At 71.9% G+C, this 101,846-nt stretch carries 106 protein-coding genes, 1 tRNA gene and 3 pseudogenes; 50 read left to right on the forward strand and 60 right to left on the reverse strand.

Annotated elements, in window-relative coordinates:
- Positions 1–45: 45 nt before the first annotated feature.
- The 5 genes from QK442_RS27700 to QK442_RS27720 all read right to left on the reverse strand — a co-directional run bounded on the left by QK442_RS27700 (position 46) and on the right by QK442_RS27720 (position 4,399).
- A complete protein-coding gene (locus QK442_RS27700) occupies positions 46–642 on the reverse strand; it encodes a Uma2 family endonuclease (protein WP_282696808.1) in 597 nt (198 codons plus the stop codon).
- 111 nt (positions 643–753) lie between these two features.
- Positions 754–1,419, reverse strand: coding sequence for a response regulator transcription factor (locus QK442_RS27705; RefSeq protein ID WP_282696809.1), 666 nt, complete (start codon positions 1,417–1,419; stop codon positions 754–756).
- Positions 1,416–2,645, reverse strand: a complete 1,230-nt coding sequence (locus QK442_RS27710; RefSeq protein ID WP_282696902.1) for a histidine kinase — start codon at positions 2,643–2,645, stop codon at positions 1,416–1,418. Before QK442_RS27710 ends, QK442_RS27705 begins: the two co-directional genes overlap by 4 nt.
- A 39-nt stretch (positions 2,646–2,684) precedes the next feature.
- Complete coding sequence (locus tag QK442_RS27715; RefSeq protein WP_282696810.1) at positions 2,685–3,497, reverse strand: ABC transporter permease; 813 nt, start codon at positions 3,495–3,497, stop codon at positions 2,685–2,687.
- Complete coding sequence (locus QK442_RS27720; protein ID WP_282696811.1) at positions 3,494–4,399, reverse strand: ATP-binding cassette domain-containing protein; 906 nt, start codon at positions 4,397–4,399, stop codon at positions 3,494–3,496. The genes QK442_RS27715 and QK442_RS27720 overlap by 4 nt, the downstream gene beginning before the upstream one ends.
- Before the next feature lie 147 nt (positions 4,400–4,546).
- Between QK442_RS27720 and QK442_RS27725 the strand changes: the two are divergent.
- The 6 genes and pseudogenes from QK442_RS27725 to QK442_RS27750 all read left to right on the forward strand — a co-directional run.
- Positions 4,547–5,086, forward strand: a pseudogene (locus QK442_RS27725) (GNAT family N-acetyltransferase); the annotation flags it as partial.
- 120 nt (positions 5,087–5,206) lie between these two features.
- The gene (locus QK442_RS27730; RefSeq protein WP_349239686.1) at positions 5,207–5,581 is read left to right on the forward strand and encodes a GNAT family N-acetyltransferase; all 375 of its coding nucleotides are present in this window, start codon (positions 5,207–5,209) and stop codon (positions 5,579–5,581) included.
- 111 nt (positions 5,582–5,692) lie between these two features.
- On the forward strand, positions 5,693–8,728 hold the full coding sequence (locus tag QK442_RS27735; RefSeq protein WP_282696812.1) for a Tn3 family transposase: 3,036 nt from the start codon (positions 5,693–5,695) through the stop codon (positions 8,726–8,728).
- 80 nt (positions 8,729–8,808) lie between these two features.
- Positions 8,809–9,159, forward strand: coding sequence for an RNA-binding protein (locus tag QK442_RS27740; protein ID WP_282696813.1), 351 nt, complete (start codon positions 8,809–8,811; stop codon positions 9,157–9,159).
- Between the two features lie 324 nt (positions 9,160–9,483).
- Positions 9,484–10,491 (forward strand): recombinase family protein, encoded by a 1,008-nt coding sequence (locus QK442_RS27745; protein WP_282696814.1) that lies wholly within the window; start codon positions 9,484–9,486, stop codon positions 10,489–10,491.
- Between the two features lie 15 nt (positions 10,492–10,506).
- Positions 10,507–10,662 carry a hypothetical protein gene (locus QK442_RS27750; RefSeq protein ID WP_282696815.1) on the forward strand — a complete coding sequence of 52 codons (156 nt, stop codon included), beginning with the start codon at positions 10,507–10,509 and terminating at the stop codon, positions 10,660–10,662.
- On the opposite strand, the gene QK442_RS27755 is transcribed toward QK442_RS27750, so the two are convergent.
- From QK442_RS27755 to QK442_RS27785, 7 genes are all read right to left on the reverse strand, one after another.
- Entirely contained in the window at positions 10,659–12,170 is a 1,512-nt protein-coding gene (locus tag QK442_RS27755) for a type VI secretion protein (protein WP_282696816.1), read from the reverse strand. The two genes, QK442_RS27750 and QK442_RS27755, sit on opposite strands and share 4 nt — an antisense overlap.
- A 1-nt stretch (position 12,171) precedes the next feature.
- Positions 12,172–13,569: an ATP-binding protein gene (locus tag QK442_RS27760; protein ID WP_282696817.1), complete on the reverse strand. Its 1,398-nt coding sequence runs from the start codon at positions 13,567–13,569 to the stop codon at positions 12,172–12,174.
- Between the two features lie 20 nt (positions 13,570–13,589).
- On the reverse strand, positions 13,590–15,143 hold the full coding sequence (locus QK442_RS27765; RefSeq protein ID WP_282696818.1) for an SCO6880 family protein: 1,554 nt from the start codon (positions 15,141–15,143) through the stop codon (positions 13,590–13,592).
- Positions 15,140–16,507: a hypothetical protein gene (locus QK442_RS27770; protein ID WP_282696819.1), complete on the reverse strand. Its 1,368-nt coding sequence runs from the start codon at positions 16,505–16,507 to the stop codon at positions 15,140–15,142. Before QK442_RS27770 ends, QK442_RS27765 begins: the two co-directional genes overlap by 4 nt.
- Positions 16,497–17,315: a hypothetical protein gene (locus tag QK442_RS27775; RefSeq protein ID WP_282696820.1), complete on the reverse strand. Its 819-nt coding sequence runs from the start codon at positions 17,313–17,315 to the stop codon at positions 16,497–16,499. Before QK442_RS27775 ends, QK442_RS27770 begins: the two co-directional genes overlap by 11 nt.
- A gap of 93 nt (positions 17,316–17,408) precedes the next feature.
- The gene (locus QK442_RS27780) at positions 17,409–17,717 is read right to left on the reverse strand and encodes a hypothetical protein (protein WP_030495498.1); all 309 of its coding nucleotides are present in this window, start codon (positions 17,715–17,717) and stop codon (positions 17,409–17,411) included.
- A 342-nt stretch (positions 17,718–18,059) separates the two neighbouring features.
- Positions 18,060–18,590: a hypothetical protein gene (locus QK442_RS27785; RefSeq protein ID WP_282696821.1), complete on the reverse strand. Its 531-nt coding sequence runs from the start codon at positions 18,588–18,590 to the stop codon at positions 18,060–18,062.
- Positions 18,591–19,027: 437 nt separating this feature from the next.
- Here QK442_RS27785 and QK442_RS27790 point away from each other — a divergent pair, with 437 nt between their 5' ends.
- Entirely contained in the window at positions 19,028–20,062 is a 1,035-nt protein-coding gene (locus QK442_RS27790) for a bifunctional lytic transglycosylase/C40 family peptidase (RefSeq protein WP_282696903.1), read from the forward strand.
- Positions 20,063–20,317: 255 nt separating this feature from the next.
- On the forward strand, positions 20,318–21,049 hold the full coding sequence (locus QK442_RS27795; protein WP_282696822.1) for a phosphatase PAP2 family protein: 732 nt from the start codon (positions 20,318–20,320) through the stop codon (positions 21,047–21,049).
- A gap of 10 nt (positions 21,050–21,059) precedes the next feature.
- Here the strand turns inward: QK442_RS27795 and QK442_RS27800 are convergent, their stop codons facing one another.
- Positions 21,060–21,236, reverse strand: coding sequence for a hypothetical protein (locus tag QK442_RS27800; RefSeq protein WP_282696823.1), 177 nt, complete (start codon positions 21,234–21,236; stop codon positions 21,060–21,062).
- Positions 21,237–21,319: 83 nt separating this feature from the next.
- Between QK442_RS27800 and QK442_RS27805 the strand changes: the two genes are divergently transcribed.
- Positions 21,320–22,147 (forward strand): hypothetical protein, encoded by an 828-nt coding sequence (locus QK442_RS27805; protein ID WP_282696824.1) that lies wholly within the window; start codon positions 21,320–21,322, stop codon positions 22,145–22,147.
- 129 nt (positions 22,148–22,276) lie between these two features.
- Entirely contained in the window at positions 22,277–22,444 is a 168-nt protein-coding gene (locus QK442_RS27810; RefSeq protein WP_282696908.1) for a hypothetical protein, read from the forward strand.
- A gap of 9 nt (positions 22,445–22,453) precedes the next feature.
- Here the strand turns inward: QK442_RS27810 and QK442_RS27815 are convergent, their stop codons facing one another.
- Positions 22,454–22,807, reverse strand: coding sequence for a metal-sensitive transcriptional regulator (locus QK442_RS27815; RefSeq protein WP_282696825.1), 354 nt, complete (start codon positions 22,805–22,807; stop codon positions 22,454–22,456).
- Between the two features lie 196 nt (positions 22,808–23,003).
- Between QK442_RS27815 and QK442_RS27820 the strand changes: the two genes are divergently transcribed.
- Together QK442_RS27820 and QK442_RS27825 are read left to right on the forward strand one after the other, a co-directional pair.
- The gene (locus QK442_RS27820) at positions 23,004–23,624 is read left to right on the forward strand and encodes a DUF47 family protein (RefSeq protein WP_282696826.1); all 621 of its coding nucleotides are present in this window, start codon (positions 23,004–23,006) and stop codon (positions 23,622–23,624) included.
- A 6-nt stretch (positions 23,625–23,630) separates the two neighbouring features.
- The gene (locus QK442_RS27825; protein WP_282696827.1) at positions 23,631–24,629 is read left to right on the forward strand and encodes an inorganic phosphate transporter; all 999 of its coding nucleotides are present in this window, start codon (positions 23,631–23,633) and stop codon (positions 24,627–24,629) included.
- Between the two features lie 194 nt (positions 24,630–24,823).
- Here QK442_RS27825 and pstB read toward each other — a convergent pair whose 3' ends face one another.
- From pstB to QK442_RS27865, 8 genes are all read right to left on the reverse strand, one after another.
- Positions 24,824–25,600, reverse strand: coding sequence for a phosphate ABC transporter ATP-binding protein PstB (gene pstB, locus QK442_RS27830; RefSeq protein WP_282696828.1), 777 nt, complete (start codon positions 25,598–25,600; stop codon positions 24,824–24,826).
- A 22-nt stretch (positions 25,601–25,622) separates the two neighbouring features.
- Entirely contained in the window at positions 25,623–26,696 is a 1,074-nt protein-coding gene (gene pstA / locus QK442_RS27835; protein ID WP_282696829.1) for a phosphate ABC transporter permease PstA, read from the reverse strand.
- Entirely contained in the window at positions 26,693–27,676 is a 984-nt protein-coding gene (pstC, locus tag QK442_RS27840) for a phosphate ABC transporter permease subunit PstC (protein ID WP_282696830.1), read from the reverse strand. The genes pstA and pstC overlap by 4 nt, the downstream gene beginning before the upstream one ends.
- A gap of 109 nt (positions 27,677–27,785) precedes the next feature.
- Positions 27,786–28,928: a phosphate ABC transporter substrate-binding protein PstS gene (gene pstS, locus QK442_RS27845; RefSeq protein WP_282696831.1), complete on the reverse strand. Its 1,143-nt coding sequence runs from the start codon at positions 28,926–28,928 to the stop codon at positions 27,786–27,788.
- 324 nt (positions 28,929–29,252) lie between these two features.
- Entirely contained in the window at positions 29,253–30,494 is a 1,242-nt protein-coding gene (locus QK442_RS27850) for an ABC transporter permease (protein ID WP_282696832.1), read from the reverse strand.
- Positions 30,491–31,234 (reverse strand): ABC transporter ATP-binding protein, encoded by a 744-nt coding sequence (locus tag QK442_RS27855; protein ID WP_282696833.1) that lies wholly within the window; start codon positions 31,232–31,234, stop codon positions 30,491–30,493. The genes QK442_RS27850 and QK442_RS27855 overlap by 4 nt, the downstream gene beginning before the upstream one ends.
- Positions 31,231–32,715 carry a peptidoglycan-binding protein gene (locus QK442_RS27860; protein ID WP_282696834.1) on the reverse strand — a complete coding sequence of 495 codons (1,485 nt, stop codon included), beginning with the start codon at positions 32,713–32,715 and terminating at the stop codon, positions 31,231–31,233. The genes QK442_RS27855 and QK442_RS27860 overlap by 4 nt, the downstream gene beginning before the upstream one ends.
- A 4-nt stretch (positions 32,716–32,719) precedes the next feature.
- A complete protein-coding gene (locus tag QK442_RS27865; protein WP_282696835.1) occupies positions 32,720–33,223 on the reverse strand; it encodes a hypothetical protein in 504 nt (167 codons plus the stop codon).
- A gap of 234 nt (positions 33,224–33,457) precedes the next feature.
- Here QK442_RS27865 and QK442_RS27870 point away from each other — a divergent pair, with 234 nt between their 5' ends.
- Both QK442_RS27870 and QK442_RS27875 read left to right on the forward strand, forming a co-directional pair.
- On the forward strand, positions 33,458–33,886 hold the full coding sequence (locus QK442_RS27870) for a hypothetical protein (RefSeq protein ID WP_282696836.1): 429 nt from the start codon (positions 33,458–33,460) through the stop codon (positions 33,884–33,886).
- Positions 33,887–33,933: 47 nt separating this feature from the next.
- Positions 33,934–34,899, forward strand: coding sequence for a hypothetical protein (locus QK442_RS27875; protein ID WP_282696837.1), 966 nt, complete (start codon positions 33,934–33,936; stop codon positions 34,897–34,899).
- 32 nt (positions 34,900–34,931) lie between these two features.
- Here the strand turns inward: QK442_RS27875 and QK442_RS27880 are convergent, their stop codons facing one another.
- The 7 genes from QK442_RS27880 to mshD all read right to left on the reverse strand — a co-directional run bounded on the left by QK442_RS27880 (position 34,932) and on the right by mshD (position 42,122).
- Positions 34,932–35,357, reverse strand: a complete 426-nt coding sequence (locus QK442_RS27880; RefSeq protein WP_282696838.1) for an NUDIX hydrolase — start codon at positions 35,355–35,357, stop codon at positions 34,932–34,934.
- Positions 35,354–36,346, reverse strand: a complete 993-nt coding sequence (locus QK442_RS27885; RefSeq protein WP_282696839.1) for a CHAD domain-containing protein — start codon at positions 36,344–36,346, stop codon at positions 35,354–35,356. The genes QK442_RS27880 and QK442_RS27885 overlap by 4 nt, the downstream gene beginning before the upstream one ends.
- Positions 36,333–38,609, reverse strand: a complete 2,277-nt coding sequence (locus QK442_RS27890) for an RNA degradosome polyphosphate kinase (RefSeq protein WP_282696840.1) — start codon at positions 38,607–38,609, stop codon at positions 36,333–36,335. The genes QK442_RS27885 and QK442_RS27890 overlap by 14 nt, the downstream gene beginning before the upstream one ends.
- 263 nt (positions 38,610–38,872) lie before the next feature.
- Complete coding sequence (locus QK442_RS27895; protein ID WP_282696841.1) at positions 38,873–39,856, reverse strand: ABC transporter permease; 984 nt, start codon at positions 39,854–39,856, stop codon at positions 38,873–38,875.
- Positions 39,853–40,716, reverse strand: a complete 864-nt coding sequence (locus QK442_RS27900) for an ABC transporter ATP-binding protein (RefSeq protein ID WP_282696842.1) — start codon at positions 40,714–40,716, stop codon at positions 39,853–39,855. Before QK442_RS27900 ends, QK442_RS27895 begins: the two co-directional genes overlap by 4 nt.
- Positions 40,713–41,105, reverse strand: a complete 393-nt coding sequence (locus QK442_RS27905) for a GntR family transcriptional regulator (RefSeq protein WP_282696904.1) — start codon at positions 41,103–41,105, stop codon at positions 40,713–40,715. Before QK442_RS27905 ends, QK442_RS27900 begins: the two co-directional genes overlap by 4 nt.
- Before the next feature lie 90 nt (positions 41,106–41,195).
- A complete protein-coding gene (mshD, locus tag QK442_RS27910) occupies positions 41,196–42,122 on the reverse strand; it encodes a mycothiol synthase (RefSeq protein ID WP_282696843.1) in 927 nt (308 codons plus the stop codon).
- Positions 42,123–42,282: 160 nt separating this feature from the next.
- Between mshD and QK442_RS27915 the strand changes: the two genes are divergently transcribed.
- Entirely contained in the window at positions 42,283–44,109 is a 1,827-nt protein-coding gene (locus tag QK442_RS27915; protein WP_282696844.1) for a bifunctional metallophosphatase/5'-nucleotidase, read from the forward strand.
- Positions 44,110–44,190: 81 nt separating this feature from the next.
- Here QK442_RS27915 and cyaB read toward each other — a convergent pair whose 3' ends face one another.
- Genes cyaB through QK442_RS27930 form a run of 3 tightly spaced genes read right to left on the reverse strand, consistent with a single transcriptional unit; the run spans position 44,191 to position 46,357 of the window.
- Positions 44,191–44,754, reverse strand: coding sequence for a class IV adenylate cyclase (cyaB, locus tag QK442_RS27920; RefSeq protein ID WP_282696845.1), 564 nt, complete (start codon positions 44,752–44,754; stop codon positions 44,191–44,193).
- Positions 44,751–46,127, reverse strand: a complete 1,377-nt coding sequence (locus QK442_RS27925; RefSeq protein ID WP_282696846.1) for a hypothetical protein — start codon at positions 46,125–46,127, stop codon at positions 44,751–44,753. Before QK442_RS27925 ends, cyaB begins: the two co-directional genes overlap by 4 nt.
- A 23-nt stretch (positions 46,128–46,150) precedes the next feature.
- Positions 46,151–46,357, reverse strand: coding sequence for a hypothetical protein (locus tag QK442_RS27930; protein WP_282696847.1), 207 nt, complete (start codon positions 46,355–46,357; stop codon positions 46,151–46,153).
- Between the two features lie 792 nt (positions 46,358–47,149).
- On the opposite strand from QK442_RS27930, the gene QK442_RS36420 reads away from it, so the two are divergent.
- The 4 genes from QK442_RS36420 to QK442_RS27950 all read left to right on the forward strand — a co-directional run bounded on the left by QK442_RS36420 (position 47,150) and on the right by QK442_RS27950 (position 50,064).
- On the forward strand, positions 47,150–48,019 hold the full coding sequence (locus QK442_RS36420) for a hypothetical protein (protein WP_349239685.1): 870 nt from the start codon (positions 47,150–47,152) through the stop codon (positions 48,017–48,019).
- A 25-nt stretch (positions 48,020–48,044) separates the two neighbouring features.
- Entirely contained in the window at positions 48,045–48,500 is a 456-nt protein-coding gene (locus tag QK442_RS27940; protein WP_282696849.1) for a PIN domain-containing protein, read from the forward strand.
- Between the two features lie 77 nt (positions 48,501–48,577).
- On the forward strand, positions 48,578–49,438 hold the full coding sequence (locus tag QK442_RS27945; protein WP_282696850.1) for a phosphatidylinositol-specific phospholipase C: 861 nt from the start codon (positions 48,578–48,580) through the stop codon (positions 49,436–49,438).
- A 53-nt stretch (positions 49,439–49,491) separates the two neighbouring features.
- Positions 49,492–50,064: a DinB family protein gene (locus QK442_RS27950; protein WP_282696851.1), complete on the forward strand. Its 573-nt coding sequence runs from the start codon at positions 49,492–49,494 to the stop codon at positions 50,062–50,064.
- A 10-nt stretch (positions 50,065–50,074) separates the two neighbouring features.
- Here the strand turns inward: QK442_RS27950 and QK442_RS27955 are convergent, their stop codons facing one another.
- From QK442_RS27955 to QK442_RS27980, 6 genes are all read right to left on the reverse strand, one after another.
- The gene (locus QK442_RS27955; protein WP_282696852.1) at positions 50,075–50,854 is read right to left on the reverse strand and encodes a nucleotidyltransferase domain-containing protein; all 780 of its coding nucleotides are present in this window, start codon (positions 50,852–50,854) and stop codon (positions 50,075–50,077) included.
- The gene (locus tag QK442_RS27960; RefSeq protein ID WP_282696853.1) at positions 50,851–52,305 is read right to left on the reverse strand and encodes a HAMP domain-containing sensor histidine kinase; all 1,455 of its coding nucleotides are present in this window, start codon (positions 52,303–52,305) and stop codon (positions 50,851–50,853) included. The genes QK442_RS27955 and QK442_RS27960 overlap by 4 nt, the downstream gene beginning before the upstream one ends.
- Positions 52,302–53,036, reverse strand: a complete 735-nt coding sequence (locus tag QK442_RS27965; RefSeq protein ID WP_282696854.1) for a response regulator transcription factor — start codon at positions 53,034–53,036, stop codon at positions 52,302–52,304. The genes QK442_RS27960 and QK442_RS27965 overlap by 4 nt, the downstream gene beginning before the upstream one ends.
- Positions 53,037–53,056: 20 nt before the next feature.
- The gene (locus QK442_RS27970; protein WP_282696855.1) at positions 53,057–54,145 is read right to left on the reverse strand and encodes a trypsin-like peptidase domain-containing protein; all 1,089 of its coding nucleotides are present in this window, start codon (positions 54,143–54,145) and stop codon (positions 53,057–53,059) included.
- 97 nt (positions 54,146–54,242) lie between these two features.
- A complete protein-coding gene (locus QK442_RS27975; protein WP_282696856.1) occupies positions 54,243–55,268 on the reverse strand; it encodes a LacI family DNA-binding transcriptional regulator in 1,026 nt (341 codons plus the stop codon).
- A gap of 72 nt (positions 55,269–55,340) precedes the next feature.
- Complete coding sequence (locus QK442_RS27980; RefSeq protein WP_282696857.1) at positions 55,341–56,180, reverse strand: response regulator transcription factor; 840 nt, start codon at positions 56,178–56,180, stop codon at positions 55,341–55,343.
- 282 nt (positions 56,181–56,462) lie between these two features.
- Here QK442_RS27980 and QK442_RS27985 point away from each other — a divergent pair, with 282 nt between their 5' ends.
- From QK442_RS27985 to QK442_RS28015, 7 genes are all read left to right on the forward strand, one after another.
- The gene (locus QK442_RS27985; protein WP_282696858.1) at positions 56,463–57,305 is read left to right on the forward strand and encodes an alpha/beta fold hydrolase; all 843 of its coding nucleotides are present in this window, start codon (positions 56,463–56,465) and stop codon (positions 57,303–57,305) included.
- Positions 57,306–57,350: 45 nt separating this feature from the next.
- Positions 57,351–57,605, forward strand: coding sequence for a MoaD/ThiS family protein (locus QK442_RS27990; protein ID WP_282696859.1), 255 nt, complete (start codon positions 57,351–57,353; stop codon positions 57,603–57,605).
- A 10-nt stretch (positions 57,606–57,615) separates the two neighbouring features.
- A complete protein-coding gene (locus QK442_RS27995; RefSeq protein ID WP_282696860.1) occupies positions 57,616–58,722 on the forward strand; it encodes a hypothetical protein in 1,107 nt (368 codons plus the stop codon).
- A gap of 128 nt (positions 58,723–58,850) precedes the next feature.
- On the forward strand, positions 58,851–59,537 hold the full coding sequence (locus tag QK442_RS28000) for a DUF2993 domain-containing protein (protein WP_282696861.1): 687 nt from the start codon (positions 58,851–58,853) through the stop codon (positions 59,535–59,537).
- Positions 59,538–59,964: 427 nt separating this feature from the next.
- Positions 59,965–60,810 (forward strand): sulfurtransferase, encoded by an 846-nt coding sequence (locus tag QK442_RS28005; RefSeq protein ID WP_282696862.1) that lies wholly within the window; start codon positions 59,965–59,967, stop codon positions 60,808–60,810.
- A gap of 47 nt (positions 60,811–60,857) precedes the next feature.
- Positions 60,858–61,148 carry a DUF1416 domain-containing protein gene (locus QK442_RS28010; RefSeq protein ID WP_030495528.1) on the forward strand — a complete coding sequence of 97 codons (291 nt, stop codon included), beginning with the start codon at positions 60,858–60,860 and terminating at the stop codon, positions 61,146–61,148.
- A gap of 85 nt (positions 61,149–61,233) precedes the next feature.
- Positions 61,234–61,533, forward strand: a complete 300-nt coding sequence (locus tag QK442_RS28015) for a DUF3099 domain-containing protein (RefSeq protein WP_282696905.1) — start codon at positions 61,234–61,236, stop codon at positions 61,531–61,533.
- 23 nt (positions 61,534–61,556) lie between these two features.
- Here QK442_RS28015 and QK442_RS28020 read toward each other — a convergent pair whose 3' ends face one another.
- A complete protein-coding gene (locus QK442_RS28020; protein ID WP_282696863.1) occupies positions 61,557–61,919 on the reverse strand; it encodes a DsrE family protein in 363 nt (120 codons plus the stop codon).
- A gap of 106 nt (positions 61,920–62,025) precedes the next feature.
- Between QK442_RS28020 and QK442_RS28025 the strand changes: the two genes are divergently transcribed.
- Positions 62,026–62,268, forward strand: a complete 243-nt coding sequence (locus tag QK442_RS28025) for a hypothetical protein (protein ID WP_282696864.1) — start codon at positions 62,026–62,028, stop codon at positions 62,266–62,268.
- Positions 62,269–62,493: 225 nt separating this feature from the next.
- Here the strand turns inward: QK442_RS28025 and QK442_RS28030 are convergent, their stop codons facing one another.
- The gene (locus QK442_RS28030; protein WP_282696865.1) at positions 62,494–64,080 is read right to left on the reverse strand and encodes a hypothetical protein; all 1,587 of its coding nucleotides are present in this window, start codon (positions 64,078–64,080) and stop codon (positions 62,494–62,496) included.
- A gap of 663 nt (positions 64,081–64,743) precedes the next feature.
- Here QK442_RS28030 and QK442_RS28035 point away from each other — a divergent pair.
- The 3 genes from QK442_RS28035 to QK442_RS28045 are packed head-to-tail and all read left to right on the forward strand — an operon-like array spanning position 64,744 to position 66,780.
- On the forward strand, positions 64,744–65,316 hold the full coding sequence (locus QK442_RS28035) for an FABP family protein (RefSeq protein WP_282696866.1): 573 nt from the start codon (positions 64,744–64,746) through the stop codon (positions 65,314–65,316).
- 39 nt (positions 65,317–65,355) lie between these two features.
- Complete coding sequence (locus QK442_RS28040; protein ID WP_282696867.1) at positions 65,356–65,793, forward strand: transcriptional repressor; 438 nt, start codon at positions 65,356–65,358, stop codon at positions 65,791–65,793.
- A 21-nt stretch (positions 65,794–65,814) separates the two neighbouring features.
- Positions 65,815–66,780, forward strand: coding sequence for a glycine cleavage T C-terminal barrel domain-containing protein (locus QK442_RS28045; RefSeq protein WP_282696868.1), 966 nt, complete (start codon positions 65,815–65,817; stop codon positions 66,778–66,780).
- An 80-nt stretch (positions 66,781–66,860) separates the two neighbouring features.
- Here the strand turns inward: QK442_RS28045 and dtd are convergent, their stop codons facing one another.
- Positions 66,861–67,286, reverse strand: a complete 426-nt coding sequence (gene dtd / locus QK442_RS28050; RefSeq protein WP_282696869.1) for a D-aminoacyl-tRNA deacylase — start codon at positions 67,284–67,286, stop codon at positions 66,861–66,863.
- Between the two features lie 128 nt (positions 67,287–67,414).
- Here dtd and QK442_RS28055 point away from each other — a divergent pair, with 128 nt between their 5' ends.
- Entirely contained in the window at positions 67,415–68,017 is a 603-nt protein-coding gene (locus QK442_RS28055; protein WP_282696870.1) for an ABC transporter substrate-binding protein, read from the forward strand.
- 65 nt (positions 68,018–68,082) lie between these two features.
- Positions 68,083–69,327, forward strand: coding sequence for a GNAT family N-acetyltransferase (locus QK442_RS28060; RefSeq protein ID WP_282696871.1), 1,245 nt, complete (start codon positions 68,083–68,085; stop codon positions 69,325–69,327).
- A gap of 10 nt (positions 69,328–69,337) precedes the next feature.
- On the opposite strand, the gene QK442_RS28065 is transcribed toward QK442_RS28060, so the two are convergent.
- The 4 genes from QK442_RS28065 to QK442_RS28080 form a co-directional block, all read right to left on the reverse strand.
- Positions 69,338–70,777: a DHA2 family efflux MFS transporter permease subunit gene (locus QK442_RS28065; RefSeq protein WP_282696872.1), complete on the reverse strand. Its 1,440-nt coding sequence runs from the start codon at positions 70,775–70,777 to the stop codon at positions 69,338–69,340.
- Between the two features lie 101 nt (positions 70,778–70,878).
- Positions 70,879–71,364 (reverse strand): MarR family winged helix-turn-helix transcriptional regulator, encoded by a 486-nt coding sequence (locus tag QK442_RS28070; protein WP_282696873.1) that lies wholly within the window; start codon positions 71,362–71,364, stop codon positions 70,879–70,881.
- Between the two features lie 65 nt (positions 71,365–71,429).
- Entirely contained in the window at positions 71,430–71,837 is a 408-nt protein-coding gene (locus QK442_RS28075; RefSeq protein WP_282696874.1) for a VOC family protein, read from the reverse strand.
- A gap of 10 nt (positions 71,838–71,847) precedes the next feature.
- Positions 71,848–72,267, reverse strand: coding sequence for a helix-turn-helix transcriptional regulator (locus QK442_RS28080; RefSeq protein ID WP_282696906.1), 420 nt, complete (start codon positions 72,265–72,267; stop codon positions 71,848–71,850).
- A gap of 120 nt (positions 72,268–72,387) precedes the next feature.
- Between QK442_RS28080 and QK442_RS28085 the strand changes: the two genes are divergently transcribed.
- The 3 genes from QK442_RS28085 (at position 72,388) to QK442_RS28095 (ending at position 73,856) form a co-directional block, all read left to right on the forward strand.
- A complete protein-coding gene (locus tag QK442_RS28085) occupies positions 72,388–72,798 on the forward strand; it encodes a helix-turn-helix transcriptional regulator (RefSeq protein ID WP_282696875.1) in 411 nt (136 codons plus the stop codon).
- A gap of 26 nt (positions 72,799–72,824) precedes the next feature.
- The gene (locus tag QK442_RS28090) at positions 72,825–73,412 is read left to right on the forward strand and encodes a hypothetical protein (protein WP_282696876.1); all 588 of its coding nucleotides are present in this window, start codon (positions 72,825–72,827) and stop codon (positions 73,410–73,412) included.
- A gap of 96 nt (positions 73,413–73,508) precedes the next feature.
- Positions 73,509–73,856 carry a DUF2516 family protein gene (locus QK442_RS28095; protein ID WP_282696907.1) on the forward strand — a complete coding sequence of 116 codons (348 nt, stop codon included), beginning with the start codon at positions 73,509–73,511 and terminating at the stop codon, positions 73,854–73,856.
- Between the two features lie 60 nt (positions 73,857–73,916).
- Here the strand turns inward: QK442_RS28095 and QK442_RS28100 are convergent, their stop codons facing one another.
- The 3 genes from QK442_RS28100 to QK442_RS28110 form a co-directional block, all read right to left on the reverse strand.
- A complete protein-coding gene (locus QK442_RS28100; RefSeq protein ID WP_282696877.1) occupies positions 73,917–75,275 on the reverse strand; it encodes a response regulator in 1,359 nt (452 codons plus the stop codon).
- A 269-nt stretch (positions 75,276–75,544) separates the two neighbouring features.
- Positions 75,545–76,600, reverse strand: a complete 1,056-nt coding sequence (locus QK442_RS28105) for a C40 family peptidase (protein ID WP_282696878.1) — start codon at positions 76,598–76,600, stop codon at positions 75,545–75,547.
- 214 nt (positions 76,601–76,814) lie between these two features.
- The gene (locus tag QK442_RS28110; protein ID WP_282696879.1) at positions 76,815–77,690 is read right to left on the reverse strand and encodes a class I SAM-dependent methyltransferase; all 876 of its coding nucleotides are present in this window, start codon (positions 77,688–77,690) and stop codon (positions 76,815–76,817) included.
- Between the two features lie 254 nt (positions 77,691–77,944).
- Here QK442_RS28110 and mshA point away from each other — a divergent pair, with 254 nt between their 5' ends.
- Together mshA and QK442_RS28120 are read left to right on the forward strand one after the other, a co-directional pair.
- Complete coding sequence (gene mshA / locus QK442_RS28115) at positions 77,945–79,315, forward strand: D-inositol-3-phosphate glycosyltransferase (RefSeq protein ID WP_282696880.1); 1,371 nt, start codon at positions 77,945–77,947, stop codon at positions 79,313–79,315.
- Positions 79,308–79,835 (forward strand): YbjN domain-containing protein, encoded by a 528-nt coding sequence (locus QK442_RS28120; protein ID WP_282696881.1) that lies wholly within the window; start codon positions 79,308–79,310, stop codon positions 79,833–79,835. The genes mshA and QK442_RS28120 overlap by 8 nt, the downstream gene beginning before the upstream one ends.
- Here the strand turns inward: QK442_RS28120 and QK442_RS28125 are convergent.
- Positions 79,792–81,099: an MFS transporter gene (locus tag QK442_RS28125; protein ID WP_282696882.1), complete on the reverse strand. Its 1,308-nt coding sequence runs from the start codon at positions 81,097–81,099 to the stop codon at positions 79,792–79,794. The two genes, QK442_RS28120 and QK442_RS28125, sit on opposite strands and share 44 nt — an antisense overlap.
- Before the next feature lie 124 nt (positions 81,100–81,223).
- Between QK442_RS28125 and QK442_RS28130 the strand changes: the two genes are divergently transcribed.
- Positions 81,224–81,985 carry a phosphoglyceromutase gene (locus tag QK442_RS28130; RefSeq protein WP_282696883.1) on the forward strand — a complete coding sequence of 254 codons (762 nt, stop codon included), beginning with the start codon at positions 81,224–81,226 and terminating at the stop codon, positions 81,983–81,985.
- A 68-nt stretch (positions 81,986–82,053) separates the two neighbouring features.
- Here the strand turns inward: QK442_RS28130 and QK442_RS28135 are convergent, their stop codons facing one another.
- Both QK442_RS28135 and QK442_RS28140 read right to left on the reverse strand, forming a co-directional pair.
- Positions 82,054–82,314: a hypothetical protein gene (locus QK442_RS28135; RefSeq protein ID WP_282696884.1), complete on the reverse strand. Its 261-nt coding sequence runs from the start codon at positions 82,312–82,314 to the stop codon at positions 82,054–82,056.
- A gap of 92 nt (positions 82,315–82,406) precedes the next feature.
- A complete protein-coding gene (locus QK442_RS28140) occupies positions 82,407–82,940 on the reverse strand; it encodes a hypothetical protein (protein ID WP_282696885.1) in 534 nt (177 codons plus the stop codon).
- A gap of 148 nt (positions 82,941–83,088) precedes the next feature.
- On the opposite strand from QK442_RS28140, the gene QK442_RS28145 reads away from it, so the two are divergent.
- Entirely contained in the window at positions 83,089–83,562 is a 474-nt protein-coding gene (locus tag QK442_RS28145) for a GNAT family N-acetyltransferase (RefSeq protein WP_282696886.1), read from the forward strand.
- Between the two features lie 96 nt (positions 83,563–83,658).
- Here QK442_RS28145 and QK442_RS28150 read toward each other — a convergent pair whose 3' ends face one another.
- Together QK442_RS28150 and phoU are read right to left on the reverse strand one after the other, a co-directional pair.
- The gene (locus QK442_RS28150; RefSeq protein WP_282696887.1) at positions 83,659–83,811 is read right to left on the reverse strand and encodes a hypothetical protein; all 153 of its coding nucleotides are present in this window, start codon (positions 83,809–83,811) and stop codon (positions 83,659–83,661) included.
- A gap of 131 nt (positions 83,812–83,942) precedes the next feature.
- Entirely contained in the window at positions 83,943–84,623 is a 681-nt protein-coding gene (gene phoU, locus QK442_RS28155) for a phosphate signaling complex protein PhoU (RefSeq protein ID WP_282696888.1), read from the reverse strand.
- Positions 84,624–84,912: 289 nt separating this feature from the next.
- Between phoU and QK442_RS28160 the strand changes: the two genes are divergently transcribed.
- On the forward strand, positions 84,913–86,142 hold the full coding sequence (locus tag QK442_RS28160) for an ATP-binding protein (protein WP_282696889.1): 1,230 nt from the start codon (positions 84,913–84,915) through the stop codon (positions 86,140–86,142).
- Positions 86,139–86,819: a response regulator transcription factor gene (locus tag QK442_RS28165; protein ID WP_043226173.1), complete on the forward strand. Its 681-nt coding sequence runs from the start codon at positions 86,139–86,141 to the stop codon at positions 86,817–86,819. The genes QK442_RS28160 and QK442_RS28165 overlap by 4 nt, the downstream gene beginning before the upstream one ends.
- A 71-nt stretch (positions 86,820–86,890) precedes the next feature.
- Here QK442_RS28165 and QK442_RS28170 read toward each other — a convergent pair whose 3' ends face one another.
- Positions 86,891–87,529, reverse strand: coding sequence for a DUF461 domain-containing protein (locus QK442_RS28170; protein ID WP_282696890.1), 639 nt, complete (start codon positions 87,527–87,529; stop codon positions 86,891–86,893).
- Positions 87,530–88,188: 659 nt separating this feature from the next.
- On the opposite strand from QK442_RS28170, the gene QK442_RS28175 reads away from it, so the two are divergent.
- The 6 genes from QK442_RS28175 to QK442_RS28200 all read left to right on the forward strand — a co-directional run bounded on the left by QK442_RS28175 (position 88,189) and on the right by QK442_RS28200 (position 94,516).
- Complete coding sequence (locus tag QK442_RS28175; protein ID WP_003953493.1) at positions 88,189–88,671, forward strand: CarD family transcriptional regulator; 483 nt, start codon at positions 88,189–88,191, stop codon at positions 88,669–88,671.
- A 313-nt stretch (positions 88,672–88,984) separates the two neighbouring features.
- Positions 88,985–89,734 carry a 2-C-methyl-D-erythritol 4-phosphate cytidylyltransferase gene (gene ispD / locus QK442_RS28180; protein WP_282696891.1) on the forward strand — a complete coding sequence of 250 codons (750 nt, stop codon included), beginning with the start codon at positions 88,985–88,987 and terminating at the stop codon, positions 89,732–89,734.
- Positions 89,724–90,221, forward strand: coding sequence for a 2-C-methyl-D-erythritol 2,4-cyclodiphosphate synthase (gene ispF, locus QK442_RS28185; protein WP_282696892.1), 498 nt, complete (start codon positions 89,724–89,726; stop codon positions 90,219–90,221). The genes ispD and ispF overlap by 11 nt, the downstream gene beginning before the upstream one ends.
- A 139-nt stretch (positions 90,222–90,360) precedes the next feature.
- Positions 90,361–91,758 (forward strand): cysteine--tRNA ligase, encoded by a 1,398-nt coding sequence (gene cysS / locus QK442_RS28190; RefSeq protein WP_282696893.1) that lies wholly within the window; start codon positions 90,361–90,363, stop codon positions 91,756–91,758.
- Positions 91,759–91,856: 98 nt separating this feature from the next.
- Complete coding sequence (gene rlmB, locus QK442_RS28195) at positions 91,857–92,813, forward strand: 23S rRNA (guanosine(2251)-2'-O)-methyltransferase RlmB (protein WP_282696894.1); 957 nt, start codon at positions 91,857–91,859, stop codon at positions 92,811–92,813.
- A gap of 107 nt (positions 92,814–92,920) precedes the next feature.
- On the forward strand, positions 92,921–94,516 hold the full coding sequence (locus QK442_RS28200; RefSeq protein WP_282696895.1) for a DoxX family membrane protein: 1,596 nt from the start codon (positions 92,921–92,923) through the stop codon (positions 94,514–94,516).
- Between the two features lie 79 nt (positions 94,517–94,595).
- Here the strand turns inward: QK442_RS28200 and QK442_RS28205 are convergent, their stop codons facing one another.
- The 5 genes and pseudogenes from QK442_RS28205 to QK442_RS28225 all read right to left on the reverse strand — a co-directional run bounded on the left by QK442_RS28205 (position 94,596) and on the right by QK442_RS28225 (position 98,944).
- On the reverse strand, positions 94,596–95,312 hold the full coding sequence (locus tag QK442_RS28205) for a nucleotidyltransferase family protein (protein WP_282696896.1): 717 nt from the start codon (positions 95,310–95,312) through the stop codon (positions 94,596–94,598).
- A gap of 46 nt (positions 95,313–95,358) precedes the next feature.
- A complete protein-coding gene (locus tag QK442_RS28210) occupies positions 95,359–95,778 on the reverse strand; it encodes a hypothetical protein (protein WP_282696897.1) in 420 nt (139 codons plus the stop codon).
- Between the two features lie 217 nt (positions 95,779–95,995).
- Entirely contained in the window at positions 95,996–97,093 is a 1,098-nt protein-coding gene (gene ugpC / locus QK442_RS28215; RefSeq protein WP_282696898.1) for a sn-glycerol-3-phosphate ABC transporter ATP-binding protein UgpC, read from the reverse strand.
- A 473-nt stretch (positions 97,094–97,566) separates the two neighbouring features.
- Positions 97,567–98,037: pseudogene (locus QK442_RS28220) on the reverse strand (GNAT family N-acetyltransferase); the annotation flags it as partial.
- A 5-nt stretch (positions 98,038–98,042) separates the two neighbouring features.
- Positions 98,043–98,944, reverse strand: a pseudogene (locus QK442_RS28225) (aminoglycoside phosphotransferase family protein).
- Positions 98,945–99,028: 84 nt separating this feature from the next.
- On the opposite strand from QK442_RS28225, the gene QK442_RS28230 reads away from it, so the two are divergent.
- The gene (locus QK442_RS28230) at positions 99,029–100,438 is read left to right on the forward strand and encodes an FAD-binding oxidoreductase (protein ID WP_282696899.1); all 1,410 of its coding nucleotides are present in this window, start codon (positions 99,029–99,031) and stop codon (positions 100,436–100,438) included.
- 169 nt (positions 100,439–100,607) lie between these two features.
- Here QK442_RS28230 and QK442_RS28235 read toward each other — a convergent pair.
- Positions 100,608–100,683 (reverse strand) — tRNA-Thr (locus QK442_RS28235).
- 156 nt (positions 100,684–100,839) lie between these two features.
- Here QK442_RS28235 and QK442_RS28240 point away from each other — a divergent pair.
- Positions 100,840–101,031 (forward strand): hypothetical protein, encoded by a 192-nt coding sequence (locus tag QK442_RS28240; protein ID WP_282696900.1) that lies wholly within the window; start codon positions 100,840–100,842, stop codon positions 101,029–101,031.
- A partial coding sequence (locus QK442_RS28245; protein ID WP_282696901.1) for a transposase occupies positions 101,028–101,846 on the forward strand: 819 nt, incomplete at its 3' end. The genes QK442_RS28240 and QK442_RS28245, both read left to right, overlap by 4 nt.

The raw sequence follows: 101,846 nt of genomic DNA on the forward strand, positions 1-101,846 counted from the left end.
TTCGCGTTCTGGGCCGACGCCGAGGAGCCGCCCCGCCCCGAGGCATCACCAGTCGGCCGGGTAGCTCTTGAGACCGGTCGTGTCGAGAGTCCAGCGGCCGGCGGTGACGCTGTCCCCGAACGCGTAAGGGACTTCCTTGCGATAGCGGATACCGTCAGGGCCCTGCGACGGGTCGCTGTGCACCGTGACGGTCTTCTTGTCCTTGCGCGGGTCCACGACGACGTACAGGGGGACTCCCATCTTGGGGTAGTCGTAGAGCTTGTCACGGATGTCCGTGAGGGAGTCGGAGCGGGAGACGACCTCGACGACCATCAGGACATCGCGGGAGTTGATGCTCTTCGCTGTGTCGTCGGTGTCCTCCTCTGCGATGACCATGAGGTCGGGTACCTTGGTCAGGCCCGTCACGGGATCGCCCATGTTGGTGTCGTTGAGGGCGATGGCCTCGGGTGTCTGGGCCTCGATCTGGCGGCGCAGCCTCACCACGTTGAGCCCGTGCGGAGCCGTGGGACTCATCATGGTGAGGAAGATCTGACCGTCGGTGGTCTGCACCTTCCATTGGTCTTCCTGGTGTTCGGCCAGCTCCGAGAGCTGCTCCGCGAAATCGCGCAGTCGGTGCATCTGCTCGGGGGTGAGGTCGGCCATGGTGTCCTCCTGATAGGCGCCCGGACCAGCGTATCCATGGGTCCATGGGGCACTCGCAGGGATCGGGATTCGTCCTGTGCGCCATGACCTGCGTCGACCCGGTTTCCCGGTTCAGCCTTGCGCGGGCTTCACCAGATGGGTGTCGTAGGCCAGGATCACGGCCTGGACTCGGTCTCTTGCGCCTGTTTTCGCGAGGATGCGGCCCACGTGGGTCTTCACGGTGGACTCGGCGAGGTGGAGGCGTTCGGCGATCTCCGTGTTGGTCCAGCCCTGGGCTATGACGGTGAGGATCTCGCGTTCGCGGTCCGTCAGAGCGGTCAGGCGGGGGTCCTCGGGGGGCGGGGTCGTCGAGGGCAGGTGGTGGATGTAGGTGTCCAGGAGGCGGCGGGTGAGGCTGGGGGCGACCACCGCGTCGCCGGCCGCCACCGCGCGGATGCCTGCCAGGAGTTCCTCCGGCTGGGCGTCCTTCACGAGGAAGCCGCTCGCGCCGGCGCGGAGGCCCTCGTAGGCGTACTCGTCGAGGTCGAAGGTGGTGATGATGAGGACGCGGGTGCGGGCGCCCGCGGCGACGATGCGGCGGGTGGCCTCGATGCCGTCGAGGCCGGGCATGCGGATGTCCATCAGGACCACGTCCGGGTGGTGGGCGGCGACCTGACGGACGGCTTCGGTGCCGTTCGCGGCCTCGCCGACGACCGTCATGTCGTCCTGGCTCTCCAGGAGCATGCGGAAACCGAAGCGCTGCATCGGCTGGTCGTCGGCGATCAGGACGGTCGTCACGGGTGGGGTTCCTCCAGGGAGACGGGGATGCGGAGGTCCACCTGCCAGCCGGTGCCGCTCGGCAGGGGACCGCAGTCGAGTGTGCCGTCGTAGAGGGCCGCTCGCTCGCGCATTCCCGTCAGACCCTGGCCCTGGCCCAGGGGACCGGACCGGGTGCCCGTGTCGGTGACCGTCACCCGGAGGGTGTCCGGCGTCGTCGTGAGGCGGACGGTGGCCGTGGCGTGGGGGCCCGCGTGCTTGAGGGTGTTCGTCAGGGATTCCTGGACCACGCGGTAGACGGTCAACTGGGCGCCCGGCGGGAGGGGCGGGAGCGGTGCGGGCAGTTCCGAGGCGATCGGCAGGCCCGCCTTCCGTACGCCTTCCAGGAGGGGTTCCAGGTCCGCCAGGGTCGGCTGGGGCGCGCGGGCGGCCGGGGCCCCGTCCGTCTCGGCCTCCTCGCTCAGGACGCCCAGGAGGCGGCGGAGTTCGTCCAGGGCCTGGCGGCTCGTCGTACCGATGGCCTCCAGTGCCTGTGCCGCCCGCTCCGGGCTCTTCGCCGCCGCGTACCGGCCGCCGTCGGCGAGACCCGTGATGACCGACAGGTTGTGGCCGATGATGTCGTGCATCTCCCGGGCTATCCGGGTGCGTTCGGCCGCCGCCGCCAGGCGGACCTCCTGGTCCCGTTCGATCTCCAGGCGGCGGGCCCGGTCGACCAGGGCCGCCGTGTGGTCACGGCGGGAGCGGACCGTGATGCCGAGCAGGGCGACGAGGGCGTACGCCCACAGGGTGGGGACGACCCGCTGGTCCCAGGCGTCCTGCTGGAACCTGAGCACGCCCGCCGTCAGCGGGGGCAGGATCAGGGCCGACGCCCACAGGAGGTGGCGCGGCGGGCGGCTCAGCGCGATGTGGAAGAGCGGGATCATCTGGAGGTAGGCGGCCTGGAGGAAGGCGCCCGAGACGTCGCTGACGAGGGCCGCGCAGGCCGTCACGGCGAGGACCGTGGTCGGCCGGCGGCGGCGCCAGTACAGCGGGAGGGCCAGCGCCAGGCTGGTGGTGACGACCAGCCAGACGGGGACGGACGGGTCGTGGGCCACGTTCCGCCAGCCGCCCGCCGCGTCCGTCAGGGCGGCGACCGTCCAGGTCAGCGTCACCGCCGTGTCCCAGATCCACGGGCGGGCCGCGTCGGCCTTTCTGATGCGGGCCCCCAGGCGGTGGGCGTACCGGCTGGGGGCCGTCGTCTCCGTCATCGCCGTCGTCACCCGGCCATCATCCCTGGACGTCGTCCGTCATACATCCCTGCGGCGGAGCAGCAGCGCCGGGACCGTCAGGGCCGCGGCCGCCCACAGGACGAGGGCCACCAGGGCGGCGCCCGCCGAGGGGGCGCCGGGGAACGGGGTGGCGGTGCCGAGGACGCCCGCGGCCTGGGTGGGGAAGTACCGGAGCGCGGTCTCGACCGCCTCGTACGGCAGCATCCCGAGGACCTGGGGGAGGACGAGCACCCCGCCGATGAAGGCGCCGAGCGCGCCGGGGACCGAGCGGAGGGCGGCGCCCAGGCCCAGGGCGACGACGGCGAGCAGGGTGGTGCCGGCGGCGTTGCCCGCAACGGCGGCGAGGACGCCGTCGTCGGTGAGGGAGGCCGCCTGGTCGGTGTCGGAGAGGAAGAACTGGGCGGTGAGGAAGGTCAGCAGGTTCGTGGTGAGGCAGAGGGCGAGGACGGTGGCCGTGAAGACCGCGGCCTTCGCGCCGAGCACCGGCAGGCGGCGGGGGACGGCCGTGAAGGTGGCGCGGGCCAGGCCGGTGGAGTACTCGCCCGCGGTGACGAGGATGCCGAGGACGGCGAGGGAGATGCCGCCCAACTGGGAGCCGTAGAGGGTGAGGACGACGGTGTCGACGTCGGAGTCGCCGCCACCGGAGGTGTAGGTCGTGCCCATCAGGATGCCGACGCCGAGGACCAGGGCGACGGCCGTCAGGGCCGTGATCCAGGTGGAGCGGAGCGTCCACAGCTTGTGCCACTCGGAGCGGAGGATCCGGCGCGGGGTGATCCCGTACGTGGCGGTGGCGGTGGCGGTGGCGGTGGCGGTGGCGGTCGCGGTCGTCATGCGGCTGCTCCCTGGTACTCGACGGAGTCGTGGGTGAGGTCCATGAACGCCTGCTCCAGGGAGGCGGTCTCGGGGGTGAGCTGGTGGAGTTCGATGCCGTGGGCGGTGGCGGTCCGGCCGATCACGGGGGCGTCGAGGCCGGTGACCCGGAGGGTGTCGGGGCCTTCGGGGGTCGTGCGGGCCGGGGACGGGAGGAGGGCGCGGAGGCGGTCGGCGTCGGGGGTGACGACGAGGACGGACGCGGTGCCCGCGTCCCGTACGAGGTCGGCGACGGTGGTGTCGGCGAGGAGCCGGCCCTTGCCGATGACGACGAGGTGGTCGGCGGTCAGCGCCATCTCGCTCATCAGGTGGGAGGAGACGAGGACCGTACGGCCTTCGGCGGCGAGGGACTTGAGGAGGGTGCGGATCCAGCGGACGCCTTCGGGGTCGAGGCCGTTGACGGGTTCGTCGAGGACGACGGCGGCCGGGTCGCCGAGGAGGGCCGCGGCGATGCCGAGGCGCTGGCCCATGCCGAGGGAGAAGCCCTTCACGCGGCGGCCGGCGACGTCGGAGAGGCCGGTGAGGCCGAGGACGTGCTCCACGCGCGCGCGTGGGATGCCATGCGTGTGGGCGAGCCCCATGAGGTGGTGGAAGGCGGTGCGGCCCGGGTGGAAGGAGCGGGCGTCGAGGAGGGCGCCGACCTGGGTGAGGGGCGCCGGGTGGGCGGCGTACGAGCGTCCTGCGACGGTGGCGGTGCCGTGGGTGGGGGCGTCGAGGCCGAGGAGCATGCGGAGGGTGGTGGACTTGCCGGCGCCGTTGGGGCCGAGGAAGCCGGTGACGGTGCCGGGGCGGACGGTGAAGGAGAGGTCCCGGACGACGGTACGGTCGCCGTACCGCTTGGTGAGTCGGTCTGCTCGGATCATGGCTTCGACGCTACGGATCGGGGGCGGGGCGGGCGTCCGACCGTGGTCGGCAGCCGGGCGGGCGGTGTCGTACCGGGGTACTACGGAGCGGCGCTGAGCTGGGAATTCCCTTGTAGGTGGGGGTGCGGGGAGGCGAGGATGCCGGGCATGACCTTCGAGATCCGTACCGTCCGCGCCGACGAGTGGGAGAAGGCGCGCGAGCTGCGGCTCGCCGCGCTGCGGGACCCCGTCGCGCACCTCGCCTTCCTGGAGGCCCACGAGGACGCGGTCGCGCGTCCGGACGACTTCTGGCAGGGACGGACGGCCGCCGCCGCGGCCACCGGGGAGGGGCGCGTGCGGCAGTTCGTGGCCGAGGCGCCGGACGGGCGGTGGCTGGGCACCGTGACGGTGCTCGTCGAACGGCCTTCGGACGAGGTGCGGTTCGGGGAGCCGGCGAAGGTCGACCAGGCGCACCTGGTGGGCGTGTACGTACGGCCCGAGGCGCGCGGGAGCGGGCTCGTGGACGCGCTGTTCCGGGCGGCCGTGGAGTGGTCGTGGACCGTGGAGGGGGTCCGGCGGGTGCGGCTGTACGTGCACGAGGAGAACCCGCGGGCCGCCGCCTTCTACCGGCGGTTCGGCTTCGTGGCGTCGGGGGAGAGGGTGCCGGTGCCGGGGGGCACGGGCGCGTACGAGGTCGAGTACGAGCTGCTGCCCGGCCGGGCCCGGCACAGGGAGTACGTGATCCGGGCGATCCGCTCCGACGAGTGGGAACGGGTGCGGGAGCTGCGGCTTGCGGCCCTTCAGGATCCGGCGGCGGGGCTCGCGTTCGTGGAGTCGTACGAGGAGGGCGCGGCCCGGCCGGACTCCTTCTGGCGCGAGCGGGCGGAGGGCGGCTCCGAGGACCGGGGCACCTGGATCCGGCAGTTCGTCGCCGAGGCGCCGGACGGGCGCTGGGCGGGCACGGTGACGGTGCTCGTGGAGCGGCCGGAGGACGGGCGGACGCTCTTCGGCGACGAGGTGACGGAACCTCAGGGCGATGTCGTGGGCGTGTACGTGCGGCCCGAGGCGCGCGGGAGCGGGCTCGTGGACGCGCTGCTGCGGGCGGCCGTGGAGTGGGTGTGGGCGCTGGAGCCCCCGGTGGCGCGGGTGCGGCTCTTCGTCCACGGCCCTGTTCTCCCGAAGCTGCCACGAAGTGACAAGTAGCTCTCTGTAGCGGATCTGGGGTGCGCTTGTCAGCGTTTTGGATCTTCTGGGCTCATCGAACGCCGTGCTCGGCCAGGTTGGTCCGGTCATGACGACCGGAAGGAGCCCGGGGTGCGGCAGGAGTGGGAGCCGGAGGACCTGATCGAGGTCTGGACGCTACTGGAGGAGGACCAGGAGCGGCTGCGGAACAAGTCGGGGGCGAACCGGTTGGGGTTCGCGCTGTTGCTGAAGTTCTTCGAGGTGGAGGCCCGGTTCCCGGAGGACGCCGGAGAGATCCCGGTGCCGGCGGTGTCGTACGTCGCTCAGCAGGTGAGGGTGCCCGCGGAGGAGTGGGCCGCGTATGACTGGTCGGGGCGGGCGATCAAGCGGCACCGGATGGAGATCCGGGGCGCGTTCGGCTTCCGTGAGTGCACCAAGGAGGACCAGACCCAGCTCGCCGAGTGGCTGGCGGTCGAGCTGTGCGGGGTGGAGCTGAACCGGGACCGGCTGGCGGAGGCGGTGGTGGCCCGCTGCCGCAAGGACCGGCTGGAGCCGCCGACGCCGGGACGTATCGCCCGGCTGGTGGGCTCGGCGGTCAGCATCTTCGAGGAGCGGTTCTGCGCGGCCACGGTGGGCCGGCTGTCTGCGGCGACCCGGTCCCGGCTGGACGACCTGATCGCCGAGGACGCCGGCGCAGACGCGGACAGCGCGGGCGGTGGGGGCACGTTCTTCACCGAGCTGAAGGCGGACCCGGGCGCGCTGGGGCTGGACAGCCTGCTGGCGGAGGTGAACAAGCTCCAGCGGGTGCGGGCGCTGGAGCTGCCGCCGGAGCTGTTCGGGGACGTGTCGGGGAAGCTGGTGGCGGCCTGGCGGGCGCGGGCGGCGAAGGAGTATCCCTCGGACCTGCGGGCGGCGGCCGGGCCGGTGCGGTACACGCTGCTGTCGGCGCTGTGCCATGTGCGGGAGACGGAGATCACCGACTCGCTGGTGGAGCTGTTCATCCAGCTCGTGCAGAAGATCAACACGCGGGCGGAGAAGAAGGTCGAGGGCGAGTTCACCAAGGAGCTGAAGCGGGTCCGCGGCAAGGAGGGCATCCTGCTGCGGCTGGCGGAGGCTGCGGTGGCGGAGCCGGGCGGCACGGTCCGCAAGGTGATCTATCCGGTGGCCGGGGAGTCCACGCTGAAGGCGCTGGCGGCGGAGGCCGCGGCGAACGAGGCGCGTTACCGGGCCCGGGTGCGTACGGTGCTGCGCTCGTCGTACTCGGGCCACTGGCGGCGGATGCTCTCGCCGCTGCTGAACGCGCTGGAGCTGAAGTGCAACAACACCGCCTACCGGCCGGTGATGGACGCGATCGACCTGCTCAAGCGGTACCTGGACCAGCCCATCGCGAAGGAGGGGGCGTTCTTCGACGAGGCGGAGAAGATCCCGCTGGCCGGGGTGGTGCGCGAGGAGTGGCGCAAGGCGGTCGTGGACGAGCGCGGCCGGGTCGAGCGCATCCCGTACGAGCTGTGCGTGCTCGTGGCGCTGCGGGACGCGCTGCGGCGGCGGGAGATCTGGGTGCCGGGCGCGAACCGGTGGCAGAACCCGGAGGATGATCTGCCGCCGGACTTCGAGGACAACCGCGATGTGCACTACGACGCAATCCGCCAGCCGCAGGACCCGGAGAAGTTTATCGAGGCCCTGGAGAATCGGCTGCGCGAGGCCCTGACCCGTTTCGACACGGCGCTGGAGCTGGGCACCACGGGCGGGGTGGACATCGTCAAGAGGCACGGCGAGCCGTGGATCAAGGTCTTGCCGCTGGGCAAGCAGGAGGAGCCGGAGAACCTGGTCGCGCTGAAGGCGGAGATCGAGCGTCGCTGGGGCACGATCGACCTGATCGACATCCTCAAGGAGGCCGAGTTCGCCACCGGCTTCACGGGCGAGTTCACCTCGGTCGCCTCCAGGGAGGCGGTCCCGAAGGCGGTGCTGCGGCGCCGGCTGCTGCTGGTGCTGTTCGCGCTGGGGACGAACATGGGCATCAAGCGGGTCGCGGTCACCGGCAAGCACGGCGAGAGCGAGGCCGTCCTGCGCCGGGTGCGGCACCTGTTCGTCAACCGAACCAACCTGCGCGCGGCGCTGGTGCGGCTGGTCAACGCCACCTTCGCCGCCCGCGATGCGGCGTGGTGGGGCGAGGGCACCGCCTGCGCGAGCGACTCCAAGAAGTTCGGCTCCTGGTCCTCGAACTTCATGACCGAGTGGCACCAGCGGTACCGCGGGCCCGGCGTGATGATCTACTGGCACGTCGAGAAGAAGTCGCTGTGCGTCTACAGCCAGCTCAAGTCCTGCTCGGCCTCCGAGGTCGCCGCGATGATCGAGGGCGTACTGCGGCACTGCACGGACGTGGAGATCGACCGGCAGTACACCGACACGCACGGCGCCTCCATCGTCGGGTTCGCCTTCGCCCACATGCTCGGCTTCAACCTGCTCCCCCGGTTGAAGAACGTCGGCTCCGCGCGCCTGTACCGGCCGGCAGCCGGTCAGGACGAGAAGTGGCCGAACCTGGCGCCGGTGCTGTCGACCAAGACGATCGACTGGGACCTGATCCGCCAGCAGTACGACCAGATCGTGAAGTACACCACCGCCCTGCGCCTGGGCACCGCGGAGGCCGAACAGGTCCTGCGGCGCTTCACCCGCGGCGGGCCCAAACATCCCACCTACCGGGCGATCGAGGAGCTGGGCCGCGCAGTGCGTACGGCGTTCATCTGCGACTACCTCGCCGACGCCGAACTGCGGCGCGAGATCAACGACGGGCTCCAGGTCGTGGAGAACTGGAACTCCGCCAACCACGACCTGTTCTACGGCAAGGACGGCGACCTGACCGGCTCCGACAAGGAATCCCAGGAGGTCTCCATGCTCGCCCTGCACCTGCTCCAGTCCGCGCTGGTGCACGTCAACACCCTGCTGCTTCAGGACATCCTGAGCGAGGAGAAGTGGCAGAACAGGCTCACCGACGCCGACCGGCGGGCCCTGTCACCGCTGTTCTGGACCCACGTGAACCCCTACGGCCGGTTCGAGCTGGACATGAACTCCCACCTCGCCCTCGCCGCCGTGGCATCAATGGTGCCTGACCCCCGCGCCGCGCCGGAGACGCAGTCTCCCGAACCGGCGGTGGCCGGGTCGGCATCCTGAACCCGTATCCGTCCCCCGGTCCGCGGCCGGCCGGTCCCGTCGCTCAGGGGCAACACTTCCGAGTGGTAGGGCATGCCGGGTTGGCCGAGAACGTCTGGTTGTGCGTCTCACCGCGCTGTAATGGTCGCTACGGGACGGTCGAGCCGACCGCCCAGGAGAGCAAGGGACGGGCAGACATGGTGAAAAGGTTGTTCGTAGGTAACTTGAGCGACCACACGGGAGAGGAGGACCTGCGCAAACTCTTTGACCAGTTCGGCGAAGTCAGCAGTGTTTCCGTGCCCACCGACCGTACGGGCAGGGGCAAGCGGATCGGCGTCGTACAGATGGACGACGACGCCGACGCGGAGAAGGCAATTGAAGCCTTGAATGGGCGTGAATTCAACGGTCGTTCACTCAAGGTCGAGGACTTCACCGCCCGCCGTTCCCGCTGAGGGGTCGATTCCAGCCCCCGCACAGGCGGTCCAGGCCGTGGTGCGGGGGCCTTCGCTCCAGACGTCGCGGCCCACCCCAGATGGTGACGAAGTACAGGGCTGGGTCAGGACCCGGCACCCGAGGGCCATCCCACGGCGAGGCTCTGGCCCTCGGCCAGTACTGGTGCCAGCACACCGCTTCTCATAAACGGTCCTTTGCGCGAGCAAGATCAATCACGAGCCGCCGGACCCCCGCCGATCCCGGATTCGCTCTCAGAACCCGTTCTCACTCAAAAGCCGGACGGACCCCCTTCTGAGACTTGCATTGTGCGAAAATCTGGACTCATGACGGACCCTCAGCAACCCTCCCAGGCCGAACGGTCGGACGCCGACGACGTCGAACAGCACGCCTGTCCGAAGTGTGACGCGCAGCCCGGCTCGCCGTGCCGCTCGCGCGGCGGCGCGGTCGCCTCCGCCTACCACACCCGCCGCTTCACCATGGTCCCCCGACTGAAGAAGGCGCTGCGGGTACCGACCCCTGCCGACCGCGGACCGGGCCGGCCGTGGCGGCCCGGCACCCCGCCGCCGGCGCCGATCGACCTGGACCTGCCGAGCGCGGACATCCGCATCGGCTACGCCCGCTGCTCGACGCTCGGGCAGGAACTCGACTCCCAGCTCGACGCGCTCAGCAAGCACGGCATCCCGCGCGACAAGATTTTCAGCGAGAAGATCAGCACCCGCGTCCGCGTACGGCCCAAGTTCGAGGAGGCGCTGCGGACCGCGCGGGAGGTCAAGGCGCACGCCCCGCACTGCCGGGTCATCTTCACCGTGTACGAGATGAAGCGGCTCGGCCGCGACGCCGCCGAGCTCACCGCGCTCGCCGACCACCTCACCGCCCACGGCCTGGTCCTGGAGATGCTCGCCGGACCCCTGCCCGGCATCTACGACCCCACCGGCCCCGGCAAGCTGCTGTTCGCGTTCTTCGCCGCGATGGCGGAGACCGAGCGGGAGAACATCCGCGAGTCGACCCTGGAGGGGCTCGACACCGCGGCCCGCAAGGGCAAGCACGGCGGCCGGCCCGCGGTCATCACCGACGACATGCTCCACACCGTGCTCCGGCGCCGGGCGCTCGGCGAGTCCGTCGAGCAGATCCAGCCCGACCTGATCATCCCCACCGGCAAGCGCAAGGGACAGAACCCCTCGGTGGCCAGCATCTACCGGGCGCTCGCCGAACACGCCAAGCGCGAGGCATACCCCGAAGCCGTCGAGCAGGCCCACGCCGACTTCGCCGCCCTCACCGGTAGCGAAGTCCCTGAACCCCGCACAGAAGCCAAGGCCCTAACGACACACTGAGTTACTTGTCACTTCGTGGCACCTTCGGGAGAACAGGGCCTCCACGAGGAGAACGCGCGGGCCGCCGCCGTCTACCGGCGCCTCGGGTTCGTGCCGACCGGTGGGCGTGCGGACACGCTGGGGTCGGGGGCGCCGCGTGATCTGGAGTACGAGCTGCGGCGCGCGGTCTAACCCAGGGAGTGCTCGGGCCAGCGGGTGCGGGCCTGTTCGCGGGAGCGCATCAGGGCCAGGGTGGGCAGGCCGCGGGCCGGGCCTTCGGCGAGGAGGGCCGGCAGCGCGGGGAGCGGGGCGACGGCGGCGACGTCGTCGAGGACCACGGTGAGTGGTGGGTCGAGCCGACCGTCGGATGACCGTGCGGCCATGCGGCGGCCGTGCTCGACCACGTGCGACGCGAGCGCGGTGAGGAGGGGCATCGCGCCCGGGTGGGTCCGGGGGTCCTCGATGGGTTCACCCACCACGTAGAGGGTGCCCCCTTCGGCGAGGAAAGATGCCAGGGCCAGCGAATCCGTTCGATTCGGGGTGCAGGCCTCGCGGATGTGGACCGAGGAGAAGGCGGAGAAGGCGCGGGCCGTCAGTTCCTGGGCCAGGCGGCGGCTGTCGGGGTGGGCGGTGAGCGCCGCTTCGAGGAGTCCGGCGAGGCCGGAGGCGGCCTTGGGATGGCCGCGGAGGATCCGTACCGGCTCGTGGGCGTCGGTGCCCTGGGCCCAGCGGTGGACCTGGCGGAAGGGACGGCCGTCGACGGCGGCGGCGTGCAGCCAGCAGCGCAGGAGCGTTTCCGCGGTGGTGGCGGTGGCCGCGTCGAGCCGCGCGTGCGGGCGGACCGGTGCGAGCAGGGCGGCGGCGCGCGCCTGGGCGGTGTCCGGGTCGGCGCAGCCCTCGGCGGGGGACCAGTGGAGGCGGGCCGGGGTGTCGCAGCGGTGGCCGGGGTCGTAGACGAGGACCGGTCCGAGCTTGCCGCGGACGTCCTTGGTGTCGGCCCACACGGTGGGGTCGGAGGTGACGACGAGGACGGGGCCCTCGGCGTCGCGGACGGCCTGCACGGCGAGGGGGCGGCGGACCTCGGGCGGACCGTAGACGGTCCGGGCGGCCTCCGGCCGGAGCGCGGGCTCGGGCGCGGGCCCTGGTGGTGAGGTCTTCTGTATGGGTACGGGGACGGGCGCGGGCTTCTCCGGTACGGCTCCGGGCTCGGGCGTCTCCGGTACGGGGGCGGTGCCGGGGGTTTCCCGTACGGGAACGGGCTCGGGCTTCTCGTCGCGTACGGCTGCCGTGACCGGGGCCGGGTCGCGTACCGGGGCGGAAGTCGCCGCGTACTCGCCCGCCTTGCGGTTCGCGCGGACCGCGCGCCAGCGGGCGTAGGTGCCGAGGAGGAAGACCGCGAGGACGGCGAGGACCATCGCCTGGCCGATGACCAGGCCCCAGAAGAGGCCGTAGCCGGAGAGCCGGTCGGGCGGGGTGTCCGGCCAGGCGGCCGGGAGGTCGGTGGGGTCGGTCGCCAGGGAGCGGAGGGCCGGCGGGGTGTGGGTGAAGTCCACGCCGGCCGGCCAGGCGCCGTGCGCGAGGAGGCCGGCGAGGCCGGTCGCGGACCAGACGAGCAGGGCGGCGCCGAGGATCAGGGCGAAAAGCCCGACCAGGAGGCCGTCCGAGATGCCGCCGCCCTGCTTCTGCCGTGCCTCCGTCACGTCACGCCACCGTCGACCGCGGGTTGTCGTCCAGCCGGCGTTCCATCATCAGTGCGCGCTGTTCGGTCTCCCACTCCAGGTCCGGGTCGGCGGGTCCCGAGGACTCGGTCATGGCGCGGTCGGTGTAGACGAGCGGGCGTTCCTTCTCGGTGATGAGGTGTTTGACCACCTGCACGTTGCCGTTGACGTCCCAGACGGCGATGCCGGGGGTGAGGGTCGGGATGATCTCGACGGCCCAGCGGGGCAGGCCGAGGACGCGGCCGGTGTTGCGGGCCTCGTCGGCCTTCTGGGCGTAGATCGTGCGGGTGGAGGCCATCTTGAGGATCGCGGCGGCCTCCTTGGCGGCCGCTCCGTCGACGACGTCGGAGAGGTGGTGGACGACGGCGACGAAGGACAGGCCGAGGCGGCGGCCGAACTTGAGCAGGCGCTGGAACAGCTGTGCCACGAACGGGCTGTTGATGATGTGCCAGGCCTCCTCGACGAGGAAGATGCGCTTCTTCCGGTCGGGGCGGATCCAGGTGTGTTCCAGCCACACGCCGACGATCGCCATGAGGATGGGCATGGCGATGGAGTTGCGGTCGATGTGGGAGAGGTCGAAGACGATCAGCGGGGCGTCGAGGTCGATGCCGACCGTGGTCGGGCCGTCGAACATGCCGCGCAGGTCGCCGTCGACGAGCCGGTCGAGGACGAGGGCCACGTCGAGGCCCCAGGCCCGTACGTCGTCTATGTCGACGTTCATCGCCTCGGCGGACTCGGCCTCGGGGTGGCGGAGTCGCTCGACGATGTCGGTGAGGATCGGCTGGCGGTCGGTGATGTGCTCGTTGACGTGGGCGTGGGCGACCTTGAGGGCGAAGCCGGAGCGCTCGTCGAGGCCGTGGCCCATCGCCACCTCGATGATGGTGCGGAGGAGGGCGAGCTGGCCGGTGGTGGTGATGGACGGGTCGAGCGGGTTGAGGCGGATCCCGTCGTCGTTGGCGACCATCGGGTCCAGGCGGATGGGGGTTATCCCCAGCTCCTGGGCGATGAGGTTCCATTCGCCGACGCCGTCCTCGCCCTGGGCGTCGAGGACGACGACCTGCCGGTCGCGGAAGCGGAGCTGGCGGAGCACGTACGTCTTCTCGAGCGCCGACTTGCCGTTGCCGGACTCGCCGAGGACGAGCCAGTGGGGGGCGGGGAGCTGCTGCCCGTACAGCTGGAAGGGGTCGTAGACGTAGCCCTTGCCGCTGTAGACCTCGCGGCCGATGATCACGCCGGAGTCGCCGAGGCCGGGGGCGGCGGTCGGCAGGTAGACGGCCTGGGCCTGCCCGGTGGAGGTGCGGACGGGCAGGCGGGTGGTCTCCACCTTGCCGAAGAGGAACGAGGTGAAGGCTTCGGTGAGGACGGACAGCGGATCTCGCATGGGTCGGTGCCCCTTCGGCCTCAGCGGCGGATGCCGGTCGCGAACGGCAGGGTGTTCACAAAGGCCCGGTGGTGCTCGCGGTCGCACCACTCCAGCTTGAGGTACGACTTGCCGGCGGAGGCCCTGATCGTGCGCTTGTCCCGGGCCAGGGCCTCGGGCGAGCGCGCCGATACGGTGATGTACCCGACGAGGTTGACGCCTGCCGCGCCGCTGGCGAGATCTTCACCCCGCTGGTCGAGCCGGCCGTGGGCGGCGAGGTCGCGGGGGTCGACGGTGCGGTTCATCTTGGCCTGGCGGGAGGCCTCGGCCTCGTCGTTGGTCTTCTCGGTGAGCATGCGCTCGATGGCGACCTCGGTGGGTTCGAGGTCCATGGTGACGGCGACGGTGCGGATGACGTCGGGGGTGTGGACGAGGAGCGGGGCGAGGAAGTTGACGCCGACGGGGGTCATCGGCCACTCCTTGACCCAGGCGGTGGCGTGGCACCAGGGGGCGCGGGTGGAGGACTCGCGGGTCTTGGCCTGGAGGTAGGTGGGCTCCATGGCGTCGAGTTCGGCGGGCCAAGCGTTTCGTTTCGTCATGGCCTGGATGTGGTCGATCGGGTGGTCCGGGTCGTACATGGAGTGCACGAGGGAGGCGAGCCGGGACTGGCCGAGGGGCTGGCGGACGCGGATGTCGGCCTCGGTGAGGCGGGCGCAGATGTCGGTGAGCTCGCGGGCCATGACGACGGCGAGGCCGCCGTCGCGGTCGAGGCGGCGGGCGCCGGTGGCGTGCCGGGTGGCGTGGGCCATGGCGTTGGCCTCGGCGGCGAGGTCGCGGGTGTAGTGCATGCAGGCGACGAGGTAGGCGCGGTGCTGCTCGCTGGAGGTGGAGACCATGGACTGGAGCTGGTCGTAGGACTCGCGGAGCCAGTCGGGGGCGGTCGGGTCGCCGCGCTGGGCGACGTCCTTGGCGTGGGCGTCGGGGTCGGCGGGGAGGGTGCGGGCGAGCATCTGGAGGCGGGTGACGAAGCCGTCTCCGTTGGCGACGTGCTTGAGGAGGGTGCCGAAGCGGTCGACGAGGGCTTCCTGGTCCTCGGAGTCGCGCAGGCCGACGCCGGGGCCCTCGATCTCGATGGCGGCGGTGACGGTGCGGCGGTCGGCGTGCAGGAGGACGGCGATCTCGTCGGGGCCGAAGGGGGCGGAGAGCCAGCTGACGCGGCCGATGCCGGGGGGCGGGCCGACCTCGACCTCGCGGCCGTCGAGGCGGGTGCCGGCCTCGGCGGCGGTGGAGCGGTAGGCGGTGCCGCGCTTGAGCATCCGCTTGTAGCTGCGGTTGATCTCGAACCACTTGTAGAAGGTGCGCTGCTTGTACGGGAGGTACACGGCGGCGATGGCGAGCATGGGCAGGCCGGCGAGGAGCGCGATCCGCAGGGGGAGGAGGGGGACGAGGAGTCCGCTCATCATGCCGAGGAAGGCGCCGACGACGATCAGGGCGATCTCGCCGGTCTCGCGGTTCTTGCCGACGATCGCGTTCGGCCGGGCGCGGCCGATGAGATACGTGCGGCGGGGCGTGACCGGCTGGGACTGGGTCGTCAACGCCCTGCACCTCCTGCTCCTGTGTTCTTGCTGTTGCTGCGGTTGCCGTGCGGGGTGCCCGCGGTGGGGCTGCTGCTGCGGGGCGGGGGCGTGGAGCCGCCGCTGCCGCCGTTGCCTCCGGCGGACGCGGTACGGCTGCTGTGGGCGGCGACGCCGCCGGAGAGCGGGTTCGCGGGGCGGGGGGCGGCGGACTGGGGGGACTGGCCGCCGGCTCCGCCGTCGCGGGTGCTGTGGGTCTTGATGCCCTGGGAGACGAGGGAGGCGGGGGAGGAGATGACGGCGGCGGCCGCGTTCTCCCCGGCGCGGTGGAGGCGGTTGTTGCGGGAGGCGACGATCTCGTCGCCGAAGCCGGGGACGAAGCGGTAGATCATCGCGGAGGCGAAGATCGCGAGCAGGATGATCGCGAGGCCGGAGACGACGGCGGAGAAGGAGTCGGGGCCGGTGCCGGAGGAGAGGGCGCCGGCGAGGCCGAGGACGATCACGATGATCGGCTTGACCAGGATGACGGCGATCATGATGCCGGCCCAGCGGCGGACGTGGCCCCACATGTTCTTGTCGACGAGCCCGGAGTAGACGACGACGCCGAGGAGGGCGCCGACGTAGAGGAGGACGGCACGGAGGAAGAGCTCCAGGTAGAGGACGCCGGCGGCGAGGACGGTGACCAGGCTGACGATGATCAGCATGATCGGTCCGCCGCTGATGGAGTCGCCCTTCTGGAGGGCCTGTTTGAACGCGCCGAAGAAGACGTCGGTCTGCTGGCCGGTGCCGGAGGCGATGACCTCGGTGATGGCGTCGGTGGCGTTGACGACGGTGTAGAGGATCAGCGGGGTGAAGGCGGAGGCGAGGACGGTCAGCCAGAGGAAGCCGACGGCTTCGGAGAGCGCGGTGGTGAGCGGGACGCCGCGCATGGCGCGCTTGGCGACGGCGAGCAGCCAGAGGAGGACGGTGAGGAAGGTGGCGGCGGCGAAGACGACGGCGTAGCGGCCGAGGAACTGGGGGTTGGTGAAGTCGACCTCGGCGGTCTCCTTCACGGCCTTGGAGAGGTAGTCGATGACGGCGACGGCGGCGTCGGCGCAGCCGCGGGCGAGGGAGGAGAGGGGGTCGAGGGCGGAGGCGGGGGCGTCGCCGGTGCCTCCACCGGTGCCACCGGTCTCCCCGCCGGCCTGGCCGCGTTCGCAGATCTGGCGTGCCTGGCCGAAGAGGAGCCGGCAGTCGTCGCTGGTGGGGGTGGGGGACGGGGTGGGCGCCGTGGGGGTGGGTGTGGGGTCCGCGTGGGCGGGGGAGGCGAGGAGGACGGGGAGGGAGAGGAACGCGACGGCGAGAGTGGCCTTCGCGTGTCCCGCCCGGCTGCTGCTAGCGGGCATAGGTGAACCCTCCGTACTGCTCGACGGCGGCGGCGATCTCCTCCGCGACGGAGGCGCGGCTGTCCCCGTTGACCGGCGTCGGGCCCTCGTGCTCGTCGGTCGAGGTGATCCGCCAGCCGTTCGTGGTCCAGCTGAGCCGCTGGGTGCTGGTGAACCAGGCGGAGGTGACCGGCTTGGTGGAGCCCTTTCCCGCGAGGCCGGTGAGGTTGACGTACCAGACCTCGACGGTGGCCTTGTCGCCGGAGTACGCGGTGACCTGGGTGCCGATCGGGACGGTGCGGGCGACGAAGGTGAGGCCGGCGGGTGCGGTGCCGTCCGGTTCGAGTCCGGCGCTCGCCATGAGGGCGGGGGAGTACGAGTCGTCGTACCGCTTCAGGAGTCCGTCGACGACCTCGGGGGCGTAGACCGCGCGGACGACGGCTTCGCGGGGGCCCTTCTGGAACATGTCCGTGGAGCCCAGGGCCACCGCGTAGTTGGCGGCGGCGGACTGGGCGCCCTGTTCGTCGTGGGCGTAGCCGGTGGGGACGGTGCCGTCGGTGCCGGTGACCGGGCGGGTGCCGGTGGGGGCGGTGGCGGCGCGGCCGGGGGCGTCGGAGGAGGGGGACGTGTCCGCCGGGTCGCCGCCGCGGTTGGCGAAGGCGATGGCGGCCACGAGCAGCACCACCACGCCCACGGCCGTGAGCAGGGAGCGGGAGCCGCGGGCGGGGCGGCGGGTGCCGCCGTGGACGTCACCGGTGTTGCCCTCGGGCAGGCGGGTACGGGTCTGGCCCGAGCCGCCGTAGCCGTCGTGCTCGTCGCCGGGACTCATGCCGGGTACGCCCCCTCATTCGTTCGCGGGTACGACAGTGCTGCTGGCCGACCACCCGTCAGGAGGGTCGGGGGGTGCCTCGGTGAGGCGGGGTCAGATCGCCATTCCGTAGACGATGGTGAAGAGGGTTCCGAGGGAGCCGATGATGAAGACGCCGGTGAGGCCGGCCACGATGAGGCCCTTGCCCTGTTCGGCGCTGAAGGTGTCGCGAAGCGCGGTCGCGCCGATGCGCTGTTTCGCCGCTCCCCAGATGGCGATGCCGAGGCAGAGCAGGATGGCCACGGCCATCACGACCTCGATCATGATCTTCGCTTCGGCGCCCAGGCTCCCGAAAGGACCCCAGTTCGGGGCGATTCCACCGATGATGGTGGTGATGTCGCCCTTCTCGGCCGCCAGGTACATATAACTCACCGCCCCTGTCGGGTCGTTGGTCACCCCTGCCGGACGGCATGGGGCATCGCCACTATCTTCGCTGATGAAACCGCTCGCGTGTGACGGCTTGACGGCTCTCTTTACCCGATCCCCGCACACTTGACCGATCTGACCGTCTTGACCTGCGGCGGTACGGCCGGATTCCATGCGAAGAAGCGTATGGTCACTCTGTGTATCACGGGGGGTGACTCCGGGCAATGATTGTCGTTGTTGCACTCTTGGGGCCGCGTCCGCGTGGGGATCGCCGGTACGCCCGCGCGGCGTGGGCGTGGGTGTGGGCGTACCGGCCCGGCTCCCGCCGTCCCGTGTCCGTCAGTCCCCGGTGTAGCGGGCGTCGACGCGGCTGATCTCGCGGAGGCTCGTCCCCTCCACGCGGTAGACGCTGGTGCGCGTCACGGTGTGGGCCACCGGCGGGTCGGTGTCGTGTCGGGTGTGGTAGACCACGGCCACGTTGGGGCCCCTCACCGTGAGGGCGACCACCGGGTTGCGGTCGCCGAGGGACAGGGTGGCGGCGGGGACCGGGGTGCCGTGGTCGTTGCGCCAGACGACCACGGTGTAGAACCGGCCCGTGCCCTCCGGGGTGATCTTCACGACGCCCACGGCGTCGGCCGCGGCGTCCCCGACGAGCCGGCCCGTCGCGCACTCGGGCTCCACCAGGTCGACCCGGACGCCGTCCTCGCCCGCCCAGTGGCCGTCGGTCAGCCGCATGGAGTCGCGCGGGTGGTCGGGCAGCTTGACGAGGGCGGTCTGCAGCTGGGCGTTCCGGAGCTGATCGCACGTCAGGGCCGCCGAGGAGCCCGGAGAGTCCGAAGAGCCCGGAGCGGGTGCGGCCGACGTCGGCACGGCGGTCGGAGTCGGCGCGGCGGTCGGAGTCGGCGCGGCGGTCGGAGTGTGCGGGGCGGTCGGGGTGTGCGGGGTCGTCGGGGTCGCGCTTCCCGTCGGGGTTCCCGCTCCTGACGGGTCTTCGGCCGCTCCTTCGTCCGGGCCGCATCCGGCCAGCAGGCCCACGGCCAGTGCCGCCGCCAGGCCCGTGGCGGCCGGCCGCGCCGCGCGTGCGGGATGTCTTGTTCTCGTGGTTCCGGTGATTCCCCTGCGTGTCATGTCCCTACCCCTGTGCCGACGGATCCCGAGGTGCGGTGCGGGAGCGGAGACGTACGGCCGGCCGATCGCGGTTGCGGAGGATTGTCCGAAACGTGTAACGGCGGGCCCACCCCGTCCGGCGGGCGCCCCGCCTAGACTTGTCCCCCGGTGGACTGCCATGGGCCGAGGGGTGGTTGACGGTGCGTAGGGCGGGCAAGGCGTGGCTGCTGGCCGGCGGGGCCTTCGGGCTCTGTGCCGGGTTCCTGGCCCTGCTCCTGATCGGTACGTACGCGGCGGCGGCCGGCTTCCTCGGCGGCGCGGGCTCGGCGGCGACCGGCACGGTGGCGCTGGCCAAGGGCGCGGTTCCGGCGAAGTACCAGGGGCTCGTCCAGCGCTGGGGCAACCTCTGCCCGGAGATCAACCCGGCACTGCTCGCGGCGCAGCTCTACCAGGAGAGCGGCTGGAACCCGCGGGCGGTGTCGCCGGCGGACGCGCGGGGCATCGCGCAGTTCATCCCCGGCACCTGGGCGACCCACGGCGTCGACGGGGACGGCGACGGCGACAAGGACATCTGGGACCCGGCGGACGCGATCCCGTCGGCCGCCTCGTACGACTGCGCGCTGGCCCGTTACGTGAAGAACGTGCCGGGCGACCCGGTCAGCAACATGCTGGCGGCGTACAACGCGGGCGCGTACCGGGTCATCCAGTACCGGGGCGTCCCGCCGTACAGCGAGACGCAGAACTACGTGCGGATCATCCGCTCGCTGGAGAAGAGCTTCGCCCGTCCGCAGGGCCGGGTCGCGCCCTCGCAGCAGGCGGCGGGCGCGATCCACTACGCGCAGGGCAAGCTGGGGACCCCGTACCTGTGGGGCGGTACGGGCACGGCGGCGCAGGGCGGCCGGTTCGACTGCTCGGGCCTGACCCAGGCCGCGTACCGCTCGGTGGGGATCGAGCTGCCGCGCGTGGCCAACGACCAGTACAACGCGGGGCCCCACCCGAACCGGGACGAACTGCTCCCCGGCGACCTCGTCTTCTTCTCCGACGACCTGACGAACTCGCGGGCGATCCGTCACGTCGGCATCTACGTGGGCGGCGGCTACATGATCGACGCGCCGCGGACCGGGGCGGTGATCCGCTTCGACCGGATCGACACACCCGACTACTTCGGGGCGACCCGGGTCACGAAGGACGGTGCCGCCGCCCTCCCCACCCGTTCCCCCGGCGCGCAGGCGTGAACTGACGGTCCGCCCGGCCGGAACTCTCCGTCAGGCGCAGGCCCTGAGCTGCGGGGCGGCGTCACTCTTCGGTAACGTCGGCATGATCCACCGGAGACAGCGGAACGTGTGCCTCAGCGGGTTCGTTCCCCCTTCGGGGAACCCGACCACGCATCACCACGCATCACCACCACGTACCGCCACGCACGACGATGTCCGACCACGCCTGACCACGGGGGTTGGAAGCCGGCACACGAGAGCAAGGGACCGCGGCAGATGGCTGAACTCGCATCGGACGGTTCGAGTCCGGATGTCGGCCTGCTGTACGACATCAACGGGCTCGCCCGGGACGCTCCCCCGTGGTCCGACCGGGCCATGGCGTTCATCGGCGAGTACGGCATCCTGCTCGGGATGGTCCTCGTCGTGCTCTGGTGCTGGTGGAGCGTCCGCCGGCGCGGCACCCCCGCCGACTCCGCCTCGGCCGTCGCCGCGCTCGTCTGGGCCCCGCTCGCGGCCGGGCTCGCCCTCCTGGTGAACATCCCCATCCGCGGCTTCGTCGAGCGCCCCCGCCCCTTCGTCGACCACGAGGGCCTGGAGGTGCTCGTCGCGGGCAAGACGGACTTCTCCTTCGTCAGCGACCACGCCACGATGGCGATGGCGATCGCCGTCGCCGTCTTCGTCGCCGACCGCCGCTTCGGCCTCGCCGCCATCGGCCTCGCCCTCGCCGAGGGCTTCGCCCGCGTCTACATGGGCGTCCACTACCCGACCGACGTCATCGGCGGCCTCGCCCTCGGCACCGCCGTGACGCTGCTCCTCGCCCCGCTGACGCTGGCGCTGCTCACCCCGCTGGTCTCCGCCGTCGGCCGCTCGCGCCGCGGCGCACGGCTCGTCCGCTCCCGCCGGGCCGACGCCCCCGCGGACACCCGGCCCGAGACGATCGGCCTCCCCGAGCCCCGCCTCGGCGGCCCCGCCGAGGACGGCCGGGGAGAGAAGGACCTCGCCGCCTAGGGACGTACCTCTAGGGACGTGTCTCCTGGTGCTCCTCCGCGCCGAGGTGCTCGGTGGCGTCCGTGCGGGCGCGGTCGCGGGAGCGGCGGGCCGGGCCCGTCCAGCCGCAGGTGCAGCGGGCCAGCGCGAAAGAGCCGCGCTCCGTGGTCGTCGTGTGGTGCGGGCTGGGCGCGGGCTGCTCGGACACGTCCCCACCGTACTGCGCGTGACGGCTCGCCCGTGCCGTCGTTATCCGCATCGGGAATCCTGGCTCTTGGGGGTTGACGGGCGATGGTGGAGCAGCGGTACGGGCGTCCGCGCGGGCTCGGCGGCGGCGCGCTCGCCGTCACCGCCTCCCTGGTCGCCGCGGCGGTCACCGGGTGTGCCGCGGCCGAGCAGGCGCGGCCGCTGCCCGACCCGGGCGGTGCCGTGCGGGGCGCCGCCGACGCCCTGGTCAGGGCCGGCACCTCCAAGGCGTCGACCGCGATGGAGATGGCCTCCGGCGGGACCCGCGTCACCATCCGCGGCGAGGGCGGCTACGACTTCCGCCGCCGCACCGGCCGGCTCCAGGTGGTGCTCCCCAAGGACGCGGCCGGCACCAGCGAGCACCGGCCGATCACCGAGCTGCTCACCCCCGGCGCGCTCTACATGAAGAACCGCGGCGCCGGCGTCCCCGCCGACAAGTGGGTACGGGTCGACACCACCACCCTCGACGACGGCAATCTGGTCACCGGCGGGGCCACCGACCCCGGCGCGGCGGCCGAGCTGCTGCGCGGGGCGCGGGACGTGACGTACGTGGGGGAGACGGAGCTCGCGGGCGTGAAGGTCCGGCACTACCGGGGCGTCGCCGACATCGGCGCGGCGGCCCGGGTCGCCGCACCGCAGCTGCGGGGCTCGCTCGCCGCGGCGGCGAAAGGGTTCTCCGTGGACACGGTGCCCTTCGACGCGTATCTCGACGGGGACGGGCGGCTGCGGAAGGTCCGCCACCAGTTCAGCTTCAGCAACCAGGGGCAGACGGTGGCCGTCGCCTCGACGACGCTGCTCTACGGCTTCGGGACGCGGGTCGAGGTGACGCTGCCGGAGGGGCGGGACATCTACGCGGGCAAGGTCGAGATCTGACGCGCCGCCCCCGGTGGACGGGGGCGGGCCACCGGCAAATGGTCCGTCCGTGTCATGCGCGGTACGTGGCTCGATCCCTACGCTGGGACACCGACTCCGGCAGACTCCGGCAGGAAGAGGTGAATGCGCGTGGCCCCGCTCGGTACCGCGACCGTGACCGCCGACCCCGACCGCGTCGCCCTCGCCGAGATAGAGCTGTGCGGCGAGCTGATCATCGCCGCTTCGGCCGCGGACGGGGAACGGCTCAGTGCCGACCTGATCGACGAGGTGCTGCGGGTCGAACCGGCCGGCCCCTGAACCGTCGGCTCAGGTGCGGAGCATCCGGCCGATCGCCTTGGTGGCCTCCTCGACCTTGGCGTCGAGGTCGCCGCCGTGGGCCGACGCGTCCGCCACGCAGTGCCGCAGGTGCTCCTCCAGGAGCTGGAGGGCGAAGGACTGCAGCGCCTTCGTGGAGGCCGAGACCTGGGTGAGTATGTCGATGCAGTAGACGTCCTCGTCGACCATCCGCTGGAGGCCGCGGATCTGGCCCTCGATCCGCCGCAGCCGCTTGAGGTGCTCGTCCTTCTGCTTGTGGTAGCCGTGCACCCCGTGCGCGTGGTCGGCCGGCCCGACGGCCTCGACGGCCTCGGGGGTGACCTGGTCCGTCTCGGTGGTCGTCATCGCGTCCTCCCGTTGTCCAGATAAGGGGGTGTATACCCCTCGTGGGTATATGGTACCGATCCCCGCCGTTTGCGGGGCGGGGTCTCGTGCGGCTCACTGTGCCTGATGGGCGACACTGAGAGGACGCCGGTTAGCCGTGGCCGGACGATGCGCCTAGCATCAGCCTGACCGAAACCCAGCACCCCGAGGACCTCACGTGCGATTTCGTCTGACCCCCAGGGAGACGAGTTTCTACGACATGTTCGCCGCGTCCGCGGACAACATCGTCACGGGCTCGAAGCTCCTGATGGAACTGCTCGGAGCGGAGCCTTCCGCCCGGGCCGAGATCGCGGAGCGGATGCGGGCAGCGGAGCACGCCGGTGACGACGCCACCCACGCGATCTTCCACCAGTTGAACTCCTCCTTCATCACGCCGTTCGACCGTGAGGACATCTACTCCCTCGCCTCGTCCCTCGACGACATCATGGACTTCATGGAGGAGGCCGTCGACCTGGTCGTCCTCTACAACATCGAGGAACTGCCCAAGGGCGTCGAGCAGCAGATCGAGGTCCTGGCCCGGGCGGCGGAGCTGACCGCCGAGGCGATGCCGAACCTGCGGACGATGGAGGACCTCACCGAGTACTGGATCGAGGTCAACCGGCTGGAGAACCAGGCCGACCAGATCCACCGCAAGCTGCTCGCCCACCTCTTCAACGGCAAGTACGACGCCATCGAGGTGCTGAAGCTCAAGCAGATCGTGGATGTGCTCGAAGAGGCGGCCGACGCCTTCGAGCACGTGGCCAACACGGTGGAGACCATCGCGGTCAAGGAGTCCTGAGGCTTCGTGGACACCTTCGCCCTGATCGTGACCATCGGCGTCGCGCTCGGTTTCACGTACACCAACGGCTTCCACGACTCCGCCAACGCGATCGCGACCTCGGTGTCGACGCGGGCGCTGACCCCGCGCGCGGCCCTCGCGATGGCGGCGGTCATGAACCTCGCGGGCGCCTTCCTGGGCCAGGGGGTCGCCAAGACCGTCAGCGAGGGGATCATCGAGACCCCGACCGGCGACAAGGGGATGGGCATCCTCTTCGCCGCGCTCGTCGGCGCGATCATCTGGAACCTGGTCACCTGGTACTTCGGCCTGCCGTCCTCCTCCTCGCACGCCCTGTTCGGCGGCATGGTGGGCGCGGCGCTGGCCGGTGGCACCGAGGTGATCTGGGGAGGTGTGGTCGACAAGATCGTCATCCCGATGTTCGTCTCGCCGGTCGTCGGTCTGCTCGCCGGTTACCTGGTCATGTGCCTGATCATGTGGATCTTCCGCAAGGCCAACCCGCACAAGACCAAGCGGGGCTTCCGCATCGCGCAGACGGTGTCGGCGGCCGGCATGGCGCTCGGTCACGGCCTCCAGGACGCCCAGAAGACGATGGGCATCGTGGTGATGGCCCTGGTCATCGCGGATGTGGAGCAGCCGAACAGCGAGATCCCGGTGTGGGTGAAGATCTCCTGTGCCGTGATGCTCTCGCTCGGTACGTACGCGGGCGGCTGGCGCATCATGAGGACCCTCGGCCGCAAGATCATCGAGCTGGACCCGCCGCAGGGCTTCGCGGCCGAGACCACCGGCGCGTCGATCATGTTCGGCTCGGCGTTCCTCTTCCACGCGCCGATCTCGACGACGCACGTCATCACCTCCTCGATCATGGGCGTGGGCGCGACGAAGCGGATCAACGCGGTGCGGTGGGGTGTCGCCAAGAACATCGTGATGGGCTGGTTCATCACCATGCCGGCGGCGGCGCTGGCCGCCGCACTGAGCTACTACGTGGTGCGGCTGCTCTTCGGCTGACGGGCGTCACCGTCCGGTTTCGCCGGGGGTCCGGGGGTTGTCCCCCGGGGGATGCGGCGTGGTGCGGCTGCTCTTCGGCTGACGGGTGCCGGTGGCCGACGGCAGGCGCCCGAACGTGGTTGGGCCCGGCTCCCCAGGGGGAGCCGGGCCCTTCGTCGTACGGCGGCACCGCCATGCAGCGCCGTACGACTGCTTTATCCGAAGCGGCCGGAGATGTAGTCCTCGGTCGCCTGGACGCTCGGGTTGGAGAAGATGCGCTCGGTGTCGTCGATCTCGATGAGCTTGCCGGGCTGGCCGACGGCGGCCAGGTTGAAGAACGCGGTCCGGTCCGAGACGCGCGCGGCCTGCTGCATGTTGTGCGTCACGATGACGATCGTGAAGCGCTCCTTCAGCTCGCCGATCAGGTCCTCGATCGCGAGGGTCGAGATCGGGTCGAGGGCCGAGCAGGGCTCGTCCATGAGCAGGACGTCCGGCTCGACGGCGATCGCGCGGGCGATGCACAGACGCTGCTGCTGGCCGCCGGAGAGGCCGGAGCCCGGCTTGTTGAGCCGGTCCTTGACCTCGTTCCACAGGTTGGCGCCCTTGAGGGAGCGCTCGACGATGTCGTTCAGCTCCGCCTTCTTGTAGGAGCCGTTGAGCCGCAGGCCCGCCGCCACGTTGTCGAAGATCGACATGGTGGGGAAGGGGTTGGGGCGCTGGAAGACCATGCCGACGGTACGGCGCACCGCGACCGGGTCGACGCCGGAGCCGTACAGGTTCTCGTCGTCCAGCATCACCTTGCCCTCGACGCGGCCGCCGGGGGTGACCTCGTGCATGCGGTTCAGGGTGCGCAGGAAGGTGGACTTGCCGCAGCCGGAGGGGCCGATGAAGGCCGTCACGGAGCGGGGCTCGACGGTCATGGAGATGTCGTCGATCGCCTTGTGGGCGCCGTAGTAGGCGGAGAGGCCGCTGACGTCGATTCGCTTGGCCATAACTAGTTCACTTCCGTTCGGCTCAGCGGCCGGTCTTCGGGGCCTTCCAGCGGGCGATGCCGCGGGCCACCAGGTTGAGGATCATGACGAAGGCGATCAGGACGAGCGCGGCGGCCCAGGCGCGGGCCACGGCGGCGTCGGTGCCGACCGCGTACTGCTCGTACACGTAGAGCGGCAGGGAGGACTGGGCGCCTTCGAAGGGGTTCGGGTTGATGAGCTTCGTACCGAACACGAGGAGCAGGACGGGGGCCGTCTCGCCGGTGATGCGGGCGACCGCGAGCATCACGCCCGTGGTGATGCCGCCGATGGCGGTGGGCAGGACCACCTTCAGGATCGTCCGCCACTTGGGGACGCCGAGGGCGAGGCTGGCCTCGCGGAGCTCGTTCGGGACGAGCTTGAGCATCTCCTCGGTGGAGCGGACGACGACCGGCATCATCAGGATGGCGAGGGCCATCGCACCGGCGAAACCGGAGGGGCCGAAGCCCAGCATCAGGGTCCAGGTGGAGAGGACGAAGAGGCCGGCGACGATCGACGGGATGCCCGTCATGACGTCGACGAAGAAGGTGACGGCCCTGGCGAGCTTCCCGGTGCCGTACTCGACCAGGTAGACCGCGGTGAGCAGGCCGATCGGCGCGGCGATCAGGGTCGCGATGGCGACCTGCTCGATGGTGCCGAGGAGGGCGTGGTAGACGCCGCCGCCGGCCTCGGCGTCGAGGACGCCGTTCATCGAGTGGGTCAGGAAGTAGCCGTCGAGGACTTCGAGGCCCTTGCTGAGGGTGACCCAGGCGAGGGAGAGCAGCGGGATGACGGCGAGGACGAAGCAGACCCAGACGAGGCTGGTGGCGACGCGGTCCTTGGCCTGGCGGGCGCCCTCGACCTTGGTGGTGAGGACGTAGGTGGCCAGGACGAAGAGGAGCGCGGAGATCATGCCCCACTGCACCTTGCTGTGCCAGCCGGCGGCGAGGCCGATGCCGGTGCCGGCGGCGACGGAGCCGGCGGCGACGGCGAGCGGCGTCCAGCGCGGGAGGCGGGCGTGGGAGAGCGGGCCGCGGGGCTTGGCGAACGCGACCGGACGTTCCTGGACGGCGTGGCTCATGCTGCGGCCCCCGAGTACTCCTTGCGGCGGGCGATGATCCATCGGGCCGCGCCGTTGACCAGCAGGGTGATGACGAAGAGGACGAGACCGGAGGCGATCAGGGCGTCCCGGCCGAACTCGTTGGCCTCGTTGAACTTCGCGGCGATGTTCTGGGCGAAGGTGCCGCCGCCCGGGTCGAGCAGCCGGCCGGAGAGGACGAAGCTGGGCGAGAGGACCACGGCGACGGCCATGGTCTCGCCGAGCGCGCGGCCGAGGCCCAGCATGGAGGCGGAGATGATGCCGGAGCGGCCGAAGGGCAGCACCGCCATGCGGATGACCTCCCAGCGCGTGGCGCCGAGGGCGAGCGCGGCCTCCTCGTGCATCTTCGGGGCCTGGAGGAAGACCTCGCGGGTCACGTTGGTGATGATCGGGAGGATCATGATCGCCAGCAGGATGCCGACGGTGAACATGTTGCGGGCGACGCCGTCGCTGGACTTGTCGAAGATGTACGTCCAGCCCAGGTACTGGTCGAGCCACTTGTTGAGGCCGCCCAGGTAGGGCACGAGGAAGATCGCGCCCCAGAGGCCGTAGATGATGCTGGGCACGGCGGCGAGCAGGTCGACGACGTACGCGAGCGGCTTGGCCAGCTTGCGCGGGGCGTAGTGCGAGATGAAGAGCGCGATGCCGATGGCGACCGGCACGGCGATGGCCATGGCGATGACCGAGGAGACGATCGTGCCGAAGGCGAGGACGGCGATGCCGAAGACCGGCGGGTCGCCCGCCGGGTTCCACTCGAAGGTGGTGAAGAAGTTGGTGCTGTCCTTCGAGACGGCGAGGACCGTGCGGTAGGTCAGGAAGACCGCGATCGCGGCCATGATGACGAGCAGGGTGATGCCGGAGCCCTTGGAGAGGCCGCTGAAGATGCGGTCCCCGGGGCGGGCCGCGCCCTTGGCGCGCCTGCTCCTGTTCTTCTCTGTGGCGGGTGGTGTCGTGGTAACCATCGGTTTCTCCGGTCTGCGGAGCCGTACGGGGTACGGATCCTGGCGGCGGTGCACCGGATGCCGGGGGCGGCGCCTCCACGGGAGGTGAGGGGCCGCCCCCGGCCGGGGGTCAGGACAGGGTCGGGACGATCTGGCGGACCTTGGCGGCGATCTCGGCCGGCATCGGCGCGTAGTCGGCGTCGGCGAGGACCTTCTGGCCCTCCTCGCTGATCGCGTAGTTCAGGAAGGCCTTCAGGGTCGGCAGGGTCTCCGCCTTGTTGCCCTTGTCGCAGGCGATCTCGTAGGTGACGAGGACCAGCGGGTAGGCGCCCTCGGCCTTGGTGGCGTAGTCGAGGGAGAGGGCCACGTCGTTGCCGGTGCCCTTGACCTTGGCGGCGGCGATGGCCTTGGAGGCGTTCTCCGTGGTGGCGGCGACCGGGGCGGAGGCGCCGGTGTTGACGCTGACCGTGGAGATCTTGTTGGCGGTGGCGTAGGAGAGCTCGAAGTAGCCGATGGAGCCCTCGGCGTCCTTGACCGCGGTGGCGACACCGGAGGAGCCGTTGGCGGCCTGGCCGCCCTGGGCGGGCCACGACTTGGACTTCGGGTCGTGCTTCCAGTCGGCCGGGGCGGCGGTCGAGAGGTACTTGCCCAGGTTCTGGGTGGTGCCGGACTCGTCCGAGCGGTGGAAGGCCTGGATGGTGGAGTCGGGGAGCTTGGCGCCCGGGTTCAGCTTGGCGATCGCCGGGTCGTTCCACTTGGTGATCTTGTTGTCGAAGATCTTGGCGATCGTGGAGGCGTCCAGGACGAGGTTGTCCACGCCCTCCAGCTTGTAGCCGATGGCGATGGGGCCGCCGACCATCGGCAGGTTGATGCCGGTGCCGTCCTTGCAGATCTTCTTGGACTCGGCGACCTCTTCGTCCTTCAGGGCGGAGTCGGAGCCCGCGAAGGCGACCTGGCCCTGGTTGAACTTGGTGATGCCGCCGCCGGAGCCGATGGACTGGTAGTTGACCTCGACACCCTCACAGGCGGCCTGGAAGTTCTTCACCCACAGGTCCATCGCGTTCTTCTGCGCGCTGGAGCCCGCGGCGAGCAGCTGGCCCTTGGCGCCCTCGCACGCGATGTTCGAAGCGGCGGCGTTCGTGGTCTTCTCGCCGCCACCCTTGGTGGGCTCGCTGTTGTTGTCCGAACCACACGCCGACAGGACGAGCGCACCGGAGACGACGAGGGCACCGATCGCGGAGGCGCGAAGCCCGTTCTTGCGCGAAAGCTTCACTTTCGGGGGTTCCTTCCAGAGGCCGCCGTGCCCGGACCGGGTGTCCGTCGCTTCGAAGGCGGCGCGTGTCGGGTTGTCCGGTGCATCGTCAGGCTTCGTGCACCGCGTAAGGCCGAAATTAGGCAGAACAGGTGAAGCCGTCGACCGAGGAGAGTGAACGGAAGGTGAACCGTGCCGGAAGGCGCGGTGCGGTCCGGTGTGCGGTGCCGGTCCTGGAGGCCGGGCGGGACACGGGTGACGGGGCGGGACACGGGGTGACAGGACGGGCCGGGATCCAGCAGGCGTCGCCGGGCTTGCGGGCCGGGACGCGCTCACCCGGGCGCTTCAGCGCCGCAGCGCCTCCACCGGCTGGATGCGCGCCGCCCGCCAGGCCGGATACAGCCCGGCCAGCAGCCCCGTGAGCAGCCCGATCGTCGGCGCGGCCGCGACCGTGGCGGGGTGGACGACCGGGGTCCAGTCCCGGACCAGCGCCACCGTCACCACCGTCAGCACACCGAGCGACGTGCCGACCAGCCCGCCGAGCGCGCCGAGTGCGCCCGATTCGGCGAGGAACTGCGTCGTGATGTGCCGTCCCCGGGCGCCGAGCGCCCGCCGCAGACCGATTTCCGCGGTGCGTTCCAGAACCGCCACGAGCGTGGTGTTCGCGATGCCCACGGCGCCGATCACGAGGCAGATCGCGGCGAGCACGAGGAAGAGCTGGCTCAGGTCGCCGCTCACGCTGCCGCGCAGGGACCGCGGGTCCGGCGGGGGCACGGCCTTGAGGTACTCCGGGTGATCGGGACGCAACGCGGTGGGGACCTCGGCCGCTATCTGGCGGGCCGCGCCCAGGTCGGTCGCGATCAGCATGGCGGCGCCCTCGACCGGCGGGCCCCAGATCCGCTCGGCCGTGCGGTGCGGGACGACCACGGACAGCAGGAGGTCCGCCTTGCGTTCGGTGCCGCCGATGATGCCGGCGACCGTGAACGGCTGGTCCCCGACGAACACCACCGGACGCGTCTGCAGAGTGGAGATCCCCAGCCGGGAGGCGACACCGCGCCCGATGAGGGCGACCGGCTGCGACCGGTCCGTCGCGAACTCGTCGTAGAGCCGGCCCTCGACGACCGTGACCGAGGCCGCCCGCAGCACCCCGGGGGACGCCGCGACCACCTCGGCGCGCTCACCGTCCGCCGGCCGACCCGAACTGCCCACCGGTGCCGACCGGACGGAGGTCGTCGGTGGCAGCCGCACCGACCAGTACACCCCGGCGTGCCGTACGCCGGCGAGCCGCTGGACGCGCGCGTCGGCATCCTCGGGGAAGGCCGGGCCGGCGAACTCGTTCTGCTCCCGTGCCACGTCCTGGACGGTGACCTCCGTCGCCGTCAGGGCGTTGAAGCGCGCGTCGATCTGCGAGGACGCGGTGGCGGTCAGGCCCAGGACGGCCACGAAGGCGCCGACCCCGAGCACCGTCCCCAGGGCGGTCAGCACCGAGCGCGCCGGCCTCTGCACCATTCCCGCGAACGCCTCGGACAGCAGGTCCCGCCACCCGAACACCGAGGGTGGCACGACGGGCGTGCCGCGACGGATCACGTCCGTCCTCCCGTCGTGCGTGCCACGGCGGGGGCCACCTCGTCCAGGACCCCGTCACGGATCGTGAGGACACGGCTGCCGCGGGCCGCGACGTCCGGGTCATGGGTGATCACGACGATGGTCATCCCGTCCTCGTGCAGCTCCCTCAGCAGGGCCATGACGGAGGACGCGTTGGCCGAGTCGAGGTTTCCGGTCGGTTCGTCGCACAGCAGCAGGGAGGGGCGGGCGACGAGGGCCCGCGCGATGGCGACGCGCTGCCGTTCGCCGCCGGAGAGCGTGGTCGGGACGGAGTGGACCCTGTCCCCCAGCCCGACGCGTTCCAGCGCGGCGAGGGCACGGTCACCGCGTTCCTTGCGGGGCACACCGCTGTAGACCAGGGCGAGCGCGACGTTCTCCAGGGCGCTGCGGTGCGGGAGCAGGTGGAACGCCTGGAAGACGAAGCCGAGCCGGCGTCCACGCAGGGCGGTCAGCTCGCTGTCCTTCAGCGCGCCCGTGTCGATGCCGTCGAGCAGGTACGTGCCGTTGGAGGGCGTGTCCAGCAGACCCAGGATGTTGAGGAAGCTGGACTTCCCGGAGCCGGAGGGTCCCACCACCGTGAGGAAGGACCCCGGGGCCACGGTGAGGTGACACGGCTTCAGCGCCTCGACCGGCGGGGGCCCGGGGTAGGTCAGGCCGACGTCCCGGAACTCGATGACAGGCGTGTGGTCGTCGTGCGGGAACGCCGGGGTGCCGTGCGTCATGGTCCGCCGCCGACCGTTCCCGTCGTGCTCTCCGGCGCGGCGTCGCGGGCGATCCCGGTGACGACCTCGTCGCCCGCGCGGAGCGGCGTACCGCCGAGGGGGGTCACGGCGACGTATCCGTCGCCGGTCGCGCCGGGGCGGACCTCGACCCGGCGCCGGTCGCCGGAGGCGGTGACCACGGTGACCACCGTCCTGCCGTCGATCTCCGAACTGAGGGCGGTGATGGGGACCACGAGCGCCTTCGTCCCGGTGGATCCCGCCTCGATGGTGAGGCGTACGTCCTGTCCGGTGAGCCGTTCGTCCAGCGCCCGGTCCGGCACCACCTCCACCAGGTAGCCGGATGCCTCGGGGCCGGTCTGCTGTCCGTCGGACTCGCCCTGTGGCGGTTCGGTGGGCGTGTCGGCGACGGACGCGACCCGTGCCGAGGCGGTCACGCCGGTCAGCTCGGAGTGGATCTCGACCTTCTGCTGCGGGCGCAGCAGCTCCTTCTGGTACGTGGGCACGTACGCCTGGACGAGCAGCCGGCCCGCCGAGACGGTGAGCGCGGCCTGCGCGGCCTCGCTGCCCACCTTCCCCTGTACGGCGTCGAGCCGGGCGGGAAAGCTGGTGAGGTAGACGACTTCACCGGCGGGAAGCATGGGACCCGCGGCCGCCTCCGCCTCGGCCAGGATCTCCTGGGCGGCGGCCAGGTCCTCGACCGCTCTGCGTACGATCCGGTCCGCGTCGTCCCTGGCGCTCCTCGTCCCGTCCGTGTGCGTGCCTTCGCCCCGGTTCTTGTCCACGCCTTCGCCCGCGTTCTCGTCCGCGGCCGCCGCCCGCGCGTCCTCCAGGGCGCGTTCGGCTTGCCTCACGGCTGCCCGGGCGGCCGTGAGGGCGGCGCCCTCGTCGTTCTGCGCGGGCAGCGGGGTGTAGCCGGTGTCCCTGTAGAGGGCGGCGAGGGCCGCCTGGGTGCCGGCGCCGAAGACGCCCTTCTCGTCCCGGCCGGCCGGGTGGCCGAGCAGCCCGAGCGCGGTCTGCAACTGGCGTACGTCGTCGCCCGACGAGCCCGGACGCAGATCCCGGTACGAGGGAAGCGAGCCCCGCAGGGCGATGACGGGGCGCCCGCTCACCTCGACGAGCACCTTGCCGTTGCGTATGGCCTCGCCCTGGCGTACCGGAAGCCGGGTCACGACCGGGCTCGTCGCACCCTCACCGGGGCTGACCTGGGGTTTGATCCGCAGCGACTGTTCGGCCGTCACCTGTCCACGGGTGATGACGGAGGTGACGAGCACCCGGTGCTCGACCGGGGCGGTGAGCACGTCGGCCGGGGGCGGGCCCGCGTCCGCGGCCGCCTGTGCGGGCGACTTGACGGTGCCGGCGACCAGCACCCCGCCGACGGTCAGGGCCAGGGCCGTGCCGGCGACGGCCAGCGCCCAGCGCCGACGTCGTGCGGTGGCGCCGGGCCGTGGCGGTGTGGCGGCGCCCTCCTGGGGCTCGTTCACCCGCTCACCCGCCCAAGTGGCCGCTGTCGGTCCCGTCGCCGGGTGCGCACGCACGCTCGGCGACGCGCAGCCGCTCCATGTCCGTGCCCTTGATGCCGGGCGGGAGCGGGACGTCACCCGTCTCGGGGTCGGGATCGGGGTAGTCGGCGAAGCCCTTGCCGCGTACGCACGCGCTGAACTCGCGGGCCTTCGCCAGCCTCTCCGCGGGCGGCACGGCGTCCCGTCGCGGGGGCAGGAGATCCTTGCAGGCGGCTTCGGCGCGCGCCATGCCCTCGGGGTCCTTCGCCGCGGCGTCCTTGTCCACCCGCAGCTGGGCGTCGTCCCGCTTCTCGAGCACGGCGCCCTGATCCTCCAGGCACCGGTAGTAGCCGACGTCCTGGGGGCCGGCCGAGGCGGAACCGGCGGCGCTCGGCGTGCCGGCACCGGCACACCCCACGGCGAGGGCGGCGAGGACGCAGGTGACAGCGGCGGCACGGACACGGCTCGGCACCGCGCGGACGACATTCATGAACTGGCCCCCATGGACTGGTGAGGAGATCTGCTGCGGGATGACCGTCCGCCGGTCACGGGACTGTGGTGGTCGACCACGACTGGGGCTGCCGCCCCCGGATCCCTTCACGATCATCGCCCGGGTCCAGAGATCATAAAAGGGTGGACGTGTGTCATCAAGTCGCTTTAAATGAACGGCATTTGAGTGCCCTCGTCCTAGGGTGCCATCGTGTCGACTTTATGGGGGGAAGACATGAACAGCAGCTCCATGACGCGTCGCCGGCTCGTCGGCGGCGTGCTCGCCGTCGTGGCCATGGCCGGGATCGGACTGGTCACGGCGCCCGGCGCAGCCGCCCTCAACAAGGACGGAAGCCTGGAGGCCTACGAGTTCGGTCTCTACTACAACTCCGGTCAGGGGGGCTGTGTCTTCGATCTGGCCGTCTCCGACTGGGACTTCTCGAACGACACGTTCTGGAGGCCGAGCGGCACCTGCTACGGCTACGGCCAGACCACCAACGACAACACGGCCTCGTACTACAACCGCGACACCGGCACGTGGTGGGTGTACACGGACGCCGACGGTGACGGCGCGGAGGGCACCCTGCCGCCCGGATACAAGGGCGACGCCTCCCGCACCTTCAAGAACCAGATCTCGTCGGCCTTCCCGTACGACGCCCACTGATCAGCGCGACCGCCACGCGGTGTTGCGCGCACGCTTGCGAGGACCACATGCTTTCCGCAGCCCCACACCGCCGCGCCCCGTTCCCGGTCACGGCGCTGGCAGCCGTCGCGTTGCTCAGCGGGTGCTCGGGCGACGGCGCCCGGCCGGCCGGTGCGGCCGCCGAGCCGGCGGTGCCCGCCATCCCCACGATCGCCGAGGCGACGACGCTGAGATTCCCGCTGGACGCCTTCGAGGCGACGGACGAGCAGAACCGCACCCTCGCCCGGGCGCAGGGAATCCTCACCTCCCGGTGCATGGCCCGTTTCGGGTTCCGTTACCAGGCCCCTCAGAACAGTTCGCCGCAGCAGCCGCGCGGCGGTTCCCGGCGCTTCGGCGTCACCGACCTGAAGACCGCCTCGCAGTACGGCTATCGCAATCCGCGGACCGCGGGCTCCGAGCCGCCGCGGGACACCGGGCGGGGGACGCTGAGCAGGACCGCGGAGATCGTGCTGCTGGGGGAGCCGGGGCTGAAGCCCGAGGACCTGCCGGCGAGCCAGCAGGAGGCCGAGAGCGAGGGCGGCAGCGCGACCGAGGCCAACGGCAAGCGCATCCCCTTCGGCGGCTGCACGCGCGAGTCCTTCCTCAAGCTGTACGCGCCGAAGCCGGGCACCGTCGACCTGCTGTACGTCTTCAACCTGCGCAACCAGGCCGATTCCGAGTACCGAGGGGACTCCCGCGTCCGTGCGGTCGACCGGCGTTGGTCCGACTGCATGGCGGAATCCGGCTACAGGACACGGGATCCGCACAACGCGGCCGAGGAGCTCGGGCTGGGCGAGGCGCGGTCGGGCCCCGAGGCGATCAGCGCCGCCAAGGCCGACGTGCTCTGCAAGCACCGGGTCAACCTGGTCGGTGTCCACTACGCGGTCCTGTCGGCCTACGAGCAGCGCGCGGTCGAGAGGAACGCCGAGACCCTGAAGCTCGCGAAGGACCAGCTCGACGAACGCCTTCGACTGGCAGCGGGGCTGACCGGCTGACCGGCTGCGAAACCGCGCCCCGGTACGGGGCCTCAGTGGGCGAGGGCGGACAGAAGAGCCTCCAGCAGCTCGCGGTCACGGGCCTGGCTCAGGCGGGCCCGGGCCGCCTCCGGCGGCAGCCAGCACAGCCGGTCCACCTCCCGGCCGGGGACGAAGCTCCCGCCGAGGGCGCGGGCCGCCCAGTAGACGACCTCCTTGGGGCGGCCGGCGACCGGGTAGCGGACGGTGGGCAGCCGGACGCCCAGCGCACAGGACTGCCCGGTCTCCTCAAGGACCTCCCGCACCGCGCACTCCCCGGCGCTCTCGCCGGGCTTCCGCTTGCCTTTCGGATGCGACCAGTCATCGTATTTCGGCCTGTGCACGAGGGCGATCTCGATGCCCCGGCCGGAGGGCGCCGGCCGCCACAGGACGCAGCCGGCGGCGCGTACCGGAGCGGTCTCGGGGGTCTCGTGGGTCATGGGACGGGGACGGTGGTGGCGTTCCAGGCGCGCTGGAAGGCGAAGCGGGCGGCCTCGACCTCGTGGCGCTGGTCGGCGTGGAGGACGCCGAGGGCGTACGCGGTGGCGGGGGCGATCCGGGGGGTGCGGGCCGCGGCGGCGGCGGCCGCGGCGGCCTCGGCGGCGTCGCGGTGGCGGTCGAGGGCCCGGGCCGCCTCGTAGAGGGGGGCGTCACGGTCGGCGCCGAAGGAGGTCACCTCCGTGGCGTACCGGTGGAGGCGGAGCAGCAGGCGGGTGTGGTGCCAGGGCGCGTCCTGGCTCTCGCCGGCGGCCAGGGCCAGCGCCTCCGCGTTGTACGGGTGGGCGGCGCGGGTCAGCGGCAGGGCGTCGACCGCGTCGAGGAGGCGGCGGCGGGCGACCGAGGCGGAGGCGTCGAGGACCTCGGGGGCGGGGGCCGAGCCCGCCGGGCCCAGCGGCACCTCGGAGGCGAGCAGGGCCACGGCGTCGGCGACGGCGTGGAAGCGGGAGGAGCCGAGGGCCTGGAGGGCGGCCGAGTGGGCCCGGGTCCTGGCCAGGGTGAGCTGCCGCTCCAGGAGGGCCCCGGCCCGGGCGGCGCCGACGGTCAGCCCGGGCCCCTCCGAGCCGCGGGCGGCCGGCACCGGGCCGCTGCCGTGGGAGAGCCGGTTCAGCGCGTCCATGAGCCGGACCAGGCGGGAGGTGCAGGCCTGCTCCAGGGCGAGGGTGCCGGAGAGCCAGGCCAGCTCGGTGCGGAGGTGGTCGGCCCAGGCCGGGTCGAGCAGCGGCCGGAAGGTGTGCAGGCTCCCGCTGATCCGGCGGGCGGCCGCCCGCAGCGTGCCGGCGGCCTCCTCCGCTCCCGACGTGTCCGCGCCGCTCTCGCCGTGCTGCCGCAGGCCGCGGAGGAAGTCCGCGGCCCGGGCGTGCAGGTAGGGGGCCAGGACCTCCCCCGCGGTCACGTCGTGAAGGGACTGCGTGGGGTCAAGGTTGGGCACGCCGGCGCCTCCGCGCGTCGATGAGCATCTCCTGCACGTGCCGCAGCGGCTTGCCCTCCGGGTCGGTCGCGTGGCGCGTCCAGTTCCCGTCCGGGCCGAGGTGCCAGGAGGAGGTGGTGTCGGACATCCCGGTCTCCAGGAGCCGGGTGAGGGCCGCCCGGTGGGCGGGGTCGGAGACCCGGACCAGGGCCTCGATGCGCCGGTCCAGGTTGCGGTGCATCATGTCGGCGCTGCCGAGCCACACCTCGGGCTCGCCGCCGTTGCCGAAGGCGAAGACCCGGGAGTGCTCCAGGAAGCGGCCGAGGACCGAGCGGACCCGGATGTTCTCGGAGAGGCCGGGGACGCCGGGCCGCACGGCGCAGATGCCGCGGACCCAGATGTCGACCGGGACGCCGGCCCGGGAGGCCCGGTAGCAGGCGTCGATGACGGCCTCGTCGACCATCGAGTTGACCTTGATCTTCACGTACGCGGGCCGCCCGGCCCGGTGGTGGGCGATCTCCTTGGTGATCCGGGAGACCAGGCCGTCGCGGAGCGACTTCGGGGCGGTGAGCAGCCGCCGGTACGTCTCGCGCCGTGAGTAGCCGGAGAGCCGGTTGAAGAGGTCGGAGAGGTCCGCGCCGACCTGCGGGTCGGCGGTGAGCAGGCCCAGGTCCTCGTAGAGCCTGGCGGTCTTCGGGTGGTAGTTGCCGGTGCCGACGTGCGAGTACCGGCGCAGCAGGTCGCCCTCCTGGCGTACCACCAGGGACAGCTTGCAGTGGGTCTTGAGCCCGACCAGGCCGTAGACGACGTGGCAGCCGGCCTCCTCCAGCTTCCGCGCCCACTTGATGTTGGCCTGCTCGTCGAAGCGGGCCTTGATCTCGACGAGGACGAGGACCTGCTTGCCGGACTCGGCGGCGTCGATGAGGGCGTCGACTATGGGGGAGTCGCCGGAGGTCCGGTACAGCGTCTGCTTGATCGCGAGGACGTCCGGGTCGGCCGCCGCCTGCTCCAGGAAGGCCTGGACGGAGGTGGAGAAGGAGTCGTACGGGTGGTGCAGGAGCACGTCCCGCTCGCGCAGCGCGCCGAAGACGTCGGGCGCGGACGCGGACTCGACCTCGGCGAGGTCCCGGTGGGTGCCGGCGACGAACTTCGGGTACTTGAGCTCGGGCCGGTCCTGCCCGGCGATCCCGAACAGGCCGGTGAGGTCGAGCGGTCCCGGCAGCGGGTAGACCTCGGCGTCGGAGATCTTCAGCTCGCGCACGAGCAGGTCGAGCACGTACGGGTCGATGGACTCCTCGACCTCCAGGCGCACCGGCGGGCCGAAGCGGCGCCGCATGAGCTCCTTCTCCAGGGCCATCAGGAGGTTCTCGGCGTCGTCCTCCTCGACCTCCAGGTCCTCGTTCCGCGTCACCCGGAACATGTGGTGCGCGAGCACCTCCATGCCGGGGAACAGCTCCTCCAGGTGCGCCGCGATGACGTCCTCCAGGGGCACGTACCGCTGCGGGGAGGCCTCCAGGAAGCGGGAGAGCAGCGGCGGCACCTTGACGCGGGCGAAGTGGCGGTGGCCGCTGACCGGGTTGCGGACGACGACGGCCAGGTTGAGGGAGAGGCCGGAGATGTACGGGAAGGGGTGCGCCGGGTCCACGGCGAGCGGGGTGAGGACGGGGAAGATCCGCTGCCGGAAGAGCGTGAACAGCCCCGCCTGCTCCTTCTCCGTGAGCTCGGGCCAGCGGATCAGGTGGATGCCCTCGTCGGCCAGGGCCGGGGCGACGTCCTGCTGGTAGCAGGCGGCGTGCCGGGCCATCAGCTCGCGGGAGCGGGTCCAGATGAGGTCGAGGACCTCGCGGGGCTGGAGCCCGGAGGCGGAGCGGGTGGCGACGCCGGTGGCGATGCGGCGCTTGAGTCCCGCGACCCGGACCATGAAGAACTCGTCGAGGTTCGAGGCGAAGATCGCGAGGAAGTTCGCCCGCTCCAGGAGGGGCGTCGTCGGGTCCTCGGCGAGTTCGAGCACCCGCTCGTTGAAGGCGAGCCAGCTGCGCTCGCGGTCGAGGAAGCGGCCCTGGGGGAGCTCCCCGGAGCCGTCGTCGTCGCCGCCGTCGTACGCGTCGTACGCGTCGATCTCGGAGTCGAGGCCGGTGTCGAGACCGGTGCCGAGGGCGGTGTCGAGGCCGTCCGCGGCCTCGGGGGCCGCGTGCGGGCGGTGGGCCGCTATGGAACCCAGGGACGGCTGCGGGGACGCGGTGGCGGAGGTCTGGACCGGGACCTCGGCGGGCTGCTGGCTCATGGCCCCATTCTTCCGCGCGATGGGGCCCTCGGGCGCGTCGGAGCGGACCGTGGGGGAGGGCAGTCTCCCCTTGGGAAGTCTTCCCGGGGAGGGGACCCCGCCGGGCATGATCACGGATCGCTTCATTGCGTGAGCGTCGCAAGCGCGTCTGAATGGCCGGTAACGACGACATGTCGTACGGGAATCGGGGGCGGGGCCTGTGACGGCCCCGCCCCCGTGGGTTCACCCGTACGGGCTACGGGTGTCGGTTTACGGGTGTCGGTTTACGGGTGCCGGGCGCGGAGGACCCGGAAGGCCGCGAGGGTCGCGAGGGCGGCGAGGGCGAGGACGATGCCGGTCTCGATGAGCTGGGTGGGCCAGAGGTGGGAGACGGGGTGGTAGTCGAGGAACTGCGTGGTGATGCCGTGCTCGGCGTGGCACTGGGCCTCCACCTTGCCCCAGATCCCTTCCTGGGCGTCCACCCCGGAGGCCCGGTTCGCCTGCTCCCAGCAGATCATCCGGTCGAAGCGGGCACCGGACGGGGTGAGTAGGCCGGAGTCCATGGCCAGATAGTCCTCCGGGACCATGAGGGAGTGGCTGAGGGGGCCGGTGATCCTCTCCGTCGACAGGATGGACCAGCGGTACGAGGTGAAGGCGAGCGTCACCACGCCCATGACCAGTCCTGCGGCGGACATGGCGAGGAGGGTGCGGCGGACGAGCTGGCCGATCAGGGCGCCGACGGCGACGGCGGCGAGGACGTGGGCGAAGAGGACGATGCCGGTCAGCGCGTAGGTGCCCGGGTCGCCCCAGAAGAAGCCCCAGCCCTCCTCCACCCGGCTGTGGCCGAACTGGAAGACGCCCATGGCGGCGAGCACGGCGAGGACCGCGACGCCGGCCGCGACGGCGAGCTTGGACCGGAGCCAGGCGGCCGGGCTCACCGACTGGGTGAGGGAGAGCTGGTACGTCCCCGACTCGTACTCGCGCGCCACCATCGGGCCCGCGACCAGGGCGGCGACGGCGAGCGGCAGCAGGATCGCGCCTCCGCCGACGTACTCCAGCGCCCAGCGAAGTGTGTGGTACCCGCTGTTGTCGGGGGACGGGACCCATCCCCCGTTCTCCACGCGCACGTCCGGATACTGCGCGTCCCAGATCCGCAGCCCGCCGATCACGGCGAAGGCCAGGACCACCGCCGCGCCCGCGATCCACAGCGTCCGCCGGTACTGGCGGACCGTCACCCAGGCCGGGCCCTTCAGGGAGAGGCTGCTCATGCGGTGGCTCCTTCGGGGTTGCGCAGGTGGGCGAGGAGGAGTTCCTCCAGGGAGGGTTCGGCGGTCTCCCAGGGGCCCTCTATGGGGCCCTCGCGGCGGACCAGGGCCGTGAGCTGACGGCCCGTCGTACGGGAGTCGACGACCGTGTGCGGGGCGAGGTCGGCGACCGGGCCGGTGAGCAGGGTGTGCGCGGCGAGCAGGTCGTCGACGGCGCCGTCGAGGCGGACGCGGCCGCCGGCGAGCAGCATCAGGTGGTCGCAGGCGCCCTCCAGCTCGGTGAGGATGTGCGAGGACATGACGACCGTCGTCCCGCGCTCGGCCGCGTCGGACATCAGCAGGCCCATCAGCTGGTGGCGGGCGAGCGGGTCGAGGTCGGCCATCGGCTCGTCGAGGAGGAGGAGTCCGGCGCGCTTGCCGAGGGCGAGCGCGAGGGCGACGCGGGTGCGCTGGCCGCCGGAGAGGTGGTGGACGAGGGTGTCGGAGGAGAAGCCGCCGCCCTCGACGACCCGGAGCGCGGCGGCGTCGTCCCAGCGGCCGGGGTTGAGCTCGCGGCCCATGCGGAGGGTGTCGGCGACGGTGAGCCGGGGGTGCAGCGGCTTGGCCTGGGCGATGTAGGCCAGGTCCTCGCGGGCGGGTCCTTCGAGGGTGCCCTCGGTGGGGCGGAGCAGGCCGGCGGCGAGGGCGAGGAGGGTGGACTTGCCGGCGCCGTTGGGGCCGACGAGAGCGCAGATCCGGCCGACGGGGAGGGCGAAGTCGCACTCCCGGAGCGCCCAGCCGCCCTTCCGGACGCCGTACTTCCCGCCGTATTTCTTGCCCAGGAGATCCGCCCGCAGGGCGATCCCCTCGCTGGTCGTGGTCACTTTTCCTCGTCCCCCTCGAAGTGCTGTGCCAGTACGGCGGTGAAGAGCGCGGACACGTCCTCGCGGTCCAGTCCCGCGGCGCGCGCCCGGCGGGCCCAGGCGTCGAGCTCGCCCCGGAGGGGGGAGTCGGCGGGGGCGGTGGTGCCGAGCGTGGCGCGGACGAAGGTGCCGAGGCCCCGGCGGGCCTCGACGAGGCCCTCGCGTTCGAGTTCGCGGTAGGCCTTGAGGACGGTGTTCGGGTTGATGGCCGTCGCCTCGACGACCTCGCGTGCGGTGGGCAGGCGGTCGCCCGGCTCCAGGAGGCCCATCCGGAGGGCCTGTTTCGTCTGCTGGACGATCTGGAGGTAGGTGGCGACGCCGCTGCGCCGGTCGATGCGGTACTCGACCACGTTCCTTTGCACCACCCTTTCACTAATCAAGTAGTGAAAGGGTGGTGGAAAGAAGGGGGCGGTGTCAACCGCCCCCTCCGATCTGCGCGTTCAGGACTCCGAGCGGTACATCAGGTCCACCTCGTGGGTCCGGAAGCCCATTCCCTCGTACACCCGCACCGCCGCCGTGTTGTCGGCGTCCACGTACAGCATCGCCGTCGGCAGTCCCTGCCCCGCCAGGTGCCGCAGCCCCGTCGCGGTGAGGGCCTTGCCGAGGCCGCCGCCCTGCGCCTCCGGCAGGATCCCGACCACGTACACCTCACCGAGCCGCTCCTCGGCGTGCACCTTCGTCCAGTGGAAGCCGACCAGTTCGCCGTCCTTCTCCGCGAGGAAGAAGCCCTTCGGGTCGAACCACGGCTCCGCCATCCGGTCGTCCAGGTCCCGCTGGGTCAGCGAGCCCTGCTCGGGGTGGTGGGCGAAGGCGGCCGCGTTGACCGCCAGCCAGGCGGCGTCGTCCTGGCCGGGCACGAAGGTGCGGATCGTGACGCCCTCGGGGAGGACCGGCTCGGGGATGTCCAGGGGGGCCAGCGGGCGGCGCAGCTGCCGCAGTTCGCGGAAGAGGGTGAGGCCCAGGACCTGGGCGAGGTGGCGGGCGGACGGCTTGCCGCCGTGCGCCCAGACCCGCAGCCGCTTGCCGGAGGCGCCGAGGAGGGCGGTGCCGAGGGCGCGCCCGTGGCCCCGGCCGCGCTGCTCGGGGTGGACGACCAGCTCGGCGGCCGGGGCCTCGACCGGGTCGGTCTCCTCCAGCTGGGCGTAGCCGTACAACTGTGTGCCGACCGTGAGCAGGAAGTGGCGCACCCCCTCGCGCCGGCCGTGGCGGAGGTAGAGGCGGCCCTGTTCGGACACCGCGTGCACGCCGTCGGCGCGGTCCGCGGCCGTGAGCAGGTCCATGACCTCCTGGACCTGCTCGGGGGTGAGCTCGTCGTACGTCTGGATCTGCCGTCCCGGTTCGAGGGCGGGTGCCGCGTCGGAAGTCATGGGACGAGCCTACGGCGACACCCCGTCAGCCAGCGGCAACTGTCTTGTAACCCACTCCCCCCTGTTGCGCTACGCGCGTTGACCTTAGGCTGCGTCCGCGGAGCGGGCGAATGCTCGACGTCGTGAATCGGGGCAAAGGGTAAAGGGGACCACGGAAGAGATGGCAGTGAACCGCAGGAAGAGCAAGGCCGGGCGGCGGATTCTCGCCGCCGGCGCGGGGCTGGCGACGGTCGGAGCGCTCGTCGCCGCGCTGCCGGCGGGCGCCTCGCAGGGCGCCGCCGAGGCCGCCGCGGGCGGGACGAACGGCAAGGGCTGGGGCCGGATGGTCGACGTCCAGCTGCTGTCCTTCAACGACCTGCACGGCAACCTGGAGCCGCCGGCCGGTTCCTCGGGTCGGGTCACGCACGTCCACGAGGACGGGACGACGACGCAGATCGACGCCGGCGGTGTCGAGTACCTGGCGACGCACCTGCGCAAGGCCCGCCAGGGGAATCGTTACTCCATCACGGCGGCCGCCGGTGACATGATCGGCGGCTCGCCGCTGCTCTCCGGTCTCTTCCACGACGAGCCGACGATCGAGGCGCTCAACAAGCTCGACCTGGACGTCACCTCGGTCGGCAACCACGAGTTCGACGAGGGCGCGGTCGAGCTGGCCCGCATGCAGAACGGTGGCTGCCACCCGACGGCCGGCTGCTACGTGCCGGGCGAGAAGTTCCAGGGCGCCGACTTCCCGTACCTCGCGGCCAACGTGACGAACGAGAAGACGGGCAAGCCGATCCTCGACCCGACCTTCGTCTGGGAGAAGGGCGGCGTCCGCATCGGCTTCATCGGCGTGACCCTGGAGGGCACCGCCAACATCGTCACCGCCGAGGGCGTCAAGGGCCTGAAGTTCGGTGACGAGGTCGAGACGATCAACAAGTACGCGAAGATCCTGGAGCGTCAGGGCGTCAAGTCCATCGTCGCCCTGATCCACGAGGGCGGCGCGCCGGCCTCGTCCGCGTACAACTACGACTGCGACAGCCCCGGTCCGGGCGACGGCATCTCCGGCCCGATCGTCGAGATCGCGAAGAACATCTCGCCGCAGGTCGACGCGCTGGTCACCGGCCACACCCACCAGGCGTACGCGTGCACCATCAAGGACCCGGCGGGCAAGCCGCGCCTGGTCACCTCGGCGGCCTCCTTCGGCAAGCTGTACACCGACACGACGCTGACCTACGACCGCCGCACCAAGGACATCGTCCGCACCGCGGTCGCCTCGGCCAACCACGTCGTCACGCGTGACGTGGCGAAGGCCGCGGACATGACGAAGCTGATCGAGGACTGGCGGACCCTCTCCGCGCCGATCGCCAACCGCCCGCAGGGCTGGATCGCCGCCGACATCAACGGCCGCGGCTCCACGGCGTACGAGAAGCCGCTCGGCGACCTGATCGCCGACGCGCAGCTGGAGGGCACGGCCCCGGCGGACAAGGGCGGCGCCCAGCTGGCCCTGATGAACCCGGGCGGCATCCGCGGGGACCTCGTCCACAAGGCCTCGGGCTCCGAGGGCGACGGCGTGGTGACCTACGGCGAGGCCTTCACGGTCCAGCCCTTCACCAACATGATGAACGTGGTCGACCTGACCGGCGCCAACCTGATCGAGGCGCTGAAGCAGCAGGTCAGCGGCCGTAACGAGGAGTCCCCGAAGATCCTCCAGATCTCGGAGGGCCTGACCTACACGCTCGACATGACCAAGACGGGCGCGGACCGCGTCGTCGAGTCCACGATCAGGCTGAACGGCGAGCCGATCGACCCGTCGAAGACCTACCGGGTCGCGATGAACGAGTTCCTGGCGGGCGGCGGCGACGGTTTCGCGGCCCTGGCCACCGGCACGAACAAGCTGGTCGGCGCCTCGGACCTCGACCTCCTCAACGCCTACCTCGCGGCCCACTCCACCGCCGCGACCCCGCTGCCGGTCCCGGCGGCGGACCGCATCACGGTCGTCCAGTAATCCTCCAGCAGTCCTTGGCGGTCTCTGGAACGAAGGGGGCGGCGAACCGTTTCGACGGTCCGTCACCCCCTTTCCCGTGCCTCAGCCGTCGCGGCACCGTCGCATGACCAGATCGCGGTACGGCAGGGCCACCGTGGGGCACGCGACCAGACCGAGGCGGGCCTCGGCCTCGTCGAGGAGCCGGGCGGCGCGGTCGGGATCGGCGGACAGGATCTCGGTCTCGGCGAAGACCCCCGCGCCGGCCACCTCGTCGAGGGTGACGGTGACGTCGCCGAGACGGTAGGTGGTGCGGTGCTTGAGCACCCGTACGAGCTCGACCATGCCGATCGCGGTCAGCAGCGCCTCGGCCTGGAGCGCCTGCCCGCCGGACAGGACGAGATCGGTCTCCGGCTTGGCGATCACGTCGTCCGCGCGGTGGGTGTGCCGTGTGGTGGGCGGTTTGTACGTGATCTCGGTACGGTCGCCGCGACGGCGGACCCGCAGGCATTCGACGGTCGCCATGTAGTCGACGTCGGGGCGGGAGTAGTAGACGTCGGTCTCCGTCGACGTCCCCGCGTTCTCGTAGCCGAGGTCGCGGAGGCGCTTCTCCAGTTCGCCGGACGGCATGGTCAGTTCGCGCTTGCGCTCGACTTCGATCTCGGTCACGTGCCTTCTCCGGTGTTGATCGCGCGGTAGACACGGGTCAGGTTCCGTTTGCTGCACCAGCCCTGGACCGTGGTCATGGCCTGCCCCAGTGTCTCGGTGTCGATGAAGGGGATGCGGCGGAACAGGACAAGCTGTTTGGCGTCGTCCAAGGGGTTCGGCAGGCGTTTGGTCAGATAGCGGTTGTAGTAGTTGCGTTGTTGGACCAGTACGTCTTCGGGCTCCACCGGGAGCAGGACCGACTCCTCCGTCGCGGAGTTCACGGCGAACGCTGTGATCAGCTCGCCCAGGGTCAGGTAGGCATACGTCTCCCGGCCCTCTCGCGTGCTCCACGCCTCCCAGATCGCGAGGCAGGCGGTGTCGCCGCGCTCGGCGGCCGTGAGGAAAGCCGTCAGGGCCACGTCGGTGCACTCGTCGAAGATGTCGCCGTCGACGGTGTAGCGGTCTCCGTAGGGTTCGCTCACCGCCAGCAGCATGGCCTTGTGGGACCGGGGCAGCCAGTCCGATCCCGTGAGGACGTAACGCACTCGCTTGTGCCCCGTTCTCGCGTCGAGCCAGTCGGCCGCGAGCTGCCCGTCCAGGACGGGGACGAAGCCGAGGACACCGGAGCGCCACACGTGGTCGCGGAAGGTGATGTAGTGACGCTGCACTTCCCGGAACAGCCCGACCGGTGCACCGATGACGGCGCCGGTCGTACGGGACAGATCGTCGACCGGCGTGATCCGGGATCCCTGGCGGGCGACGACCTCATCCTCGGCATGGTGGTAGGGGTGCGTCCCTTCCCGGATGTAGTGGGGCAGGAACATACGTAGGAACTGGAGCCAGGACGGTCCGTCGTAGGCGTGGGTGACGCGCTCGTGCAGGGAAGGGGCCCGGACGGCGTACACGTCGCGGTAGGCGAAGTACCCCTCCCCGGTCAGCACCCTGGGGATCTTCCGCATGAGGGAGTGGATGCCGCCGTACCCGCCGGCGTACGAGTACACCTCGTGCAGGAGCGCGGAGGCGCCGATCACGTCCGCCCTGCGGTCGAGCAGGGTGTCGATGTCCTGGGCGAAACCCTCGACCAGCGTGCAGGTCCCGGTACGGTCGAAGGCGTTCATGGCCTCCGTGAGCGAACGGGACACGACTCCGGGTACCTCGATCAGGGTGAGGGTGATGTCGTTCGCGTGGTCCGAGCGGTCCGACATCTGGAGACGTTCCGCGAGGTACGCGACGGCGGCACCGCCGCCGGGACCGATCTCCACCAGGTGCGGACGCGGCGACGTGACGCGCTGGAGCGCCCGGTGCATGAGAAGCCCCTTCTCGGCGCCGTTGGCGTTCGCTGCGACGTCGAGGTAGCCGGGCGTCGCCTTGTGTTCGGTGGCGAACACGCTCACTCGTTCCTCCTTTCTCGTGATGCTCAGATCACGGGCTGGATGTTGTCGACGGCCGTGGACCACTCGACTCCGGAGGCGGGGCGGATGTGGGCGATGCGGACCACCCGGCCGTCGTCGTGCAGCTCGTGCGTGACGGCCATCAGCTCGCCTTCACCGTTGCTGGGGATGTCACGGACCTTCCGGCGCAGCAGCGGGTGCTGCTCGTAGCCCGCAGGGTCGACCGGGTTCATGCCTCGGCCTCCTGCCGACGGTCGTTGCTGGTCTCGGCCTCGACGCGGCGCATGAACGTCAGCCAGCCCCGCGCCGCCCGCAGGCGCAGGGCTCGGCTCGGTGCACCGGGAGACGGCTCGGGAGCGATGGGCCGACGTGGTGGGCGCTCGGGTAGGCCGGATTCGTCATGGGGGCGGGCGGGGACGGGCATGGCTGTCCTCTCGACGGAGGGTGAGCGTTGGATGGCTGATAGTCATTCAACGGGGGTACACCGCCCAGGAGAACGGTCCATGCTGGAGGGGTCGTTGAATGCGTTGAATGCCAGGGAGCTGGGAATGGGACGCACACCGAACACCGCCCTTGCCGCCTTGATGGTCGAGGCGGGCTGGGGAAACGGACAGCTCGCGCGGGCCGTCAACCGCGCTGGGGCCGAGGCGGGACTGACGCTCAACTACTCCGCGAGCACGGTGACTTACTGGCTCCGGGGTTCCCTTCCGAAGGAACCCGCGCGGGTGATCGTGGCGGAGGCGTTCGCGCGGCGTGTCCGGCGGCCGGTGACCTGTGCGGAGCTCGGGTTTCCCGACACCGGAGCCGATGCCGACAGCGAGAGGGGCACGCGCGGTCTGGCCGGTCTCGTCAGAAACGACATGGATCCCTCGCGGCGCGGTGTACTCGCTACGGGGTTGTACTCGGCCGCTCTGATGGTTCCCCGGTTCTCCGACCTGGGGGACCGGCTGGACGGCTCCGAGGAGGATCGGAGGGCGGGGCGTACGGTCCGTGTCGGGGCCGGTGAGGTGGCCACGGTCCGGAAGATGACGGACCACATCGCGACGATCCTGGACGACCTCGGGGGCGGCCACGCCCGCCCCATGGCGGCGGCTTTCCTGGCGAACACGGTGCTGTCGTGGCTGGAGGCGGACGCGACGCCGAAGGTGCGTGAGGAGATGCGCTCGGCCGCGTCGGATTTCGTGTACCTCACAGGGTGGATGGCCATGTACGAGCGGGCACACGGCCTCGGCCAGCGGTACTTCGTGCAGGCCCTCGACCTCGCCCGGGAGGCCGGCGACCAGCTCACGTACTGCCGGACCCTGCGGGGTATGGCGCTTCAGGCGTCGAACCTCGGACACGGGTCGAAAGCGTTGGAGCACGCGGACTCCGCCGCCGAGGCGGCCCCGTCGGCCGGGCCGCGCCTCGTCGCCTTCCTCCGGGGCCAGCAGGCGCACGGCGCGGCAATGGTGAAGGACCGTCGGCAGGCGTTCGCCCGGCTGCGGGAGGCAGAGGAGGCGCTGGCCCGGGCGGACGGCCGCAACGACGCGGTCGGCGGGTACGACCAGGCCGCGTACCACTTCCACGTCTCGCACGTGCTGTACGAGCTGGGCGACCTGCCGGGCTCGGTCAAGGCGATGCAGCGGTCCAACCGGGCACGGCCGTCGCACGAGCGGCAGGGGCGTGTGCACGCGCACGGCGTACTGGCCGCCCGGCAGTGGGAACTCGGGCACGTCGAGGCGGCGTGCGAGACCTGGGACCGCTTCCTGGACGACTACACCGTCCTGTCGACGGCACGTGGTGACGAGCACTTCGGGGTGCTCAGGAAGCACGTCGCCTCGCAGCCCGGTAGCCGGGCGGTGCGCGGGTTGGGGGAACGGGTGCGGGTCGTGGCGGAGCGGAAGGCGGCTGCCTGAGGCGAAGTGTCGTACGCGGTGGGGCGTGACCGCTCTGTCGGCCGGCATCCTTGAGGAGCTTCGGCGGAACATCGCCGAGAAGGTGGGAGACGGCAAGGCCGAGGGGCTCGTCGCGAAGCCGGAGGAGTGGTTTCCCGACAGCTCGGTGACGGAGTGCGAGTCGCTCGTGTCGGCCATGACGAACGACCCCAAGGACCGGCATGTCCTCGCCGCCGCGGTGCGGGGGCAGGCGCATGCGGTCGTGACGTTGAACCTCCGGGACTTTCCGCGGGCGGCCGGCGCTCCGTACGACATCGAGATCCTGCACCCCGACGACTTCCTGCTCGACATGCTCGACCTCGCGCCGGTCACCGTCCTGGCGGTGCTGAGGGCGCAGGCGGCTCGCTACCGGCGTGAGCCGCGTGATCTGCACGGGCTGCTCGACCGGCTCGCCGCCGGTGGCGTGCCGCAGTTCGCAGAGGAGGTCCGGCGCAGGATCTGAGGGATCCTCATGGTCGGGACCAAAGAGGCCGAGCGCCGCTCTGGTGAAGTTGTCGTGTGCCTGTCATGGTGGGGCTCATGGAGCGACGACGCTTTCTCGCCGGGGCCCTCGGGGCCGGAGCCGTACTGCTCGCCGGAGCGCCCGCCGCGAGGGCCTCGGCGGTGGACACGCGCGCGTGGATGGGGGCGCACGGGGACGGGACCGCGCTCGCGCGGCTCACGATTCCGGGGACGCACGACTCCGGGGCGCGGTTCGGGGGGCCGTGGGCGGAGTGCCAGAACACCACCATCGCGCAGCAGCTCGACAGCGGGGTGCGGTTCCTGGACGTGCGGTGCCGGGTGACCGGCGGGTCCTTCGCCATCCACCACGGCGCCGCCTACCAGCACATGATGTTCGGCGACGTGCTCATCGCCTGCCGGGACTTCCTCGCCGCCCACCCCTCCGAGACCGTGCTCATGCGGGTCAAGCAGGAGTACTCCGAGGAGTCCGACGCCGTCTTCCGGAGCGTCTTCGACGACTACCTCGACCGGCGCGGCTGGCGCTCCCTCTTCCGGATCGGGGACGGCCTGCCGCTGCTCGGCGAGGCGCGCGGGCGGGTCGTGCTGCTCGCCGACAACGGCGGGCTGCCCGGGCTGCGGTGGGCCGACTCCCGCCACTTCTCCGTCCAGGACGACTGGAACGCCCTCCCCTACGCCAAGTACCCGAAGATCGAGGCCCACTTCCACGCCGCCGTCGAGCGCCCTGGTCCTCTGTACGTGAACTTCGTCAGCACCTCCGCCGGCCTGCCGCCCCGCTGGAACTCCGACAACCTCAACCCCCGCGTCCACTCCTGGCTGGACGGCTCCTGGGCGGCCGGCCGCACCGGGCTCGGCATCGTCCCGCTGGACTTCCCCGCCACCCGCGCCGGGCTCGTGGAGGCCCTGCTGCGGCACAACTGAGGCCGGAGGGCAATTCGGTGGCGGCGGGAGCGGAGTCGTACCACCATGCCCGCATGCGGACCAGCGGCACGGACGACGTACAGCGGTGGACGACCTCCACCGTCCACACCGACATGTGGGCCGACCCCGACGACGATCCGCGCGAGGGCGGCGGCACGGTGGTCGTCGACGAGCGCGGCGCCCTCCTCGACGCCCTGCGGCACTTCCGGCTCACCCTGGAGCTGAAGTGCGAGGGCCTGGACGCCGAGCAGCTGGCCCTGCGGTCCGTACCGCCCTCCACCATGTCGCTGCTCGGGCTCATCCGGCACATGGCCGAGGACGAGCGGCACTTCCGCCGCCTCGCCGGCGAGGACACGCCCCGGATCTACCGCACCCCGGACGACCGCGACGCCGACTGGAACGGCGCCGTCGCCGACCCGGCCGTCGTCGAGGACGCCTGGCGGCGGTGGAGGGAGGAGGCGGAACTGACGGACCGGTTCGTCGCCGCCTCCCCGGACCTCGGCGCCCCGATCGCCGACGGCGGGCAGCTGCGCGAACTGCTCACCATGCAGATCACCGAGTACGCCCGCCACTGCGGCCACGCCGACCTGCTCCGCGAGCGGATCGACGGCCGCGTGGGGCAGTAGCACGCGCGCGCTAGCGGGGCGCCTTCTCGCCGTGCACGCGCGCGTACTCGGCGGCCGGCCACGGCGCCAGGCCGTCCAGCAGGACGCCGACGGAGCCGGGCGGCGCCTGCGAGCGGCCCGCCCGTACCGCCAGCCGCATCGGGCCCTCCCACTCCGGGTAGTACGCGGCGAACACCTCGGCCGACCGGTCGAGGTCGCTCGTCCATCCGCCCCACCGGGGCATCACCAGTGTCAGGCCGGTACGGACGAGCCTGCGGCCCACGATCCGGCCCAGCTCCTCGCCGCGCGCGTACCGGTCCCGCCAGCCGGGCAGCACCCGCGCCAGGTCGCCGTTGGTCTCCCTCGCCAGGAGGGAGGTCGGGCGGTACGCCGGAAGCTCCTCCGCCAGGTCCGGGCCGAGCAGCGGAGTGCACAGGCAGGCCACGAAGAAGCCCAGGTCGTACCGTTCCCGCTCGCTCAGCAGGACGTCCGCAGACGTCAGCAGCGCGCCCACACCGTCCACCTGCGGGAAGTCGGCGTCCAGCGACTCCTCCAGCGCCCGCGCGTCCGCCCGGTCCGCCTCCGTCGGCTCCGCGCGCAGCGCCAGCTGGAGGTCGAGGTCCGAGACGCCGGGCACGGCGGTGCCGCGGGGCACGCTTCCGTACAGGTACGCACTGTGCAGGCGGTCCGGGCCGAAGGTGGCCGCGATCCTCTCCCTGGCCGCCGCCACCAGCGGCGCGAACGCCTCCGGCACCCGTTCCAGGGCGCCCTCGCGGGCGATCGTTCCGGCAGGGCTCAGGCCCTCCCTCATCCCGTCACCTCCGGCGGCGGCGTCGGTGCCCCCGGGAAGCGCAGGACCGCCGCCGTGCCGCCGCCCTCCGCCGGAGCCAGGGCCACCGATCCGCCCGCCTGTTTCACCGTGCGGGCCACGATCGACAGGCCCAGACCCGAGCCCGGCAGACTGCGGGCCGACGGGGAGCGCCAGAAGCGGTCGAAGACGTGGGGGAGTTCGTCGGGGGCGATGCCGGGGCCGTGGTCGCGGACGGTCAGTTCGCCGCGCATCAGGGTCACCTCGACCGTGCCGTGCGGCGGGGAGAACTTCACCGCGTTGTCCAGGACGTTGACGAGTGCCCGTTCCAGGGCCGCCGGTTCCGCCCTTACGTACCAAGGCGCCAGGTCCGTCGTGAAGGTCAGTTCCGGGCCGCGCAGCCTCGCGCGGTCCAGGGCCGTGCGGAGGACGTTGTGGAGGGGGACCACCTCCAGCGGGCCGGGGCGGACCGCGTCCGGGCGGGCCAGTTCCTGGAGGTCGCCGATGAGGGCGGCCAGTTCTGTCATCTGGGCCTTCACCGAGGCCATCAGGGCGCGGCGGTCGTCCGGCGGGATCGCCCGGCCCGTCTCCTCGCTGCGGGCCAGGAGTTCGATGTTGGTGCGGAGGGAGGTCAGGGGGGTGCGGAGTTCGTGGCCGGCGTCGGCGATGAGGCGGGCCTGCCGGTCGCGGGAGCTGGCCAGCGCCGCCGTCATCTGGTTGAAGGCGCGCGACAGGCGGGCGATCTCGTCCTCGCCGTCGGCCGGGATGCGGACCGTCAGGTCCTCCGTCGCGGCCACGTGCTCCACCGCCCCCGTCAGCCGGTTCACCGGCTCCAGGCCGGTCCGCGCCACCCAAAGCCCGGCCGCGCCCGCGCCGACGACACCGATCCCGGAGACCAGCAGCAGCACCCAGCCCAGGGTGGAGAGCGAGTTGTCGACCTCGGCGAGCGGTCGGGCCACGGAGACCGCGACGCCGCGCGGTCCGGGCGGGAACGGCTGCGGGTAGGTGTAGACGCGCATCTCGCGCCCGTCGGCGTCCTTCACCGTGTGCAGGGCGTACGCGAGCGTCCCCCGGGCCACCGCCAGGTCGCCGTCCCCGACCGGCAGGGCCGCCTCGCCGAAGGTGCAGACGCCGCCGGCCGCGTCGATGAACTGCACGGTGTACGCGGCGGCCGGCGGCGGGGTGTCGCCCTGGCGGCAGCGGGTGGACAGGCTGAGGACGTCGTTCGCGTCGAGCCGGGTGTTGCGCAGGGCGGAGTCCAGCTCGCCCTCCAACTGCGCCCGGGTGACGAACCAGCAGGCCGTGGAGACGGCGGCGACCGCGACGGCCACCGCGAAGGCGGTGAGCAGCGCGAGCCGCGAGCGCAGCGGCCGGGACCGGAACCAGGCCAGGGGCGTACGGCGCCGGGCGGGGGGCGTCCCAGGGACCTGGGGCGTTCCGGGAGCCTGCGTCATTCGGTGCCGCCCCCGCCGCGGAGCACGTACCCGACGCCGCGCACGGTGTGGACGAGCCGCGGTTCGCCGCCCGCCTCCGTCTTGCGCCGCAGGTACATCACGTACACGTCCAGCGAGTTCGAGCTCGGCTCGAAGTCGAAGCCCCACACCGCCTTGAGGATCTGCTCACGCGTGAGGACCTGCCGGGGGTGGGCCAGGAACAGTTCCAGGAGGGTGAACTCGGTGCGGGTCAGCTCGACGGGCCGCCCGCCGCGGGTCACCTCGCGGGTCGCCAGGTCCATCCGCAGGTCCTCGAAGGAGAGGACGTCCTCCGGTTCCGTGGAGGCGGCCGACGGGGCGGCGTAGGAGCTGCGGCGCAGCAGGGCGCGGATGCGGGCGAAGAGCTCGTCGAGCTCGAAGGGCTTCACCAGGTAGTCGTCGGCGCCCGCGTCGAGGCCGGTGACGCGGTCGCCGACGGTGTCGCGGGCGGTGAGCATGAGGATGGGCACGGTCGATCCCGCGGCCCGGATCCGGCGGGCCGCCGTCAGCCCGTCCATGCGGGGCATCTGCACGTCGAGGACGACGAGGTCGGGGGCGTACGACTCCATGGCGGCGAGCGCGTCGACGCCGTCGACGGCCTCCCGCGTCGCGTACCCCTCGAAGGCGAGGGAGCGCCGCAGGGCCTCCCGCACGGCGGGTTCGTCGTCGACGATGAGGATGCGTTCGGAGTCGTTCGGCTGGCCGCTGCTCATGGGGTCAGCGTGCCACGTGCTCAGCTCCGGCCGCCGGAGCGGAGGGCGTCGAGGTCGGCCTTGAGGGTGTTCACCGGGATGGCGAATCCGAGGCCGACGCTGCCCGCCGTGGAACCGCTCGAAGCGCTGGGCGAGTACATGGCCGAATTGATTCCGATGATCTCGCCGTTCATATTGATCAGCGCGCCGCCGGAATTCCCCGGGTTGAGCGAGGCGTCGGTCTGGATCGCCTTGTACGTGGTCTTCGAGCTGCCGGTGTCGCCGTTGAACTGCTGCCCGCCGAACTCGAACGGCCAGCCCTGCCGCGGGTCCCACCGCTGCTGCTGATCCTGGCTGTCGGCGTCCTCGGCGTTCTTCGCGACGGTGACGTCCCGGTCGAGGGCGGAGACGATGCCGCTGGTGACGGTGCCGGTCAGGCCCTCGGGGGAGCCGATGGCGACGACCTCGTCGCCGACCCTGACCTTCGAGGAGTCGCCGAGGGTGGCGGCCTTCAGGCCGGAGGCGCCCTTGAGCTTGATGAGGGCGAGGTCCTTGTCGGGGTCCTTGCCGACGACCTCGGCGGCGTAGGTCCTGCCGTCGCTGGTCCGCACGGTGATCTCGGAGGCGCCGGAGATCACGTGGTTGTTGGTGACGATCTCGCCGTCGGCGGTGAGGATCACGCCGGAGCCGGTGGACTTGCCGGAGGCGGAGCTCGCGGAGATCTCGACGATGGAGGGGGAGACGGCCTCGGCGACCCCGGCGACCGTGCCGGTGCTGCTCGCGGAGACGTTGGTGCCGCTCACCACGGGGGAGGAGGCGGTGGCGGCGGGGGTGGTCGTGGTCAGCTGCTGCACCAGGGTCGCGGTGCCGCCGCCGACCGCCGCCGCCGCGATCGCCACGGCCGCCATCAGGCCGACCCCGCGCCTGGCCCGGCGCCGGGGACCGGGGGCGGCCGCCGCGTGGGCGGGACCCGCCGGGGGAGGGGTGTACCCGCCGCCGGAACCGGACGGCCCGCCGCCGGAACCGGACGGCCACACGGTGGTGCCCGGCTCGGTGGTGATCGGCCGCGTCGGCTCGTAGGGCGGGCGCGGCGGGTAGTACGGCTGCTGGGGCTGCTGGTGGTCCGTCATGGCTATGACTCTTGGACCGGTGGATGAGAACCGTCTGAGGACCGGCTGAGAAGCCCGACAGAACCCTGTATGACCGAAATAAAGACCTGGCTGGGGTTTACCGGTGGCAGCCGCAGGAGCGGCGGACCACAAGGGTCGACGGCACCTGCTTGACGCGCTCGCGGCGGGAGCCGGAGACCCGGACCGAGTCGTCGAGGACCAGGTCGACGGCGGCCCGGGCCATCGCCGGGCGGTCGGAGTAGACCGTGGTCAGCGGCGGGTCGGTGAGCGCCGCCTCCTTCACGTCGTCGAAGCCCGCCACCGCCAGCTCCGTCGGCACGTCGATGCGCAGCTCGCGGGCGGCCCGCAGCACGCCGATGGCCTGGTCGTCGGTGGAGCAGAAGATGGCCGGCGGCCTGTCGGGGCCCGCCAGGATCTTCAGGGCCACCTGGTAGGCGTCGTAGCGGTTGTACGGGGCCTCGAAGAGCCGGTCCTCGACGGAGCGGCCGGCCTCCAGCATGGCGCGCCGCCAGCCCTCGACGTGGTCGGCGACCGGGTCGCCGACGGCCGGGGTGTTGGGGACGCCGCCGAGGCACGCCACGTACGGGTGGCCGTGCTCCAGGAGGTGTCGGGTGGCGAGCTGGGCGCCGCCGATGTCGTCGGTCACGACGGCCACGTCGTCGATCGCCTCGGGCCGCTCGTGCAGCAGCACCACGCGCGCGTCCCAGGCCTCGATCTCGCTCGCGGCCTGTTCGCTCATGCCCTGGCTGACCAGGATGAGGCCGGAGACCCGCATCCCGAGGAAGGCCCTCAGGTAGTGGATCTCGCGCTCGGTGCGGTAGTCGGAGTTGCCGACCAGGACCATCTTGCCGCGCTCGGCGGCGGCCTGTTCGACCGCGTGCGCCATCTCCGCGAAGAAGGGCTGGCGCGCGTCCGGGACGATCATGCCTATGAGGTCGGTGCGGCGGGACGCCATCGCCTGGGCCACCCGGTCGGGCCGGTAGCCCAGCTCCTTGATGGCGGCGAGGACACGCTCGCGCGTGGCCGGGGCGACCGGCCGGGGTCCGTTGTTGATGACGTAACTCACGACCGCGGTCGAAGTACCCGCCAGTCGCGCTACGTCATCCCGCGTCACCTTGGCCACGCGCGGAAGTCTACGCGGGGTGACCTACCTACCGGCAGGTCGCACTGTGGCATACGCCACGTTACCGTCCGCCTAACGAGTGGAGTCGGCCGTGGAGCCCTTGACTCCGGCGCCGGCTCCGGCTCCGGTACGGGCCTCCTCCCGGGTGTCCTGCCCCGCTTCCGCCTGCTTCGTCCCCCGGGTCTCGGTCGCCTCCGTGGAGCGGTCCGCGGCCCGGGCCTCTTCCGCGGTCCGCTCGACCTTCTCAGGGGTGACGAAGCGGTATCCCACATTGCGGACGGTGCCGATCAGCGACTCGTGCTCGGGGCCCAGCTTGGCGCGCAGCCGCCGGACGTGGACGTCGACCGTCCGGGTGCCGCCGAAGTAGTCGTACCCCCACACCTCCTGGAGCAGCTGCGCCCGCGTGAAGACCCGGCCGGGGTGCTGCGCCAGGTACTTGAGGAGCTCGAACTCCTTGAAGGTCAGGTCCAGGACCCGGCCCTTCAGCTTGGCGCTGTACGTGGCCTCGTCCACCGACAGGTCGCCGTTGCGGATCTCCATCGGGGAGTCGTCCGCGACGATCTGCTGACGGCCCAGGGCGAGCCGCAGCCGCGCCTCGACCTCGGCGGGGCCCGCGGTGTCCAGGAGGACGTCGTCGATGCCCCAGTCCGCGGTGACCGCCGCCAGACCGCCCTCCGTGACCACCAGGACCAGCGGACAGCCGGGCCCGGTGGAGCGCAGCAGCTGGCAGAGGGAACGGACCTGCGGCAGGTCGCGCCGGCCGTCGACGAGGATCACGTCCGCGCCGGGGGTGTCCACGAGGGCGGGGCCCTCGGCCGGGGCGACCCGGACGTTGTGCAGCAGCAGGCCGAGGGCGGGAAGCACCTCGGTCGACGGCTGGAGAGCGTTGGTCAGGAGCAGCAGTGAACTCATCGCGTCCCACCTGCCTGGGGGGTCGTCGGCCTCGTCGGTCGGTCGTGCTTCGTACGCTCGTGCTCCGTACGCTCGTCCATACGTCGGTTCCTCCTCGGTCCCTGCGAGGACTCCTGCGGCACTGCTCGGGCTTGCTGTGCGCTTACCGCGCTTACTGCGGGTCTCACCTGTCGCTCTCGCGCCCTGAGAGCTTTTGTTCATCCGTCCGTAACAACAGCCGGAAAACGCAAAAGGACCCGGTGGCGACGTCGCCCGGATCCTCTGCCTAGGAGAATAGCCCACATGAGTTCCGAGGCAGAGGGCCGATTTCACATCCTGGATGTTTCCTCGCTCACTTTCGGGCCCCGGCGCGCAATGTTGCGCACGGAGGACGGCGTCCGTATCGAAGCCGTGTACGAACCCTCGTACGGGCCCTCCTCCGATGGTGCCACCGGCACGGAAACCGGCACCGCGATCGTGGTCGCCCACGGCTTCACCGGCTCCGCCGCCCGACCCGCCGTGCGCCGCGCGGCCCAGGTCCTCGGGCGGCACGCGGCGGCCGTCGTCACCTTCTCCTTCCGCGGCCACGGCGGCTCCGGCGGCCGCTCCACCCTCGGCGACCGCGAGGTCCTCGACCTCTCCGCCGCCGTCCGCTGGGCCCGCGACCTGGGCCACGCGCGCGTGGCGACGGTCGGCTTCTCCATGGGCGGCTCCGTCGTCCTCCGGCAGGCCGCCCTGGCGCGCGGCACGGACACCGGACCCGACGCGGTCGCCGCCGTCTCCGCCCCCGCCCGCTGGTACTACCGGGGTACGGCCCCGATGCGCCGCCTCCACTGGATGGTCACCCGCCCGGCGGGCCGGCTCGTCGGCCGGTACGGGCTCCGCACCCGCATCGACGCCCGCCCCTGGGACCCCGTGCCGCTCCCGCCCGTCGAGGCCGTCCCGCTGATCGCCCCCGCCCCGCTGCTCCTCGTCCACGGCGACCGGGACCCCTACTTCCCCCTCGACCACCCCCGCATGCTGGCCGCGGCCGCCACCGACGGCGCCCCGGTGGAGCTGTGGCTGGAGCCCGGCATGGGCCACGCGGAGAACGCGGCCGGCGAGGAGCTGCTCGACCGGCTCGGCGACTGGCTCACCCGCCGATAGCCCATCATGGGGGGCGGCGCGCACACGAACGAAGGGAGCGCCGCTATGGCAGCGGGAACCATCCGCTACTGGGCCGCGGCCAAGGCCGCCGCCGGTGTCGCCGAGGAGCCGTACACCGCCGAGACCCTCGCCGAGGCCCTGGACGCGGCCCGGGCGAACCACCCGGGCGAGCTGGTCCGGGTCCTCCAGCGGTGCTCGTTCCTGGTCGACGGGGACCCGGTCGGGACCCGGAGCCATGAGACGGTACGGCTTGCCGAGGGCGGCACGGTCGAGGTGCTCCCCCCGTTCGCAGGAGGGTGAACCCCACACCATGAGCAACGACCAGCAGTACGGCGGCCACGGCGGGCAGCCGTACGACCCGCCGGCGTACGACCCGAACGCGTACGACCCCTCGGTCACCCAGACCTGGGAGGGCCAGACCTGGGACACCACGTACCAGCCCGCGGTCCAGCCCAGGGAGCAGCCGCAGGCGTACGGGTACGAGTACGCGGCCGCCCAGCAGCAGCCGTACGCCCCGGAGCAGTACTCCCAGCCCCAGGCGTACCCGCGGCCCCAGGCGTACGCCCAGGATCCCTACCCGCGGCCCCAGCCGCCCGCCGTCGAGCCCGAGCCCGATCCCGGCCCCGCGTACTCCTCGCCGACCACCTCCGGGAACACCCGGATCACCGACGCCCAGCGCGCGCGTGCCGAGGGCCGGTCGCCGATCATCGAGCCCGGGATGCGGCCCGCCGCGCTGACGGCCGTCCTCGGACTGCTGCTCGCCGGCGGCGCCGCCCTCGGCTCGTACGGGCTCCTCCTGCCGCTGGTCGCGCTCCAGGGGCTGACCGCCGCCGGCTGGTTCCGGCTCAACGGCATGTGGCCCGCCCGGCAGGGCATCGCGCTCGCCTTCCTCGGCGGGCTCGTCGCCGACGCCGCCCTGCTGGCCACCGGCCGCGAGCACACGGCCCCCGCGATCCTCGGCACGCTCGGCGTGTGGGTCCTGCTCTGCCTCGTCCTCCAGCTGCGCAGCCACGCGGACCCCGACGAGCGCATGTACGGCCTGATGGCGACCGTCGCCTCGGCGGCGCTCACCGTCCTCGCCGCCGGGCACCTCGGCGCCGAGCCGGACGCGGTCGTGGCCGGTGCGGCGGCGGTGGCCGCGGCCGTCCTCGCCCGCGCGCTCCCGCTGCCCGGTCCGGTCTCGCTGGTCGTCTCGCTGCTCGCCGCCGCGGGCGCGGGCATCGCCGCCGGCGCCCTCACCGGCATGGGCGCCTCCGGGGCGCTGCTCGGCCTCGCCTCGGGCGTCTGCGCCCTCGTGGGCCTGCGGGCGGCCAGTTACGACTACCCGTCCCGGTTCGTGCACATGACGGCCGGCGTGGCCCTGCCGCTGACGGCCGCCGCGCCCGCCGTGTACCTGCTCGGCCGGGCTCTGGTCTGAGCGGCCCGGCCGCCCGCCCGGGAACCGTCCGGCCCCCTGGCACGTCGATCTTTCGTGCCAGGGGGCCGGCACGCATCACGACGGCACCGACGGCACCGACGACACGGGTTACGGGGGAAGAGACGGCCATGCGAGCACTGCGGATCCTGCTGGTGGTGGCCGTCGTGCTGGGCGGACTCCTGGTGGGCGCCGACCGCCTGGCCGCCGCCTGGGCGGAGTCGGAGGTGGCGGGCCGCGCCTCGCTCGCGGGCGGGAAGACCGAGTCCGTCGAGGTCGACATCAAGGGCTTCCCCTTCCTCACCCAGGCCGCCGACAAGCGTTTCGGCGAGGTCGAGGTGGTCGCGAAGGGCGTCCGCACCCAGGCCGGCGGCAAGCCCGTACGGATCGGCGAGCTCGCCCTCGACCTGCGGGACGTGACCGTGACCGGCGACTGGGACCGGTTCCGGGCCGGTTCGGCGGACGGGACGGCGCTCATCACGTACGCGGACCTCGTCGAGGCATCCCAGCGGGCCACCGCCATGGAGTACGACAGCCCCGGCAAGGTGAGGGTGACGGGCAGCGTCCAGGTCCTGGGCCGCACGATGACCCGTACGGTCGTGTCCTCGGTCACGCTGGTGCGCGGCGACACCCTCAAGGTCCGCGCCGACGAGGTGCCCGGCGAGGGCATCCCCCTTTTGGAGGACCTCGTCCGGGAGCGCACCGACTTCGAGCGCCCGCTCGGCCGCGTCGCCGGCATGCGGGTGGTGCGGGTGGAGCCGCGTCCCGAGGGGCTGGCGGTGACGGTGACCGGTCGGGACGTCGCCATAGCGGGCTGAAACGGACCCGTTTTCACATACTGAGACGGCGTCGTCCGGTCCGCAGAAGTACCAGGGGAACGGCCGTCCGCAAGGGCGGCGGGCGCCGCTCCGACCCCTCTCCGATCTCACTCTCCGGATGATTGCGTCTCACCATACGACACGCCGGTGACACGGCCGCCTGTCCGTCCCTACGATCGACCGCATGAAGCGACAGGCGGAACTCACGAAGCGGCGGGCAGTAGACCTGTGCCGCATCGCCGCCATGCTCTGTCGCTCCGTCTGAGCGGGACGCGCTCCGCGCCCGTATTCCCCACGGCCCGCCGACCCCAGGTCGGGAGCCGCACCGCGCAGCACCACGCCGTCGGGCGCCCGCGCCCCGACGCGTACCCGCACGCAGCACCACCCCGCACCACACCGCCGCACACTGCCCCGGAGGAGAAACAGCATGGCTCGCAGCGACGTACTGGTCGACGCCGACTGGGTCGAGGCCAACCTCGACAACCCGGCCGTCGCGATCGTCGAGGTCGACGAGGACACCGCCGCCTACGACAAGAACCACATCAGGAACGCGATCCGGATCGACTGGACCAAGGACCTCCAGGACCCGGTCCGCCGCGACTTCATCGACCAGGAGGGCTTCGAGAAGCTCCTCTCCGCCAAGGGCATCGCCAACGACACCACGGTCGTCCTCTACGGCGGCAACAACAACTGGTTCGCCTCGTACGCCTACTGGTACTTCAAGCTCTACGGCCACCAGGACGTCAAGCTCCTCGACGGCGGCCGCAAGAAGTGGGAGCTCGACTCCCGCGACCTGGTCGACGGCTCCGAGGTCCCGAACCGCCCGGCCACCGAGTACAAGGCCCAGGCCCAGGACGTCTCCATCCGCGCCTTCCGCGACGACGTCGTGGCCGCGATCGGCACCCGGAACCTGGTCGACGTCCGCTCGCCCGACGAGTTCTCCGGCAAGCTGCTCGCCCCCGCCCACCTCCCGCAGGAGCAGTCGCAGCGCCCGGGCCACGTCCCGACCGCCCGCAACATCCCGTGGTCGAAGAACGCCAACGACGACGGCACCTTCAAGTCGGACGAGGAGCTCAAGGCCCTCTACGAGGCCGAGCAGGTCGACCTGGCGAAGGACACCGTCGCCTACTGCCGCATCGGCGAGCGCTCCGCCCTCACCTGGTTCGTCCTGCACGAGCTGCTCGAGGTCCCGAACGTCAAGAACTACGACGGCTCGTGGACCGAGTACGGCTCCCTCGTGGGCGTGCCGATCGAGCTCGGCGCCAACAAGTAAGACCGGGTCGCGCGACCTTCCCTCCCCTCTAGGACAGGACAGAGAACATGTGTGGAGCTCCGATCGGCGGCCCCGACGTCAGCACGCTCAAGCCGGGTGAGACGGCCATCCAGGGCCAGGTGACCAAGGACGGCGAGCCCGTCACCGGTTACGTCCGCCTCCTGGACGCCTCCGGCGAGTTCACGGCCGAGGTCCCCACCTCCGCCACCGGCCAGTTCCGCTTCTACGCGGCCACCGGCGAGTGGACCCTCCGGGCCCTCGTCCCCGGCGCCCAGGCCGACCGCAAGGTCGTCGTCACGGAGACGGGCAGCCTGACGGACGTCGCCATCGCGGTGTAGTCCGCGTAGACACGGACCGGCCGAAGGGCCGTGCCTCCTGGGGGGTTGGACGCCATCACCAGGACTTGAGGCACGGCCCTTCGGTCTGCCCGCGCGCGGGCGCCGGTCGTACGCTGAAGGTGTGTACGCACGGCGTCGGCGCGTCTACTTCTGGATGATGGGTGCCTGCCTGGTCCTCTTCGTGGGTGCCTGGGCGGTCGTGCGGCTGTTCTCCATGCCGGTCGCCATCGGCATGTGCGTCGTCGCCATGGTCATACCGCCGGTCGCCGCGATGATCGCGAACCGGCGCGGGCCCGAGGACCGCTGGTGGGACGACCCCTCGGGGGACCCGCAGTCGGACGAGTGGTGGGACGAGCTCGACGGCAAGAAGCGCCGGGACCGGTAGGACCGGTGGTCGGGCTCAGTAGCTCAGTACACGAGCGCCTGCGTCCCGTCGGCCATCGCCTCCTGGACGAACACCTGGGCGCCGGCGATGCGGACGCCGTCCAGGACGTCCTTCTCGGTGATCTCGCGGCGGGCCGCGCACTGGGTGCACAGGGTGATCCGGCCGGCCGCCAGGATCGAGTCGATCAGCTCCGGCAGCGGCGCGGCGTGCGGCAGTCCGAACTCGGCCGCCCGGCCCGGGAGGGCGAACCACGAGGACTCGCCGGTCAGCCACAGTGACACCTCGACGCCGCTCGCGACGGCGACGGCGGCCACGGTGAAGGCCTGGGAGCAGCGTTCGGGGGCGTCGGCCCCGGCGGTCACCTTGATCACGAGCTTCTTCGCCATATACCGAACTGTAATGCGAAGCCATGCAACCTCATGCATACCCCACGGGTCAGGTGAGTGCGCGGATGAACGGAATCCGCGATTCACATCTTGTGGGGGGCCAGCTTTGGAAGCTGCAGAAGCGGCGGAATCCGCCCAGAACGTTCCGCTCCCGGCCCTCAACCAGCCGGGCCTCGCCTACCCCGCGAAGCCGCTCCCGAAGGGCCAGGAGCCCGACCCGCTCCCGGCCGCCGAGGACGCCCAGGCCAAGACGGACGGCAATCTGCGCAAGCTGCTCCTGCCGTGCCCGGCCGGGGCTCGCGACAGCGAGGTCGGGCCGAGGGACGGCTGGTGCAACCTCGCCTCGTAGGCGCAGAACTTCAAGGACGAGAGCCACCTGCGGCGGATCGCCCTTTCCGCGGCTGGGAGTCCGGCGAGAACCGCACCACGCTCACTCGGCTCGTCCAGTTCGCCCCAGCGACGAGCTCGGCGCCGTGGAGCACACTCGGGGCCAGCCCGGCTACACGGACGGGGAGGAGCACGCGGACAATCTGGGCGACGCGATCAAGGGCAGCCACAACGGCCGCTACTACCTCTACCGTTCTTGGCGTCGTCGGCCGGTGTCGGCCGAGCTGTCGCGGACCGGACCGGTGATGGTCCGGTGACCTCGCGAACGGTCTTCGGGGTCGGGGAACAGCGCGAGCTGGTCACTTCGGCGCGGTCGAGTCTTGACGCCCGGTAGGGGCGTGCTCGCTGTCCTGGGTGGGCTCGCGGTCCCACGTGCCCTCGGGGTGGGTACGGCCTGGCCGGTAGCTCTCCGTCCCGCCATCCGCTGGTGGTGGGCGGTCACACCTGGCCGACGCCGTACCCGGTGCCCGAGGGCGCGTCGTGCGATGGCCACCGAGGCGCCGTGGTGCCTGGTGACCGTGATCTGCTGGTTCTGCTGCTGGAGCGGGGTCTTCCAGTACCGCTCGCCCCAGACACTGGTGTACGCCGGGTCGACCGCGATCACCACGAGGCCGGCGTGGAACGCCATCGAGCGCAGGCGTTCGCGGAACTTCGCGGTGGGGATACCGGCCACGGTGCGGCGGAACGTCTTGCCACGCCCGCCGCGTCCCATGGTCTCCCGGCCGGTGGCACGGGCGTCGTCGAAGCCCAGGTTCTCGATCGCGATCCCCGCGCAATGATGCTCACGGGCGAGGGCGATCAGCCGGGTGATTGCTGCGCGCAGCCGTCCGTCCCGCCGGGACGTGGGGCCGGTGAGGTCGAGGGGGACGGTGACGGGTTGGCCGGTGGGGTTGCCGTGCGGGTCGAGGACGCAGGCGGCGAGGTGGTCGGCGTTCAGGTCCACGCCCAGCATGCGTGCGCCGGAGGCCCGGAACTCGGCGGGGGTGGGCAGGGCGGCGGTCTCGGCGGCCCAAGAGGCGGCCAGGTACCAGCGGCCGCGCTGCGGGTCGTGGACGATGTCGTAGCGCACGGCCCGGTGCGCGGTGACCCGGTCCAGCCATTCCTCGCGCCGGTGCGGGAAACCGACCGCGCACGCGAGCCGGTACCGGCCGCGCGGGGCGTTCGACAGGTGCCGCAGCGGCTCGGGCAGCACGATCGTCACGCTGCCGTCACTCGGGTCCAGGCTGATGGTGTAGTTGCCGTGCGGGGCGCCAGACTCGCCGTCGGCGGTCAGGAACAGCCGCTGCGCGTCCCACAGGTCACGCCACTGTCGTTCGGTGAGCCGGGCCTTCTCCAGGTTGTGCCGGGATTTCGCCAGGCGTCGGCCACCGACCACGATGCCCGGCCGGCCGGACTCGATACGGGCCTCCACGTTGGTCAGGCGGGTCTTGAGCACGGCGAGGCGGCGCTGCTTGGCCCACCGCTCGGCCTGGTCCGCATAGCCCCGGGCCTTGCCCTCGCGCTGCCCGCACGGCACTGCGAGCCGCGCCTCGACGGCACGGACGGCCCGGCGCAGAGAGGTCCTCTCGTCGTACAGGCAGCGCAGGGAGAGCTGGTACTGGTCCTCCGACGCGCGGGTCATCGCCCCGGCCCACCGCGACGACGACACGGCGGTGAGCTTCTTCTTCCGCTCCGCCCGCCGATTCTGCCCGGTCTTCACCCGCCCGATCCCGAGCCGCACCGCGAGATCCGTCCGCTGAAGGCGGCCCAGATGCTCACCGACCAGCCGGAGCACCTCCGCCTCACCCGGGGTGACACGCAGCCGGTCCCGGATACGGGCCCCACCGGGCGCGGCAACCGTGAACGGGGCCGCGATGGCTCGCAGTCCACGCCTCCTGCCGCGCTTGCGTGCCACCGGCCACCCCACCCCCTGAACGCGTCGAACTCGGCTGCCACCACCGATCATGCGTGCCCGGCAGCCCAGGATCCCGGGAACTGCCCTCGCTCACCCGATCGAGGGATACACCGCCCAACCACGACCGACAACCGAGCCAACGGTCGCCAACCCGCTGGGCGTACATCCAGGCGGGCGACATCGTGGCCGTGGTGTCGCAGGTCCGGGCGGGCGAGGCGCCCGCCGTCCCGTTCCAGCAGACGGTGACCCTGCAGAACCAGCTGCTCGGCTGACCGGCCGTCCGCAAGCGTCGTCCACGGGAGACCCACCTCACCACGTGGGCCGGGCCCCCGCCCACTAAACTGGGGCCCGGCCCGTTATGCCTTCACCGCTCAGCCGAGGAGCACCCTGTGATCATTTTCTTCGAGACCCTGCTGGTCCTGGTCGCCGTCGGCGTGCTCGCCTTCGCCGGTCTGACCGTGAAGAAGCTGTACCAGGGCCAGCGCTGACCTCCCGGTCGGCCCTCCTCCACCTCCCCCACTTCACAGATCGTCTGAGTCGCACATGATCCAGATCCCGTCCGACCTCAACCCGGACCTCGTCCCCCTCGCGTTCCTCCTCGGGACCTGGGAGGGCGCCGGCGTGTCCGACTTCCCGGGCGCCGAGAAGTGCAACTTCGGCCAGTCCGTGACCTTCAGCCACGACGGCCGGGACTTCCTCGAGTACCGCTCGCACTCCTGGGTCCTCGACCAGGAGGGCAACAAGCTCCGTCCGCTGGAGAGCGAGAGCGGCTACTGGCGGATCGACAAGGACCGCAAGGTCGAGGTCGTCATGGTCCGCGACGACGGCGTGGTCGAGGTCTGGTACGGCGAGCTCGCCGACCAGAAGCCGCAGATCGACCTGGCGACCGACGCCGTCGCCCGCACCGCCGCCTCCGGCCCGTACAGCGGCGGCAAGCGGCTCTACGGCTACGTGAAGAGCGACCTGATGTGGGTCGGCGAGAAGGCGACCCCCGAGGTCCCGCTCCGCCCCTACATGTCGGCGCACCTGAAGAAGGTCGTCACCCCGGAGGAGGTCGCCGAGATGGCGCGCAACCTCCCCGACATGCCCGACGACGGCATCGCCTTCTTCAAGTAGGACCCCCGGTGGCCCACCACGCCCTCATACACTGAGGGCGTGGTGAGCACCGACTGGAAGAGCGACCTGCGGCGGCGTGGCTACCGGCTGACGCCGCAGCGCCAGCTTGTCCTGGAGGCGGTGGACGTGCTGGAGCACGCCACGCCCGACGACATCCTCGGCGAGGTCCGGAAGACCGCCTCCGGGGTGAACATCTCCACCGTGTACCGGACCCTGGAGCTCCTGGAGGAGCTCGGGCTCGTCAGTCACGCGCATCTGGGGCACGGGGCGCCGACCTATCACCTCGCCGACCGGCACCACCATCTCCACCTGGTGTGCCGGGACTGTTCGGAGGTCATCGAGGCGGACGTGGAGGTGGCCGCCGAGTTCACCGGGAAGCTCCGGGAGACCTTCGGCTTCGAGACGGACATGAAGCACTTCGCGATCTTCGGCCGGTGCGCCGACTGCTCCCGCAAGGCCGCCGCGGCGGAGTCGTAGGCGAGTCGTAGGCTCTAGAGCATGAAGAGCCCTCTGCTGTCCCTGCCCGGCGCCGTTCCCGCCGAAGGCCGTGACGAAGGCGTCGCCGCCCACTACGGCGACCTGTTCCGCGAGCAGCGCGCCCTCGCCGACGGCACCGGATTCGTCGACCTCTCGCACCGCGGTGTCGTCACCGTCACCGGCGAGGACCGGCTGAGCTGGTTGCACCTGCTGCTCACCCAGCACGTCAGCGAGCTTCCGGCCGGTCAGGCCACCGAGGCGCTGATCCTCTCCGCCAACGGGCACATCGAGCACGCCCTCTCGCTCGTCGACGACGGCGAGACGGTGTGGGCGCACGTCGAGCCGGGGACGCAGGGCGAGCTGCTCGCGTACCTGGAGTCGATGAAGTTCTTCTACCGGGTCGAGGTCGCCGACCGGACCGACGCCTTCGCCGTCGTCCACCTGCCGGCCGGGTCGACCGCAGGGACGCCCGAGGGCGTGGTCGTACGGGAGACCGCGTACGGGCGTGATCTCTTTCTGCCCCGCGCCGACCTGGAGTCCTTCGCGGCCGCGCACGGCCCGGCCGCCGGCGTCCTCGCGTACGAGGCGCTGCGGGTCGAGGCGCACCGGCCGCGGCTCGGCTTCGAGACCGACCACCGCACGATCCCGCACGAGATCGGGCTCATCGGCACCGCCGTGCACCTGCAGAAGGGCTGCTACCGGGGGCAGGAGACGGTCGCCCGGGTGCAGAACCTGGGCAAGCCGCCGCGCCGCCTGGTCTTCCTGCACCTGGACGGCAGCGAGGTCACCCTGCCGGGGCACGGCACTCCGGTGCGGCTCGCCGCGGACGGGGCCGAGGGGCGCCAGCTGGGGTTCGTGACGAGCGCGGCCCGCCATCACGAGCTGGGGCCGATCGCCCTCGCCCTGGTGAAGCGGAACGTGCCGGTCGACGCGCCGCTGGTGGCGGGGACGACGGCCGCCGCGCAGGAGACCGTCGTCGAGCCGTAGGCGTCGGACGTCTGACATCTGACGTCTGGCGTCTGACGTCTGGCGTCTGAGGTCCGGCGTCTGAGGTCCGGCGTCGGACGTCAGACTTCGACGAGCACCGTGAACGGGCCGTGGTTCGTGAGGCTGACGCGCATGTCGGCCCCGAAGCGGCCCGTCTCCACATGGGCGCCGAGCTTCCGCAGCTGGGCGACGACCTCGTCGACGAGGGGTTCGGCGACGGGGCCCGGGGCGGCGGCGTTCCAGGTGGGGCGGCGGCCCTTGCGGGCGTCGCCGTAGAGCGTGAACTGGGAGATCACCAGGAGCGGGGCGTCCACGTCCGAGCAGGACTTCTCGTCCTCCAGGACCCGGACGGACCAGAGCTTTCTGGCCAACTGGGCCGCCTTCTCCGGGGTGTCGTCGTGGGTGACGCCCACCAGGACGCACAGCCCCTCCCCGGTGATCTCGCCGACCGTCTCCCCTGCGACGACGACCTTCGCGCCGTCCACCCTCTGCACCACAGCTCGCATGCGCCCCAACCTACCGATCGGGGATTTCTGGGGGCCGAACGGGTGCAGAGCGCCTGCACGCGCGCGTGTGGGAGTGGCACCATGCCTGGAGGCGGTGCGGCTCCGCACCGGTCGAGGGGACGATTCTCATGAGTGCATCCAGCACCGGGCCGACGCCGTCCGGTCCCGTACCGCTGATCCGCTCCGCCGGCACGGTGCCCGGCGGGCCGGCCGTCCGGCCGCCCGTGCAGCGGACCGCCGAGCCCGAAGGGTCCGGCCACGAGCTCGGCGGGCTGCGGCTTGCCGAACTGCGGGCCTTGCGCCGGGACGCGCAGAGCGACGAGGCCGATCTCAGCTATGTGCGGCGGATGCTCCAGGGCCGGATCGACATCCTGCGGGCCGAGCTGGCCCGCCGTGCCGACCCGGAGGCGCCGGTGCTCGACCGGCTCTCCGAGATCCTCGCCGACGTGCCGTCCCGGCACCGCTCCTCGGCCCGGCACGTGACGCTGTCGACGCCGCGCGCGGAGGAGTACCGGCGGCTGGCGTCCGAGATGCTGTCGGAGGTCGAGCTGTCGGACCTGACGGCCCGCACGGACGAGGAGCTGCACACCGCGATGGGACGGCTTGCCGGGTACGAGCAGCAGATCTCGCGCCGCCGGCAGGCGCTCCAGCGGACCGCCGACGACTGCGGCGCGGAGATCGCGCGCCGGTACCGGGAGGGCGAGGCGCAGGTCGACGACCTGCTGGCCTGACCGGGTCCGCCGGGCCCGGGAAAAATGCCGCGCCGGGAGGGGCGGGCCGTGCGTAGGGTCGGAGGATGTCTGTCGAACTGCGTGCGGTGACCGAGTCCGAGTTCCCCGACTGGCTGCGGGCGCTGCGGACGGGCTTCCTGAACGAGCCCGTCGTGCCCGACGCCCTGGTGGCCGACCGGCTGCCCCACGTCGACCTCGGCCGCACCCTCGCCGCCGTGGACGGCGGCCGGGTCGTCGCCACCTTCCGCTCCTTCCGGCAGGAGGTGAGCGCGGTCGGCGGCGGCGGTCTCACCGCCGACGCGATCACCCAGGTGACGGTGGCGCCGACGCACCGGCGGCGCGGGCTGCTGAGCCGGCTGATGTCCATGGACCTGGCCGCCGCCAGGGAGCGGGGCGACGCGATCGCGACCCTGATCGCCGCCGAGTACCCGATCTACGGCCGGTACGGCTTCGGTCCCGCGAGCTCGTCCACCGAGTGGAGGGTGGACCTGCGCCGGGCCGGGCTCGACCCGCGCCGCACCGGCCGCCCCGAGGACGGCGGCCGCGTCGACCTCTCCGACAAGGCGGAGGTCCTCCGCATCGGCCCTGGGCTGCACCGGCGGCTCGCGGGCCTCCGGGCCGGCGTCACCGACCGCTCCGCCCGCGACTGGAGCGTGGGCACCGGCGGCGGCCAGCGCCTGGAGCCGTGGACGGAGCCGTACTACGCGGTCTACCGCTCGGCGTCGGGCGAGCCCGAGGGGTACGTGGCGTACCGCTGCGACGACAAGTGGGGCGACGCCAAGCAGCCGGAGTGCACGCTGAGCGTGCGGGACCTGATCGCGGTGACGCCGGCCGCCGAGCACGCCCTGTGGCGGTTCGTCTGCTCGGTCGACTGGGTGACGTTCGTGCGCACCGGCTACCGGGCGCCGGACGATCCGCTGCCGCTGCTGCTGCCGGACCCGCGCGCCGCGACGACGGTCTCCCACACGGACATGATGTGGCTGCGGATCCTCGACGTGGCGCGGGTCCTGGAGGAGCGGACGTACCCGGTGACGGACGGTCTGGTCCTCGACGTACGGGACGGGGACGGGTACGCGGCCGGGCGCCACCGCCTCGACGCCTCCCCGAAGGGCGCCTCGTGCGTCCCGACGACCGCCTCGGCGGACCTGGTCCTCGACGTGGCCGACCTGTCCCGGCTGGTGCTCGGCGACGAGTCGGCGGTACGGCTCGCGCTGCTGGGCCGGATCGAGGAGGCGGTGCCGGGCGCCGCGGCCCGGGCGGACCTCCTCTTCCGGACGCCGCTGCGTCCGTTCTCCCCGGACGTCTTCTAGCCGGGAGCCGTCAGGCGGCGACGGTCGTCCGGGCCTGCTCGGAGGCCGCCGGGGCCTTCTGGGCCGCCGTACGGAGGACGGTCGCCGCGACCGCGAGGGCGGTGAGCAGCAGTCCCGTGCCGACCGCGAAGGCGAGCCGGTAGCCGCCGGTCAGGGCCTCCGCCGTGGTCCGGCCCGCCGCGCCGAGCGTCTCGGTGCGGGCGGCGGCCAGGGTGGAGAGGACCGCCACGCCGAGCGCCATGCCGATCTGCTGCGTGGTGTTGAAGAGCCCCGAGGCCAGGCCCGCGTCGGCCTCGTCGGCGCCCGACATGCCGAGCGCGGTGAGGGCCGGAAGCGCCAGGCCGAAGCCGGCGGCGAGCAGCATCACCGGGAGCAGGTCGGTGGTGTACGAGGCGTGCACCGGCACGCGGGTCAGCAGGCCGAGCACGCCGACGAGCAGCCCGAGCCCGGTGAGCAGCACCGCGCGCTCCCCGAAGCGGGCGACGAGCCGGGCCGAGACGCCGAGTGAGACGGCGCCGATGACGAGTGCGGCGGGCAGCATGGCGAGGCCGGTGGCGGTGGCGCCGTACCCCTGGACCTTCTGGAGGTAGAGGGCGACGAGGACCTGGAAGGAGAAGAGGGCGGCGACCATGAGGAGCTGGACGAGGTTGGCGCCCGCGACCGCGCGGGACCGGAGGATCCGCAGCGGCATCAGGGGCGTCGCGGCCCTCTGCTGGCGGACCAGGAAGCCGGTGAGCAGCGCGAGGGAGAGGGAGCCGAGGCCCAGGGTGTGCGCGGAGGCCGCGCCGTGCTCCTCGATGCGTACGACCGCGTAGATGCCGGTCGTCAGGCCCGCGGTGACCAGGAGCGCACCGAGGGCGTCGGCGCCGGCGCGGAGGCCGAGGCCCCGGTCGGCGGGGAGGGCGCGGACGGCGAGGACGATCGCGGCGGCGCCGACGGGCAGGTTGATGAAGAAGATCCAGTTCCAGGAGAGGGCGTCGGTGAGGAGCCCGCCGAGGACCTGGCCGAGGGAGGCGCCGACGGCGCCGGTGAAGCTGAACACGGCGATGGCGCGGGCGCGTTCGCGGGGTTCGGTGAAGAGCGTGACGAGGATGCCGAGGCTGACGGCGGAGGACATCGCGCCCCCGGCGCCCTGGAGGAAGCGGGCGGCGATCAGGACGCCGGGGGAGGCGGCGACGCCGGCGAGGAGCGAGGCGGCGGTGAAGACGCCGGTCCCGGCCAGGAACATCCGCTTCCGTCCGATCAGGTCGCCGAGCCGTCCGGCGAGCAGGAGGAGCGCGCCGAAGGCGATGAGGTAGGCGTTGACGACCCAGCTCAGGCCGGCCGGGGTGAAGCCGAGGTCGGCCTGGACGGCCGGCATGGCGACGGTGACGATGCTGCCGTCGAGGACGGTCATGAGCATGGCGCTGGCGAGCACGGCGAGCGCGAGGGAACGGGGTTGGGCACGCATGGGATCTCTCCTGTCCGTGGAGGCGACAGGAGAGACGCTAACAGAAGGTTTTGTTGCAGACTATTTTTTACGGAACTTGATACGGGTTCCTCGGTGCGGGCTCAGCTCTTCTGGCGGGCCCGGCGTGCGGTCGCCGGCCCCTCGACGGGCGTCTTCAGGTGTCCGTCCGCCAGTCGTCCCAGCGCGTGGACCAGCACCTCCCGCTCCTCCTCGGGGAGCGAGTCGAGGGCGGCCTCGTGGACGCCGTCCACGATGCGCCGGCTCTGCGCGGCGACCCGTGCGCCCGCCTCCGTGACGGCGATGATCCGCGCCCGCCGGTCCGTGCTGGACGGGCGCCGCTCGGCGAGCCCGGCCTTCTCCAGGGCGTCGACGGTGACGACCATCGTCGTCTTGTCCATGTCGCCGATCTCGGCGAGCTGTGCCTGCGTCCGCTCCTCCTCCAGGGCGTGGACGAGGACGCAGTGCATCCGGGCGGTGAGCCCGATCTCCGCCAGCTCCGCCGCCATGCGGGTGCGCAGGACGTGGCTGGTGTGGTCGAGGAGGTAGGAGAGATCGGGCTCGCTGCGGCGGGGCGTCATGGCGGTCATGTCCGCCAGGGTAGAGGGGGTCGATCCGTTCCGGACGGTCCGGAAGCGGACGAACCCGCCCGGGGTCAGGCCTGCGCGATCCGGATCATGTTTCCGGCCGGGTCGCGGAAGGCGCAGTCGCGGACGCCGTACGGCTGGTCGATCGGCTCCTGGAGGACGTCGGCACCCGCCGCCCGGACCTTCTCGAAGGCCGCGTCGACGTCGGCCGTGCGGAGGTTGACCCCGCGCAGCAGGCCCTTGGCGAGGAGTTCGGCGACGGCCTCGCGGTCCTCCTCGGTGGCGCCGGGGTCGGCCAGCGGCGGTTCGAGGACGATCTCGACGTCCGGCTGGGCGGGCGACCCGAGGGTCACCCAGCGCATCCCTCCGAAGTCGACGTCCTTGCGGATCTCGAAGCCGAGCGCGTCGCGGTAGAAGCCGAGGGCGGCCTCGTGGTCGTCGACGGCGATGAAGCACTGGTGCAGGTTGATGTCCATGCGCTCCACGCTAGGGAGCGGCGCCGGGCCGTGCTTCTCCGTTCCTGCCCGGTCGCGTGACCACCTTGGCGACGCAGGCGGGAAGGCCCTCGTCGGCGCCGTGCACGCGGGCCCGGTAGGCGCTCGGCGTCTCCCCGACCAGCTGGGTGAAGCGCGAGCTGAACGAGCCGAGCGACGTACACCCCACCTCCATGCAGACGTCGGTCACGGACAGGTCCCCGCGCCGCAGCAGTGCCTTGGCGCGCTCGATCCGCCGGGTCATGAGGTAGCCGTACGGGGTCTCCCCGAAGGCGGCGCGGAAGCTCCGCGCGAAGTGCCCGGTGGACATCAGCGCGGTCCGCGCGAGCGCCGCCACGTCCAGCGGCTGTGCGTACTCGCGGTCCATTTGGTCCCGCGCCCTGCGCAGGCGCCGGAGGTCGTCGAGGGGGATGCGGGTGTCGGGGGTCACGCCGCCACCGTACCGCCGTCCCCGTACCGCCGTTCCCGGATCAGGAACACTCCTGCAAGCACCCGCTTGCAATAGTTAGCAGACGGTGGCAGGGTGCGGAGCATGGCATCGCTCAACGTCGGCAATCTCGGCAGCCTCGGCGAGTACCTGCGCGAGCAGCGGCGCACCGCGCAGCTCTCGCTCCGGCAGCTCGCCGACGCCGCCGGGGTGTCGAACCCGTACCTCAGCCAGATCGAGCGCGGGCTGCGCAAGCCCAGCGCCGAGGTGCTCCAGCAGGTCGCCAAGGCGCTGCGGATCTCGGCCGAGACGCTCTACGTGCGGGCCGGGATCCTCGACGAGAAGGACCGGGAGGAGCTGGAGACGCGCGCCGTCATCCTGGCCGATCCCTCGATCAGCGAGCGGCAGAAGCAGGTGCTGCTCCAGATCTACGACTCCTTCCGCAAGGAGAACGCGGCGGAGCACGCCGCCGGGAACAAGGCTGAGAACGCGGCGGAGCCGGAAGCCTCTAGCTAGTACGTCCCACCGGGAGGACCACCAGCATGGCCATCATCGACGAACTGCGTACCCCCCTCTACTTCGCCGCCGGCACGGCCGACCTCGCCGTGCGGCAGGCCCGCAAGGTGCCCGGCCTGATCGAGCACCTCGCCGCCGAGGCGCCCGGACGGATCGAGGCCGTGCGGAACACCGACCCCAAGGCCGTCCAGGAGAAGGTGACCGTCCGGGCCAAGGAGGCCCAGGCCGTCGTCCAGGCCAAGGTCGCCGAGGTCGTCGAGGTCCTCGACACCGACCTCAAGAAGCTCGGGGAGACCGCGCAGGACCTGGCCCTGCGGGGGGTCGGCGTGGCCGCCGAGTACGCCGTCAAGGCCCGCGAGAAGTACGAGGAGGTCGCCGCCCTCGGCGAGGAGACCGTCCGCGCCTGGCGCGGCGAGACCCCCGCCCCGGCCACCGAGATCACGGTCGTGGTCGAGCCGGAGTCGGAGAAGGGGCCGGAGGAGGCCCCGGCGGCTGCCGCGGAGCCCGAGCCGGCCGTCGGGCCCGAGCCCGCCGCGAAGGCGCCCGTCCGCAAGCCCGCCGCCCGCAAGGCGCCCGCGAAGAAGGCCGCGGCCGAGGCCGACGAGTCCGAATAGCGGATCCGGGCACGAATTCTGGGGGTCGGAGCGTTGAAACGGGTACCTTGACCGCGAGGCGCCCGTACCCCCATGACCCCCTAGGCGGTGTTCAGCATGTTGATGGACCGGTTCGACAGCACCCTCAGCCTGCTGATGTTCCTGGTCTTCACCGGGTTCGCGGTCGCGTCGTTCGTCATCGCGGCGATGGTCCGCGAGGACGCCTACCGGGCCGCGGACAAGAAGACGAAGAAGTTCTGGCTGATCCTGCTCGGGGTCAATCTCGCCGTGAACCTCTTCCTCCCCGGCTTCCTCTTCCTCCTGATCGCGGGACTGATCGCCGCGATCGTCTTCATGGTGGACGTCCGTCCGGCCCTCAAGCAGGTCATGGGCGGCGGTGGCGGTGGCCGGCGCGGCGGATCCAGCAGCGACGGGCCGTACGGCCCGTACAACGGCGGCCGGTAGCCGGCGGAACGACAGAGGCGAGGGGCCCGGGAGCGAGACTCCCGGGCCCCTCGTACGTCGTCAGCCCCGGGGCCCCTCGCGTTCCAGGGCCAGCAGGGCCACGTCGTCCGTCAGCTCGCCGCCGTTCAGGGAGCGGGCCTCCGCCATCGCGGCCTCCAGGAGGGCCTCGCCGCGCAGGCCGCCGGCCAGCTGCCGGTTGATCATCCCGACCATGCCGTCCTGCCCGAGCCGCGGCGAGCCGGGGCCCGCCGTCCGGCCCTCGATCAGGCCGTCGGTGTAGAGGAGCAGGCTCCACGCCCCGCCGAGCTCGACCTGCCGGCGCGGCCACCTGGCATGCGGCAGCAGGCCGAGGGCCGGGCCGCCGTCCTCGTACGGCAGGAGCCGGGCGGTCCCGTCCCGGTGGGCGACGAGCGGGGCCGGGTGGCCGGCCAGGCACAGCCCGGCGCGGCGCCCGTCGGGCGCGATGTCGACCGTGCAGAGGGTCGCGAAGATCTCCTCGCTCTCCCGCTCGTGCTCCAGGACCCGCTGGAGGGTGGAGAGCAGCTCGTCCCCGCAGAGCCCGGCGAAGGTCAGGGCGCGCCATGCGATCCGCAGCTCGACGCCGAGGGCGGCCTCGTCGGGGCCGTGGCCGCAGACGTCACCGATCATGGCGTGGACGGTGCCGTCCGGGGTGCGGACGACGTCGTAGAAGTCGCCGCCGAGCAGTGCCCGGGACCTGCCGGGCCGGTAGCGGGCGGCGAAGCGCAGGTCGGAGCCCTCCAGGAGCGGGGTGGGCAGCAGGCCGCGTTCCAGGCGGGCGTTCTCCTGGGCGCGCAGCCGGGACTCGGCGAGCTTCGCCTTGGCGGCGTCGTTGCGCTTGCGCTCGACCGCGTACCGGATGGCGCGGCTCAGCAGCCGCCCGTCCAGCTCCTCGCGGAAGAGGTGGTCCTGGGCCCCGGCCCGTACCGCCTCGGCCGCCAGCTCGGCGTCGGCCGAGGGGGCGAGGGCGAGGACGGCGTGCCGGGGCGCGAGGCGCAGGATGTGCCGCAGCGGGGCGAGCGGGTCCTCGTCGGCCGCGCCCCGGGGAACGGGCAGCGCGAGGTCGACGAGGACGCAGTGCACGTCGTCGGTGAGCAGCCGCTCGGCCTCGGTGAGGTTGCGGGCGGTACGGATGCGGACCCGGGTGCCGGCCTTGCCCGCCGCGTCGAGCAGTTCGGGTACGGCGAGGGAACCCGCCGGGTCGTCCTCGACGACCAGGAGGGTGAGGTCGGTGCGGTCGCGGTCGGCCCCGGTGTCCGCGGTGGGGCCTGTGCCTGTGCCTGTGCCTGTTCCTGCGTCTGGGCCTGTTCCTGTGTCGGTCACAGCGGTGGCGTCCATGGCGGTGGTCTCGCCTTGCCCCGCAGCAGAGACGATTCTCTGGCGCGGTACGGATACGGGCATCGGTTCGGGTTTCCTTCCCTCCCCCGAGGGCGCTCCGGGCGCCGGGTGGCGTCCCGCCCGTCCGGGACCATAGCGGCAGTGCGGCGTGCGACGGAATGGCGATCACCGCGCGGGCGGGGACGTCATCCTTGGCATATGCCGCGGAAGGGGAGGTACTTGCGCCGGGTTCGGGCGCGAGCGGGCCCGTGACCCATGAGAAAGGTCACTCGGCAGGTCCGTCAGGTCGGGCGGGCGAGCAGACCGGGTGGGCGAGCAGATCGGGTGGGCGATCAGGTCGGGCGGACGATGCCGAGGATCTCCATCGAGCCGGCGCCCGCCACCGTGACGTTCCGGCCGGGGCGGGGCGCGTGGACCATCTTCCCGTCCCCGATGTACATGCCGATGTGGCTGGCGTCCCGGTAGTAGACGATCAGGTCGCCGGGGCGCATGTCCTTCGGCTGGACGCGGGGGAGCAGCCGCCACTGCTCCTGCGAGGTGCGCGGGATGCGCTTGCCGGCGGACGCCCAGGCGGACTGGGTCAGGCCGGAGCAGTCGAAGGAGTCGGGGCCCTCGGCGCCCCACACGTACGGCTTGCCGACCTGGGCGAGGGCGTTCTCGACCGCCCTGCGGGCCTCGGGGGTGGTCTCGGCGGTGAGCTCGGCGAGTATCCCGGAGTCGAGCCACTTCGTCTGGGACCGCTGCCGGGCCTGCTCCTCCAGGCGCCGCAGCCGCTCGCGCTCCTCGGCGGCGAGCTCGCTCTCCAGCTTCTTCGCGGCGGCGATCTTGTCGTTGATGTCCTTCTTCGCCTGGGCCTGCTTGACGCGGTCGGCCTCCAGCTTGGTCCAGTTGTCGCCGGCCTCCTTGGCGTAGGTGTCCAGCTCCGCCTGGACGCGGGTGAGTTCGCCGATGAGGTCGGTGGTGGCCTTGGCACCCTCGCGGAGCCGCCCGGCGGTGTCGAGGAAGAGCTGCGGGTCGCCGGTGAGGACGAGCTGGGCGCTCTCGGGGATGCCGCCGGTGCGGTACTGGGCGCGGGCGGTGGCGCCGGCCTGGGCCTTGAGGACCTCGATCTGCTTCCGGCCGCTCTCGATCATCCGGGCCAGCCGCACGAGCTCGGCGGACTGGGTCTCGGTGCGCTCCTCGGCGAGGTTGTACGCGTCGGTGGCGGCGGCCGCCTGCCGGTACAGCCCGTCGATCTCCGCGCGGACCTCTTCGAGGGTCTTCTCCGGCAGGGGCGGCGGCAGCGGGGCCGCGGCGGCCTGGAGCGTGAGCGCGGGCGAGGCCAGGACCGCCAGGGCGCAGACCACGGTCACCGCGGCGGCGTACGGACGTCGGCGTCGTCGGTTCACAGTCTCCCCCTCGTGGCCGGGTGCCCCCTCGGCCGCTTTCTGATTTACCGTCAGTAACTTGTGATGGTCCTGGCGATAGTGCCATGAGGAACCGGAAAACGACAGTGACCCCGCCAGAGTGACGGCCGATGAGGGGGGTGACGTTCCCGGCAGGACGGGGCCGGGGGAGTGATGTGGGGCACAGGAGGTCCCGAGTGCCCTTGTCGACCGCCGGTCAGCCGCCCCCCGGAACCTGCCCGCCCCCCGGAGCCTGCCCGCCCCCCGGAGCCTGCTGCCCCCCGCCGGTCAGCCGCCCCCCCGGCGCCAGCGCCTCCCACCGGAGGGTCACCTCGCCCTGCCGCCAGCGCTTCGGGCCGTCCACGACCGGCCAGTCGGCCGCCAGATCCCGTACGGTGCGGATCCAGCGCTGCCGGGCGCCCAGGGAGGCGTACGGGGCCGCCGCCGCCCACGCCCGGTCGAAGTCCCGCAGGAAGGCGTGGACCGGCTCGCCCGGGACGTTGCGGTGGATCAGCGCCTTCGGGAGGCGTTCGGCCAGGTCGGAGGGGCGGTCGAGGGAGCCGAGCCGGGTCGCGAAGGTGACCGTGCGCGGCCCGCCCCGGTCGAGCGCCACCCACACGTGCCGGCGCCCGATCTCGTCGCAGGTCCCCTCGACGAGCAGCCCGCCGGGCGCGAGCCGCCCGCACAGCCGCTCCCAGACCGCCGCGACCTGCTCCTCGTCGTACTGGCGCAGCACGTTCGCCGCCCGGATCAGCGCGGGCGCGCCCGGCACCGGGACCTCGAAGCCGCCGTGCACGAAGGCGAGCCCCTCGTACCGCTCCTCGTACGGCTTCGCGGCCTCGACCCGGGCGGGCTCGATCTCGATCCCGTACAGCAGGGTGCGGGGCTCGGCGGTGCGCAGCCGGGCGAGGAGCTCGACGGCGGTCCAGGGGGCGGCGCCGTACCCGAGGTCGACGGCGACGGGCGGCTCGGGGAAGCGGCGCAGGGCGGGGCCGTGGACGGCGGCGATCCAGCGGTCCATGCGGCGCAGCCGGTTGGGGTTGGTGGTCCCGCGGGTCGGGGTGCCGACGGGGCGGGTGGTGCGCGGGGCCATGCGACGAGGATACGGAGGGAACAGGAGGACGGAGGAGGGGGATGCGGAGGGAGTGGGAGAACGGAGGAGAGGGGATACGGAGGGGCCAGGGGAGGGCGAAGGCGCCCGGTCCGCGCGTAATGAATTGGCAAAACGCCGGGACCAGCGGAAATGAAGGGGGGCCGTTCCGGTGTTGTGCGGGGCGGAGAGCGTGAACCGCGCCCTCCGCCTGTCATGTCCGCACGCCAGGCCCCTCTCGCGGAAGGACCGCCGACGTGAGCCAGTACGTGTCCCGGTTCGCCGGCACCCGGCACCGGCACCCGGCAGCGCCCTCCCGGCTCCGGCTGCCGGGCCGCCACCGGACCCCCCGCCGCGTGGCCATGCTCTCCGTCCACACCTCCCCGCTCCACCAGCCGGGCACCGGCGACGCGGGCGGCATGAACGTCTACATCGTCGAGCTCGCCAAGCGGCTCGCCGCCATCGACATCGAGGTGGAGATCTTCACCCGGGCCACCACCGGCGGCCTCGCCCCCGTGGTCGAGCTGGCCCCCGGCGTCCTGGTGCGGCACGTGGACGCGGGCCCGTACGAGGGGCTCGCCAAGGAGGAGCTGCCCGCCCAGCTCTGCGCCTTCACCCACGGCGTGATGCAGGCGTGGGCGGGCCACCGCCCCGGCCACTACGACCTGGTCCACTCGCACTACTGGCTCTCCGGCCACGTCGGCTGGCTCGCCGCCGAGCGGTGGGGCGTGCCGCTCGTCCACGCCATGCACACCATGGCCAAGGTCAAGAACGCCTCGCTCGCCGAGGGCGACACCCCCGAACCGGCGGCCCGGGTCATCGGCGAGACGCAGATCGTCTCCGCCGCCGACCGGCTGATCGCCAACACCGACGAGGAGGCCGACGAGCTGGCCCGCTTCTACGAGGCGGACCCCGGCAAGATCGCGGTCGTCCACCCCGGCGTCAACCTCGACCGCTTCCGGCCCGCCGACGGCCGGGCCGCCGCCCGCGCCCGCCTCGGCCTGCCGCAGGACGCCTTCGTGCCCGTCTTCGCCGGCCGCATCCAGCCCCTGAAGGCCCCGGACGTGCTGCTGCGCGCCGCCGCCCTGATGCTCGACCGCGACCCCGCGCTGCGCTCCCGCATGGTGGTGCCGGTGGTCGGCGGCCCCAGCGGCAGCGGCCTCGCCAAGCCGGAGGGGCTCCAGAAGCTCGCCGCCAGGCTGGGCATCGCCGACCTGGTGCGCTTCCACCCGCCGGTGGGCCAGGAGCGGCTCGCGGACTGGTTCCGGGCCGCGTCGGTCCTCGTCATGCCCTCGTACAGCGAGTCCTTCGGGCTCGTCGCGATCGAGGCGCAGGCGACCGGCACCCCGGTCGTCGCGGCCGCGGTGGGCGGTCTGCCCGTCGCCGTACGGGACGAGCGGACCGGCTTCCTGGTGCAGGGCCACGACCCCGCCGACTACGCGCGCGTGCTGGACCGTTTCGCCGCCGACCCGGCGCTCACCGTCCGGATGGGCGAGGAGGCCGCCCGGCACGCCGGCTCCTTCGGCTGGGACACGGCCGCCTCGGGCACCGCCGACGTGTACACGGCCGCCATGCACGACCACCGCCAGCGCACGCACCACCGTCGCGTACGCTCCCACCATGGCTGACGCTCAGGACGCACGGCGGACCGACGCACTGCGGGTCGTGGAGGACACGCTCACGGACGCGGAGCTGGAGTGGGAGAGCGCCGAGCCCGGCGCGTACGTGGTCAAACTCCCCGGCACCCGCAAGCTGTTCACCACGCTGTCGCTGCGGGTCGGCCGCCACTCCCTCTCCCTCAACGCCTTCGTCGTCCGCCACCCCGACGAGAACGAGGCCGGCGTCCACCGCTGGCTCCTCGAACGGAACCTCAGGCTGTACGGGGTGGGCTACGCGATCGACCCGCTCGGCGACATCTACCTCGCCGGAAAGCTCCCGCTGGCCGCCGTCACGCCGGAGGAGCTGGACCGGTTGCTCGGCTCGGTCCTGGAGGCGGCGGACGGCGACTTCAACACGCTGCTCGAACTCGGCTTCGCGTCGGCCATCCGCCGGGAGTACGCCTGGCGGGTCTCCCGGGGCGAGTCGACACGGAACCTGGACGCGTTCAGGAACCTGACACGGGAGACGGCTCCGCGGGCTCAGGACTGACACCCGCTTTCTCCACCGCCGGCTCCACCGCCGGCTCCACCGCCGGCTCCTCCTCGGCGAGGGCCCTGCGGAGCCGGAGGGCGTACCCGACGGCCGCGAGGGCACCGATCGCGAAGGTGCCGGCCCACAGGACGTCCGAACCGGGCCCGTCGACGACCAGGCCCGCCAGGATCGGGGCGACGAAACCGGCCACCGCCCACGACATGCCCATCACGCCCTGGTAGCGGCCCCGGGCGTGCTCGGGGGCGAGCCGGGCGGTGGCGGCGGCGTTGGTCGGTACGTGGACCATCTCGCCGATCGTCCACACGACGACGGTCGCGGCGAAGGCGACGGCCGAGCCGGCGAGCGCGGTGGCACCGGTGCCGACGGCGAAGAGCAGCGAGGAGACGGTCAGCAGGACGACCGGCGAACGCCGCTCGGTCACCTTGTTGACCAGCAGCTGGAAGCCGACGATCACGATGCCGTTGACGGCGATCACGACACCGTACGAGGACGGGGACAGGCCCTGCTCGGCCATGGTCAGCGGCAGCCCGATCCAGGGGGCGGTGAAGACCAGGCAGACCAGCAGGTTGAGCAGGACGAGGGTCCGGAAGGGCGCGTCGCGCAGCACGTCGAGCATGGACACGTCCGACCCCCGCTCACCCTTCTCCTTCTTCTCCTCCGTCCTCTCGGGCCGGGTCTCGGGCAGCCGGAGGAAGACGATGACGGCGCAGAGGGTGGTGGCGACGGCGTCGACGAGGAAGAGGGTGCGGTAGCCGAGGACGGCGGCGGCGCCGCCCGCGATCGCGGCGACGGCGAAGCCCAGGTTGAGGGCCCAGTAGTTGAGGGCGTAGGCGCGGCGCACGTCGTCGGCGGGGACCATGTCGGCGATCGCCGCGTTGATGGACGGGCGGACGGCCTGCATGGCGACGCCCATCAGGAGCACGACGAGGGCGACGCCCCAGGCGCTGGTGACGAAGGCGAGCGCGGCGGCGCAGGCGGCGCCCGCGAGGTGCATGGTGATCATCGTGGGGCGGCGGCCCCAGCGGTCGGTGAGGACGCCGCCGAGCGGGGAGCCGGCGATGCCGCCGAGACCGTGGAGCGCGACGACGAGCCCCGCGAACCAGGCGGAGTGCCCGAGTTCGGCGGTCAGGTAGAGGGAGAGGAAGGTCAGGACGAAGGCGCCGGTGCGGTTGACCAGGGTGGACAGCCAGAGCCACCAGAAGCCCCGGGGGAAACCGGAGACGGTGGCACGCGCCGATCGTCTGAGCGAGTCGATGGACATGTGGTGCGCCCCCTGCGTGCTGTAAGTCCCTCCAACGGCTCTCGAAACTTACGCATCTCGGTGGGCGGACGCCAGCGAATTGACGACGCGCGTCAATCGTCAGCGGTCCATTAGGCTCGTACGCATGGCCGACGCACCGTACAAGCTGATCCTCCTCCGCCACGGCGAGAGCGAATGGAACGAGAAGAATCTGTTCACCGGCTGGGTGGACGTGAACCTCACCCCGAAGGGCGAGAAGGAGGCGACGCGCGGCGGTGAGCTGCTCAAGGACGCCGGTCTGCTCCCCGACGTCCTGCACACCTCCCTCCAGAAGCGCGCCATCCGCACCGCCCAGCTCGCGCTGGAGGCCGCCGACCGCCACTGGATCCCGGTCCACCGCTCCTGGCGCCTGAACGAGCGCCACTACGGCGCCCTCCAGGGCAAGGACAAGGCGCAGACCCTCGCCGAGTTCGGCGAGGAGCAGTTCATGCTGTGGCGCCGCTCGTACGACACCCCGCCGCCGGCCCTCGCCGACGACAGCGAGTACTCCCAGGCCCACGACGCCCGTTACGCGACGATCCCGCCGGAGCTGCGCCCGCAGACCGAGTGCCTCAAGGACGTCGTCGAGCGGATGCTCCCGTACTGGTACGACGGCATCGTCCCGGACCTCCTCGCCGGCCGCACGGTCCTCGTCGCCGCCCACGGCAACAGCCTCCGCGCCCTGGTGAAGCACCTCGACGGCATCTCCGACGCCGACATCGCGGGCCTCAACATCCCCACGGGCATCCCGCTCTCCTACGAGCTGGACGCCGACTTCAAGCCCCTCAACCCCGGCGGCACCTACCTCGACCCGGAGGCCGCCGCAGCCGCCATCGAGGCGGTCAAGAACCAGGGCAAGAAGAAGTAGCCCCACGCGCGCGTGGACAGGGCTCCCGCTCGCGGCGAAGTCGCGGGCGGGAGCCCTGCTTTCGTAGGTCAGTGGGCGTCGGCGGGTGGGTCCTCGCCGGCGGGCGGGACGGTCTGGGCGGTGCTCTTCGCCATGGACCACGCGATCGCGAAGCAGACGGCCGCTATGAGGGCGTAGCCGACGGACGCGCCCCAGGCCGTCACCATGCTGTCGCCGTTCTTCGTGGGGAACCAGAACTCGGCCGTCGAGCCGTCGGCCACGAAGGCCACGAACGCCGCGACGGCGAGCCCCGAGAACCCGAGCGCGGGAACGCTGAGGATCAGCGTCAATCTCCATCGTCGCTTCACGACACCCCCCATAAGTACGGCCCCATAAGTACGGCCCCGCATGATACGGGCGCCCGGCCGTGGAACCGGCGGGTTCAGTGCTCCTCCGGGCCGCCCTCGGCCTCGTCGCAGGCTCGGTCGCGGAAGTCGTCCAGGGAGGTCGTCCGGGTCTCGTCGCCCATCGTGTAGCGCACCTGGCCCGGCTTCAGGCGGGCCAGGTCCTCGGGGGTGAAGCTGACGGCCACCGTCGACCACGAGTTGTCCTCGGTCCCGCCGTACAGCCGGTACGTCCGGCCCTTCTCCAGGCGGGTCGCCTCCTGCTCCGCCGTCCACCGCTCGGCGGCCGGTGCGCTCGCGGTCGGCAGCAGGGGCCAGGTGGTGAAGCCGGTGACCGGGCCGTCGTGCCGCCACTCACCGGTGACCTCCCGGGACTCCGGCGGGAGGCCGTCCGGGTGGAGCACGGCCCCGTCCACGTGGTCGTGGCACATCAGGAGGATCCCGAGCGGGGTGCCGTCCTCCGCCACCGACACGCCCGTGAGACCGGCCGGCGGCACCGAGCAGCCCGTGAGCAGCAGCGCGGCGGTGCCGGCCGCCGCCGCTGTCAGGAGGATCGCTCGCGCGGAGGGCATGGCGGCAATTCTGTCGGGCGGAGGCCGCGATGCCCAGGGGGTGACCGGCGGTAATCCGAGGTGGATCGGGGGATCGGGGATCGGAGGCGTACCCGGGCGGCTCTTTTTCGGGGGCGCGGCTCCGGTCTCGTCGCCTACCGTCCTGCGCATGACACGATCACCGCGCCTGGAGCCGGTCACCCCCGCCACCGTCGACGCCGCCCTCGCCCTGCGCGTCCACCCCCATCAGGAGAAGAACGTCGAGCCCGTCGCGACCTCGCTGGCCGAGGCGTACGCGTACGGGGAGATTGCCTGGCCCCGGCTGGTCTTCGACGGCGACCGGCTCGTCGGCTTCGTGATGGCCTTCCTCGACATCGCCTGGGGCGAGGGGGAGGAAGAGGATCCCACCGACCGGCGCAGTGGACTGTGGCGGCTGAACATCTCCGCCGACGTCCAGGGCGCCGGATACGGGCGCTTCGCCGTCGAGGCCGTCGCCGAGGAGCTGCGCCGGCGCGGGGCCACGCGGATGTACGTGACCTGGGAGCCCGGCGAGGACGGACCCGGCGCCTTCTACCGCCGGCTCGGATTCCGTACCACCGGGGAGGAGAGCGGCGGGCAGACCGTCGGCGTCCTCGATCTGTGAGAGCGTCCTCGACCTGTGGGAGGCGGAGGAGGCTGTGAGAGGGGGAGGGGGCTGCCCCCGGGCCCCTCCCCCTTCCCCCTCCGCACGTCCCGTACGTCAGCCCGAGCAGCCGCCGCACTGGCACGGCGCGCCCGACTGGCAGCCGCAGCCGCAGCCCGAGCCGCAGCCGCAGGCGCCGAGGACGGGCAGGTGCGTCCGCTCGCGCGGGGCCTCCGCCGAGGGGTCGGTCGTGATGGGGGAATCGGCCATGGGGGTCCCTCCCTCGCGGGACGCGGTTCGTCCCTCGTCCCCCATTCCATGCCCCTCCGCACCGGCGCATCAACGGCGCACGGAAGCCCCGTGCGCCTGTGCGCCCCCCTCACGCCGGCGGGCCGGCGCCCCTACACGCCCTCGACCGGCGTGTCCGTCGGCTGGAGCTCGTCCGCGTGCTCGCCCGTCACCAGGTAGACGACCCGCTTCGCCACCGACACCGCGTGGTCGGCGAACCGCTCGTAGTACCGGCCGAGCAGCGTCACGTCCACGGCCGTCTCGATGCCGTGCTTCCACCGGTCGTCCATCAGGTGCTGGAAGAGCGCCCGGTGCAGCAGGTCCATCTCGTCGTCGTCCTGCTCCAGCTGCATCGCCAGGTCGACGTCCTTGGTGATGATGACCTCGGCGGCCTTCGCCATCAGGCGCTGCGCCAGCTGGCCCATCTGGAGGATGGTCGCGTGCAGGTCGTTCGGGACCGCGCGGTCCGGGAAACGCAGCCGGGTCAGCTTGGCCACGTGCTGCGCCAGGTCGCCGGAGCGCTCCAGGTCGGCGCTCATCCGCAGCGAGGTGACCACGATCCGCAGGTCCGTCGCCACCGGCTGCTGGCGCGCGAGCAGCGCTATCGCCCGCGCCTCCAGGTCGTGCTGGAGGTCGTCGACCTTCTGGTCCGCCGCGATCACGCTCTCCGCGAGCTTCAGGTCGGCGTCGAGCATCGCCGTGGTGGCGCGCCCGATCGCCGACCCGACCAGGCGGGCCATCTCGACCAGGCCCTCGCCGATCGAATCAAGTTCCTCGTGGTACGCGTCCCGCATGGATGTCCCTCTCTCAAAGCGGTTCTCGGAGCGGTGCTCAAAGCGGTGCTCTTCGTCTGGGGTCGCACTGTGTCCCCACGCTCCCACGTTCGGGCCCCTGTGCGTCCGGCTCCATCCCCTCGCGTGAACCGGTCCTGGCCTCCAGGTGAACTCTGGGCGACCTGAGCCCCTGCCCCTCCCCGGGCAAATGAACCACCTCCGTCCCCAGGGTGAACTCTGAGCGACGACTGTTCGAGCAGCCACTCGGACGGCTGGGAGAGTGTCCGCGGCCCCGCATAACCTGGATGGCATGGACGTGAACGCGGCGGTCGCCGCATTGGCCGCGATCGCCGGGGTGTGCACCGGCGTGATCGCCATGCTGGCGTTCCGCTGGAGCGAACGCGACCAGGCGCGACCCACCCGCACCTCCCTGCACACCGACGCGGTGCTGCCGCCCGGCGTCGACACCGTGCTCTCCGTACTGCGCTCCTCCGCGGTCGTCCTGGACGAGAGCGACTCCGTGGTGAAGGCCAGCTCGGCGGCGTACGCCCTCGGGCTCGTCCGCGGCGGGAAGCTGGCCGTGGAGCCGATGCTCAACATGGCCCGCGACACCCGCAGGGACGGGGAGATACGGCAGGTCGAGCTCGACCTGCCCCGGCGCGGCGGCGGACGCGGCGAGGCCCTCGCGGTCTCCGCGCGCGTGGCCCCGCTGGGCTCGCGGCTCGTGCTGCTCCTGGTCGAGGACCTGACGGAGGCCCGCCGCATCGAAGCGGTACGGCGCGACTTCGTCGCGAACGTGAGCCACGAGCTGAAGACCCCCGTCGGGGCGCTCTCCCTGCTCTCCGAGGCCGTCATGGACGCCTCGGACGACCCCGAGGCGGTCATGCGCTTCGCGGGCCGGATGCAGATCGAGGCGACCCGGCTGACCAACCTGGTCCAGGAGCTCATCGACCTCTCGCGGGTGCAGAACGACGACCCGCTGGAGGACTCCGAGCCGGTGTCGGTGGACGAGCTGGTCGCCGAGGCGATCGACCGCTCGCGGCACCCGGCCTCCACCAAGCAGATCACCATGGCCTCCGGCGGAGCGCCCGACTTGTACGTCTGGGGCAGCCGCGGCCAGCTCGCCGCCGCCCTCGGCAACCTGGTCGAGAACGCCGTCAACTACTCCCCGGCCCGGACCCGCGTGGGCATCGCCGCCCGCCGCGTGGCGGCCCCCGGCGGGGACCTCATCGAGATAGCCGTGACCGACCAGGGCATCGGCATCCCGGAGAAGGACCGCGAGCGGATCTTCGAGCGCTTCTACCGCGTCGACCCGGCACGCTCGCGTGCCACCGGCGGTACGGGCCTCGGGCTCGCGATCGTCAAGCACGTGGCCGCCTCGCACGGCGGGGAGGTCACGGTCTGGAGCACCGAGGGCCAGGGCTCCACCTTCACCCTGCGGCTGCCCGAGGCGGGCTCCGCACGGGACCGCCGGACCACCGCCTCCCTCACCCCCGATCTCATGACCGAACCGCTCCCCGCACCGGAGGTCCTTCCGTGACCCGAGTCCTTGTCGTCGAGGATGAGGAATCCTTCAGCGACGCCCTGTCGTACATGCTCCGCAAGGAGGGCTTCGAGGTCGCCGTGGCGGCGACCGGCCCCGACGGCCTCGACGAGTTCGAGCGCAACGGAGCGGATCTGGTCCTCCTCGACCTGATGCTGCCCGGCCTGCCCGGCACGGAGGTCTGCCGGCAGCTGCGGGGCCGCTCCAACGTCCCGGTCATCATGGTGACCGCGAAGGACAGCGAGATCGACAAGGTCGTCGGCCTCGAAATAGGAGCCGACGACTACGTGACGAAGCCCTTCTCCTCGCGCGAGCTGGTCGCCCGCATCCGCGCGGTGCTCCGCCGGCGCGGCGAGCCGGAGGAGGTCACCCCGGCGGCCCTGGAGGCCGGCCCGGTCCGCATGGACGTCGACCGGCACGTGGTGACGGTCGGCGGCGGCAAGATCGACCTCCCGCTGAAGGAGTTCGACCTCCTGGAGATGCTGCTGCGCAACGCGGGCCGCGTCCTCACCCGCATGCAGCTCATCGACCGCGTCTGGGGCGCCGACTACGTCGGCGACACCAAGACCCTCGACGTCCACGTCAAGCGCCTCCGCGCCAAGATCGAACCGGACCCGGGCGCCCCCCGCTACCTGGTGACGGTCCGGGGCCTGGGCTACAAGTTCGAGCCGTAGAGCGCACTGCGTACGCCGGAAGGGGCGCCCCCCTCAGGGGGGCGCCCCTTCCGGCGTACGTGCCTGGAGGCTCAGTGGCCGGCCGTCGGGCCGGCGTCGCCGCCGTGCTCGGCGCCCTCGGCACCGTGCTCGGAGCCGTGCTCGCCGGCCTCGGCCGAGGCCGTGGCGGTCGGGGTGGCGGACGGCGGGAGGGGGATCTCGGTCGGGCCGAACTCCTTGAAGTAGCCCTTCGACGGGACGACGAAGGCCTGGAGCGCGACGTCGCCGGTCTTGCTGAGCTTGAAGACGACCTCCTGCGCGTCACCGTTCTTCGCGGCCTCGTGGCCGTTCTCGATGGTGGCGGAGGCGTTGCCGGCGCCGCCGATGACGACGGAGCCGCCGGCGGGGACGACGACCGGGCCGGTGCCCTCCGCGGCCTTGAGGACGACCTTCGCGTCGCTGCCGGGCAGGGTGATCGACTCCAGCGTCTGCTGCGAGGTGCCGTTGTTGAAGACGGTGGCCGAGACGACGGCCGGGCCCTTGGCGCCGGGGGTCGGCTGGGTGATGACGAGCGCGTTCTGGACCTTGACGTCGTCCACCGTGACGGCGGCGTTGTCCGGGCGGACACCGAGCGTCTGGGCGTCGTTGCCCGCGCCACAGGCGGACAGCGCGGCGATCGAGAACACGATGGCGGTGGCGGCGAGGGCGCCGCGTCGAAGGCTGCGGCTCACGGCGGCGGCAACTCCTTGGACGTACGGAACGGGCGAAGGAACTAAGGACCAGCTAAAGGTGCGTCAGCGGGCTTAGGTTACCGAGCCGTCCTCTCCGCCCCGCACCCGACCCGCCCCTTAGCGCCCCGTCGACGTGCGGGCGGCCCACCGGAAGAGTCCGCGTACGGGTTCGTGTACGGGTTCGCGTACGGGTCCGGGGGAGGCTTCCCGCCCGGGCCCGCCCGGTGGCCGGATCACATCCCATTGGCCCGGTGTTCACATAACCGACGTGATCAATTCCGGCGGTCGCGTCGCATTCCGCACGCCTTCCCTTACGGAAAAGCACCAAGGGGGCCTCCACTGATCAATTCCGGATTCTCGGCGCGATCCCTCCGTACGGGTGGCCGATCCTCGAACGGAGTACGTGAAGAGGACCACTCCTGGCCGGATGAACCAGGGCAAACCGCCCACTCTAGTGGCTCCCGGATGTGTGTGACGTGCGTGTTTCTCTCCGTCGACACAGCTGCTCCGACCTGCGAATACCGCCCTCCGGAAGCCCTCCGCAGCATGCGGGCGACGCACTTGTCAAGCCCCGAGATATGCCCTGACCTGCGGAAACGCCATTCAGAAGAAGCCGTTTCCGTGTTACCCTGGATAGCCACGGAAGGGGTACCTGTCACATGACGTTCAAGGTTGGCGACACCGTGGTCTATCCCCATCACGGGGCCGCGCTGATCGAGGCCATCGAAACTCGTCAGATCAAAGGCGTGGACAAGACCTACTTGGTGCTCAAGGTCGCGCAGGGCGACCTGACGGTTCGCGTGCCGGCGGACAACGCGGAGTTCGTAGGCGTGCGCGACGTTGTCGGGCAGGACGGGCTGGACCGGGTCTTCGAGGTGCTGCGCGCGCCGTACGCCGAGGAGCCGACGAACTGGTCCCGCCGCTACAAGGCGAACCTCGAGAAGCTCGCCTCCGGCGATGTCATCAAGGTCGCCGAAGTGGTCCGCGACCTGTGGCGCCGCGAGCGCGAGCGCGGTCTCTCCGCAGGTGAGAAGCGCATGCTCGCCAAGGCCCGGCAGATCCTGGTGAGCGAGCTGGCGCTCGCCGAGAACACGAACGAGGACAAGGCCGAGGCCCTCCTCGACGAGGTGCTCGCGTCCTGACGCCTGGCGCACACCCTGCCCAGCAGTGATCTGCTCAGCAGTGATGCGCCTGGCAGCAGCAATGCCGCGGTGCCCGCCGACGTACTGTGAATCCCCACCGATTCCGCAGTGCCGTCGCCGGGCACTGCGGCATGTTCGTCTCCCCTTTCCCCACGCTTCCCCCGCCCGGGGGACGCTTCCCTCACCCGAGGGGTCTCTCGCATGGCGACGCCTCGACCGTCGTCACGGAAAGGGCCCGGTCGAGGCGTCGCATCAAGCCTGCTGACGCCATACCCACGTCGCCCGCGGAAACAAACCTGCCGGAGTGCAACCGATGTCTGACGAAGCGCGTCCTCCTCGTACCGCCGTGGTGATCCCGGCGGCCGGACGGGGCGTACGCCTCGGCCCGGGCGCCCCCAAAGCGCTGCGCGCGCTGAACGGCACCCCCATGCTCATCCACGCCGTCCGCGCGATGGCCGCCTCCCGCGCGGTCTCGCTCGTCGTCGTGGTCGCCCCCGCCGACGGCGTCGCCGAGGTCAAACACCTCCTCGACGACCACGCCCTCCCCGAGCGGACCGACTACCGGGTCGTCGCCGGCGGCGCCACCCGCCAGGAGTCCGTCCGCCTCGGCCTCGCCGCGGTCCCCGAGGACGTCACCACCGTCCTCGTCCACGACGCCGCCCGCCCCCTCGTCCCCGTCGACACCGTCGACGCCGTCGTCGAGGCCGTCCGCGACGGCGCCGTCGCGGTCGTCCCCGCCCTGCCCGTCGCCGACACCGTCAAGGAGGTCGAACCGGCCGAGAAGCCCGGCGACCCCGAACAGGTCGTCGCCACCCCCGTCCGGGCCCGCCTCCGCGCCGTCCAGACCCCCCAGGGCTTCGACCGCGCCACCCTCGTCGACGCCCACGCCACCGTCGCCCTCGCAGGCGAGGGCGCCACCGACGACGCCGGCATGGTCGAGCAGCTCGGCGCCCCCGTCGTCGTCGTCCCCGGCCACGAAGAGGCCTTCAAGGTGACCCGCCCCCTCGACCTCGTCCTCGCCGAGGCCGTACTCGCCCGCAGGAGGGCCAACGATGGCTTCTGACCAGCCGCTACTGCCGCGCACCGGCATCGGCACCGACGTCCACGCCTTCGAGGAGGGCCGCGCACTGTGGTGCGCCGGCCTCCTCTGGGAGGACGAGCGGTACGGACTCGCCGGCCACTCCGACGGCGACGTCGCCGCCCACGCCGCCTGCGACGCCCTCTTCTCCGCCGCCGGCATCGGCGACCTCGGCGCCCACTTCGGCACCTCCCGCCCCGAGTACGCCGGCGCCTCCGGCACCACCCTCCTCGCCGAGGCCGCCCGCCTCGTCCGCGCCGAGGGGTACGAGATCGGCAACATCGCCGTCCAGGTCATCGGCGTCCGCCCCAAGATCGGCAAGCGCCGCGACGAGGCCCAGAAAGCGCTCAGCGAGGCCGCCGGAGCCCCCGTCTCCGTCTCCGGCACCACCACCGACGGACTCGGCCTGACCGGCCGCGCCGAGGGCCTCGCCGCCCTCGCGACCGCCCTGGTGTACCCCGTACCGAGGTAGCGACCGCCCGGATCGAGGCGGCGACCGCCGAAAAACTCGCCCCGCACCGCCGAGAAACTCGCCCCGCACCGGCGGAAAACCCGCCCCGCGACCCCAAACCGGTCGCGGGGCACCACCGCACGCCCACTACCCTGGGACCGTGACTATTCGCCTGTACGACACCAGCGCCCGGCAGATCCGCGACTTCACCCCGCTCACACCGGGCTGCGTCTCGATCTACCTGTGCGGCGCCACCGTCCAGGCGGCCCCGCACATCGGCCACATCCGCTCGGGCCTGAACTTCGACATCATGCGCCGCTGGTTCGCCTACCGCGGCTACGACGTCACGTTCATCCGCAACGTCACCGACATCGACGACAAGATCATCACGAAGGGCGGCGAGCAGAACCGCCCCTGGTGGTCCATCGGCTACGAGAACGAGCGCGCGTTCAACGCCGGCTACGAGGCCCTCGGCTGCCTCCCGCCGACCTACGAGCCCCGCGCCACCGGCCACGTCCCGGAGATGATCGAGATGATGCGCGGCCTCATCGAGCGCGGCCACGCCTACGCGGCCGACGGCAGCGTCTACTTCGACGTCCGCTCCTTCCCGGAGTACCTCCAGCTCTCCAACCAGGACCTCGACGACCTCCGCCAGCCCGACGAGGGCGTCTCCGGCAAGCGCGACCCCCGCGACTTCGCCATGTGGAAGGCGACCAAGCCCGGCGAGCCCGACTGGGAGACCCCCTGGGGCCGCGGCCGCCCCGGCTGGCACCTGGAGTGCTCGGCCATGGCCCACAAGTACCTCGGCTCCGCCTTCGACATCCACGGCGGCGGCCTCGACCTGGTCTTCCCCCACCACGAGAACGAGATCGCCCAGGCCAAGGCCTTCGGCGACGACTTCGCCTCCTACTGGGTGCACAACGCCTGGGTCACCATGAGCGGCGAGAAGATGTCGAAGTCGCTCGGCAACAGCGTCCTCGTCTCCGAGATGGTGAAGAACTGGCGCCCCATCGTCCTGCGCTACTACCTGGGCACCCCGCACTACCGCTCCATGATCGAGTACAGCGAGGAGTCCCTGCGCGAGGCCGAGGCCGCCTTCGCCCGCATCGAGGGCTTCGTCCAGCGCGCCACCGAGAAGGCCGGGACGACCGTCGCCCCCGCCGCCGAGGTGCCGCCGGCCTTCGCCGAGGCCATGGACGACGACCTCGGCGTCCCGCACGCCCTCGCGATCATCCACACCACCGTCCGCCAGGGCAACAGCGCCCTCGCCGCCGACGACAAGGACGAGGCCGTCGCCCGCCTCGCCGAGGTCCGCGCCATGCTCGGCGTCCTCGGCCTCGACCCCCTCGACCCGCACTGGACCGAGGAGACCGGCAGCGGCCAGGAGCTCCACGGCGTCGTCGACACCCTCGTCCGCCTCGTCCTCCAGCAGCGCGAGGCCGCCCGCGAACGCAAGGACTGGGCCACCGCCGACGCCATCCGCGACCAGCTCGGCCAGTCCGGCCTCGCCATCGAGGACAGCCCCGACGGCCCCCGCTGGACCATCGCCAACCGATAGAACACCCGATGATGTGCCGTCCGGAGCCCCGGGCGGCACACTTCACTTACAGACACAGACTTCCGTACGCACGCAGTCAGAGGAAACAGGTAGCAGTCATGGCCGGGAACAGCCAGCGCAGGGGACGTCGCACGTCCAACAAGAAGGGCGCGACGGTCGGCAGCGGTGGCAAGCGACGCCGCGGCCTGGAGGGCAAGGGCCCGACGCCCAAGGCCGAGGACCGCAAGGGCCACAAGGCGTACCGCGTCTCCAACGCGATGGCCCGGAACGCGGCCAAGCGCAAGCCCGTCGCCCGCCGCGGCGGCAAGGGCCAGGCCGAGATGGTCGTCGGCCGCAACCCCGTCTTCGAGGCCCTGCGCGACGGCGTACCCGCCACCACCCTCTACGTCCAGCAGTTCATCGACAACGACGAGCGCGTGCGCGAGGCCCTCAACCTCGCCACCGGCCGCGGCAACATCAACATCATGGAGGCGCCGCGCCCCGAACTCGACCGGATGACCAACGGCCTCAACCACCAGGGCCTCGTCCTCCAGGTCCCCCCGTACGAGTACGCGCACCCCGAGGACCTCGCCGCCGCCGCCTACGACGAGCACGAGGACCCCCTGATCGTCGCCCTCGACGGCGTCACCGACCCCCGCAACCTCGGCGCCGTCGTCCGCTCCGTCTCCGCCTTCGGCGGCCACGGCGTCGTCGTCCCCGAGCGCCGCGCCGCCGGCATGACCGCCGGAGCCTGGAAGACCTCCGCGGGCACCGCCGCCCGCACCCCCGTCGCCCGCGCCACCAACCTCACCCGCTGCCTGGAGCAGTACCAGAAGGCCGGCCTCACCGTCGTCGGCCTCGCCGCCGACGGCGACACCGAGGTCCACGAGCTGGAGGCCCTCGAAGGCCCCGTCGTCGTCGTGGTCGGCTCCGAGGGCAAGGGCCTCTCCCGCCTCGTCGGCGAGACCTGCGACTTCCTCGTCCGCATCCCCATGCCCGGCGGCGCCGAATCCCTCAACGCCGGCGTCGCCGCGGGCGTCGTCCTCTACGAGGCCGCCCGCCGCCGCATGCGCTGACCACCGGAGCGACCCGTTCGGGTCACTCCCCCCGGCCGTGATCTTGACGGGCCTCGGACATTCCGACCCCGTCAAGGCAGTGTCCTAACCCCGCGTCACTCGGTTAGATGAGTGTGGACACCAGAACGCCCCGGCCGGGCTTCGACGATCAGCCCGCGCTGAGCATGGTCAAAGTGGACTCCGATCCCGCCCAGGTGATCGTGAACCACGCCAGCTTCCGTGTGCGGCTCGCGCCGGCCCAACAGCCGAAGTTCGCCGCGAACCCGCGCGTCGCCGCCCTCTCCGGCGCGGCCGGCGGCGCGGGGACGCCGCGCCGCCGACCCGTCGTGTGGACCGGAAAGGCCACCCCGGGCGCCACCGGCCTCCTCCAGGCCGTACGGGAGACCTCCACGGCCCCGGCCGGCGCGGTCTCCACCCTGGAGCCGACCACCCAGGCCATCCCCCGCATCGACGACACGATGCCCACCCCCATCGTCCCCGCGGGCGCCGCACCCATCCTGCCGCCCATGCGACGCGCCGAGGGCGCCTACGACGACGTGTACGAGATGCGGCCCGAGCCGACCTCGTACGAGGAACCCCGCCCCGCCCCCACGGAGACATCGGCCGCTTCCGCGGCGGGGGTCCGCCACGCCTACTACCCCGGCCGGCGGATGAACCTCGGAGTGGTCCTCCTCCCGCTCCGCGTCTTCCTCGGCTTCATCTCCATCTACGCCGGCATGGGCAAGCTCTGCGACCCCGTCTACTTCGACGGCGGCGAGCGCGGCTCCATGGTCAAGTGGCTCACCCAGCTCCATCCCTGGCCCCTCGCCGAACCCCTCCGGGACTTCGCCCTCCAGCACCCCGTCGGCGCCGGACTCACCGTCGCCTTCCTCCAGGTCGTCGTCGGCGTCCTCACCGTCCTCGGCCTCTGGCAGCGGGTCGCCGCCGTCATCGGCGCACTCCTGTCGGCCGCGCTCATCCTCACCGTCAGCTGGCGGACCGTCCCCGTCTACGACGCACCCGACATCATCTACCTCGCCGCCTGGTCCCCCCTGATCATCGCCGGCGCCCCCGTCTACTCCCTCGACGGACGCCTCGCCGGCGAAGCCTGGCGCACCCTCGGCCCCCGCGCCGAACTGTGGGAACTGCGCCGCCGCGTCCTGCGCCGCTCCACCCTCTACGCCGCCGTGATCGTCGGCCTCACCCTCCTCATCGGCTCGGTCCTCGGCGGCGCCGTCCGCTCCACCGAGATGGTGACCGTCCCCGGCCCCCACGACGACCCCGTCAACCACCTCCCCGGCCAGCCCCTGCCGACCGAACCCGAGCGCCGCGGCACCCCCTCGGAGACCCCCCACGAGGAGCGGCCCGAGCCCTCGGCGTCGACGACCACCGAGGCACGCAGGGAGACCGAGGAGACCCAGGAGGCGACCCGCCCCACGGAGACGACCAGCGGCCGCACCGCCGACTCGTCCCCCACCCAGGAGCAGCGCCCCACCGCCACGGACGGCACCGGCGGCAGCAGCGGCACCAGCAGCCGTACCCCCACCCAGTCCCAGCCCGCCCCGCCCCCCTCCACCAGCGACAGCCCGAGCAGCTCCACCACCGGAGGCTCCACCACCGGCGGCTCCACCACCAGCTCGACCCCCGAGCAGCCCCCGACCGAGGAAGCCCCCACGAGCGGCGGCGACGCCCCCAGGAACCCGATCGGCGGCCTGCTGGGCTGACCACCGGCGTACGTACGAGAAAGGCGGCACCGCCCCTGCCAGGGGCGGTGCCGCCTTTCTCGTACGTACGGGGTCTCCGTCAGAGGCCCTGCGCGGCCAGCTCCTTCGCCGCCTCCGTCAGGTCCTTGGCGGTGTCGATGGCCCGCCAGTACGCCCCCTGCGGCAGCGGGAAACCCGCCAGACGCCGCTCACGGGCCAGACGCGGGAAGGCGGTCCGCTCGTGGTCGCCGACATCTGGCAGCTCACTCGTGAAGGCGGGGGAGAAGACGTACACGCCGGCGTTGATGAGGAACGGCGACGGCGGCGCCTCGACGAAGTCCGTGATGTGCCCGAAGGTGTCGGTCTCCACCGCACCCCACGGGATACGGGGACGGGCCAGGGCGAGCGTGGCGGTGGCGTCCCGCTCGGCGTGGAAGGCGGCCATCTCGCGCAGCGAGAAACGGGTCCAGATGTCGCCGTTGGTGGCGTACCACGGCCGGTCCGGCTCGGGCAGGTGCGAGGCCGCGTACTTGAGGCCGCCGCCACGGCCCAGCGGCTCGGTCTCGACGACCGTGGTCACCTTCAGGGGAAGGTCCGCCGACGCCAGCCACTCCTGGAGGACCTCGGCGAGATGCCCACAGGAGACGACGGCCTCGGTCACGCCCTCGGCGGCCAGCCAGGAAAGCTGATGGCCGATGATCGGGGTCCCGGTACCCGGGATCTCGACCATCGGCTTGGGGCGGTCATCGGTGTAGGGGCGCAGCCGCGAGCCCTGGCCGCCCGCCAGGACCACGGCCTGCGTCGGAGTGGTGTGCATACGGGGAACCATAGGCGCCCCGCAGGCCCGGACGCGGTGACGGCGCTCAGCCCGTCGCGCCGCGCATCACGCCGGTCGCGTACGAGGTGTCGCAGACCGGACGGGAGAAGGACTGGGCCCGGGCGGGACCGTAGTGCTCGACGGCGGCGCGCCCGAGGGCACGGGCGATCGACACGCAGTGCTCGGCGAGCGAGGGACGGTTCTCCACCTCGCGCTGGAGGTGGGTGAGGGCGATCCCCGGGTCCTTCTCCTTCAGCTCGGCGAGGAGCCGGTCACGCAGGACGTCCTGCGGGGCACGGGACTTGGCGGGCGTGGAGACACCCGAGGAGGAGGCGGCAAGCATCTGGCCGTCGGAGCCCTGACCGGCCCACGGCACGGCGGACACCGCGAGCGTTCCCGACAGGACCAGGACGACGGGCAGGACGAGGGCGAGGGAGCGGCCGATTCGGCGGGCAGTATGCGTCACGCAGGCGAGCGTAGCGGCCGGTAGTGATATGGCGACATTTAGTCACTCTCGCGAGCGATGGTTCGACGCGGCTTTTCGAATCCCGTGTTGACGCGGGCGGCGTCGGGGGCCCCGAATGCCGGGGTTTTCCGGGGTGAGCCCGTCTAAACGAACGGCCCCGCGTCCGCGAGGGACACGGGGCCGTCCGCCACTGCTTCGAGAAGCTTCCCGGGCAGGGTCACTCGCTGATGCGCTGCTCCGTCGACTTGGAGAAGACGTGCAGCTCACCGGCGCGCGGCACGACGTGCAGGGTGGAGCCCTTGGCGGGGATCTCACGGCCGCCGACGCGGATCACGATGTCCTTCTCCTCGCCGCCGACCCGGGTGGAGCCGTAGACGAAGCCGTCGGAGCCCAGCTCCTCGACGACGTTGACCACCACGGCGATGCCCTGGTCGCTGTCCGGCCCCGCCACGTCGAAGTGCTCCGGGCGGACACCGACGACGACGGTGGAGTCCCCGTTGGCGGCGGCGGTGGCCAGCGCGTCACGGGAGACCGGGACGACGCTGTTGCCGAACCGCACGCCGCCCTCGGCGATCGGGGCCTCGATCAGGTTCATGGCGGGGGAGCCGATGAAGCCGGCGACGAAGAGGTTGGCGGGCCTGTCGTACATGTTGCGCGGGGTGTCGACCTGCTGGAGCAGACCGTCCTTCAGCACGGCGACCCGGTCGCCCATGGTGAGGGCCTCGGTCTGGTCGTGGGTGACGTACACCGTCGTGATCCCGAGACGGCGCTGCAGCCCGGCGATCTGCGTACGGGTCGAGACGCGCAGCTTGGCGTCGAGGTTCGACAGCGGCTCGTCCATGAGGAAGACCTGCGGCTCACGCACGATCGCCCGGCCCATCGCGACACGCTGCCGCTGACCACCGGAGAGCGCCTTCGGCTTCCGGTCCAGGTACTGGGTCAGGTCGAGGATCTTCGCGGCCTCCTCGACCTTGGCGCGGATCTCGCTCTTGTTGACCCCGGCGATCTTGAGCGCGAAGCCCATGTTGTCCGCGACGGTCATGTGCGGGTAGAGCGCGTAGTTCTGGAACACCATGGCGATGTCCCGGTCCTTCGGCGGCAGGTGCGTGACGTCACGGTCACCGATGCGGATGGCACCCGCGTTGACGTCCTCCAGACCCGCCAGCATGCGCAGCGAGGTCGACTTGCCGCAGCCCGAGGGCCCGACGAGGACGAGGAACTCGCCGTCGCCGATCTCGATGTCGAGCTGGTCGACGGAGGGGGTCTTGGCGCCGGGGTAGATCCGGGTCGCCTTGTCGAAAGTGACAGAAGCCATAGTGATGCGTCCCTTCACCGGCAGGAACGTGCCGGACGATCCGAGTGGAAGGAAGGATGGGTCTAGTCCACCAGGGTGAACTCCGCCCGACGCTACCTTGACGCCGTCCGATCTGTCAGCAGTCGAGGACGGTGAGATTTTCGAGGAGGGCTCGGCACGAGGCAGAGCAGCAACCTTTTGACCTGATGCCGGTGAAGAGGCAGAGCCCCTGACTTTTGGCCCCGCCACACACACGTGACACTTCCTGCTTCAGCGCCCATCGCCGAACCGGCACGACCCTGAGGGGTCACACCGAGCCGGTCTTACGCGGGCTCCACAGGCGTTCCGGCCGACGGCCCGTCGGTCCGTACCGCTTTCCCGAGACTTACGAAGCCAGAACGGCTTCCGGCAGCTCCGACGCCCGGATCAGCGACGGCACCGGCCTGCCGGGCGGCAGCGCGGCCGAGACCTGCCAGTACAACCGCATTCCCACCCCGCGCCCCCAGCGCCGCCAGGGCCCCGTCCGTCAACCGGTACACCGACCACTCGTCCTGCGGACGGGCACCCAGCGACTCGTAGAACTCGATCGACGGCCGATTCCAGTTCAGCACCGACCACTCAAGCCGCTCATACCCCCGCTCCACACAGATCCGCGCCAACTCGGTCAGCAACGCCTTGCCATGCCCGCTACCCCGCGCCTCCGGGCGGACGTACAGATCCTCCAGATAAATGCCGTGCACCCCACGCCAGGTGGAGAAGTTCAAGAACCACAGCGCGAACCCGACGACCTCCCCGCCCTCGCTCTCCGCGACGTGCGCGAAAGCGGCGGGCCGCTCACCGAACAACGCCTCACGCAGCTGCTCAGGAGTCGCCCGGACCTCGTCGAGGGCCTTCTCGTACTCCGCGAGGTCACGGATCAGGGCATGGATGACAGGCACATCGGCCGGAGTGGCAGTACGGATCATGGACATCAGCCTGCCAGCAACACTTGCGCGACCACGACCTGCCCGGCATCAAGAGCGGACGCCCCCTCCTCGACCCCCCACACCCCGTTCTGCAGCACCCGCCCCAGCGTCCACGCCACCGCCCGCCCCCGGTCGAGCCCGAGCCGCTCGGTGAGCAGATCGAACCGCCACCGGATCTCGACCGGATCCGGATTCCACCGGTTGACGAGGGCAGGAAACAGCTCGAACCCCGGATCACCCACCAGAGGCTTGGGATCGATCACCAGCCACGGCTCACGCTCCGCCCCCAGCACGTTGTCGTAGTGCAGATCCCAGTGCAGCAGCCGGTCGCCGGACTCCCCCGCCACCTCCCGCACGGCGGCGGCACAGTCCGCGAGCAGCGCCCCCTCCTCCACCCCGAGCCGCGCCACCGCACCGGGAACCCGCGCGAGCAACCGCGCGGCGACACCGCCAAGGTCCCGCAGCCTGGCAGGCCCGACAGGCGGACAACCGGGCGAGCAACCCGGCCAGCACCCGCACGGCCTCCCTCTCGTCCCCCAACCGCGACAAGTGCCGTGCGGGGTCCGCCCGTTCGAGCAGAAGCGTCCCGGTCCCCGGATCATGCTCCAGAAGCCGTACGACCCCGTCCCCGCCCCACGCCCGCAGCGCGGCCGCCTCCCCCTCGGTCTCCTCGTCGAGAAGCTGCAACTTGAGCACCGCCGGCGTACCGTCCGCCCGCTCGATCGGCAGCACCAAGGACGCCGCACCATGCATCGAGGCCCCGGCAAGCCGCAGCCCCCACCGCCCGAGGAACTCCTCGGCCCGCCCGGGCAGAGCTGGGGGTACCCCCTCTGGGGGAAAACGCCCGCCCCGCCGCACCGTTGTACTTCACCTGGGACAGAACGAGCTCGCGAGGCACGTGAATCACCCGACGACCCTACAGAAGCCCCGCACTTCCCCGCCCCCGAGCCCCCCGATACCCTCCCGCCACGCACCGGGAAGAGGAACAGGAATGAACAGCAGCACGGGCAGCACGGGCACGGTCAACGGCGGCATCTCCTTCTGGTTCGCGCAGGAGGGCCTGCCCAACCCCCGCGAACCCCTGCCCGGCGACCGCACCGCCGACGTCTGCATCGTCGGCGGCGGCTACACCGGCCTGTGGACCGCCTACTACCTCAAGAAGGCCGTACCCTTCCTCGACATCGTCGTCCTCGAAGCCCGCTTCTGCGGCTACGGCGCCTCCGGCCGCAACGGCGGCTGGCTCTACAACGGCATCGCCGGCCGCGACCGCTACGCGAAACTGCACGGCCACGACGCCGCCGTCCGCCTCCAGCAGGCCATGAACACCACCGTCACCGAGGTCCTCGACGTCCTCGACACGGAGAAGATCGACGCCGACCAGCACCGCGGCGGCGTCCTGGAGGTCGCCCTCACCCCCGCCCAACTGACCCGCCTCAAGGAGTTCCACGCCGTCGAGCACGCCTTCGGCGAGACCGACCGCGAGATCCACGGCGCCCGCGAGACCGCCGAACGCATCCGGATCGCCGGCGCCGTCGGCTCCTCCTGGACCCCCCACGGCGCCCGCCTCCACCCCGCGAAACTGGTCACCGGCCTCCGCGCCGCCGTCGAAGCACTCGGCGTCACGATCCACGAATCCACCCCGGTCACCGCCATCGAACCGAAACACGCCCGCACCCCCTACGGCACCGTCCGAGCCCCCTACATCCTCCGCTGCACCGAAGGCTTCACCGCCTCCCTCGCAGGCCAGCGCCGCACCTGGCTCCCCATGAACTCCTCCATGATCGCCACCGAACCGCTGACCGAGGCACAGTGGCAGTCCATCGGCTGGAACGGCCTGGAGACCCTCGGCGACATGGCCCACGCCTACATGTACGCCCAGCGCACCGCCGACGGCCGCATCGCCCTCGGCGGCCGAGGCGTCCCGTACCGCTACGCCTCGAAGACCGACAACGACGGCCGCACCCAGCAGCAGACGATCGAAGCCCTCCACGACATCCTCATCCGCTTCTTCCCCCAGCTCGCCGGCATCCGCATCGACCACGCCTGGTCCGGTGTCCTCGGCGTCCCCCGCGACTGGTGCGCCACCGTCACCCTCGACCGCTCCACCGGCCTCGGCTGGGCCGGCGGCTACGTAGGCTCCGGCGTCGCCACCACCAACCTCGCCGCCCGCACCCTCCGCGACCTCATCCAGCAGGACTCCGGCCAGGCAGGCCCCACCGACCTCACCACCCTCCCCTGGGTCGACCACAAGGTCCGCAAATGGGAACCCGAACCCCTCCGCTGGCTCGGCGTCCAGACCATGTACGCCGCCTTCCGAGCCGCCGACCACCGGGAAACCACCACCCACACGGCGACCACCAACCGCGTGGCGATCTGGGCCAACCGCATCGCCGGCCGCTGACATCAGCACGCTCAAGGTCCCGATCCCTCCACAGGTTCGGGGCCGCAGGAAGTCGTCCGCGAACCCCGCCAGATCACCGTCCGGATTCACCTCGGGATCGACCGCCGCGCGTATACGCCCCGTAACGCACAAGTGTCCCGGACCAGAGTGATCCGGGACACAAGATGAGTGGAGCCGCCTGTCGGAATCGAACCGACGACCTACGCCTTACAAGGGCGGCGCTCTACCGATTGAGCTAAGGCGGCGTTGTTCACACGCTCGCACGCGTGAGTGGCCTCCACTCTACACAGCGCCACCGACACCTCCGAAGAACTTCCGAACCCCCGTAACCACCCGCCCACCCGTTCGTTGATCGGACGGGAGTGCAGTTCCGACTATCGGACAGCGCAAAGGGAGGGGCGATGGCGCAGCCATCTGAGGAGGCGCCTCGGCAGGTGAAGCGGGATGTCCTGGGCATCGCCGACCGGCGCAAGCATCAGGGTCGTGTCGCGATGCCCGTGCAGCAGCGCGCCAAGGAGGCGGGGACGCAGCAGTGCGTGTACCGCTACCGCTTCTACCCCGGCCCCCTCGAGATCGACGAGGCGACCGAGTGAAGAAGTTCCAGCCGCAGCCGGGCTTCGTGGTGCAGGCGTACCGGTTCGCGCTGGACCCGAACGCCGCCCAGGAGCGGGCGCTGCGATCGCACTGCGGCGCCGCCCGCGCCGCCTATAACTGGGCTGTCGGCTGGGTGACCGCCTCGTGGTGGCAGCGCAGGGCCGAGGAGACCTACGGCGTGCCCGAGGCGGAGCTGACACCGTGGCGGCCCTGGTCGCTGCCCGCCCTGCGGAAGGCGTTCAACGAGGCCAAGAAGACCGATCCGCGGTTCGCCGGGTGGTGGGAGGAGAACTCCAAGGAGGCATACTCCACCGGCCTGGCCAACGCCGCTGCCGCGTTCGACAACTACGCCAAGTCGAAGAACGGCAGGCGGCGCGGCAAGAGGGTGGGTGCGCCCCGGTTCAAGACGAAGCGGAAGGCACGCCTGGCCTGCCGGTTCACCACCGGCACCATCCGCGTCGAGGACGGGCGGCACGTCACCCTGCCGAGGCTGGGCACGATCCGCACCCACGAGCCCACCACCAAGCTCCTCACCCGCCTCCAGGCCGGGACCGCGCGCGTCCTGTCCGCCACCGTCCGGCACGAGCGGGGGCGGTGGTTCGCCTCGTTCCAGGTGGAGGTGAAGCGGGACCTGGTCCGGGTCGCCCGCCCCGAAGCCGCCGTGGGCGTGGACCTCGGCGTGAAGTCCCTGGCGGTGCTGGCCGACAGCACGGGCGAGATCCGCACCGTGCCCAATCCGAAGCACTACGACCGGGCGCTGAAACTCCTGCGCCGGACCTCCCGTACCGTGTCCCGCCGCCGGGGCCCGGACCGC

Origin of the sequence: Streptomyces sp. CC208A (assembly GCF_030010625.1) — a bacterium.
Taxonomy (GTDB): Bacteria; Actinomycetota; Actinomycetes; order Streptomycetales; family Streptomycetaceae; genus Streptomyces.

Coding starts and splice junctions, on each gene's coding strand:
- QK442_RS27700 (WP_282696808.1), bottom strand. CDS start 642: ATGGCCGACCTCACCCCCGAGCAGATGCACCGACTGCGCGATTTCGCG.
- QK442_RS27710 (WP_282696902.1), bottom strand. CDS start 2,645: ATGACGGAGACGACGGCCCCCAGCCGGTACGCCCACCGCCTGGGGGCC.
- QK442_RS27715 (WP_282696810.1), bottom strand. CDS start 3,497: ATGACGACCGCGACCGCCACCGCCACCGCCACCGCCACCGCCACCGCC.
- QK442_RS27720 (WP_282696811.1), bottom strand. CDS start 4,399: ATGATCCGAGCAGACCGACTCACCAAGCGGTACGGCGACCGTACCGTC.
- QK442_RS27745 (WP_282696814.1), top strand. CDS start 9,484: ATGACGGACCCTCAGCAACCCTCCCAGGCCGAACGGTCGGACGCCGAC.
- QK442_RS27760 (WP_282696817.1), bottom strand. CDS start 13,569: ATGCGAGATCCGCTGTCCGTCCTCACCGAAGCCTTCACCTCGTTCCTC.
- QK442_RS27770 (WP_282696819.1), bottom strand. CDS start 16,507: ATGCCCGCTAGCAGCAGCCGGGCGGGACACGCGAAGGCCACTCTCGCC.
- QK442_RS27775 (WP_282696820.1), bottom strand. CDS start 17,315: ATGAGTCCCGGCGACGAGCACGACGGCTACGGCGGCTCGGGCCAGACC.
- QK442_RS27780 (WP_030495498.1), bottom strand. CDS start 17,717: ATGTACCTGGCGGCCGAGAAGGGCGACATCACCACCATCATCGGTGGA.
- QK442_RS27795 (WP_282696822.1), top strand. CDS start 20,318: ATGGCTGAACTCGCATCGGACGGTTCGAGTCCGGATGTCGGCCTGCTG.
- QK442_RS27805 (WP_282696824.1), top strand. CDS start 21,320: ATGGTGGAGCAGCGGTACGGGCGTCCGCGCGGGCTCGGCGGCGGCGCG.
- QK442_RS27815 (WP_282696825.1), bottom strand. CDS start 22,807: ATGACGACCACCGAGACGGACCAGGTCACCCCCGAGGCCGTCGAGGCC.
- pstB (WP_282696828.1), bottom strand. CDS start 25,600: ATGGCCAAGCGAATCGACGTCAGCGGCCTCTCCGCCTACTACGGCGCC.
- pstA (WP_282696829.1), bottom strand. CDS start 26,696: ATGAGCCACGCCGTCCAGGAACGTCCGGTCGCGTTCGCCAAGCCCCGC.
- pstC (WP_282696830.1), bottom strand. CDS start 27,676: ATGGTTACCACGACACCACCCGCCACAGAGAAGAACAGGAGCAGGCGC.
- QK442_RS27855 (WP_282696833.1), bottom strand. CDS start 31,234: ATGACGCACGGCACCCCGGCGTTCCCGCACGACGACCACACGCCTGTC.
- QK442_RS27865 (WP_282696835.1), bottom strand. CDS start 33,223: ATGAATGTCGTCCGCGCGGTGCCGAGCCGTGTCCGTGCCGCCGCTGTC.
- QK442_RS27870 (WP_282696836.1), top strand. CDS start 33,458: ATGAACAGCAGCTCCATGACGCGTCGCCGGCTCGTCGGCGGCGTGCTC.
- QK442_RS27875 (WP_282696837.1), top strand. CDS start 33,934: ATGCTTTCCGCAGCCCCACACCGCCGCGCCCCGTTCCCGGTCACGGCG.
- QK442_RS27880 (WP_282696838.1), bottom strand. CDS start 35,357: ATGACCCACGAGACCCCCGAGACCGCTCCGGTACGCGCCGCCGGCTGC.
- QK442_RS27890 (WP_282696840.1), bottom strand. CDS start 38,609: ATGAGCCAGCAGCCCGCCGAGGTCCCGGTCCAGACCTCCGCCACCGCG.
- QK442_RS27895 (WP_282696841.1), bottom strand. CDS start 39,856: ATGAGCAGCCTCTCCCTGAAGGGCCCGGCCTGGGTGACGGTCCGCCAG.
- mshD (WP_282696843.1), bottom strand. CDS start 42,122: ATGACTTCCGACGCGGCACCCGCCCTCGAACCGGGACGGCAGATCCAG.
- QK442_RS27915 (WP_282696844.1), top strand. CDS start 42,283: ATGGCAGTGAACCGCAGGAAGAGCAAGGCCGGGCGGCGGATTCTCGCC.
- QK442_RS27930 (WP_282696847.1), bottom strand. CDS start 46,357: ATGAACCCGGTCGACCCTGCGGGCTACGAGCAGCACCCGCTGCTGCGC.
- QK442_RS36420 (WP_349239685.1), top strand. CDS start 47,150: ATGACGGACCACATCGCGACGATCCTGGACGACCTCGGGGGCGGCCAC.
- QK442_RS27945 (WP_282696850.1), top strand. CDS start 48,578: ATGGAGCGACGACGCTTTCTCGCCGGGGCCCTCGGGGCCGGAGCCGTA.
- QK442_RS27950 (WP_282696851.1), top strand. CDS start 49,492: ATGCGGACCAGCGGCACGGACGACGTACAGCGGTGGACGACCTCCACC.
- QK442_RS27955 (WP_282696852.1), bottom strand. CDS start 50,854: ATGAGGGAGGGCCTGAGCCCTGCCGGAACGATCGCCCGCGAGGGCGCC.
- QK442_RS27960 (WP_282696853.1), bottom strand. CDS start 52,305: ATGACGCAGGCTCCCGGAACGCCCCAGGTCCCTGGGACGCCCCCCGCC.
- QK442_RS27965 (WP_282696854.1), bottom strand. CDS start 53,036: ATGAGCAGCGGCCAGCCGAACGACTCCGAACGCATCCTCATCGTCGAC.
- QK442_RS27970 (WP_282696855.1), bottom strand. CDS start 54,145: ATGACGGACCACCAGCAGCCCCAGCAGCCGTACTACCCGCCGCGCCCG.
- QK442_RS27980 (WP_282696857.1), bottom strand. CDS start 56,180: ATGAGTTCACTGCTGCTCCTGACCAACGCTCTCCAGCCGTCGACCGAG.
- QK442_RS27985 (WP_282696858.1), top strand. CDS start 56,463: ATGAGTTCCGAGGCAGAGGGCCGATTTCACATCCTGGATGTTTCCTCG.
- QK442_RS27990 (WP_282696859.1), top strand. CDS start 57,351: ATGGCAGCGGGAACCATCCGCTACTGGGCCGCGGCCAAGGCCGCCGCC.
- QK442_RS27995 (WP_282696860.1), top strand. CDS start 57,616: ATGAGCAACGACCAGCAGTACGGCGGCCACGGCGGGCAGCCGTACGAC.
- QK442_RS28000 (WP_282696861.1), top strand. CDS start 58,851: ATGCGAGCACTGCGGATCCTGCTGGTGGTGGCCGTCGTGCTGGGCGGA.
- QK442_RS28005 (WP_282696862.1), top strand. CDS start 59,965: ATGGCTCGCAGCGACGTACTGGTCGACGCCGACTGGGTCGAGGCCAAC.
- QK442_RS28010 (WP_030495528.1), top strand. CDS start 60,858: ATGTGTGGAGCTCCGATCGGCGGCCCCGACGTCAGCACGCTCAAGCCG.
- QK442_RS28020 (WP_282696863.1), bottom strand. CDS start 61,919: ATGGCGAAGAAGCTCGTGATCAAGGTGACCGCCGGGGCCGACGCCCCC.
- QK442_RS28035 (WP_282696866.1), top strand. CDS start 64,744: ATGATCCAGATCCCGTCCGACCTCAACCCGGACCTCGTCCCCCTCGCG.
- QK442_RS28045 (WP_282696868.1), top strand. CDS start 65,815: ATGAAGAGCCCTCTGCTGTCCCTGCCCGGCGCCGTTCCCGCCGAAGGC.
- dtd (WP_282696869.1), bottom strand. CDS start 67,286: ATGCGAGCTGTGGTGCAGAGGGTGGACGGCGCGAAGGTCGTCGTCGCA.
- QK442_RS28055 (WP_282696870.1), top strand. CDS start 67,415: ATGAGTGCATCCAGCACCGGGCCGACGCCGTCCGGTCCCGTACCGCTG.
- QK442_RS28060 (WP_282696871.1), top strand. CDS start 68,083: ATGTCTGTCGAACTGCGTGCGGTGACCGAGTCCGAGTTCCCCGACTGG.
- QK442_RS28065 (WP_282696872.1), bottom strand. CDS start 70,777: ATGCGTGCCCAACCCCGTTCCCTCGCGCTCGCCGTGCTCGCCAGCGCC.
- QK442_RS28070 (WP_282696873.1), bottom strand. CDS start 71,364: ATGACCGCCATGACGCCCCGCCGCAGCGAGCCCGATCTCTCCTACCTC.
- QK442_RS28075 (WP_282696874.1), bottom strand. CDS start 71,837: ATGGACATCAACCTGCACCAGTGCTTCATCGCCGTCGACGACCACGAG.
- QK442_RS28085 (WP_282696875.1), top strand. CDS start 72,388: ATGGCATCGCTCAACGTCGGCAATCTCGGCAGCCTCGGCGAGTACCTG.
- QK442_RS28090 (WP_282696876.1), top strand. CDS start 72,825: ATGGCCATCATCGACGAACTGCGTACCCCCCTCTACTTCGCCGCCGGC.
- QK442_RS28095 (WP_282696907.1), top strand. CDS start 73,509: ATGTTGATGGACCGGTTCGACAGCACCCTCAGCCTGCTGATGTTCCTG.
- QK442_RS28100 (WP_282696877.1), bottom strand. CDS start 75,275: ATGCCCGTATCCGTACCGCGCCAGAGAATCGTCTCTGCTGCGGGGCAA.
- QK442_RS28110 (WP_282696879.1), bottom strand. CDS start 77,690: ATGGCCCCGCGCACCACCCGCCCCGTCGGCACCCCGACCCGCGGGACC.
- QK442_RS28120 (WP_282696881.1), top strand. CDS start 79,308: ATGGCTGACGCTCAGGACGCACGGCGGACCGACGCACTGCGGGTCGTG.
- QK442_RS28125 (WP_282696882.1), bottom strand. CDS start 81,099: ATGTCCATCGACTCGCTCAGACGATCGGCGCGTGCCACCGTCTCCGGT.
- QK442_RS28130 (WP_282696883.1), top strand. CDS start 81,224: ATGGCCGACGCACCGTACAAGCTGATCCTCCTCCGCCACGGCGAGAGC.
- QK442_RS28140 (WP_282696885.1), bottom strand. CDS start 82,940: ATGCCCTCCGCGCGAGCGATCCTCCTGACAGCGGCGGCGGCCGGCACC.
- QK442_RS28145 (WP_282696886.1), top strand. CDS start 83,089: ATGACACGATCACCGCGCCTGGAGCCGGTCACCCCCGCCACCGTCGAC.
- QK442_RS28150 (WP_282696887.1), bottom strand. CDS start 83,811: ATGGCCGATTCCCCCATCACGACCGACCCCTCGGCGGAGGCCCCGCGC.
- phoU (WP_282696888.1), bottom strand. CDS start 84,623: ATGCGGGACGCGTACCACGAGGAACTTGATTCGATCGGCGAGGGCCTG.
- QK442_RS28160 (WP_282696889.1), top strand. CDS start 84,913: ATGGACGTGAACGCGGCGGTCGCCGCATTGGCCGCGATCGCCGGGGTG.
- QK442_RS28175 (WP_003953493.1), top strand. CDS start 88,189: ATGACGTTCAAGGTTGGCGACACCGTGGTCTATCCCCATCACGGGGCC.
- ispD (WP_282696891.1), top strand. CDS start 88,985: ATGTCTGACGAAGCGCGTCCTCCTCGTACCGCCGTGGTGATCCCGGCG.
- ispF (WP_282696892.1), top strand. CDS start 89,724: ATGGCTTCTGACCAGCCGCTACTGCCGCGCACCGGCATCGGCACCGAC.
- rlmB (WP_282696894.1), top strand. CDS start 91,857: ATGGCCGGGAACAGCCAGCGCAGGGGACGTCGCACGTCCAACAAGAAG.
- QK442_RS28200 (WP_282696895.1), top strand. CDS start 92,921: ATGAGTGTGGACACCAGAACGCCCCGGCCGGGCTTCGACGATCAGCCC.
- QK442_RS28205 (WP_282696896.1), bottom strand. CDS start 95,312: ATGCACACCACTCCGACGCAGGCCGTGGTCCTGGCGGGCGGCCAGGGC.
- ugpC (WP_282696898.1), bottom strand. CDS start 97,093: ATGGCTTCTGTCACTTTCGACAAGGCGACCCGGATCTACCCCGGCGCC.
- QK442_RS28230 (WP_282696899.1), top strand. CDS start 99,029: ATGAACAGCAGCACGGGCAGCACGGGCACGGTCAACGGCGGCATCTCC.
- QK442_RS28240 (WP_282696900.1), top strand. CDS start 100,840: ATGGCGCAGCCATCTGAGGAGGCGCCTCGGCAGGTGAAGCGGGATGTC.